The 104,096-nt window shown below is 73.1% G+C and carries 86 protein-coding genes and 4 pseudogenes; 49 read left to right on the top strand and 41 right to left on the bottom strand.

Going from position 1 to position 104,096, the window contains the following annotated elements:
- Positions 1-125: 125 nt before the first annotated feature.
- A pseudogene (locus tag IG62_RS0118025) lies at positions 126-914 on the bottom strand (CoA transferase subunit A); the annotation flags it as partial.
- 218 nt (positions 915-1,132) lie between these two features.
- Between IG62_RS0118025 and IG62_RS0118030 the strand changes: the two are divergent.
- Entirely contained in the window at positions 1,133-2,845 is a 1,713-nt protein-coding gene (locus IG62_RS0118030) for an IclR family transcriptional regulator domain-containing protein (protein ID WP_030803523.1), read from the top strand.
- Complete coding sequence (locus IG62_RS0118035) at positions 2,842-3,267, top strand: hypothetical protein (protein WP_030803526.1); 426 nt, start codon at positions 2,842-2,844, stop codon at positions 3,265-3,267. Before IG62_RS0118030 ends, IG62_RS0118035 begins: the two co-directional genes overlap by 4 nt.
- A 71-nt stretch (positions 3,268-3,338) precedes the next feature.
- Here IG62_RS0118035 and IG62_RS0118040 read toward each other — a convergent pair whose 3' ends face one another.
- Together IG62_RS0118040 and IG62_RS0118045 are read right to left on the bottom strand one after the other, a co-directional pair.
- A complete protein-coding gene (locus tag IG62_RS0118040) occupies positions 3,339-4,685 on the bottom strand; it encodes an MFS transporter (RefSeq protein WP_030803529.1) in 1,347 nt (448 codons plus the stop codon).
- A 199-nt stretch (positions 4,686-4,884) separates the two neighbouring features.
- Positions 4,885-5,985 (bottom strand): YihY/virulence factor BrkB family protein, encoded by a 1,101-nt coding sequence (locus tag IG62_RS0118045; RefSeq protein ID WP_078872066.1) that lies wholly within the window; start codon positions 5,983-5,985, stop codon positions 4,885-4,887.
- Positions 5,986-6,002: 17 nt separating this feature from the next.
- On the opposite strand from IG62_RS0118045, the gene IG62_RS0118050 reads away from it, so the two are divergent.
- Entirely contained in the window at positions 6,003-7,646 is a 1,644-nt protein-coding gene (locus tag IG62_RS0118050; RefSeq protein ID WP_030803535.1) for an acyl-CoA dehydrogenase family protein, read from the top strand.
- A gap of 499 nt (positions 7,647-8,145) precedes the next feature.
- Here IG62_RS0118050 and IG62_RS0118055 read toward each other — a convergent pair whose 3' ends face one another.
- Positions 8,146-8,571 (bottom strand): hypothetical protein, encoded by a 426-nt coding sequence (locus tag IG62_RS0118055; RefSeq protein ID WP_030803539.1) that lies wholly within the window; start codon positions 8,569-8,571, stop codon positions 8,146-8,148.
- Positions 8,572-8,913: 342 nt separating this feature from the next.
- Here IG62_RS0118055 and IG62_RS0118060 point away from each other — a divergent pair, with 342 nt between their 5' ends.
- The 15 genes from IG62_RS0118060 to IG62_RS0118130 all read left to right on the top strand — a co-directional run bounded on the left by IG62_RS0118060 (position 8,914) and on the right by IG62_RS0118130 (position 22,793).
- Complete coding sequence (locus tag IG62_RS0118060) at positions 8,914-10,212, top strand: helix-turn-helix domain-containing protein (protein ID WP_030803542.1); 1,299 nt, start codon at positions 8,914-8,916, stop codon at positions 10,210-10,212.
- A gap of 316 nt (positions 10,213-10,528) precedes the next feature.
- Positions 10,529-11,389: an LLM class flavin-dependent oxidoreductase gene (locus tag IG62_RS0118065; protein ID WP_030803544.1), complete on the top strand. Its 861-nt coding sequence runs from the start codon at positions 10,529-10,531 to the stop codon at positions 11,387-11,389.
- Between the two features lie 194 nt (positions 11,390-11,583).
- Positions 11,584-12,249 (top strand): class F sortase, encoded by a 666-nt coding sequence (locus IG62_RS0118075; protein ID WP_030803546.1) that lies wholly within the window; start codon positions 11,584-11,586, stop codon positions 12,247-12,249.
- Between the two features lie 213 nt (positions 12,250-12,462).
- Complete coding sequence (locus IG62_RS0118080; protein ID WP_030803549.1) at positions 12,463-13,068, top strand: GNAT family N-acetyltransferase; 606 nt, start codon at positions 12,463-12,465, stop codon at positions 13,066-13,068.
- Between the two features lie 92 nt (positions 13,069-13,160).
- Positions 13,161-13,244, top strand: coding sequence for a putative leader peptide (locus IG62_RS50145; protein ID WP_350257049.1), 84 nt, complete (start codon positions 13,161-13,163; stop codon positions 13,242-13,244).
- A gap of 215 nt (positions 13,245-13,459) precedes the next feature.
- Positions 13,460-15,157, top strand: coding sequence for a nitrite/sulfite reductase (locus IG62_RS0118085; RefSeq protein ID WP_030803552.1), 1,698 nt, complete (start codon positions 13,460-13,462; stop codon positions 15,155-15,157).
- A 28-nt stretch (positions 15,158-15,185) separates the two neighbouring features.
- Entirely contained in the window at positions 15,186-15,371 is a 186-nt protein-coding gene (locus tag IG62_RS44805; RefSeq protein ID WP_078872067.1) for a hypothetical protein, read from the top strand.
- Positions 15,368-16,060, top strand: coding sequence for a phosphoadenylyl-sulfate reductase (locus IG62_RS0118090; RefSeq protein WP_030803555.1), 693 nt, complete (start codon positions 15,368-15,370; stop codon positions 16,058-16,060). The genes IG62_RS44805 and IG62_RS0118090 overlap by 4 nt, the downstream gene beginning before the upstream one ends.
- 20 nt (positions 16,061-16,080) lie before the next feature.
- Positions 16,081-16,614 (top strand): adenylyl-sulfate kinase, encoded by a 534-nt coding sequence (cysC, locus tag IG62_RS0118095; RefSeq protein WP_030803558.1) that lies wholly within the window; start codon positions 16,081-16,083, stop codon positions 16,612-16,614.
- Positions 16,611-17,561: a sulfate adenylyltransferase subunit CysD gene (cysD, locus tag IG62_RS0118100; RefSeq protein WP_030803560.1), complete on the top strand. Its 951-nt coding sequence runs from the start codon at positions 16,611-16,613 to the stop codon at positions 17,559-17,561. Before cysC ends, cysD begins: the two co-directional genes overlap by 4 nt.
- Before the next feature lie 2 nt (positions 17,562-17,563).
- A complete protein-coding gene (locus IG62_RS0118105; protein ID WP_030803564.1) occupies positions 17,564-18,919 on the top strand; it encodes a sulfate adenylyltransferase subunit 1 in 1,356 nt (451 codons plus the stop codon).
- A gap of 212 nt (positions 18,920-19,131) precedes the next feature.
- Positions 19,132-20,241 carry an aliphatic sulfonate ABC transporter substrate-binding protein gene (locus tag IG62_RS0118115; protein ID WP_030803566.1) on the top strand — a complete coding sequence of 370 codons (1,110 nt, stop codon included), beginning with the start codon at positions 19,132-19,134 and terminating at the stop codon, positions 20,239-20,241.
- 36 nt (positions 20,242-20,277) lie between these two features.
- On the top strand, positions 20,278-21,084 hold the full coding sequence (locus IG62_RS0118120) for an ABC transporter ATP-binding protein (protein ID WP_030803569.1): 807 nt from the start codon (positions 20,278-20,280) through the stop codon (positions 21,082-21,084).
- Positions 21,071-22,018, top strand: coding sequence for an ABC transporter permease (locus IG62_RS0118125; protein WP_030803572.1), 948 nt, complete (start codon positions 21,071-21,073; stop codon positions 22,016-22,018). The genes IG62_RS0118120 and IG62_RS0118125 overlap by 14 nt, the downstream gene beginning before the upstream one ends.
- 4 nt (positions 22,019-22,022) lie before the next feature.
- Positions 22,023-22,793 carry a sirohydrochlorin chelatase gene (locus IG62_RS0118130; protein WP_030803576.1) on the top strand — a complete coding sequence of 257 codons (771 nt, stop codon included), beginning with the start codon at positions 22,023-22,025 and terminating at the stop codon, positions 22,791-22,793.
- Between the two features lie 29 nt (positions 22,794-22,822).
- On the opposite strand, the gene IG62_RS0118135 is transcribed toward IG62_RS0118130, so the two are convergent.
- A complete protein-coding gene (locus tag IG62_RS0118135) occupies positions 22,823-24,505 on the bottom strand; it encodes a glycoside hydrolase family 13 protein (protein WP_030803579.1) in 1,683 nt (560 codons plus the stop codon).
- Between the two features lie 915 nt (positions 24,506-25,420).
- Here IG62_RS0118135 and IG62_RS0118150 point away from each other — a divergent pair.
- A complete protein-coding gene (locus IG62_RS0118150; RefSeq protein WP_324604636.1) occupies positions 25,421-26,452 on the top strand; it encodes a LacI family DNA-binding transcriptional regulator in 1,032 nt (343 codons plus the stop codon).
- A 151-nt stretch (positions 26,453-26,603) separates the two neighbouring features.
- Here the strand turns inward: IG62_RS0118150 and IG62_RS0118155 are convergent, their stop codons facing one another.
- The 8 genes from IG62_RS0118155 to IG62_RS0118185 form a co-directional block, all read right to left on the bottom strand.
- Entirely contained in the window at positions 26,604-27,704 is a 1,101-nt protein-coding gene (locus IG62_RS0118155; protein WP_030803584.1) for a glycosyltransferase family 2 protein, read from the bottom strand.
- Positions 27,670-27,810: a hypothetical protein gene (locus IG62_RS47255; RefSeq protein ID WP_158744977.1), complete on the bottom strand. Its 141-nt coding sequence runs from the start codon at positions 27,808-27,810 to the stop codon at positions 27,670-27,672. Before IG62_RS47255 ends, IG62_RS0118155 begins: the two co-directional genes overlap by 35 nt.
- Positions 27,811-27,877: 67 nt before the next feature.
- Positions 27,878-29,257, bottom strand: coding sequence for an MFS transporter (locus IG62_RS0118160; RefSeq protein ID WP_234326598.1), 1,380 nt, complete (start codon positions 29,255-29,257; stop codon positions 27,878-27,880).
- Between the two features lie 149 nt (positions 29,258-29,406).
- Positions 29,407-30,027 (bottom strand): TetR/AcrR family transcriptional regulator, encoded by a 621-nt coding sequence (locus tag IG62_RS0118165; protein WP_051798213.1) that lies wholly within the window; start codon positions 30,025-30,027, stop codon positions 29,407-29,409.
- 156 nt (positions 30,028-30,183) lie between these two features.
- Entirely contained in the window at positions 30,184-31,392 is a 1,209-nt protein-coding gene (locus IG62_RS0118170; protein WP_030803593.1) for a S8 family peptidase, read from the bottom strand.
- Positions 31,393-31,712: 320 nt separating this feature from the next.
- The gene (locus tag IG62_RS0118175) at positions 31,713-33,041 is read right to left on the bottom strand and encodes an ABC transporter substrate-binding protein (RefSeq protein ID WP_063755371.1); all 1,329 of its coding nucleotides are present in this window, start codon (positions 33,039-33,041) and stop codon (positions 31,713-31,715) included.
- On the bottom strand, positions 33,041-33,880 hold the full coding sequence (locus IG62_RS0118180) for a carbohydrate ABC transporter permease (protein ID WP_030803599.1): 840 nt from the start codon (positions 33,878-33,880) through the stop codon (positions 33,041-33,043). Before IG62_RS0118180 ends, IG62_RS0118175 begins: the two co-directional genes overlap by 1 nt.
- A complete protein-coding gene (locus tag IG62_RS0118185; protein WP_030803602.1) occupies positions 33,877-34,821 on the bottom strand; it encodes a carbohydrate ABC transporter permease in 945 nt (314 codons plus the stop codon). The genes IG62_RS0118180 and IG62_RS0118185 overlap by 4 nt, the downstream gene beginning before the upstream one ends.
- A gap of 180 nt (positions 34,822-35,001) precedes the next feature.
- On the opposite strand from IG62_RS0118185, the gene IG62_RS0118190 reads away from it, so the two are divergent.
- A complete protein-coding gene (locus IG62_RS0118190) occupies positions 35,002-35,892 on the top strand; it encodes an aminoglycoside phosphotransferase family protein (protein ID WP_030803605.1) in 891 nt (296 codons plus the stop codon).
- A gap of 100 nt (positions 35,893-35,992) precedes the next feature.
- On the opposite strand, the gene IG62_RS0118195 is transcribed toward IG62_RS0118190, so the two are convergent.
- Positions 35,993-36,712 (bottom strand): exonuclease domain-containing protein, encoded by a 720-nt coding sequence (locus IG62_RS0118195; RefSeq protein ID WP_030803608.1) that lies wholly within the window; start codon positions 36,710-36,712, stop codon positions 35,993-35,995.
- 232 nt (positions 36,713-36,944) lie between these two features.
- On the opposite strand from IG62_RS0118195, the gene IG62_RS0118200 reads away from it, so the two are divergent.
- Positions 36,945-37,766 carry an SDR family NAD(P)-dependent oxidoreductase gene (locus tag IG62_RS0118200; protein ID WP_030803610.1) on the top strand — a complete coding sequence of 274 codons (822 nt, stop codon included), beginning with the start codon at positions 36,945-36,947 and terminating at the stop codon, positions 37,764-37,766.
- Here IG62_RS0118200 and IG62_RS0118205 read toward each other — a convergent pair.
- The 4 genes from IG62_RS0118205 to IG62_RS0118220 all read right to left on the bottom strand — a co-directional run bounded on the left by IG62_RS0118205 (position 37,712) and on the right by IG62_RS0118220 (position 44,578).
- Positions 37,712-41,002 (bottom strand): BTAD domain-containing putative transcriptional regulator, encoded by a 3,291-nt coding sequence (locus tag IG62_RS0118205; RefSeq protein ID WP_051798215.1) that lies wholly within the window; start codon positions 41,000-41,002, stop codon positions 37,712-37,714. The two genes, IG62_RS0118200 and IG62_RS0118205, sit on opposite strands and share 55 nt — an antisense overlap.
- Positions 41,003-41,024: 22 nt before the next feature.
- Positions 41,025-42,275 carry an SAV2148 family HEPN domain-containing protein gene (locus IG62_RS0118210; RefSeq protein WP_030803616.1) on the bottom strand — a complete coding sequence of 417 codons (1,251 nt, stop codon included), beginning with the start codon at positions 42,273-42,275 and terminating at the stop codon, positions 41,025-41,027.
- Between the two features lie 100 nt (positions 42,276-42,375).
- Positions 42,376-43,728 (bottom strand): copper amine oxidase, encoded by a 1,353-nt coding sequence (locus tag IG62_RS0118215; RefSeq protein WP_030803619.1) that lies wholly within the window; start codon positions 43,726-43,728, stop codon positions 42,376-42,378.
- Between the two features lie 40 nt (positions 43,729-43,768).
- A complete protein-coding gene (locus IG62_RS0118220) occupies positions 43,769-44,578 on the bottom strand; it encodes a hypothetical protein (protein WP_030803622.1) in 810 nt (269 codons plus the stop codon).
- A 239-nt stretch (positions 44,579-44,817) separates the two neighbouring features.
- Here IG62_RS0118220 and glgX point away from each other — a divergent pair, with 239 nt between their 5' ends.
- Entirely contained in the window at positions 44,818-47,049 is a 2,232-nt protein-coding gene (gene glgX / locus IG62_RS0118225; protein ID WP_030803625.1) for a glycogen debranching protein GlgX, read from the top strand.
- On the opposite strand, the pseudogene IG62_RS48760 reads toward glgX, so the two are convergent.
- Positions 47,048-47,523, bottom strand: a pseudogene (locus IG62_RS48760) (MFS transporter); the annotation flags it as partial. The gene glgX and the pseudogene IG62_RS48760 overlap by 2 nt on opposite strands.
- A 150-nt stretch (positions 47,524-47,673) precedes the next feature.
- On the opposite strand from IG62_RS48760, the gene treY reads away from it, so the two are divergent.
- Positions 47,674-50,286 carry a malto-oligosyltrehalose synthase gene (gene treY / locus IG62_RS0118235; protein ID WP_030803628.1) on the top strand — a complete coding sequence of 871 codons (2,613 nt, stop codon included), beginning with the start codon at positions 47,674-47,676 and terminating at the stop codon, positions 50,284-50,286.
- A gap of 43 nt (positions 50,287-50,329) precedes the next feature.
- Here treY and IG62_RS0118240 read toward each other — a convergent pair whose 3' ends face one another.
- Positions 50,330-51,226 carry a LysR family transcriptional regulator gene (locus IG62_RS0118240; RefSeq protein WP_030803631.1) on the bottom strand — a complete coding sequence of 299 codons (897 nt, stop codon included), beginning with the start codon at positions 51,224-51,226 and terminating at the stop codon, positions 50,330-50,332.
- 141 nt (positions 51,227-51,367) lie between these two features.
- On the opposite strand from IG62_RS0118240, the gene lpdA reads away from it, so the two are divergent.
- Both lpdA and otr(A) read left to right on the top strand, forming a co-directional pair.
- Positions 51,368-52,807: a dihydrolipoyl dehydrogenase gene (lpdA, locus tag IG62_RS0118245; RefSeq protein ID WP_030803633.1), complete on the top strand. Its 1,440-nt coding sequence runs from the start codon at positions 51,368-51,370 to the stop codon at positions 52,805-52,807.
- A gap of 184 nt (positions 52,808-52,991) precedes the next feature.
- On the top strand, positions 52,992-54,920 hold the full coding sequence (otr(A), locus tag IG62_RS0118250) for a tetracycline resistance ribosomal protection protein Otr(A) (RefSeq protein WP_051798217.1): 1,929 nt from the start codon (positions 52,992-52,994) through the stop codon (positions 54,918-54,920).
- Here otr(A) and IG62_RS0118255 read toward each other — a convergent pair.
- Positions 54,899-55,444, bottom strand: a complete 546-nt coding sequence (locus IG62_RS0118255) for a DUF1707 and FHA domain-containing protein (RefSeq protein ID WP_030803640.1) — start codon at positions 55,442-55,444, stop codon at positions 54,899-54,901. The two genes, otr(A) and IG62_RS0118255, sit on opposite strands and share 22 nt — an antisense overlap.
- A gap of 223 nt (positions 55,445-55,667) precedes the next feature.
- Between IG62_RS0118255 and treZ the strand changes: the two genes are divergently transcribed.
- From treZ to IG62_RS0118275, 4 genes are all read left to right on the top strand, one after another.
- Positions 55,668-57,452, top strand: coding sequence for a malto-oligosyltrehalose trehalohydrolase (gene treZ, locus IG62_RS0118260; RefSeq protein WP_030803643.1), 1,785 nt, complete (start codon positions 55,668-55,670; stop codon positions 57,450-57,452).
- Positions 57,453-57,679: 227 nt separating this feature from the next.
- Positions 57,680-59,419 carry a PucR family transcriptional regulator gene (locus tag IG62_RS0118265; protein ID WP_030803647.1) on the top strand — a complete coding sequence of 580 codons (1,740 nt, stop codon included), beginning with the start codon at positions 57,680-57,682 and terminating at the stop codon, positions 59,417-59,419.
- A 61-nt stretch (positions 59,420-59,480) separates the two neighbouring features.
- Positions 59,481-60,461, top strand: coding sequence for a metallophosphoesterase family protein (locus IG62_RS0118270; protein WP_078872069.1), 981 nt, complete (start codon positions 59,481-59,483; stop codon positions 60,459-60,461).
- Positions 60,458-61,117, top strand: a complete 660-nt coding sequence (locus tag IG62_RS0118275; RefSeq protein WP_030803653.1) for a 4'-phosphopantetheinyl transferase family protein — start codon at positions 60,458-60,460, stop codon at positions 61,115-61,117. Before IG62_RS0118270 ends, IG62_RS0118275 begins: the two co-directional genes overlap by 4 nt.
- A gap of 349 nt (positions 61,118-61,466) precedes the next feature.
- On the opposite strand, the gene IG62_RS0118280 is transcribed toward IG62_RS0118275, so the two are convergent.
- The 7 genes from IG62_RS0118280 to IG62_RS0118300 form a co-directional block, all read right to left on the bottom strand.
- Positions 61,467-62,735, bottom strand: coding sequence for a lanthionine synthetase LanC family protein (locus tag IG62_RS0118280; protein ID WP_030803656.1), 1,269 nt, complete (start codon positions 62,733-62,735; stop codon positions 61,467-61,469).
- Between the two features lie 512 nt (positions 62,736-63,247).
- Complete coding sequence (locus IG62_RS47260) at positions 63,248-63,712, bottom strand: hypothetical protein (protein WP_158795056.1); 465 nt, start codon at positions 63,710-63,712, stop codon at positions 63,248-63,250.
- Between the two features lie 141 nt (positions 63,713-63,853).
- Positions 63,854-64,414 carry a hypothetical protein gene (locus IG62_RS47265; protein ID WP_158795057.1) on the bottom strand — a complete coding sequence of 187 codons (561 nt, stop codon included), beginning with the start codon at positions 64,412-64,414 and terminating at the stop codon, positions 63,854-63,856.
- A 1,073-nt stretch (positions 64,415-65,487) separates the two neighbouring features.
- Entirely contained in the window at positions 65,488-65,925 is a 438-nt protein-coding gene (gene msrB / locus IG62_RS0118285) for a peptide-methionine (R)-S-oxide reductase MsrB (RefSeq protein WP_030803659.1), read from the bottom strand.
- 18 nt (positions 65,926-65,943) lie between these two features.
- The gene (gene murC, locus IG62_RS0118290) at positions 65,944-67,344 is read right to left on the bottom strand and encodes a UDP-N-acetylmuramate--L-alanine ligase (protein WP_030803662.1); all 1,401 of its coding nucleotides are present in this window, start codon (positions 67,342-67,344) and stop codon (positions 65,944-65,946) included.
- 268 nt (positions 67,345-67,612) lie between these two features.
- The gene (locus IG62_RS0118295) at positions 67,613-68,266 is read right to left on the bottom strand and encodes a response regulator transcription factor (RefSeq protein ID WP_324604637.1); all 654 of its coding nucleotides are present in this window, start codon (positions 68,264-68,266) and stop codon (positions 67,613-67,615) included.
- The gene (locus IG62_RS0118300) at positions 68,263-69,498 is read right to left on the bottom strand and encodes a sensor histidine kinase (RefSeq protein WP_030803668.1); all 1,236 of its coding nucleotides are present in this window, start codon (positions 69,496-69,498) and stop codon (positions 68,263-68,265) included. Before IG62_RS0118300 ends, IG62_RS0118295 begins: the two co-directional genes overlap by 4 nt.
- Positions 69,499-69,683: 185 nt before the next feature.
- On the opposite strand from IG62_RS0118300, the gene IG62_RS0118305 reads away from it, so the two are divergent.
- Together IG62_RS0118305 and IG62_RS0118310 are read left to right on the top strand one after the other, a co-directional pair.
- Complete coding sequence (locus IG62_RS0118305) at positions 69,684-70,763, top strand: ABC transporter permease (protein ID WP_030803671.1); 1,080 nt, start codon at positions 69,684-69,686, stop codon at positions 70,761-70,763.
- On the top strand, positions 70,760-71,446 hold the full coding sequence (locus IG62_RS0118310; protein ID WP_030803674.1) for an ABC transporter ATP-binding protein: 687 nt from the start codon (positions 70,760-70,762) through the stop codon (positions 71,444-71,446). The genes IG62_RS0118305 and IG62_RS0118310 overlap by 4 nt, the downstream gene beginning before the upstream one ends.
- Before the next feature lie 31 nt (positions 71,447-71,477).
- On the opposite strand, the gene IG62_RS0118315 is transcribed toward IG62_RS0118310, so the two are convergent.
- Entirely contained in the window at positions 71,478-71,975 is a 498-nt protein-coding gene (locus tag IG62_RS0118315; protein WP_030803677.1) for a hypothetical protein, read from the bottom strand.
- Positions 71,976-72,111: 136 nt separating this feature from the next.
- A complete protein-coding gene (locus IG62_RS0118320; RefSeq protein ID WP_030803680.1) occupies positions 72,112-72,936 on the bottom strand; it encodes a dihydrofolate reductase family protein in 825 nt (274 codons plus the stop codon).
- Positions 72,937-73,003: 67 nt separating this feature from the next.
- On the opposite strand from IG62_RS0118320, the gene zapE reads away from it, so the two are divergent.
- Positions 73,004-74,146, top strand: a complete 1,143-nt coding sequence (gene zapE / locus IG62_RS0118325; RefSeq protein WP_030803683.1) for a cell division protein ZapE — start codon at positions 73,004-73,006, stop codon at positions 74,144-74,146.
- A gap of 75 nt (positions 74,147-74,221) precedes the next feature.
- Here the strand turns inward: zapE and IG62_RS44820 are convergent, their stop codons facing one another.
- The 3 genes from IG62_RS44820 to IG62_RS0118335 form a co-directional block, all read right to left on the bottom strand.
- Positions 74,222-74,413: a hypothetical protein gene (locus IG62_RS44820; RefSeq protein ID WP_078872070.1), complete on the bottom strand. Its 192-nt coding sequence runs from the start codon at positions 74,411-74,413 to the stop codon at positions 74,222-74,224.
- Positions 74,414-74,530: 117 nt separating this feature from the next.
- Positions 74,531-75,196 (bottom strand): hypothetical protein, encoded by a 666-nt coding sequence (locus tag IG62_RS0118330; protein WP_030803686.1) that lies wholly within the window; start codon positions 75,194-75,196, stop codon positions 74,531-74,533.
- Complete coding sequence (locus IG62_RS0118335) at positions 75,193-76,173, bottom strand: ABC transporter ATP-binding protein (RefSeq protein ID WP_420711072.1); 981 nt, start codon at positions 76,171-76,173, stop codon at positions 75,193-75,195. Before IG62_RS0118335 ends, IG62_RS0118330 begins: the two co-directional genes overlap by 4 nt.
- 432 nt (positions 76,174-76,605) lie before the next feature.
- On the opposite strand from IG62_RS0118335, the gene IG62_RS0118340 reads away from it, so the two are divergent.
- From IG62_RS0118340 to IG62_RS0118370, 6 genes and pseudogenes are all read left to right on the top strand, one after another.
- Positions 76,606-77,358, top strand: coding sequence for an aminoacyl-tRNA hydrolase (locus IG62_RS0118340; RefSeq protein ID WP_030803694.1), 753 nt, complete (start codon positions 76,606-76,608; stop codon positions 77,356-77,358).
- Positions 77,359-77,365: 7 nt separating this feature from the next.
- The gene (locus tag IG62_RS0118345) at positions 77,366-78,037 is read left to right on the top strand and encodes a LysE family translocator (protein WP_030803698.1); all 672 of its coding nucleotides are present in this window, start codon (positions 77,366-77,368) and stop codon (positions 78,035-78,037) included.
- A 145-nt stretch (positions 78,038-78,182) separates the two neighbouring features.
- Positions 78,183-79,572 (top strand): annotated as a pseudogene (locus IG62_RS50150) (DUF692 domain-containing protein).
- Positions 79,572-80,588, top strand: coding sequence for a TIGR04222 domain-containing membrane protein (locus IG62_RS0118360; RefSeq protein WP_234326602.1), 1,017 nt, complete (start codon positions 79,572-79,574; stop codon positions 80,586-80,588). The pseudogene IG62_RS50150 and the gene IG62_RS0118360 overlap by 1 nt, the downstream one beginning before the upstream one ends.
- A gap of 136 nt (positions 80,589-80,724) precedes the next feature.
- The gene (locus IG62_RS0118365; RefSeq protein ID WP_030803710.1) at positions 80,725-81,543 is read left to right on the top strand and encodes a TIGR04222 domain-containing membrane protein; all 819 of its coding nucleotides are present in this window, start codon (positions 80,725-80,727) and stop codon (positions 81,541-81,543) included.
- 84 nt (positions 81,544-81,627) lie between these two features.
- Complete coding sequence (locus IG62_RS0118370; protein WP_030803716.1) at positions 81,628-83,313, top strand: alpha/beta hydrolase; 1,686 nt, start codon at positions 81,628-81,630, stop codon at positions 83,311-83,313.
- A 64-nt stretch (positions 83,314-83,377) separates the two neighbouring features.
- Here IG62_RS0118370 and hemQ read toward each other — a convergent pair whose 3' ends face one another.
- Positions 83,378-84,139: a hydrogen peroxide-dependent heme synthase gene (gene hemQ, locus IG62_RS0118375; protein ID WP_030416221.1), complete on the bottom strand. Its 762-nt coding sequence runs from the start codon at positions 84,137-84,139 to the stop codon at positions 83,378-83,380.
- Between the two features lie 2 nt (positions 84,140-84,141).
- Positions 84,142-85,617, bottom strand: a complete 1,476-nt coding sequence (hemG, locus tag IG62_RS0118380; protein WP_030803717.1) for a protoporphyrinogen oxidase — start codon at positions 85,615-85,617, stop codon at positions 84,142-84,144.
- 140 nt (positions 85,618-85,757) lie between these two features.
- Between hemG and IG62_RS0118385 the strand changes: the two genes are divergently transcribed.
- On the top strand, positions 85,758-86,825 hold the full coding sequence (locus IG62_RS0118385; RefSeq protein WP_063755372.1) for a DUF4349 domain-containing protein: 1,068 nt from the start codon (positions 85,758-85,760) through the stop codon (positions 86,823-86,825).
- A 96-nt stretch (positions 86,826-86,921) separates the two neighbouring features.
- The gene (locus IG62_RS0118390; protein ID WP_030803721.1) at positions 86,922-88,118 is read left to right on the top strand and encodes a thiolase family protein; all 1,197 of its coding nucleotides are present in this window, start codon (positions 86,922-86,924) and stop codon (positions 88,116-88,118) included.
- A 34-nt stretch (positions 88,119-88,152) separates the two neighbouring features.
- Here the strand turns inward: IG62_RS0118390 and IG62_RS0118395 are convergent, their stop codons facing one another.
- Positions 88,153-88,683 carry a hypothetical protein gene (locus IG62_RS0118395; RefSeq protein WP_051798221.1) on the bottom strand — a complete coding sequence of 177 codons (531 nt, stop codon included), beginning with the start codon at positions 88,681-88,683 and terminating at the stop codon, positions 88,153-88,155.
- A gap of 205 nt (positions 88,684-88,888) precedes the next feature.
- Here IG62_RS0118395 and IG62_RS0118400 point away from each other — a divergent pair, with 205 nt between their 5' ends.
- Positions 88,889-90,274: an FAD-dependent oxidoreductase gene (locus IG62_RS0118400; protein WP_030803727.1), complete on the top strand. Its 1,386-nt coding sequence runs from the start codon at positions 88,889-88,891 to the stop codon at positions 90,272-90,274.
- A gap of 30 nt (positions 90,275-90,304) precedes the next feature.
- Here IG62_RS0118400 and hemE read toward each other — a convergent pair whose 3' ends face one another.
- The gene (hemE, locus tag IG62_RS0118405) at positions 90,305-91,372 is read right to left on the bottom strand and encodes a uroporphyrinogen decarboxylase (RefSeq protein WP_030803730.1); all 1,068 of its coding nucleotides are present in this window, start codon (positions 91,370-91,372) and stop codon (positions 90,305-90,307) included.
- 102 nt (positions 91,373-91,474) lie between these two features.
- On the opposite strand from hemE, the gene IG62_RS0118410 reads away from it, so the two are divergent.
- The 3 genes from IG62_RS0118410 to IG62_RS0118420 all read left to right on the top strand — a co-directional run bounded on the left by IG62_RS0118410 (position 91,475) and on the right by IG62_RS0118420 (position 94,405).
- Complete coding sequence (locus IG62_RS0118410) at positions 91,475-92,131, top strand: DUF3000 domain-containing protein (RefSeq protein ID WP_030803732.1); 657 nt, start codon at positions 91,475-91,477, stop codon at positions 92,129-92,131.
- 252 nt (positions 92,132-92,383) lie between these two features.
- Positions 92,384-93,046 carry a response regulator transcription factor gene (locus IG62_RS0118415; protein ID WP_006602452.1) on the top strand — a complete coding sequence of 221 codons (663 nt, stop codon included), beginning with the start codon at positions 92,384-92,386 and terminating at the stop codon, positions 93,044-93,046.
- Positions 93,047-93,124: 78 nt separating this feature from the next.
- On the top strand, positions 93,125-94,405 hold the full coding sequence (locus IG62_RS0118420) for a ribonuclease D (RefSeq protein WP_030803737.1): 1,281 nt from the start codon (positions 93,125-93,127) through the stop codon (positions 94,403-94,405).
- 44 nt (positions 94,406-94,449) lie between these two features.
- On the opposite strand, the gene IG62_RS0118425 is transcribed toward IG62_RS0118420, so the two are convergent.
- A complete protein-coding gene (locus IG62_RS0118425; RefSeq protein WP_030803750.1) occupies positions 94,450-95,109 on the bottom strand; it encodes a PepSY domain-containing protein in 660 nt (219 codons plus the stop codon).
- Positions 95,110-95,370: 261 nt separating this feature from the next.
- Between IG62_RS0118425 and IG62_RS0118430 the strand changes: the two genes are divergently transcribed.
- The 3 genes from IG62_RS0118430 to IG62_RS0118440 all read left to right on the top strand — a co-directional run bounded on the left by IG62_RS0118430 (position 95,371) and on the right by IG62_RS0118440 (position 99,218).
- A complete protein-coding gene (locus IG62_RS0118430; RefSeq protein WP_030803752.1) occupies positions 95,371-96,597 on the top strand; it encodes a thiolase family protein in 1,227 nt (408 codons plus the stop codon).
- Positions 96,594-98,729: a 3-hydroxyacyl-CoA dehydrogenase NAD-binding domain-containing protein gene (locus IG62_RS0118435; RefSeq protein ID WP_030803756.1), complete on the top strand. Its 2,136-nt coding sequence runs from the start codon at positions 96,594-96,596 to the stop codon at positions 98,727-98,729. The genes IG62_RS0118430 and IG62_RS0118435 overlap by 4 nt, the downstream gene beginning before the upstream one ends.
- Before the next feature lie 102 nt (positions 98,730-98,831).
- Positions 98,832-99,218, top strand: a complete 387-nt coding sequence (locus IG62_RS0118440) for a hypothetical protein (RefSeq protein WP_030803759.1) — start codon at positions 98,832-98,834, stop codon at positions 99,216-99,218.
- Between the two features lie 43 nt (positions 99,219-99,261).
- Here IG62_RS0118440 and IG62_RS50155 read toward each other — a convergent pair whose 3' ends face one another.
- Positions 99,262-100,083 (bottom strand): helix-turn-helix transcriptional regulator, encoded by an 822-nt coding sequence (locus tag IG62_RS50155; protein ID WP_420711071.1) that lies wholly within the window; start codon positions 100,081-100,083, stop codon positions 99,262-99,264.
- Positions 100,084-100,140: 57 nt separating this feature from the next.
- Between IG62_RS50155 and IG62_RS50160 the strand changes: the two are divergent.
- Together IG62_RS50160 and IG62_RS47270 are read left to right on the top strand one after the other, a co-directional pair.
- Positions 100,141-100,386: pseudogene (locus IG62_RS50160) on the top strand (NAD(P)-binding domain-containing protein); the annotation flags it as partial.
- 214 nt (positions 100,387-100,600) lie between these two features.
- Positions 100,601-100,822, top strand: a complete 222-nt coding sequence (locus IG62_RS47270) for an NAD(P)-dependent oxidoreductase (protein ID WP_030803765.1) — start codon at positions 100,601-100,603, stop codon at positions 100,820-100,822.
- 94 nt (positions 100,823-100,916) lie between these two features.
- Here IG62_RS47270 and IG62_RS0118455 read toward each other — a convergent pair whose 3' ends face one another.
- Together IG62_RS0118455 and IG62_RS0118465 are read right to left on the bottom strand one after the other, a co-directional pair.
- Positions 100,917-102,452 (bottom strand): amino acid permease, encoded by a 1,536-nt coding sequence (locus IG62_RS0118455; RefSeq protein WP_051798223.1) that lies wholly within the window; start codon positions 102,450-102,452, stop codon positions 100,917-100,919.
- 198 nt (positions 102,453-102,650) lie between these two features.
- Positions 102,651-104,096: 1-deoxy-D-xylulose-5-phosphate synthase N-terminal domain-containing protein (locus IG62_RS0118465; RefSeq protein WP_037838548.1), on the bottom strand; the 1,446-nt coding region annotated here is incomplete at its 5' end.

Here is a 104,096-nt window from a genome sequence, read left to right on the forward strand (position 1 = left end):
GGCACGGGGGTGGCGGAAGGCTGGGGCGCCGAGGCGGGTGCGGGCGCGGGTGCGGGCTCGGGTGGGGCACCGGGCGCGGTGGTGGGGACGGTTCCCGCGGGAGAGGTGGTGGCGCCGCCCCTGATCCCCTCCAGCCACCGCCCGAACGCCACGCGGTCCCGCGAAATCCCGTCCCAGCGGCGGTAGAAGGCGTTGTCGCGGACCGAGTAGCCGGCCGCGTAGGAAGGGTGGGCGCCGCCGGGGACGACCGCGACCGCGTCGACGACCCAGGTGGGCAGGACGACGGCGCCGGGGCGCGGCTCCAGGGTGTCGACGAGTTCCTCGACGGTCACCAGGACGCGCCGGGCGGCCAGCGCCGCCTCCTTCTGCACGCCGGTCAGGCCCCACAGCTGGACGTTGCCGGCCCGGTCGGCCTGCTGGGCGTGGATGACCGTGACGTCCGGGTTGAGGGCGGCGACGGCGGCCAGTTCCTCGCCGGTGAACGGGCAGGTGACGGTGGCGACCGTGCGCGTGCGGGAGGGGAGGTCGCTGCCGCGGTAGCCGCGCAGCACGGCGAACGGGAGCCCGGCCGCGCCCGCGGCATAGCGGTTGGCCATCCCGGCGTGGCTGTGCTCGTCGGTCTGCAGCGGGCCGGGCCAGCCGTTCTCGACCGCGTCCCGGAAGCGGTGCAGTGAGCCGACGCCCGGGTTGCCGCCCCAGGAAAAGACCAGCTTCGCGGCCGCGCCGGCGCCGATCAGCTGGTCGTAGACCACGTCGGGGGTCATCCGGGCGAGCGTGAGGCCGGTGCGGCCCTGGCGGATGATCTCGTGCGCCGCGGCGAACGGGATGAGGTGGGTGAACCCCTCCAGTGCCACGGTGTCCCCGTCGTGGATCAACTCGGCGACGGCCTCGTGCAACGAACGGATGTCGGCCATATCGGCCATGTCCTCCAGCCTCTGTCGATGATCCGGGCGCTAGGGGTGGGAAGGATGGGGCTTTGCTTCCGGCCGGATGGGAAGAATGCGACACCAGCCAGTTGTTCGCCCAGTGAACTTAAGTTCATAATGTCGCTCCGAGTCTGGACCCCGCCCCCGGCCCTGTCAACGGTCCGCCGGGTACGGTTCGCACGAGATCACCGCACCAGGGAGAGGCCATGACCCACCCCGCCCCCGCCGCACCGTCCTCCCCGGCCGCCCCGCCGGAGGCGGTGGGTCCGCTGATCCGCTGCCTGACTGTGCTGCGGGAGCTGTCGGCCGGCGGCGGCCGCCAAGCGGTGGGCGATCTGGTGCGGGGCACCGGTCTGGCCCGCTCCACCGTCGACCGGGTGCTGAGCACCCTCGCCCGGCTCGTTTACGTACGCGTCGAGGGCCGGGACGCGGTGCTCGCGCCGCGGTTGCTGGAGCTGGGCAACGCCTACCTCGCGGCGTCCGGGCTCCCGGACCGGCTGGGCCCGCTCGCCGACCGGCTGGCCGACGAGCTGGACGAGTCGGTCTCGCTCGCGGTCCCGGACGGCGACGGGGTGCGCTTTGTCCACCAGGCCACCCGCCGCCGCGCGATGTCCCTCGCCTTCCGCATCGGCGATCTGCTGCCCGCCGAACGCGGCGCGCCCGGGGCGCTGTTCGCGGACGCCTGGGACGCGACGGACTGGGAGCGCTGGCGCCGGCGCCGCGCGGCCGACCCGACGGACGCCGGCTTCCCGGCCGTCCCCCCACGCCCCGACGACGAGGCGGAGTCCGCCACTTCCCCAACTGCCGTATTCAAGAGCCGGGTTGATGCCTCCCGCGCGGCCGGCTGGGCCCTGGACGACCAGCTCATCGAACCGGGCCTGGTCGCGGTCGCGATGCCCGTACGGGACCCGTCCGGCCGGGTCGTCTGCGCGGTGAGCGTCGTCAGCCACACCAGCCGGCTGTCCGCCGCCGAGCTGCCCGGTGCCGTCCTCCCCCGGCTGCGCGACACGGTGACGGCCATGGAACTCGCCCTGACCACCCCGCAGGCGGCCCCGTCCGCACCGGAGCCGGGGGCCGCCGAGGGCGCGTCCGCCCCCTCCCACGCCTCCTGGATGCGGGCCTCCAAACAGGAGCTGGGCCCCGAGTTCGTCGAATCCATGGCCCGCGGACTGATCACCCTCACCGCCTTCGGCACCGGCCGCGCGGCACTCCCGCTCACCGCCGTCGCGGAGGCCACCGGCCTGGCCCGGGCCACCGCCCGGCGGGCCCTGATCACCCTGGAGCACCTCGGCTACCTCGCCTCCGACGGCAAGCTCTTCCGGCTCACGCCGAAGGTGCTGGAGCTGGGCTTCGCGCACCTCTCGGGCCTGACGCTGCCGGCCATCGCGCAGCCCCACCTGGCCGCGCTGGTCGAGCGGGTGCACGACTCCGCCTCCATGGCGGTCCTCTCCGGCGACGACATCCAGTACGTCGCCCGGGTCCCCACCGTGCGCATCATGAGCGTCAACATCACCCTGGGCACCCGCTTCCCCGCCTACGCGACGTCCATGGGCCGGGCCCTGCTCGCCGGCCTGCCACCGGCGGAGGTGTCCGCCCGGCTGTCCCTCACCGACCTCCGGCCGCTCACCCGCCACACCGTCACCGACGAGGAGGCCCTCCTGGGCATCGTCCGGCAGGTCCGCGCCGACGGATACGCCCTGGTCGACGAGGAACTGGAGGAGGGCCTGCGCTCGCTCGCCGTCCCCGTGCGCGACCGCACCGGCGAGGTCGTGGCGGCCGTCAACGTCTCCACCCACGCGGGCCGCACCACCCCCGCCGATACCCGCGACACGATCCTCCCGGCCCTGCGCGAGACGGCCACCGCCATCGAGGCGGACCTCGCGGTGGCCGGCCGGTACGTACGGATCCCGGTCCTTTGACGGCGCTCTCCGTCCCGCCACCGGAGCCGGACTGGGAGGCGGCACCCGTTTATCAGGGCGGCAAGCGAAACCCGGCCTTCCAGACGAGCACATGGGAGTACGCGGCCGTGAACTTCCGGCTGGTGGCCGGGCTGCGGGTCCCCCTGGAGGCGCTCGCCGCACGCCTCCGGCTGACCCTCGAATCCAGCTGGGACGACCTGGGCGGGATGAAGATCGCCATGTTCCGCGTCCGGACCACCGACTTCGCACTCACCCGACACGACGGACAGGACGTCGTCCTGGTGTGGCTCGCCCGCGCGACACCCGAGGAGGATGCCGCCGTGGAACTCCTCCTGACCGTATGCGGCCTCGACCGCCGCGCCCTCCTCTTCATCGGCAACCCGACGACCGGCCTCACGCACTGCGAGGAGCGGCCCACCTGACCGACTGCCGACGACCGTGCGGACGGCCGGAGAGCCGTGCCCGCACCCCTCCCGCGCCCGGCCCCCTCCCGTTACTCCGCCCCCGCCTGTGCCTCTGCCTGCGCTCCCAACGCTGCCGGTGATGCCGCTCCGTTGCCGAAGCGGCGGGCCACCGGCACCAGAGCGATCGCGGCGGCGCCCAGGAGGCCCGCCAACGCGAAGGCCACGAAGCCCAGTTGGGTGTTTCCGTCGGCGGCGAGGATGCCGCCCAGCCAGGGGCCGACCACGGCTCCGGTGCGGCCGATGCCGGTCACCCAGCCCATGCCGGTGGCGCGGTCCGCGGCCGGGTAGACGCGGTCGGCGGCCGCGTAGACCATCACCTGGGCGCTGAAGAGCCAGATGCCGGTGACCGCGACCACGGCGTAGGTGAGGGCGAGCGGCAGGTGCGCCCTCAGGAGCAGGGCGCCGGCGGCGGTGAGCAGGAACCAGAGGGCGGAGACCCGCACCGGGCCGTAGCGGTCGGCGGTGCGGCCGGCGATGAACATGCCGACGACCGCGCCGACGTTGATGACGAGCAGGAAGCTGACCGAGGAGGTGAGGCCGTACCCGGAGGCACGCATCATCTGGGGCAGCCAGGTGCCGACGCCGTAGACCAGGAGCAGTCCGCAGAACGAGGCGAGCCAGAGGAGCGGCGTGGCCCAGCGGGCGCCGGGGCGGAAGAGGGCCAGGACGGAGGACGGCCGGCCGCCGGTCCCGTGGGCCGGGGCGTCGGTGGGGCCGGGGCGGGCCATGCCGTAGCGGTCGGCGATCGCGTGGGCCTCGGCGGTACGGCCCTTGGCGAGCAGCACACCGGGGGATTCCGGCAGCAGGCGCAGCAGCAGCGGGATGGCGATCAGCGCGGGCAGCACACCGGCCCAGAAGATCGAGCGCCAGCCGAGCGCGGGGGCGAGCGTCATGCCGAGGCCCGTCGCGAACATGCCGCCCACGTGGTACGAGGTCATCAGCAGGCCGGTGGCCAGTGCCGCCCGGCGCGGCGGGGCGAACTCCAGCACCATGGACAGGCAGATGGGCAGCAGGGAGCCGAAGCCGAGGCCGGCCAGGAACCGTCCGGCGCCGAAGGGCGCGGGGGTGCCGGAGAGCGCGCAGATCGCCGAGCCGAGGGAGAAGAGGGCGACGCTGGCGGCGAGGACCGGGCGGCGGCCGAGGCGGTCGGTGACGGGTCCGATGGCGAGGGCGGCGACCAGCATGCCGAGCGTGGTCCAACTGCCGATGGTGCCGGCCGTGGCGGGGCCGAGCCCGAGCCCGGGGTCGTCGAGCATCCGCGGCATGACGGCGCCGTAGACGTTGACGTCCATCCCCTCGAAGAAGACGGCGAGCCAGCACAGCGCCAGGACGGGCGCGACGGAACGGAAGGTATGGCGCGGAGCGGTGGATGGCATGGGCACCTCGGGCACCTCGTCTTCGGGATGCGGCGAGCGGACTGCCGGCTGACCGGACTACGGCTACGGCTACGGACCTCGTGCTACCGATCCCTCCGGGCCTTGTTCGCCTGGTGAACTTTCGTTCGCTCGTGGGCCAGGATCATCTGCGCCCATCCGGGAAGGTGTCAATGGTTCGAACGGGTAAGGCCGTTACTCGTTACCCATTCGCCGGACCCGCCGGACCCGCCGGACCCGCGGGTCCCTCCTGGCCCGCCGGTCCCTTCTGGCCCTCCCGGCTCTCCTCGCCCTCCCGGCTCTCCCGACCGTCCTCGTCCCGCTTCCTCGACTCGGCGGCCCGCTTCTCCGCCAGCCGCCGGGCCATCTCCTCGCGCGCCTCGGCGGTGGCGGCCGACGGCCAGACGCGGTCCAAGGAGGCGTTCATCGCGGCGCCGACCAGCACCGCGAAGGCCGAGACGCCGATCCACAGCAGCACCGCGACCGGCGCCGCCAACGAGCCGTAGATCGTGGGCCCCTCGACCGTCGAGACCAGGTACAGACGCAACAGGAAGCTGCCCAGCACCCAGATGCCGAGCGCCACCACAGCCCCGGGAATGTCCTCCGGCCAGGGCGACCGGACCGGCACGGACAGGTGGTAGAGGGTGGTGAGGAAGGCGACCGACAGCAGCAGGACGACCGGCCAGTACAGCGCCCGGACGACATGCTCACTGGCCGGCAGCAGGCTCACCACGGCGTCCGGCCCGGCCACCATCAGCGGCAGCGCGACCGCGCCGACCAGCAGCCCGGCGACGTACAGCGCGAACGACAGCAGCCGGGTCCTGACGATGCCGCGGCGGCCGTCGAGCCCGTACATGATCGTGATGGTGTCGACGAAGACGTTCAGGGCGCGGGAGCCGGACCACAGGGCGATGGCGAAGCCGAGCGAGATGACGTCGGGTCGGCGGCCGGTGAAGACGTCGTTCAGCAGCGGCCGGGCGACCTCGTCCACGCCCTTGTCGGAGAGCACCGTGCCGGCCAGGCCGAGGATGTGCTGCCGGACGTTGTCGAGGGTGTCGTGCCCGATCCAGGTCTGGGTGTAGCCGAGCACGCCGAGGAGACCGAGGATCAGCGGCGGCAGCGACAGCAGGCACCAGAACGCCGCCTCGGCGGCCAGTCCGGTGACGCGGTAGGTCATGCAGGAGTGGACGATGTCCTTGAGCAACAACCAGGCCAGCCGGCGCGTGGAGACGTTGTGGTAGAGCACACGGGCCCTGGTCAGACGGCCCGCGTGCCGCTCGGTTGGTTCGTTCTCCGGCTGCACCTCCTTACCGTAGCTGCATGGCAGCCACCACTCACACGGTCACGAACCAGCCCCCGCCGCTGGTCGGATACGACGTGTTCGCGAGCGACCCGGCCCTCACCGAGGGCATCACCCGGCACATCGCCGCCGACCGCCTGGACGAGGTCCGCCAGGAACTGGGCCGGCTGGGGGAAGCCGCCGGCTCCGCGCACGCCCAGCAGTGGGGCGAGCAGGCCAACACCCATCCCCCGGTGCTGCACACCCACGACCGCTACGGCCACCGGATCGACGAGGTGGAGTTCCACCCGGCCTGGCACCGGCTGCTCGGCCACGCCGTCTCCGCCGGGCTGAACGACGCCTGGTCACGGCCGGACGGCCATCTGCGCCGCACCGCGGGCTTCATCGTGTGGACCCAGGCCGAGGCGGGCCACGGCTGCCCGCTGTCGATGACCCATGCGGCGGTGCCCGCCCTGCGCCACGAGCCGGAGCTGGCCGCCGAATGGGAGCCGCTGCTGACCTCGTGGATCTACGAGCAGGAGCTGGGGCCGGCCGCCCAGAAGGCCGGCGCGCTGGCGGGCATGGCCATGACGGAGAAGCAGGGCGGCAGCGACGTACGCGCCAACACCACGCGCGCCGAACCGCTGTCGGCCCCCGGCGAGTACGTGCTGACCGGGCACAAGTGGTTCTGCTCGGCACCGATGTCCGACGCGTTCCTGGTGCTGGCCCAGGCGCCGGGAGGACTGACCTGCTTCCTGCTGCCGCGGGTGCTGCCGGACGGCTCCCGCAACTCGTTCCGCATCCAGCGGCTCAAGGACAAGCTCGGCAACCGCTCGAACGCCTCGGCGGAGGTCGAGTTCGACGGGCGGACGTGGGCGCGCCGGGTCGGCGAGGAGGGCCGCGGGGTGGCGACGATCATCGAGATGGTCGCGGCGACCCGGCTGGACTGCGTCAGCGCGTCGGCGGCGGTGATGCGGCAGGCGGTGGCCCAGGCGCTGCACCACACCGCGTACCGCGAGGCGTTCGGCCGCCGGCTGACCGACCAGCCGCTGATGCGCAACGTCCTGGCCGATCTGGCGCTGGAGTCGGAGGCGGCGACCACCCTCGCGCTGCGGCTGGCGGCGGCGTACGACAGCGGCACCGAACAGGACCGGCAGCTGCTGCGGCTGGCGGTCCCGACGGCGAAGTACTGGGTGACCAAGCGCTGCACGCCGGTGGTGGCCGAAGCGATGGAGTGCCTGGGCGGCAACGGCTACGTCGAGGAGTCGGGGCTGCCGCGGCTGCTGCGCGAGGCACCGCTGAACTCGATCTGGGAGGGTTCGGGGAACATCCAGGCACTGGACGTGCTGCGCGCCCTGCGCCGCGAACCCGGGGCGCTGGACGCCTACTTGACCGAGATCGGGGCGGCGCGCGGCGCGGACCACCGGCTGGACCGGGCGATCAAGGGGATGCTCACCGAACTCGCCGACCTGGAGGGCATCGAGGCCCGGGCCCGGCGCCTGGTGGAGCGGATGGCGCTGGTGCTCCAGGGCTCGCTGCTGGTACGCCACGCGCCCCCCGCCGTCGCGGACGCCTTCTGCGCCTCCCGCCTGGGCGGCGACGCCGGCGCGGCCTTCGGCACCCTGCCGCACACACTGGACCTGGCAACGGTGGTGGACCGGTCCCGGCCGGTACTGGAGCACTGAGAAGGGCAGCCGACGGCGCTGAGTCGCTGAGGGCCCGGCCCGCTCGCCTGTGAGCCTCAGCCAGTTGCTGACCGGTGAGCCTCAGCCATGGGGGGGAGGCGCCCCGGGGGGGGACCCTTACGGGGCGGTCGAACGGATCCCGTAGGGGACGCGAAGCCCCCCTGCGGGGCCACAACGAGGCGGCGGCGAGGGAAATTCCCGGCGAGGGGGGATTCCCGGCGCGAGGGAAATTCCCGGCGAGGGGGGATTCCCGGCGCGAGGGGGATTCCCGGCGAGGGGGGGGATTCCCGGCGAGGGGGCCCGGCGCGGGGGCCCGACGAGGGCAATTCCCCACCAGGGATATCGACGCCCCGCCGGGCCCGCCCCCCGAAGTCTCGACGCGGCGGCGGCTCCCCGTCGCTTCGGGCCGTGGCCTCGCGAAGGGACGGGGACAGGGGGTGAACCGCCGCCGCGCCGGTCGGGGAGCGGTGCCGCGCCGACTCGGCGCCGCTCCCCCGTCTCAGGGCCGCCAGGGCGTCCCGGGCGGGCCTTCCGGGTCGCCGCGCCCGCGCAGTGCCGCGTCGATGACCAGGATGATCTCGTCGTCGGGGGTGTCCGCCCCTACGGTCAGCAGCACCCCGCGCGCGTCGTAGTAGCGCAGCACGCGGGAGGTCTCTTCCGTACCGCTCGATCCCGCCCCGGGCAGCAGCACCACCAGGTCGACGAAGGCCAGTACGGGCAGCAGACCGCCTGCCCCGGCCACCCGGTCGAGCAGTTGCGGCGGGCTGTCGATCACGTAGCCGTCGTCAGGCAGCATCTGACGCTTTATCAGGATGTCGACCGCGGGCAGCAGGGGGATCGCGTAGTGGCCGGCCAGCCGGGCGGCCCGTGCCCTTCGTACCCCCTCACCCGCTCCGATCACCACGACGCGCGGAGCAGCGGCCACCGTGGAGCCCCCTCCCCCGCACCGTACCGACGTCGCACAGCGGCCGATGGACTTCCCGGCGACAACCGGCGGGTTCTCCGACGGGTGACCGGCGAATCCGCGGTGGCGAGATGCCATCGGCCGCTCGGGCCAGAGTCCCGTTTCCCCGTCATACGCCACAACGGTTGCAGGGCGTTGCACTTCCCGGGCGCCGATGTGGGCAAGGGCGCCTCCATGGCGGGCCGTTGACGGCACGATGGGCGCACGGACCGGGGGGGACCTCCCGGGCGGGCCGACCGTGAACCCGTGAGCCAGGCATGATCGGGGGACGCCCCCAGGGGACAGTGCACAACGGAGAGCAGCGTGAGCGACAGCACGATCGACAGCGCCATCTGGTCGGCTCAGGAAGTCCGCGCCACCGCCCGCCGGCTCGCCAGCGTCCGCGAGGCCGCGCTCGCCGGCGGGGCACCCGGTGGTCCGGCCGACGCCCCCCGTGCGGTGATCGGCGCATCGTGGCGCCGGGCGCTGGACTCCGGTGTCGACCCGGACACCGATCCGGCCCAAAGTCCGCTCTCCGTCGCGGAGTTGGAGCATCGTCGGCAGAAGTCGCAGCTGGCGGCGGTGCTGCCGGTGCTGAACGAGGGGCTGCTGGCGGCCGCCGACGCGGCGCAGCAGATCATGGTCGTCACCGACGCCGAGGGCCGCGTCCTGTGGCGGGAGGGCAGCGCGCCGGTACGGCGGATGGCCGACCGGCTCGGCTTCGACAAGGGCGCCGACTGGACGGAGCAGGTCGTCGGCACCAACGCCATCGGCACCGCCCTGGTGGCCCGCCGCCCGGTGCTGGTGCACTCCGCCGAGCATTTCGTGCGCAGCCACCACCAGTGGACCTGTGCCGCGGCGCCGCTGCACGACCCGCGGGACGGGCGGCTGCTGGGGACCGTGGACGTCAGCGGACCGGCGCAGTCCTTCCACCCCACCACGCTCTCGCTGGTGTCCGCGGTCGCCCGGCTCGCCGAGGGTGAGCTGCGCACCCGTCACCACCGGTCCCTGGAGCGGCTGCGGTCGAGCGCGGCGCCGGTGCTGGCGCGGCTCGGCGGGCAGGCGCTGGTGGTCGACCCGAACGGCTGGGTCGTGGGCGTCACGGGGCTGACGCCGCCGGACCGGGTGGCGCTGCCGAAGGCGCCCGCGGCCGGACCGCTGTGGTTGCCGCGCTACGGCATGTGTGCCCTGGAGCCGCTGCCGGGCGGCTGGCTGATCCGGGTCGGGCGGGCGGAGCGGGAGCCGGTGCCGAGCCGGATCGTCCTGGACGTCAGCCGGCCCGACGGCTCGACGGTCACGGTCGGCGGGCCGGCCGGCAGCTGGTCGCACGAGCTGTCGCCGCGCCATGCCGAGCTGCTCTTCGTGCTGGCCGCGCAGCCGCAGGGGCGCACCGCGGCCGAACTCGCCCAGGACCTCTTCGGGGACGCCGGGCGTACGGTGACGGTGCGCGCCGAGCTCTCCCGGCTGCGCCGCCACCTGGGGAGCGTGCTGGCGCACCGGCCGTACCGCTTCGCCGACGGGGTGGAGGTGGAGCTGCGGCTCCCGGCTCGGCCCGGGCGGCTGCTGCCGCACTCACTGGCGCCGGCCGTGGTGGCGGCGCGGCGGGGGCGGCACACGTCCTGAGCCGGCGGTGCGGCGGGAAGCGCCGGAGCAGGATTGCGCCGCGTGGGAGTGCGGAACGGCGGGTTCGCCGCACCGGCGTGGCGATCCCGCGCCGGAAATTCGGATGCGGCCCCGCCCTCGCCCGTCCTAGGGTGAGCGCACTCTGACTACAGCTCTCCAGAAGGACGTCGCAGAACGGGAGCAGCCGGCGCGGCAAGCACGCGCGGCCGAATGAGTGGGCGACAACGACGATCCGTGATCGTGCCTGCCCGGACGACGCGTGCGCCGGTGGCGTGCGCGCCGGTCGGCGGGTGCCCCTTCCTTCTGGAGGACTTCCATGTCCGTAGGACTCGGCCTTCCCATCGGTGACCCCGCGCAGCTGCTGCGCTGGGCCCGGCGCGCCGAAGCCACCCCGTTCACCACCGTCGCCCTGCTCGACCGGCTGGTGTTCACCAACCCCGAACCGCTGATCACGCTGGCCACCCTGGCCGGCGCCACCTCCCGGATCCGGCTGCAGACCGAGGTGCTGCTCGCCCCGCTGCACCGCACCGCGCTGCTCGCCAAGCAGGCCGCCACGCTCGATCTGCTCTCCGGTTCCCGCTTCACCCTCGGCATCGGTATCGGCGGCCGGGAGGACGACTACCAGGCTGCAGGTGTCGACCTCCGCAGCCGCGGCCGGCGGCTGGACGCGCAGATGGCGACGCTGCGGCGCCTGTGGGCCGGTGAGCCGCTCTCCGCGGACGTCGGCCCGGTCGGGCCCGCGCCGGCCCGGGCCGGTGGGCCCGAGGTGCTTTTCGGCGGGTTCGTGCCGGCCGTGATGGAACGGGTGGCCCGCTGGGGCGACGGCTTCCTCGGGGCCGCGCTGCCGCCGCAGCACATGGACGGTCTGTTCCGGAACGTGGAGGCGGCCTGGTCGCGGGCCGGACGTGACGGCCGGCCGCGGCTGGTGGCGCAGGTCAACGCGGCCATCGGCCCCGAGGAGACGCTCGACCGCGCCCGCCGCGAGCTGCATGCGTACTACGGCCCCAGCGATCATGTGGAGCATGTCGTGAAGGGGCTGCTCACCACCCCGGCGGCGATCCGCGCCGCGGTGGCCGCCTTCCGGGCGATCGGCGCGGACGAGGTGATGCTCTACTGCTGGTCGCCCGACGCCGACCAGGTCGAGCGCCTCGCCGACGCGGTGTTCGGCCCGGCGTGACCGTGGCCGGTCCGGAACTCGCGTGACCGGGCCGGGGCCGGGACCGGGTGCGTCCGGGCGCGGGCCGGGCCATGCCTGCCCGGGGGCCGGGGCCGGCACCCGTTCGGCCGTCCGGTGTCGCCGTCGGGGCGGACACGACCTAGCGTGCCGACCGGGCCATGAAAGTGGTGGCCGCGGCGTGCGGGAGGTGAGCGATGAGCCCGACGGATCCGCCCGAGGCGGCGCCCGGCGAGGCCGCCGCGGTCGCGCGCCGGCCGCGGTGGGGTGTGCTCGCGCTGGCCGGCCTGGTGGGGTTCGGGATGCTGCGGCAGGGGCTGTCGGACGCTCCGGACGGGCCGCCGCAGCCGGGAGCCGCCACCTCGGTGGTGCGGGGTGGCGCGGCCGGCCCCGCGGCCGCGCCACTGCCCCGTTCGGCCCCGGCCGAGGTCGACATCCCGTCGCTCGCGGTGTCCGCGCCGGTGCTGCCGCTGGGTCTGGACAAGGACGGCTGGATCGAGGCCCCGCCGGACGGGAACCCCAATCTGGCGGGCTGGTACGCGGACGCGCCCTCCCCGGGGGAACGGGGCACCGCCGTCCTCGTCGGGCACGTCGACACCCACAGCGGTCCCGCGGTCTTCTACGGGCTGGGCCGCCTGGCGAAGGGCAGCACGATCCGGGTGATCCGTGAGGACGCGCGGACCGCGGTCTTCGAGGTCTACGGCGTCCAGGTCTTCGACAAGCGCGACTTCCCCGCCCGAAAGGTCTACGGCAGCACCGGACGCCCCGAGCTGCGCGTGCTGACCTGCGGAGGTCCGTACGCGGCGGGGTCCGGGTACACGGGCAATGTGGTGGTCTTCGCCAGGATGACCGGGAGCGCGTGAGGACGTACGGGGCGCGGGGCGCCCACGGGCGGCTGCATGGGCCGCACCGGCCGCACGGGCCGGGATGCCCCACGATGCGAACCAGCGTCTCACCATCCGGAACACCGGAAGCCTCCCTTCCGCCGAAGGCCCGGCCCCGCCCGGCTTCACCCGGCTCCACCCCTGCCCCGCCCGCCCCCGCTCCCCCGTACCCCGATGTGATGTATTGGCCGCATGAGCATCTCGGTCACCACCTGGTACCTCGAACAGACCTCGCGCGCCGACCTGTCCCGCGGGCAGGAACCGCCGGCCGGGCAGGGTGTCCGGATCGCCCGGGCCGAGGTGCCTTCGCCGGAGTTCAGCCGCTTCCTCTACACGGCGGTGGGCGGGGACGTCACCTGGACCGACCGGCTGCCGTGGTCGTACGCGCAGTGGGCGGAGTACCTGGGGCGGCCGGGGACCGAGACCTGGGTGGCGTACGAGCGCGGGACGCCCGCGGGCTTCATCGAGCTGGCCGCGGGGCCGGACGCATCGGTGGAGATCACCTACTTCGGGCTGATACCGGCCTTCCGGGGCCGCCGGATCGGCGGCCATCTGCTGACGTACGGCATCGAGCGGGCCTGGGACCTGGCCGAACGGTGGCCGGGCCGGCCGTCGACGCAGCGGGTCTGGGTGCACACCTGCAGCAAGGACGGTGAGCACGCGATGGCCAACTACGAACGCCGCGGCTTCCGGGTCTACGACACCACCGTGACCGAAGAGCCCGACGTGCCGGCACCGGGCCCCTGGCCGGGCGCCGGGCCGCTCGCCTTCCCGCCGCACTCGACCGCCGGGAAGTGATCGGCGTCACCCTGTCTCATCAAGCGGGACAGGGTTGTCCACATCATGGATAGCGGTGGACTGGCCGGAGAGCGGCGTGCCACGCTTCCGTCATGTCCAGAGCTGGAATTGCCTTGGTGAGTCGGCGGCACGTCGACCTCGGCCGCATGTCCAGCGCCATTTGTCGGGCGGGCTGAGGCTGTTTCCAGCCAGGGCCCATGGCCCTGGACAGCACCCGGCACCACCGATCACCCGCCGTCCCCATCGTCGCGGACGCGCCGGAACCCCCTTTGACCCGCAGCTGTCGCCGACGCGTTGCCCACGCGCCGCGCTTCGGTGTGCCTGCGCAGGTCAGCGCGGGCCTCCGGCGCCGGTCCCGATCCCTTGAGCCCGCCCAGAAGGACGTACACCCATGGCCGCCTCCCCCGACCGACCCGCAGCCGCTTCGACCCGCCGCAAGGCCGGACGCCACCGCGGCGAGGGCCAGTGGGCCGTAGGTCATTTCACGCCGCTCAACGGAAACGAGCAGTTCAAGAAGGACGACGACGGTCTCAATGTGCGGACACGCATTGAGACGATCTACTCCAAGGCCGGTTTCGACTCGATCGACCCCAACGACCTGCGCGGGCGCATGCGTTGGTGGGGCCTCTACACCCAGCGCAAGCCCGGGATCGACGGCGGCAAGACCGCGATCCTGGAGCCGGAGGAGCTGGACGACAAGTACTTCATGCTGCGGGTCCGGGTCGACGGCGGCCGGCTGACGGTGGCCCAGCTCCGGGCCATCGGCGAGGTCTCCGAGCAGTACGCCCGCGGCACCGCGGACATCACCGACCGGCAGAACATCCAGCTGCACTGGATCCGGATCGAGGACGTCCCGGCCATCTGGGAGAAGCTGGAGGGCGTCGGGCTGTCCACGACCGAGGCGTGCGGCGACTGCCCGCGCGTGATCATCGGCTCCCCGGTGGCCGGTATCGCCGAGGACGAGATCATCGACGGCACCCCGGCCGTGGAGGAGATCCACGAGCGCTACATCGGCAGCAAGGAGTTCTCCAACCTGCCGCGCAAGTTCAAGACCGCGATCTCCGGTTCGCCGGTCCAGGACGTGGTCCACGAGATCAACGACGTGGCGTTCGTCGGCGTCGTCCACCCCGAGCACGGCCCGGGCTTCGACCTGTGGGTCGGCGGCGGGCTGTCCACCAACCCCAAGCTCGCCCAGCGGGTGGGCACCTGGGTCCCGCTGGACGAGGTCGCGGACGTCTGGGCCGGCGTCGTCGGCATCTTCCGCGACTACGGCTACCGCCGGCTGCGCAACCGCGCCCGGCTGAAGTTCCTGGTGGCCGACTGGGGCATCGAGAAGTTCCGCCAGGTGCTGGAGGACGAGTACCTGAACCGGAAGCTGATCGACGGCCCGGCGCCCGAGGAGCCCGTCCAGAGGTGGCGCGACCACGTGGGCGTGCACCGGCAGCAGGACGGCCGCTTCTACGTGGGCTTCGCCCCGCGCGTCGGCCGGGTCGACGGCACCACCCTCACCAAGATCGCCGAACTCGCCGCCGCACACGGCTCGGACCGCCTGCGCACCACCGTCGAGCAGAAGATGATCATCCTCGACGTCGCGCAGGACCAGGTCGACGCGCTGGTCGCGGGCCTGGAGGCGCTGGACTTCCAGGTCACGCCCTCGCCGTTCCGCCGCGGCACGATGGCCTGCACCGGTATCGAGTTCTGCAAGCTGGCGATCGTGGAGACCAAGGGCCGCGGCGCGTCCCTGATCGACGAACTGGAGCGCCGCCTCCCGGACTTCGACGAGCCGCTGACCATCAACCTCAACGGCTGCCCCAACGCCTGCGCCCGCATCCAGACCGCGGACATCGGCCTCAAGGGCCAGCTGGTCCTGGACGACGACGGCAACCAGGTCGAGGGCTACCAGGTGCACCTGGGCGGCGCGCTGGGCCTGGAGGCCGGCTTCGGCCGCAAGGTCCGCGGCCTGAAGGTCACCGCCGACGAACTCCCCGACTACGTCGAGCGGGTGCTGCGCAACTTCCAGGAGCAGCGCGAGGACGGCGAGCGCTTCGCCACCTGGGCCGCCCGGGCGGAAGAGGGTGCGCTGAAGTGAACAGCGCCGACACCGAGCGGGAGGCACAGTGAGCGAGCGAGCAGCCCCGTTCTACTGCCCGTACTGCGGGGACGAGGACCTGCGGCCTTCGGAAGAGGGCCACGGCGCCTGGGAATGCCGGTCCTGCAGCCGTGCGTTCCGGCTGTCGTTCCTGGGCCTGCTGGCCCCCGGGACGTCCGCCAACCCCCCTGCCACTGACGGAGGTACGTCGTGACCACCGCTACCGATCTGCAGCGGCTCGCCGAGCAGGCGGGCCGCGACCTGGAGGACGCGTCCGCCCTGGAGATCCTCACCTGGGCCGCCGAGACCTTCGGTCCGCGCTTCTGCGTCACCTCCTCGATGGAGGACGCGGTCGTCGCGCACCTGGCCTCGCGGGCCTTCCCGGGCGTGGACGTGGTCTTCCTGGACACCGGCTACCACTTCCCCGAGACGATCGGGACCCGTGACGCGGTCGCCGAGGTGATGGACGTCAACCTCATCACCCTGACGCCCCGTCAGACGGTGGCCGAGCAGGACGCCGAGTACGGGCCGAAGCTGCACGACCGCGACCCGGACCTGTGCTGCGCCCTGCGCAAGGTCAAGCCGCTCGAAGAGGGCCTGACCGGGTACGACGCCTGGGCGACCGGGCTGCGCCGGGACGAGTCGCCGACCCGGGCGAACACCCCCGTTGTCGGCTGGGACGCCAAGCGGCAGAAGGTGAAGGTCTCGCCGATCGCCCGCTGGACGCAGGCCGACGTGGACGCGTATGTGGCCGAGCACGGTGTGCTCACCAACCCGCTGCTGATGGACGGCTACGCCTCCGTCGGCTGCGCGCCCTGCACCCGGCGGGTGCGTCAGGGCGAGGACGCCAGGGCCGGCCGCTGGGCCGGGAGCAACAAGACCGAGTGCGGGCTGCACGGATGACGACGCATCAGGAGATATCCATGACGGGCGCCACGATCTGGCTGACCGGTCTGCCGAGCGCGGGCAAGACGACCATCGCGCGCGAGCTGGCCGGCAAGCTGCGCGGCGAGGGCCACCGCGTCGAGGTGCTCGACGGCGACGAGATCCGCGAGTTCCTCTCCGCGGGCCTCGGCTTCACCCGCGAGGACCGGCACACCAACGTCCAGCGGATCGGCTTCGTCGCCGAACTGCTGGCCAGCAACGGCGTCAAGGCGCTGGTGCCGGTGATCGCGCCGTACGCGGACAGCCGCGAGGCGGTGCGCAAGCGCCACCAGACCGAGGGCACCGCGTATCTGGAGGTGCACGTGGCGACCCCGGTCGAGGTGTGCTCCGAACGCGATGTGAAGGGCCTGTACGCCAAGCAGGCGGCCGGCGAGATCTCCGGGCTGACCGGCGTGGACGACCCGTACGAGGCTCCCGGATCGCCCGATCTGCGCATCGAGTCGCACACCCAGACCGTGCAGGAGTCCGCCGCGGCGCTGTACGAGCTGCTCACCGAAAGGGGACTGGCGTGACCACGGCTGCTTCCATCACCGAGACCGGCCCGGGGCACGAGGGCGACTCCCCGTACGCGCTGTCGCACCTGGACGCGCTGGAGTCCGAGGCGGTGCACATCTTCCGCGAGGTGGCGGGCGAGTTCGAGCGGCCGGTGATCCTGTTCTCCGGCGGCAAGGACTCCATCGTCATGCTGCACCTGGCGCTGAAGGCATTCGCGCCGGCCGCGGTGCCGTTCTCGCTGCTGCACGTCGACACCGGGCACAACTTCCCCGAGGTCCTCGACTACCGCGACCGCACGGTCGAGCAGCACGGTCTGCGGCTGCACGTGGCCTCGGTGCAGGACTTCATCGACCGCGGTGAGCTGCGCGAACGCCCGGACGGCACCCGTAACCCGCTGCAGACCGTGCCGCTGCTGGACGCCATCGAGAAGAACCGCTTCGACGCGGTCTTCGGCGGCGGCCGCCGGGACGAGGAGAAGGCGCGCGCCAAGGAGCGGGTGTTCTCGCTGCGCGACGAGTTCGGCGGATGGGACCCGCGCCGGCAGCGCCCGGAGCTGTGGCAGCTGTACAACGGCCGGCACTCGCCCGGTGAGCACGTCCGGGTCTTCCCGCTGTCCAACTGGACCGAGCTGGACGTCTGGCAGTACATCGCCCGCGAGAAGATCGAGCTGCCCGCCATCTACTACGCCCACGAGCGCGAGGTCTTCGCCCGCAGCGGCATGTGGCTGGCGCCGGGCGAGTGGGGCGGCCCGAAGGAGAGCGAGACGGTCGAGACCCGTCTGGTGCGCTACCGCACCGTCGGCGACATGTCCTGCACCGGCGCGGTCGATTCCGACGCCGACACCATCGAGAAGGTGATCGCCGAGATCGCCGCTTCCCGGCTGACCGAGCGGGGCGCGACGAGGGCCGACGACAAGATGTCCGAGGCCGCCATGGAGGACCGCAAGCGCGAGGGGTACTTCTAACCATGAGCACCACCCATGCCGTTGAGGGCGTCGTGGACGCCGGCGCCACCTCGCTGCTGCGCTTCGCCACCGCCGGTTCCGTCGACGACGGCAAGTCCACGCTGGTGGGCCGGCTGCTGCACGACTCCAAGTCGGTGCTGGCCGACCAGCTGGAGGCCGTCGAGCGGGCGTCGCTGGGCCGCGGGCAGGAGACGCCGGACCTGGCGCTGCTGACCGACGGGCTGCGCGCCGAGCGCGAGCAGGGCATCACCATCGACGTCGCCTACCGCTACTTCGCCACGCCGCGCCGCCGGTTCATCCTGGCGGACACCCCGGGGCACGTGCAGTACACCCGCAACATGGTCACCGGCGCCTCCACCGCCGAGCTGGCCGTGGTGCTGGTCGACGCCCGCAACGGCGTGGTCGAGCAGACCCGCCGGCACGCCGCGGTCGCCGCCCTGCTGCGCGTCCCGCACGTCGTGCTGGCCGTCAACAAGATGGACCTGGTCGGCTACGAGGAGTCGGTCTTCGCCGCGATCGCCGAGGAGTTCACGACCTACGCGGGCTCGCTGGGCGTCCCGGAGATCACCGCGATCCCGATCTCCGCGCTGGCCGGTGACAACGTCGTGTCCCCGTCGGCCAACATGGACTGGTACGGCGGCCCGACGGTGCTGGAGCACCTGGAGACCGTGCCGGTGGTCGCCGATCCGTCGGACGACCCGGCCCGCTTCCCGGTGCAGTACGTGATCCGGCCGCAGACCGCCGAGCACCCCGACTACCGCGGTTACGCGGGCCAGATCGCCGCCGGCGTGCTGCGCGTCGGCGATGCGGTGACGGTGCTGCCCTCGGGCCGTACGAGCACCATCGAGGGGATCGACGCGCTCGGCGAGGCCGTGGACGTCGCCTGGGCGCCGCAGTCGGTGACCGTCCGGCTCGCCGACGACATCGACGTCTCGCGCGGCGATCTGATCGCCCCTACGGCGACCGCGCCGGCCGTCACGCAGGACATCGAGGCGACCGTGTGCCATGTGGCGGACCGTCCGCTGACCGTCGGACAGCGGGTGCTGCTCAAGCACACCACCCGCACCGTCAAGGCGATCGTCAAGGACATCCCGTCCCGGCTGACGCTGGACGACCTCTCGCAGCACCCGGCGCCCGGTGAGCTGGCCGCCAACGACATCGGCCGGGTGGTGGTCCGGACGGCCGAGCCGCTGGCCCTGGACGCGTACGCGGACTCCCGGCGCACCGGCTCGTTCCTGCTGATCGACCCGGCGGACGGCACGACGCTGACCGCGGGGATGGCGGGCACCGCGTTCGCGGAGGCGGGCGCCGAGGCGGCGCCGGCCGAGGGCACGGACGACGACGGATGGGACTTCTGAGCATGCTGAACGACGTGTTCTCGACCTTCGCCAAGGAGGGCGGCCGCATCGGCAGCGGCGCCATGGGGAGCGGACAGGGCGGAGTCGGCCGATGTGTGTGCTGACGATGCCCGACTCCGTACCCCCCACGCCTCCTTTCCGAAGATCCATAGCTCCGCCGGGCGCGCCTTAGAGGGCGTGGTCTCCCGGCCCTCCGAGAGGAAACCACCTCCGTGTCTGCCGTTCGACACCGCCTGCTGGCGGCCGCCGTCTCCGTCCCCGTGCTGATCGGCGCGCTGGGCGCCTGCGGCTACGGCTCCGAGGCCAAGAAGGACACCTCCGCCCAGGTCGCCCCCAAGGGGCCCAAGACCGACGGGCTCGACCAGATCAAGCTCGGCTTCTTCGGCAACACCACCCACGCCACTCCGCTGATCGGCCTCCAGAGCGGCCGGTTCCAGAAGGAGCTGGGCGGCACCGAGGTGAAGACCTCCCTCTTCAATGCGGGCCCCGCCGAGATCGAGGCGCTCAACTCGGGCGCGATCGACATCGGCTGGATCGGCCCCTCCCCCGCCATCAACGGCTACGCCAAGTCGCACGGCAAGAGCCTGAAGATCATCTCTGGTTCGGCGTCCGGCGGTGTCTCGCTCGTCGTCAACCCCAAGAAGGTCAAGGGGCTGGACGACCTCAAGGGCAAGAAGATCGCCACCCCGCAGCTGGGCAACACCCAGGACGTGGCGCTGCTCAACTTCCTTTCGGACAAGGGCTACAAGGTCGACGCCACCACGGGCAAGGGCGATGTCACCGTCCAGCGCACCGACAACAAGGTGACGCCGACCGTCTTCGAGCAGGGTTCCATCGACGGTGCCTGGGTGCCCGAGCCCACCGCCTCCAAGCTCGTCGCGGCGGGCGGCAAGACCATCCTGGACGAGAAGAAGCTGTGGAAGGACGGCAAGTTCGTCATCACGAACATGATCGTCTCGCAGAAGTTCCTCAAGGAGCACCCGAAGGCCGTCGAGGCGGTGCTGCGCGCCTCGGTCAAGACCAACGCCTGGATCCGGTCGCACCCGGACGAGGCGAAGAAGGACCTCAACGCCAAGCTCGCCGCGCCGGACGTGGCCGGTAAGGCGCTGCCGGCCGACGTCCTCGACCCGGCCTTCAAGAACATCGACATCACCGACGACCCGCTGGCCGCCACCCTCCAGGAGGAGGCCGACCACGCCGTCAAGGCGGGCCTGCTGAAGAAGCCGGACCTCAAGGGCATCTACGACCTCACGCTGCTGAACAAGGTCCTCAAGTCCGAGGGCAAGCAGCCGGTCGACGACGCCGGCCTCGGCACCAAGTAAGCCCGTAGCTCCGCACTCCCCCAGGAGGTGACACCGATGACGACCACCACGCTCACCAAGCAGCAGCCCGCCACGGCGGACACGGGCACCACCGTGCCGTACGCGGCTCGCATCGATCACGTTTCGAAGTCGTTCGGCCGCCCGGGCGCCCAGCAGCACGTGCTGGACGACATCGACATCGAGGTGGCACCCGGCGAGTTCGTCTGCCTCCTGGGGGCGTCCGGCTGCGGCAAGTCCACCCTGCTCAACCTCGTGGCCGGTCTGGACGCGCCGTCCGCCGGCAGCATCGAGACGCCGGGCGGCCGGCCGGCCCTGATGTTCCAGGAACACGCGCTGTTCCCGTGGCTGACCGCGGGCCGCAACATCGAACTGGCGCTGCGGCTGCGCGGGGTGCCGCGGGCCGAGCGCCGCGACGAGGCCGAGCGGCTGCTCGAACTCGTCCGCCTCAAGGGCGCCTACGGCAAGCGCGTACACGAGCTGTCCGGCGGCATGCGCCAGCGGGTGGCGATGGCCCGGGCGCTCGCCCAGGACAGTCAACTGCTGCTGATGGACGAGCCGTTCGCCGCGCTGGACGCGATCACCCGGGACGTGCTGCACGACGAACTGACCCGCATCTGGCAGGAGACGCAGCTGTCGGTCCTGTTCGTCACGCACAACGTCCGCGAGGCGGTGCGGCTGGCCGAGCGCGTGGTCCTGTTGTCCTCCCGTCCGGGCCGGGTGGCCCGCGAGTGGCAGGTGGACATCCCGCAGCCGCGCCGCATCGAGGACGCCGCGGTCGCCGACCTGTCCATCGAGATCACCGAACAGCTGCGTGGGGAGATCCGCCGCCATGGCCAGCACTGAGACCCGGGCCGGGGCCACGACCACCCGGACCGACGACGACCCGGCCGCCTCCGGCACCGCGGCGAAGGGCGGTGACGCCGCGGACCTCGCCGGTCTGGAGGCCGGGCTCGACGCCCTGGAATCCCACGTCGTGCACCGGCAGCCCTGGCTGCGGACCGCCGTGTCGAAGGCGGTCCCGCCGATCGTCGCGATCTTCGTCGTGCTGGCGCTGTGGCAGCTCGCCTACCACTTCCAGCTCAAGCCGCACTACCTGCTGCCCAGTCCCGTCGACGTCGCCCACTCGCTCCAGCAGAAGTGGCTGGAGGGCACGCTGCTGAACTTCGTGTGGACCAGCGTCTCGCGCGGTGCGCTGGGCTTCGTGGCCTCGGTCGCCATCGGTACGGTGCTCGGGCTGATCGTCGCCCAGGTCAAGGCCGTACGGGCCGCGATCGGGCCGATCCTGAGCGGTCTGCAGTCGCTGCCGTCGGTGGCCTGGGTGCCGGCCGCGATCATCTGGTTCGGGCTGAGCGACGCCACGATCTACGCGGTGGTGCTGCTCGGCGCCGTCCCATCCATCGCCAACGGCCTGGTGTCCGGCGTCGACCAGATCTCGCCGCTCTACCTGCGCGCGGGCCGCACCATCGGCGCGACGGGTCTGGCCGGAGTGCGGCACGTGCTGCTGCCGGCCGCGCTGCCGGGCTACCTGGCGGGCCTCAAGCAGGGCTGGGCGTTCTCCTGGCGTTCCCTGATGGCCGCCGAGCTGATCGTCAACGCGCCCGATCTGGGCACCGGTCTGGGCCAGTTGCTGGAGCAGGGCCGGGAGCTGCAGGACATGTCCTGGGTGCTCGCGGCGATCTTCCTGATCCTCGTCGTCGGCATCGGCATCGAGCTGCTGATCTTCGCGCCGATCGAGCGGCGGGTGCTGCGCAGCCGCGGTCTCCTGGTCAAGAACTGATCCCATGAGCGCACGTCCCCCTCTCCTCGTCATCGCCCACGGCAGCCGCGACCCCCGGCACGCGGCGACCGTGGCCGCGCTCTGCGCGCGCGTCCGGTCGCTGCGGCCCGGGCTGCGCGTCGAGGTCGGCCATCTGGACTTCAACGCACCCCGGGTCCCCCGGGTGCTGGAGCGGCTGGCGGCCGAGGGAGAGCGGGAGGTGTTGGCGCTGCCGTTGCTGCTGACCCGGGCGTTCCACGCGAAGTCCGACATCCCGGCGGTGCTGCGCGAGGCGGCCGCCCGGCTGCCGCGGCTGACCGTCCGGCAGGCCGAGGTGCTCGGCCCGTCCACCCTCCTGACGGGCGCGCTGGAACGCCGGCTGGCGGAGGCCGGGCTGCGGCCCGGGGACCGTCGCTCGACCGGGGTCGTGCTGGCCTCGGCGGGCTCCTCAGACCCGGAGGCGATCGCAGTGATCGCTGAAATCGCGCGGGAGTGGCGGCGCACCGCTGGTTGGTGTGCCGTGCGACCTGCGTTCGCCTCCGCATCTCTGCCCCGTACGGCCGATGCCGTACGGGCCCTGCGGGCCGAGGGCGTGGCGCGGGTGGCCGTCGCCCCCTACGTCATCGCCCCCGGCTTCCTCCCGGACCGGATCGCGGCCGGCGCCCGGGAGGCCCGGGCGGACGTCCTCGCGCCGGTCCTCGGCGACGCCCCCGAGCTGGCCCGGCTGCTGCTGCGTCGCTACGACCAGTCGCTGGCGGCCCGGGCCCGCGGCGACCTGTCGTCCCTGATCGCCTGAGGGCCGCGGGCCGCCGGTCCGGCACCGGGTCAGCCGGCCGTCCGTACCCAGGCCGTCGTCCACGGCGGCAGCCGGTCGCCGCTCAGCGGCGCGGAGGACAGCAGCAGTTCGCCTTCAGGCAGCGGGCGGGCGGTGTCCGAGAGGTTGGTCAGGCACTCCCAGCCGCCGGAGCGGCGGAAGTGCAGCAGTCCGCCGGCCACCGCTTCCGGGCCGCCGATCCACTCCAGTGCCTCGTCGGCGAGCAGTCCCCGGCGGAGGCGCAGGGCGGTGCGGTAGAGCTCCAGGGGCGCGGCCGGATCGCCCTGCTGGGCCTCGACGGACAACTCGCCCCAGCCCGGCGGCTGCGGCAGCCAGGACCCGCCGCTGCCGAAGCCGTACGAGCTTCCCCCGCGCCGCCAGGGCAGCGGCACCCGGCAGCCGTCCCTGCCCTTCGACCGGCCGCGGCTGCGGGTCCACACCGGGTCCTTCAGGGCCTCGTGGGGCAGGTCGGCGACCTCGGGCAGGCCCAGTTCCTCGCCCTGGTAGACGTAGCCGGCGCCGGGCAGCGCCAGCATCAACAGGGTCGCGGCGAGCGCCCGGCGCAGGCCGAACTCCCGGTCCACGACCGGCTGTTGGCCGTTGGAGAGCAGCCAGGCCTCCTCGTCGCAGCCGTCCGGCAGGCCGTGCCGGGAGGCGTGCCGGATCACGTCGTGGTTGGAGAGCACCCAGGTCGCGGTCGCGCCGGCCGCCCGGGCGTCGGCGAGCGCGGTGTCGATGGAGGACCGGAGCTCCCCGGCGTGCAGCGACGCCTTGAGGAAGTCGAAGTTGAACGCCTGGCCCAGCTCCTGCGGAGTGGCGTAGGCGGTGCGCCGGGAGTTGCGCACCCAGGCCTCGGCGACCGCGATCCGCGGCGGGTCGTACTCGTTGAAGACCGTGCGCCAGTCGCGGAAGATCTCGTGTACCTCGTCGCGGTCCCAGAAGGGGTGGCTGCCGTCCTCGGGCAGGTCGTCCGGTTGGTAGCTCTCGACGGTGCCGATGTCGCGCAGCGGCGCCGCCAGGTCCTTGGCGAGGCCGTGCGCCACGTCGACCCGGAAGCCGTCCACGCCGCGGTCCGACCAGAAGCGCAGGGTCTTCCGGAACTCCGCGCGGACCTCGGGGTTGTCCCAGTTGAAGTCGGGCTGCTGCGGGGCGAAGAGGTGGAGGTACCACCAGCCGTCGGGCAGCCGGGCCCAGGCGGGACCGCCGAAGCAGGAGACCCAGTCGGTGGGCGGCTCCTCGCCGTGTGCGCCCCGGCCCTCGCGGAAGACGTAGCGCTCCCGCGCGGCGGACCCCGGGCCGGCCCGCAGCGCCTCCTGGAACCAGACGTGCTGGTCGGAGGAGTGGTTGGGCACGATGTCGACCATCACCTTGAGGCCGAGGCGGTGCGCCTCGGTGACCATCGCGTCGAAGTCGTCGAGGGTGCCCAGCCGGGGGTCGACGTCACGGTAGTCGGCGACGTCATAGCCGCCGTCGGCCAGTTCGGAGGGGTAGAAGGGGCTCAGCCAGACGGCGTCCACTCCGAGGTCGGCGAGGTGGCCGAGCCGGGAGGTCACACCGGGGAGGTCGCCGATGCCGTCGCCGTCGGAGTCGGCGAAGCTGCGCGGGTACACCTGGTAGACGACGGCCTGCCGCCACCAGTCGCGGCTGCTGCGGCCGGCCGTTGTGGGGTCCGGGCCGAGGTGCTGTGCGGTCACGTGGCTGCCTTTCGGTAGCGGGTGTGTCACCGGAGGGGTCGACGGGCGGGCAGGGGCGGCGCCCCTGGTGGGGAGGTCATCCCTTGACCGCCCCTGAGGACAGGCCCGAGACGATCGGGCGGCGGAAGATCATGTCCAGGACGCCGAGGGGCAGGGCGGCCGCCACGGCCCCGCGAACAGCGTCCCGTAGGGGACGGTGTACCGGTTGGTGAAGGCGCGATTCCGACCGGAACCGTGCGGTGTCCGTCCCCGCTGTGAAACCTCAGCGCCGGCAGGAACTCCGGCCAGGTCGCGGTGAAGGCGAAGATCAGATGGTTGCGCAAGGGGAGGTACGGGCCGGCGCGTGTCCGGCGAAGAACGACAGCCCGGCGCGGATCCGGCGAAGAACGACAGCCCCGGTACGGCGACCGTGGAGACCGAGGCCACCAGCACGCTGTGGAGGAGATAGCGGCAGGGTCGTCAGGACGACGATGGCCGGCCCGCCGAGGCTGACGGGGTGGAGGTGGCGGCGAAGGCCCGACGCCGGTGTCCGGCGGTTCATGCCCGCCCCCTTCGTCGGTCTGCGTGGTGAGGACGGGCAGGAAAAGCCGACAGCAGCCGATCACGATGACGGCGGTGTGGGTCGCCACCGCGGCGCCGCGGCCGATGGCGAGGTTCGGGAAGAGCGTCTTGTACCCGGGCGTCGCCGGCGACAGCCGCTGCTGAGCCCAGCTCCCGCGGCGAGGCCGTCGGCGAGCAGGGTTCTGCGGCGCAAGGCCATAAGTGCTCCTCACGTCGTGGCTGCCCACCTGCTTCATGACAGCGCTTGCAGGCTAGAAGTGGGCTCGTGGTCAGGTCAATGGGCGGTGGACCGGAGATGCCTCAAGTGATCTCCCTGCCAACGCTGTCATCGCCCGTCTGTGCTAGCGTCCCGCCATGTCCTCAGCTCGCAGCGAGGCCACGATGGCCGATGTGGCCCATCGGGCGGGGGTTTCGGTGTCGACCGTCTCGCGCACCCTGCGCGGCCTGCCGACCGTGTCGGAGACCACCCGGGCCCGGGTGGAGGCGGCCGCCCGCGAGCTCTCCTTCGCCATCACCCGCAGCGCCTCCAGCCTCGTCACCGGCCGCACCGGCCGGGTGGCCGTCCTGATGCCCCACCTGGAGTCGTGGTTCCTGAGCGCCACGCTGTCCGGCATGGCCCCCGCCCTGCGCGATGCCGGTCTCGACCTGCTGGTCTACAGCGTGACCGACGTCCAGGAACGCGCCGATTTCTTCGACCGGTTGCCCGCCCGCCGCAACGCCGACGCCCTCCTCGTGGTGAGCTTCGCACTCTCCCCCGCCGAACGCGCCCGCCTCGACGACCTGGGCATGCCGCTGGTCTTCGTCAGCCAGCACGCCCCCGGTCGGCCCAGCGTCTACGTGGACGACGAGGAGGCCGCCCTGCGCGGCACCCGCCATCTGCTCAACCTCGGGCACCGGCGGATCGCCTTCCTCCAGACCGCCGACGAGACGGGCTTCGCCTGGAGCAGCAAGAACCGGCTCGCCGGCCATCTGCGCGCCCTCACCGAGGCGGGCATCGAGCACGACGACGACCTCGTCATGAGCGTGGCCGACTGGAAGGGCAGCGGTATGGCCGCCGCGGTGGGCCGGCTGCTGAGCCTGCAGGCCCCGCCGACCGCACTCTTCGCCGAAACCGACGACCTGGCCTTCCGCCTCCTGGCGGCCCTCCGCGAGGCCAACATCCCCGTCCCCGGCCGGGTTTCCGTCATGGGCTTCGACGACCACGTCATGTCCGCCCTCATGGGCCTGACCACCCTCGCCCAATCCGCCGCCGAACTCGGCCGCACCGCCGTCCGCCTCACCCGCTCGGTCATCGACGACACCGACGGCGACGCCCAACGCCACATCGTCCTCCCCACCGAACTCGTCCCCCGCCGCACCACGGCGCCGCCGCCGGCGGGAGCGTAGAAGGCAACGAGCGTGAAGCGGGCCGAGGCGCCTCCGTCCGGTGCAGGTGCCCGGCGCCTCCGTCCGGTGCAGGCGCCCGGCGCCTCCGTCCGGTGCAGGCGCCCGGCGCCTCCGTTCGGTGCAGGTGCCTGGCGCCTGGCGCCTTCCTCCTCTACGCCGCCCCGGCGGGGGATGTTCGCACCGTCCGCCCCGTCGGGGTGTCGGCTCGGCCCTTTTCGTACACCGTGAGGCTGCGGGCCAGGTGGAGGGGGACCAGGACGAGCTCGACGAGGAGCGCCTTCCAGGCGTAGACGAGGTTGACGGTCTTGGTGGCGTAGACGCAGGGGAGGTTCAACAGGACGCCCGTGAGCGGGAGTTTGCGGCGGTGGGCGGCGTAGATCAGGGGTGGCGCGGTCAGGAGCAGCTCGGCTCCGACCCACCAGGCGAAGGTGACGGCGAGCGGCCGGCCGGTGGTCGCGGCGGCTACGAAGGGGGTCGCCCACCAGAGGGGTGCGGTGACGATCTCCAGGAGCGCGAGGAGCACCCAGAGGGCCAGCAGGGGTTTGTGGCGGATCAGACTCCCCAGGTGGAGACGGACGTTCTGACAGAAGCCCGCCATCCAGCGCCACACCTGTTTACGGAGGTAGGTGAGGTCCTCCGGGTCTGCGGCGAGGGCGACGGCGTCGGAGACATAGACCGCGCGTCTGCCGGCGATCTGCTGGGACCAGGTGTAATCCATGTCCTCGACGATGGTGCGTTCGGGGAAGCCGCCGAAGGACATCAGGTCGTCGCGGCGGAAGACCGAGCAGCAACCCGAGCAGACCATGGGGCTGTTGGCGCGGGCCTGGATGGGGCGGTGCCAGTGGAAGCCGAAGAGGTATTCCGTGGACCGTCCGCGTTCCCAGAGTGTGCGGGTGTGGCGGGTGCGGACCGTACCGGCCGCGACCGAGACGGTGGGGTCGTCGAAGGCGGGCAGGACGGATTCGAGGTAGTCGGGGGCGAGGACGGTGTCCGCGTCGACGGCCAGGACGAGGTCGGTGGTGCAGTGCGGTAGGGCGTAGTTCTGGGCTTTGGCCTTGCTGCCGAGGTTGCGGGGCGGGCGTAAGACCGTGACGCCGTGTGATGCCGCTACCTCGCCCGTGCGGTCCGTGGAGGCGTCGTCCACGACCAGGACGCGGTCGGGCGGGACCGTTTGCCGGGCGAGTGACTCCAGTGTGGCCGGCAGGCCCTCCTCCTCGTTATGAGCAGGAACGATGGCGGTGATGGTGCGCATGACGGGCTCCCCCCTTGGTGCGGATCGCAGTGATGACGACGCCGGTCAGACCGATGACGCCGTAAACGATGGTGCTGATGCCGATGAACGGCAGTCCTCCGTGCATGTCACCGACGGTAGTCGGAGGGAGTGAGTTTTTGTTCCGGAGGGTTCCTCCTGTGGATAACTTGCTTTCAGCTCGGGCGGGTTGGGGATGCCGCTTCCTGCTCGGCTTCCTTCGTCCCGTTGCGGAGGGGTAGTCCGCAGGACGCCAGGGCGCCGGTGGCGGCGACGGCGGCCAGGGTGAGGAGCGTGGTGCTCATCGCGGCGGTGAGGGTGGTCAGCATGGTCGCGAGGGCGACCCCCAGCGTCGGGCCGATGTTCATCGCGGTCTGCTGGAGTCCGCCGGCCACTCCCGCGTGAGCCACGGGGACATGGCGCACGATGACCGCCGTCGCGGTGACCATCACCGTGCCGAATCCCGCGCCGAGCAGGGCGAAACCGCCGCCGATCGTCAACACACCGGAAGAAGAGGTGAGTTGGGAGAGCAGCAGGATGCCGGCGGAGAGGAGGATCATGGCCGTGAGGGTGGTGCGGCGGGGGCCGTAGTGGCGCTGGAGTACGGCCGAGGCGGGCGCGCTCAGCACCATCATGACGGCCAGGGGCAGTACGCGCAGACCGCACTGGAGCGGGTCGAGTCCGAGGATGTTCTGCAGGAAGTACGAGCCGACGAAGAGCGCGCCGAACAGGGCGGCGGAAGCGCACAGCAGGACGGAGAGGGCCAAGGCCACCGCGCGTGAGGTGAGGACCACGGGCGGGACGAGAGGACTCGCGGTGCGGCGTTCGTGGCGGACGAAGGCGCCGCAGGCGGCCGTTCCCGCCCCGGTGGTGAACACGGTGGCCACGGTCCAGCCGGACTCCGGGAGCACCACGAGGGTGTGGACCAGGCACAGGAGGGCGAGGGCGAGGAGGGCGGCTCCGGCGAGGTCGAGGGGGGAGCGGGCCGGCGGGGGCGATGCGGGTGGTGGCGGGGTCGTGGTGCCGGGGGTGTCGTGGGGGTGCGGTCGCGTCGGCACGCGGGCGGCGAGGGCCAGTGCGCCGACGACCAGCGCGGGTGGCACGTTGAGGAAGAAGACGGCGCGCCAGCCGAACTGGGCGGAGAGCGCCCCGCCGAGGACCGGGCCGGCGGCGGCCGCGAGGCCGATGGCGCTGGTACGGAGGGCCAGGGGCATGGCGAGCCGGTCCGGTGGATACGTGGCGCGCAGCATGCCCAGGGTGGCCGGTTGCAGCAGCGCGCCGAAGACGCCTTGCGCGATGCGCAGGGCGATCACCCAGCCGATGCCGGGCGCCAGTCCGATCCCCGCGGACGCGGTGCCGAAGCCCAGCATGCCGAGGGCGAAGATGCGCTGGTGACCGTAGCGGTCGCCGAGCCGGCCGGCGAGGACGAGCAGGCCGGCCACGGCGATGAGGTAGCCGGTGCTGGTCCACTGGACCTGTACGAACGAGGCGTGCAGGTCCCGTTGGAGGGCCGGCTGGGCGATGGTCAATACGGTGCCGTCCAGGGCGACGATCACCGCTCCGGTGATGCTCCCGGTGAGGACGAGACGGCGGTGACGACCGGAGAGGGAGGAGGCGCGAGGTGGGCGGTGGCGAGGTGAGGCGGCGGGCGGACGACTTCCGGCGTCAGCGTCACCGCGGCCCCTTGAGGAGCGCGGAGGGGCGGTCATCGGACCTCCGGTCCGAGGTGCGCGTCGAGGGTGGCGCGCAGCAGCGGTTCGATGTCGTCGGAGCCGGTGGCGAGCGGGAGGCTGCCCCATCCCCACAACTGGGCGACGCCGTGCAGGTTTCCCCACAGGGCGCCCGCGACCACCGAGGGCGGGGTGTCCGCGGACGGCCGTATCCGGGCGATCAGGTCCACGAGTACCTGGAAGAGCGGGAGGCTGGTGTCCCGCAGGCCGAGCCGGTTGCTCTCCAGCAGGTCGTGACGGAACATCAGCTCGTACATGCCGCGCTCGGACAGGGCGAAGTCGAGGTAGGTCCGCGCGAGCGAGGTGAGCCGGGCGCGGGGGGACGCGTCGTTGCCGTCGAGCACCTCGGCGGTCCGGGCGGCCAGGTCGGCGAAGCCCCGGCGGGCGATCGCGGAGAGCAGGTCGAGGTGCGTCGGGAAGTAGCGGCGCGGGGCGCCGTGCGAAACCCCTGCCCGGCGGGCGATTTCCCGCAGTGACAGCGCTTGTACGCCCTCTCTGGCCACCAGCTCGACACCGACCTCGACCAGACGGGCGCGCAGGCCCTCGTCCGGGGCGGGTTCCTCTTTCGCGGAGTGCGCAGGGGGAGACGTAGACATAGACACTGTCTACCAGGTATGAGTAGACAGTGTCTACGCGCGCCCGGGGTGCGGCAGACCACACGCGCCGGAAGAACGGCGAACACGACGACGCCGGCCGCCGCGCCCCGTGGGGGCGAGCGCGACGGCCGGCGTGGAGAACGGGGAGTCGAGGTCCTACTCGACGACCTTCAGCAGCTTGTTGGGCGTTCCCTGACCCGGGTTGGTGATCTTGTCGGCGGTGGCACCGTCGGTCAGCGCCTTCTCGACGTCGGCGGGCTTGGCGTCCTTGTGGCCCGCCAGGTAGACCGCGGCGGCACCGACCACGTGCGGGGTCGCCATCGACGTACCCGAGATGGTCTTGGTGGCGTCATCGCCGCCGTTCCAGTCCGACGTGATGTCGGAACCGGGAGCGTAGATGTCCACCACACTGCCGAAGTTGGAGAAGTCGGACTGCTCGTCCTTGTTGGTGCTGGAGGCCACCGTGATGGCCTCCTTGACGCGCGCCGGGGAGCTCTGGCCCGCGTCGCTGGACTCGTTGCCCGCCGCGACACCGAAGGTGACACCGGAGTCGATGGCCTTCTTCACGGCCGCGTCGAGCGCCTCGTCCACGCCGCCACCCAGGGACATGTTGGCGACCGACGGGCCCTTGTGGTTCTTGGTGACCCAGTCGATGCCGGCGACGACCTGCTCGGTGGTGCCGGAGCCCTGGCCGTCCAGGACCTTGACGGCCACGATCTTGGCCTTCTTGGCGACGCCGTGCGCCTCACCGGCGATGGTGCCGGAGACGTGGGTGCCGTGGCCGTTGTCGTCCTCGGCCTTGTTGCTGCCGTCGATGGCGTTGAAGCCGTACGACGCGCGGCCGCCGAAGTCCTTGTGGCTGATGTGGACGCCGGTGTCGATGACGTACGCGGTGACGCCGTCACCGGCGCTGTCGGGGTAGTTGTACTTCTTGTCGCCCTGGGTGTCCGCCTGGTCGATGCGGTCCAGGCCCCACGACGGCGGGTTGTCCTGGGTGGCGTCGATGTGGAACTTCTTGTTCTGGACGACCTTGTCGACGGCCGGGTCGGCGGCGAGGCGCTTGGCCTCCTCGGCGCTCAGGCCGTTGGCCGAGAAGCCGTCGATGGCGGAGGAGAAGGTGCGCTTCACCTTGCCGCCGTATTTGGAAGCGAGATCGCCGCTCTCGGCCGTACGGACCGACTTCTTCAGCATGACGATGTAGCTGCCGTTGACAGCACCCTTGGCCTGGGCGCCGTAGATCTTGCCTTCGGCGGGGGCGGGCGATGCGCCCGCGGTCACCGCGGTAACGGTGGCGATACCAGTCGCGGCCACTGCGGCGGCTATCGCCGTGACGAGCCGCTTCTTGCTGGAACGCTTGTGAGCCATTGCGAGGGTTCTCCTCGTTCGTGGTGTGGGGGGAAAGCGTTGCGCCAACAGCCCCTGGACGCAGGAAAATCTGCGTCGGGCTGACTCAAAACCCTGTCTGATTGATGGGTCCAATTCAAGGGAGACCCCGTCGTGTGAGATAGGCAACAACCTTGAAAAAATGCAAAAGGGCCCAGAACTGCTCAAAGCATGCGGCCGACTTGAAGCAAGGCGACTCAACTCCGTTTACGTTCGTGTAATGGAGGGAAACAAGCCGCGATTGCTGTACGCCGCCCGCCTCGGCAACTCCGTTGCCCATACGACGACTTCGGGGCCATTCCTCAGCGCTGGTACCGCGCCAGGACCAGATTGCCGTCCCTGATCAGCCGTGTGCGGAGGGTGTCGAGGTCGATCGCGCCGCTGTAGTACTCCTGCAGGCCCGGAGTGGCGATCTTGTCCTTCCACTCCGGGTAGCCGCGGACGGACTGGGCCGGGGCCGGGCGCAGGGTTCCGGCGAGCGCGGTGCCGGTCGCCCAGTCGTACCGCCGCACCCGGAGCGCCGGGTTCCGTAGCGCCTCCTGCCCCGTCGGCAACAGCCAGTCCCCCAGGGCAAGTCGGACCATGTTCGGCGGCCGGAGGAAGAAGTCGATGAACGCCATCGCCTCCTCCTTGTACGGGCAGTCCGCGGCGATCGACAGGGTCTGCGGACTCACGCCCTGCTCCCGTGTCGCTCCCCTGGGGGCCGGCAGCACCGTCCAGTCGAAGCCCTTGGGTGCCTGCTGGGCGATCTGCTGGCGGTACGAGAAGCCGAGCGGCACCATCGCGTAACGCCCGGCGAAGAAGCCGGGGAGGGTGTCGGACCCGCCCATGCCCAGCGTCGTACGGGCGGCGGTGCGGTCTACGTTCACCTGGTCGTGGATGATCCGCGGCACCACCTGGTCGACGGCGTCGAAGCGGACCTGGACCCTGCCGTCCGGGCGGCGGTGGAAGACCCGGCCGCCGGTGGACAGCGAGAGGTTGAGGGTGGCCGAGACCGGTTCCTTCAGCGGCCAGGCCACCCCGTGGTCGGTGCCACGGGTCAGCCGCTGGGCCACCTCCGCGAACTCCTCCCAGGTCCACGGGTCCTCCGGGGTGGGGACGCGGACGCCGGAGCCGCGCAGTTTCGCGCGGTTGGCCACCAGTACCCGCGGTTCCTGGAGGAACGGGACGCCGTGGATACGGCCGTCGAAGGTGGCGGTCTCCCAGCTGTGGCCGGGGATGTCCGCCTTGAGGCGGTCCGGCAGGAGGGAGGTGAGGTCGGCCAGGTCGCCACCGTAGGCGAAGTCCGCGAGGTCGTCGGAGGCGTCATGGATGATGTCCGGTGCCTCGCCGCCTTCGAAGGAGGTCAGCAGCTGGTCGTGGACGGTCGGCCAGGCGCCCTGGACGTACCTCACCTGGACGGCGGGGTGACGGCTGTTCCACTCGGCGACCAGCTGCTGGTTGGCCTTGACGGAGTCCTGCTGCCAGGCCAGCGACTGGAAGCGCAGGGTGATCCGGCCTCCGGAGCCGCGCCGCGGGCGGTCGGCGGAGCAGCCCGGGAGCAGGGCCGCGGCGGGCAGTGTGGCGGCGGCCGTCAGCAGGCCCCGGCGGCTCCATCGGGCCGGCCCCGCCGGCGTACGGGCGGCGGGCATCAGCTCTTCACCGCCCCGGCGAGCATGCCACCGGTGATCCGGCGCTGGATGGCGGCGAAGAGCAGCAGGCCGGGGAGGGTGGCGAGCAGTGCGGCGGCGGCCAGCGGCCCGAGGTCGGCGACGCCCTCCGCCCCGAGGAAGTGGGTCAGCACCACCGGAAGGGTCTGTTTTTCCGGCGACTTGAGCAGGACCAGGGCGAAGAAGAACTCGTTCCAGGCAGTGAGGAAGGCGAACAGTGCGGTGGCGACGATGCCCGGGGCCAGCAGGGGCCCGGTGACGGACAGCAGCGTACGGAGCCGGCCGGCGCCGTCGACGGCCGCCGCCTCCTCCAGTTCGCGGGGGACGGCCCGGACGTAACCGGTGAGCATCCACAGCGCGAACGGCAGCGCCCAGACCACGTAGACCAGGATCAGCCCGGTCCGGGAGTCGACCAGCTGGAGTCCCTTGAGGATCAGGAACAGCGGGATGATCACCAGCACCAGGGGGAACGCCTGGCTGACGACGATCCAGCCGGTGGCCGCCCGGGCGAGGCGGGTGCGGTGACGGGCGAGGACGTACGCCATCGGGGTCGCCAGCACGACGGCGAGCAGCGCGGAGACCGCCGCGGCCAGCAGGCTGTTGCCCGCGGCGGCCAGCAGCGGCTGCTGGTCGAAGGCGTGCCGGAAGTTCTCCAGCGTGGGTGCCGCGGGGACCCAGGTGGGGTGGGCGGCGGCCAGCTCGCGGGGCGGCTTGAAGGCGGTGGAAATCAACCAGAGGAACGGGAACGCCAGGAAGGCGAGGTAGCCGAGGAGCGCGGCGTACTGGCCGGTGCGGGTGGCGGTGCGGCCACGTGCGGTCATCGGTCCTCGTCCCCCTTCAGCCGGCCGGCCAGATAGAGGGCCAGCAGGACGGAGATCACCGCGACCATCGCCAGGCCCATCGCGGCGGCGTACCCGAACTGCCCGTAACGGAAGGCCTCTTCGTACGCGAAGAGCATCGGCAGTCGGGTGCGGCCGCCGGGGCCGCCGTCGGTCAGCACGAAGACCAGGGCGAAGGAGTTGAAGTTCCAGATGAAGTTGAGGGCGGTGACGGCGAGGGCGACCGGTTTGAGGGCGGGCCAGGTGACGGTGCGGAACCGACGCCAGGCGCCCGCGCCGTCGAGGGCCGCGGCCTCGTGCAGTTCGGGCGGCACGTTCTGCAGACCGGCCAGCAGCGTGACGGTGGTCTGGGGCATGCCGGCCCAGACCCCGACGACCAGGACCGCGGGAAGCGCGGTGGCCAGGCCGCTGAGCCAGTCCCGTCCCTCGGCCCCGGACAGGCCGAGGCCGCGCAGGGTCTCGTTCAGCACCCCGGCGTCGGCGTGGTAGACCAGCCGCCACATGATGCCGACGACGACCTCGGGCATCGCCCACGGAATGATCGCCAGCGCCCGGGCCAGCCAGCGAAGCCGGAGGTCGAGGTGGAGCAGCAGGGCCAGGCCGAGGGCGAGCAGGAACTGCGGAACGGTGACGCCGAACGCCCAGATCAGGCCGATCCGGAAGGAGTCCCAGAACAGGGAGTCGTGCAGGAGGTCGGAGAAGTTCAGCAGTCCGACGAACCCGGTGGCCTGGGTCCGGCCGGACTGGGCGTCGGTGAACGACAGCCCGATGCCGTACAGCAGCGGTACGACGCTCAAACCCAGGATCGGGAGCAGCGCGGGCAGTACGAGGAACCAGACGCCGTGGTCGCGCTGGGGCCGGCCGGTGCGGCCGGGGCCCGCCGTGGTGGACCGCCGCGCCACCGTGGTCGGCGCTGCTGCCATCGTTCGGCCCCCTCCCCGTCCCGTCCCCCGGTGGCCGCTCCCCACCGGCCGCCGTCATCGTCGTGAGGCCGGCTGCCGCCGTCAAGGTCCCGGCCGGATTCCGTGCAGGCTCTCCCCGCCCTGGGGGCCCAAGGGCACCTGCGACACTGAGGGCCGGTACGCATCGCAGGAGGCAGCACCATGACCGAACCGAGCCCGGCCGCCTTTACGGAGGCGCGCGCCCGGGACGTACTCGCCGCGGCCGGACGACCGGAGGCGGCGGCCGACGCCCGGCTGCTCGCGCTCGGCGAGAACGCCGTCTTCGCCCTCGGCGAGCGCGGTCCGGTCGTACGGGTGGGCCGCAGCGCCGACCTCCTGGCGCGCGCCGAGCGGGAACTGGCCGTGGCGCAGTGGCTGGCCGCCGAGGGCGTGCCGGCCGTGCGGGCCGCGGAGCCGGCGGCCACGCTCGTCGACGGGCATCCCGTGACGTACTGGCAGCGGCTGCCGGAGGCCGTCCGGCCGGCCGGTCCCGAGGACCTCGCCGCGCTGCTCAAGCTCGTCCACGCGCTGCCGGAGCCGCCCTTCGCGCTCCCCCGCCGCGAGTTGCTCGGCGGTGTCGAGCGCTGGCTGCGGCTGGCGGGTGACGCCGTATCGGCGCCGGACGCGGAGTATCTGCGCGGGCGCCGGGACGCGTTCGCGGCGGCCGCCACGGCGCTGGAGCCGCATCTGCCGCGCGGGCCGATCCACGGCGACGCGCTGACCCGCAACGTGCATGTCGGGCCCGACGGGCCGGTGCTCGTCGACCTGGAGACCTTCTCCTTCGACCTGCGGGAGCACGACCTGGTCGTGATGGCGCTCAGCCGGGACCGCTACGGCCTGGCCGCGGACGCCTACGACACCTTCGTGTCCGTCTACGGCTGGGACGTACGGGACTGGGAGGGATGCGCCGTGCTGCGCGGGTCGCGGGAGACCGCGAGCTGCGCCTGGGTGTCCCAGCATGCGCCCGGAAACCCGGCGGCGCTGAAGGAATTCCGGCGCCGGATCGCCTCCTTGCGCGAGAAGGACGCGACGGTGCGGTGGTACCCCTTCTGACCCGGCGTCGCGGCGACCGGCCGCGCCCTGTGCCTGCCCGGCGTCACGGCGACCGGCCGGCCCCCGCGGCTGCCGCTGCCCCGGCCCGGCGGCCGGCGGATCAGACCCTCGTCGCCTGATACGGGATCAGCGGCCAGGCCGGCTCGACCGTCGCCTCCGGGTCGGTGCGGCGCAAGTACGCCTGGAAGGAGGCGGCCTGCTCGGCGGCCGCCTGTTCCTGGAGGGCGTGCAGCGCACGCGGTGACGGCAGGGCGACGGCCGGATAGCGCTCGCCGATGCGCCGGGCGACCCCGGCCGCGGCGGCGGCATCGGCGCCCGCCTCGTGTGCCCCCTCCAGCCGGACGCCGTAGTGACCGCAGAGCGCCTGCAACGCGCGGCGCCCCTTGCGGAAGCGGTCCACGTGCTTGTCGAGCACCAGCGGGTCGATGACCGGTGCGGGTGCCCGCCCGAGCCGCTCGGTCAGGGTCCGTATGCCGTGGCGCCGGCACTCGCGGTCCAGGAGGGAGAGGTCGTAGCGGGCGTTCATCACCACGAGGGGGATGTCCGCGCGCAGGGACTCGGCCAGCGCCTCGGTGATCTCCTCTATCGCGGTCGCGGGCGGGCGGCCGTGCACCCGGACATATGCGGTCGAAATGCCGTGAATGGCGGTCGCTTCCTCGGGTATCGGCACTCCCGGGTCGAGCAGCCAGGTCCGCTTCCCGACCGCCCGGCCGTCCCCCTCCAGCCGGATCAGGGCGGCGGTGACGATGCGGTCCTGCTCGACGTCCGTGCCCGTGGTCTCCAGGTCGAAGCCGACCAGCAGCTCCTGATGCCAGCTCATGCCGGTACCTCACTTCGCCCGGCCCGGCACGCGCCCGGCGCGCTCCTTGCCGTGCCGAGCTCGCCACGCTCGCTCATGCGGCCTCCTTCGGTGGTACTTCCCCCGTTGCTCCGCCACTCTCCCACGCACCACTGACAATCGACCGGCCGCCCGTCGCGCCCCGGCGGACCGGGCCCGCGGGGAGAACCGTGAGCCGGGCACGATCGGGGCGGCGTCCCCCTAGGCTGGCGGCATGGACCTACGACTGGCAGGGCGCGCGGCGCTGGTGACGGGCAGCAGTTCGGGGATCGGGGCGACGATCGCCGAGACACTGGCGGACGAGGGGTGCGAGGTCCTCGTCCACGGCCGCAACGCGGGGGCCGCCGCGGCCGTCGCCGAACGGGTCGCGGCGCGCGGCGTGCGGACGGAGGTGGTGCTCGGGGATCTGACGGAACCGGGCGTGGCGGAGCAGATCGCCCTGACCGCCCGGGACTTCGGCGTGCAGATCCTCGTCAACAACGCCGGGCCGTTCGCCGAGCACGACTGGGAGAGCTCCCGGGCGTCCGACTGGCGGGCCGCCTTCGAGGGGAACGTGCTGCCCACGGTGCGGGTCAGCCAGACGCTGCTGCCGTCCTTGCGCGCGCACGGCTGGGGCCGGGTCATCACCATCGGCAGCCGGGCCGTGCGGACGCCGCTGCCCAACATGGTGACGTACTCCGCCGCCAAGGCCGCCGTGGTGAACATGACCACGAGCCTGGCCCGGCACCTCGCCGGGACGGGGATCACCGCGAACTGTGTGAGTCCCGGGGTGATCGTCAGCCCGTCGATGTACCGGATGTTCGAGGAACGGGCGGCGGACACGACGGATGAGGGGAACGGCGCCACGGCGGCCGTGGAGTCGGCGGGTGCCGTCGACGAGGCGGACGTCGTCGCCGCGTACGCCGCGAACCCGACCGGGCGGCTGGGGCGCCCGGAGGACATCGCCGCCGCGGTCGCCTATCTGGCGAGCCCGCGCGCCGATTACGTCAACGGGATCGAGCTGCGGGTGGACGGCGGGATCACCGGGACTCCGTAGCGGTCCTCCGCCACCAGTTCCTCCGGGGTCAGCTCCGCCCCGCGCGCGTACGCCGAGTCGAAGGCCGCAGCGCCCAGCCCGCGGCGCGCGATCGTCGTGCTGCGGGTCACGTCCGCGCGTTCCGCGGCCGGCCGGGGTGCGCCGGCGGCGGTGCGCAGGGCGTCCGCCGCGCCGAGCAGTCGGGCCGCGGAGGCGAGGTGGCCGGTCAGCGTCCGGGCGCCGGCCAGGCCCTCCAGGGCCAGCGCGACCGCGCGCGGGTCGCCGGTGGCGCGGGCCGCGGCGAAGCCGTCGAGGTGGCGCTCACGGGCGGTGGCGGCGTCCCCGCGGAGTTCGGCGATGAAGCCCAGTTCGGCCAGGACGAACGCGGTTCCCGGGTCGCCGTCCCGGCCGCGGCACCACTCCAGCCAGGGCAGCAGACGCGCCTCGGCCTCGTCGAGCCGGCCCTCCCTCCTGGCACCGAGGGCGAGCCCGCACTCGGCGAACATCTCGCCGCGCCGGTGGGACTGTTCGGCGGCCAGCCGCAGCGCCCGTTCGTGGTGGTCCCGGGCGGCCGCCAGGTCGCCGGTCAGCAGCGCGATCCGGCCGAGCCCGGAGAGCTTGTACGAGACCTGGATCCGCAGGCCCAGCTCCTCGGCGCTGCGCAGTCCCTCCTGGTGGAGCCGGGCCGCGCGGCCGTAGTCGCCGGTGATCTCGGCGATCGCGGCCAGGGCGTCGGTGGCCTGCAACTGGCCCCAGCGGTCGCCCAGTTCGGCGAAGAGCGCGGCGCTCTCCTCGGCGGCGCGGCGGCGGGCGGGCAGGTCCTCGCGGCCGGTGCCCTGGGCGCGGCTGCTCAGCGCCGCCGCGGTGCCCCAGCGGTCGCCGAGCGCCCGGAACGCGGTCAGCGCCCGCACCATCCGGTCCGCCGCCACGCCGGGGTCACCGAGGCCCACTTGGGCGTAGCCGAGGAACCACTGGGCCCAGGCCCGTTCGGCCGGGTCGTCGTGGGCTTCGTAGCGGCGCAGGACGGCGGCCGCCCGGGTCACCGGGTCGGCGTCCCCGCCGGCCAGTGAGGCCATGCCGACCTGCCAGGCGGCCGCCCGCAGCCGCCGGCCCTCCGGGACGTCCGGGTGCGCCCCTTCGGACGCGGTCAGCGCCGCGTCCAGCGAGCGGCCCGCCTCCGCGAGCCGACCGCGCAGGAACCAGTACCAGGCCAGGGCGTTCACCAGCCGGAGCGCCCGGTCCGCGGCGCCGTCCACGACCGCGCCGTCCAGGGCGGCGCGCAGGTTCGCGGTCTCCTGATCGAGCCGTTCCAGCCACTCCCGCTGGGTGACCCCGTACAGCAACGGGGCGGCGTGCTCGGCCAGTTCGGTGTAGTGGAGCTGGTGCCGGCGGCGTAGCGCGGACAGCTCGCCGGCCTCCCGGAGCCGTTCCAGACAGTACGCGGCGACGGTCTCCAGGAGCCGGTAGCGGGTCCCGTACGGCGTCCGGGCGACCGTCACCAGCGAGCGGTCCACGAGCCGGGCCAGCAGCTCCAGCACGTCCTCGCGGGCGAGGCCGTCGCCCGCGCAGACCGTTTCGGCCGCCTGAAGGGTGCAGCCGTCGGCGTGCACGGCCAGCCGGCGCAGCACGGTGCGTTCGGGGCCGGGCAGTAGCTCCCAGCTCCAGTCGATCACGGCGCGCAGGGTCTGCTGGCGGCGTGGGGCGCCGCGCCGGGCGGCCACCGGCAGCCGGAACCGGTCGTCGAGCCGGGCGCTCAACTCCCGTACGCCCAGGGCACGGACGCGGGTGGCAGCAAGCTCCAGGGCGAGCGGGATACCGTCCAGCCGGCGGCAGATCTCGGCGACCGTGGGGGCGCTGTCGGCGTCCAGGACGAAGCCGGGGTCGGCGGCGGCCGCACGGGCCGCGAACAGGGCGATCGCGCCGTCCGGGGCCAGCGGCGGTACGGGGTGGATCCGTTCGCCCGCCAGGCCCAGCGGTTCCCGGCCGGTGACCAGGATGCGCAACGACGGGGCGGCGGCCAGCAGTTCGGCGGTGACCTCGGCGGCCGCGTCGACGAGGTGCTCGCAGTTGTCCAGGACCAGCAGCAGGCGTTTGCCGCGGACGGCCGCGACCAGGCGTTCGGCCACCGGCCCGGCCGCCGCGCCCTCCTGGACGCCGAGCACGGCCAGTACCGCCTCGGCGACCTCGGCGGCGGTGCACTTGGCGCGGTGGTCGCGGTCCGGGTCGTCCGGGCGGCCGAAGGCGGCCAGCTCCACCAGCCAGCTGCCGTCGGGGAAGTCGTCGGTCAGCCGTCCGGCGGTCTCCAGCGCGAGGCGGGTCTTGCCCACCCCGCCGGGGCCGGTGAGCGTCACCAGGCGGTGGGCCCCCAGGGCGTGCCCGACCTGGCGTACCGCGTCCTCACGGCCGAGGAGTTCGGTGAGCGGGGTGGGGAGGTTGGTGCGGGGGCGGTGGTGTCGGGGCGGCCGCGCGCCCGGGGTGTGCGCCGGCGCTGTGGTGGCCACGGGCCGGGGCTGCCAGGGTTCCTGGCGCAGGATCGCCTGGTGGACCGCGGTCAGTTCGGTGCCGGGATCGACGCCCAGTTCCTCGGCAAGCCGGGTGCGGATCTCGTCGTACGCGGCCAGCGCCTCGCTCTGCCGGCCGGACCGGTACAGGGCGGTCAGCTGCAGCGCGCGCAGCCGTTCCCGCAGCGGGTGCCGGGCCACTAGAGGGGCCAGCTCGCCGGTCAGTGCGGTGTGCTCGCCCAGGTGCAGGCGGGCCGCGGCGTGCTCCTCCAGGGCGGTCAGCCGCTGCTCCTCCAGGCCCTCGGCCACCGGGCGGATCAGGTCGTCGTCCGCGAAGCCGGCGAACGCCGGGCCCTGCCAGAGGTCCAGCGCCTCGGCGAGCAGTCCGGCCCGTTCCGCCGCGGAGCGGGCGGTGCGGGCGCGGGTGGTGAGCGCGGTGAAGCGGCCGGCGTCGAGGGCGTCGGCGGTGATGTCCAGCCGGTAGCCGGGCGGGGCGGTGGCCACGAGTGTGCGGGCGCCGGGTTCGGCGGTGTCCAGGGCGCGGCGGAGCTGGGAGACCTTGCTCTGCAGGGACGCTGTGGGGTGGGCGGGCGGCCGCGGGCCCCAGAGGTGCTCGATGAGCCGGCCGGCTGCGACCGGGCGGCCGTGGTGCGCCAGGAGGGCGGCGAGCAGGGCCCGTACCTTCTTCTCCGGGACGGGGGCGGGGCGGCCGTCGGCGGACCGCACGTCCAGCGGGGCCAGTACGCGGAACTGCATGCGCACAACCGTACGAGGTGCGTCAGGAAACCGGCCGCGAGTCCGCCCAGATGCCCTCGAACTCCTCCCGGTACGTCTCGAACAGCCCGTGGTCGCCGTCGCGTCCGTCCCGGGCGTCCTGGCGGACGATGTCCCGGGAGCCACCGCGCAGGACGAAGACCGGGGATTCCATGCCGCGGCTCTTGCGGAGGTACGGCTGGACGACGGCCACGCCGTCCGCCCCGTCGCCGTCGACGAGGTAGGCGGTGAACCGCGGGGTCTCGTCGAAGACCTGGATCTCGAAGGCGCCGGGGTCGCGCAGCCGGGCGCGCACCCGCCGCATGTGCAGGATGTTCATCTCGATGGAGCGGCTCATCTCGCCCTTCTTCAGGCCGATTTCCCGCTCCCGGCGGCGGACCGCGCTGCTCGCCGGGTTGAGGAAGAGCAGCCGGACCCGGCAGCCGGATTCGGCGAGCCGGACCAGGCGGCGGCCGGAGTAGTTCTGGACGAGGAGGTTGAGCCCGATGCCGACGGCGTCGAGCCGGCGGGCGCCGCCGAAGAGGTCCTCGGCCGGCAGCTGGCGCTGGAGGCGGACCCGGTCGGGGTGGACGCCGATGACGTCGGCGTAGCGGTCCCCGACGAGGTCCTCGACGGCGTCGATGGGCAGTCGCCCGGAAATACGGGTGCCGGCACCGGAGCCGAGTATGTCCAGCAGCCGGGCGGAGGCGCGCTCGGCCTGGGCGAGGACGGTCTCGGACAGCGCGCGGTTGCGGGAGACGATGTTGCGGGCGACCTCCAGCTCGTCGAGGGCCAGTTCGACCTCCCGGCGGTCGTCGAAGTACGGCTCGAAGCAGGGCCAGTGCTGGACCATCAGTTCGCGGAGTTGCGGCAGCGTCAGGAAGCTGACGATGTTGTCGTCCGCGGGGTCGAGGAGGTAGCCCTTGCGGCGGCTGACCTCGCGGACCGCGACCGCCCGCTGCACCCATTCCTGACCGGCGGGTCCGGCCGCGGCGATCACCCATTCGTCGCCGTGCACCGGCTCGTAGATGGGCCGCAGCACGGCCGCCACCACGGCCCGCAGCCGCTGCTCGACGAGATTCAGCCAGATGTAGGCACGCCCGGCCCGGCGGGCACGGGTGCGCACCTCGCTCCATGCCTCGGCGCCCCAGTCCAGTTCCGCCCCGATCTCCAGCGGTCGTGCCAGGGACACCGCGCCGGGCGGTGCGTCGACGGAGCCGCCGTCATGCCCCTCATGACTCTCGTCACCAGGGGGCAACTCCAGCCCGCCGCTCACCTGCCACCGCCTTCCGAACCCCCGTGCCAACGATCAAGGCAGACTACTGCGGTGCGGGAGGCGGTGCAGCAGGATGGGTCGAGTCGTCTACCAACTCCCCTTATCCATACTGCCCGTTGTGACCGGCGAGGGCGGGCGGAGTGAGCGGATTCATAGCCGTGACGTCGCGTGGGACCAGCTGGAAGCCCTGCCAGTGGACGGGCATCGGCTCCTGGTCCTCGTCCCTGGCGATGTGGTGGAACCCGATGTTGACCCACGCGATGGGGTGTTTCAGCGGCTGTCCGTTGACCCAGGCGTCCACGCTCCGCCCGGTGTGCGGACCGCAGTTGGCCAGGTTGTTGCTGGCGAACCGCTCGCAGGTGTTGTAGTCCGTGAAATAGACGTCGTGCCGGGTGTAACCGCGGCCGGTGTACTTGCTGGTGTGGCCCGGCACGATCTCGTACGAGCGCGGATGGCCGTCCTTGTTGCGGCCGTTGGGGCTGACCACCCGCCACCAGCGCAGCGGTCCGGCGTCGCCGGCGAGTTCCCGGGTGACGGGGGTACGGGTGGTGCGGATGGTGGGCGTGTTGCCGCCGCGGCGGGTGGTGGTGGCCGAATCGAACTGCTCGACCTTGTTGGCGGAGGATCCGTCCAGGCCGAAGTCGAGGCGCCAGAAGACGTTGTGGCTGTGGCTGGTGGCGTAGTCCTTGGCGCCCTTGCCGAGCGGCATGCCGCGGCCGTCGCCGGCGTCGTAGTCACCGGGTGAGACGGTGCCGGTGGCGCCGACCTGGAACGTCATGGTGCCGTCGCCGGCGAACCGCCATTCGGTGAGGTACTCGTACCAGCCGACCTTGTTGACGGTGTAGACCAGCAGGTCCTGGCCCTGGAGCTGATAGGTCGGGGCGTGCTCGCCGGGGTAGGGGCCCATGCGGTAGGCGTGGCCGCGGGCGCGGGTGGTGGTGCACAGGCCGCTGACGTCGGGATGGGCGGGGTCGTAGGCGCCGGGCACCTTGACGGTCTTGATGGTGCCGCCGGGGCACTCGGCCGGGGTGAGCTTCTGCAGTCCCTGGGCGAAGCCCTGGCCGGTGAGGTCGTCGTACTCGTTCCTGCCGTCGTCGTAGGGGACGTGGATCTGGCCGAGCCGGGCGCTGGTGAGCACCTTGACCGGGCGGGGTTCGCCCTTGGGTTGGTACGAGACGTCGTCCAGCACCAGGCCGGCGTTGCCCTCGTAGTGCCAGCACATCCGCCAGGTGGTGCCGCCGTCCAGCGTCCGGGAGATACGGAACACGGCGGAGCAGGGCGGGGCGGTCGCGGCGGCGCGGGCGCCGGGGGCTCCGGGGGCTTCGCGGGCTTCGGGGGCGGCCTGGACGGCCGGGGCGGTCAGCAGGGCGGTCGCGGCGAGCAGTAGAGGGGCGGCGGCGAGCGCGGTGGTGCGCCGGCGGATGCGGGCACCGGCGTGGTGTCGTCCGGGCATGGTGGCGGCTCCGGGGAGGGGGAGGGAGTGGCGGTGGCGGTCAGCCGAGGCGGGCGACGGTGCGGGCACTGAGGTCGATCACGAGGCGGCGGGTGTCGATCCACGGGCCGTTCTTGACCTTGGTGAAGAGGCGGACGCAGCGGTGCGGTCCGCAGGCGGCCAGGGCGCCCGGGGCGTCGCCCTCGGCGCGGCCGCGGTAGACGAAGCCGGTGACCGCGAGCGGGTCGGGTCCGGTGAGGTCGTGGCCGGTGGCGTGGCGGTAGTCCTGTCGCAGTCCGGCGCCGAGCGGGTCGGCGATCAGCAGCCGGGCGGCCTCGACCGCCTCAACGGGGCTGGGTGGCGGCTGGACGCCGTGCTGGGTGTCGGTGGCCTCCACCGTGGAGGTGGTGAGATTGACCGTCGTGGTGACGTAGCCGTCGGTCGCGTAGTCGTAGAACGAGACCAGGGCCCGGCGCGGCGGGTCGGCCAGGCCGGCTTCCGAGGGACGGCGTTCGGCCAGATCGGTGAGGAGCGGCTCGGGCCCCGGGCGGCCGGTGACGTTCCTGGCGGCGTTGCGCAGGGCGCGCGGCTGCGCCAGGTCCCGGGCGCGCCGGAGCTCGTCGTCGGTGAGCGGATCGCGTCCCTGGCCGCGTTCGCCCTGGGTGCCGGCCGGCTCGACGACGCCCGGCGGCGGCGCCCCGGGACCGCGTCCCTGGGCCGAGGCGCCGGCCCCGGCCGGCCGGGTGTCCGTCGTGCCGGTGGCGCCGGCGCCGGCCGGCAGGGTGACGGCGGCCATGACGGCGGTACCGGTCAGCGCCAGGGCGGCGCCGGCGACGGCCTTCCCGAGGTGGCGGTGCAACAGTCGGTGCACGGTTCCCCCCTGCTGTCACATCTGTGACATGCGGTCGCGGTCCCCCGTGGGTCCTCCAGTAGGACGACCATTAGGACGATCCGACATCCCGACAGGTTGCCACCATTCAGCGGGAATCTCGCGAAAATCCCTCTGTGAGGGACAAGTTGCGACAAGTTGGGGAAGGAATTCCCCTCGGTCCGCGGACGTGTGTCGTGGAGTCGCCGCAGCGCCCGACGAGAAAGTGGAAGAGTCTACGCATGCAGGTCTGGCCGGGACAGATGTATCCGCTGGGTGCCACCTATGACGGGGCGGGCACCAACTTCGCGGTGTTCTCCGAAGCCGCGAACCGCATCGAACTGTGTCTGCTGCACGACGACGGCTCGGAGACCGCCGTCGAGCTGCGCGAGAGTGACGCCTTTGTGCGGCACGCCTATCTTCCGGGGGTGATGCCGGGACAGCGCTACGGATTCCGGGTGCACGGTCCCTACGAACCGCAGCGGGGGAACCGCTGCAACTCCGCGAAACTGCTGCTCGACCCGTACGCCCGGGCCATGAGCGGGGTGATCGACTGGGACGAGGCGGTCTACGGCTACCACTTCGGGCGGCCCGAGGTCCGCAACGACCTGGACTCGGCGCCGCACACCATGGCCTCCGTGGTGGTCAATCCGTACTTCGACTGGGGCGACGACCGTCCGCCGCGCACCGCGTACCACGAGACCGTGCTCTACGAGGCCCATGTGAAGGGCCTGACGATGTGCCACCCGGAGCTTCCCCAGGAGCTGCGCGGCACCTATGCCGCGCTGGCTCATCCGGCGATCATCGAGCACCTGACGAAGCTCGGGGTGACCGCTCTGGAGCTGATGCCGGTGCACCAGTTCGTCGAGGACCACCGGCTGGTGGACGCCGGGCTCACGAACTACTGGGGCTACAACACCATCGGTTTCTTCGCGCCGCACAACGCCTACGCCTCCTGGGGCGACCGGGGGCAGCAGGTGCTGGAGTTCAAGACGGCGGTGCGGGCGCTGCACCAGGCCGGTATCGAGGTGATCCTCGACGTGGTCTACAACCACACGGCCGAGGGCAGCCACCTGGGGCCGACGCTGTCGTTCCGGGGGCTGGACAACGCCTCGTACTACCGGCTCTGCGACGACCGGCAGTACTACATGGACACCACCGGCACCGGGAATTCCCTGCTGATGCGCAGTCCGCACGTGCTCCAGCTGGTGATGGACTCGCTGCGCTACTGGGTGCAGGAGATGCGGGTGGACGGCTTCCGCTTCGATCTGGCGGCGACGCTGGCGCGCCAGTTCCACGAGGTGGACCGGCTGTCGTCGTTCTTCGACCTGGTGCACCAGGACCCGGTCGTCAGCCAGGTGAAGCTGATCGCCGAGCCCTGGGACGTCGGCGAGGGCGGCTATCAGGTGGGGAACTTCCCGCCGCTGTGGACCGAGTGGAACGGGAAGTACCGCGACACCGTGCGGGACATGTGGCGGGGTGAGCCCCGTACCCTCGCGGAGTTCGGGTCCCGGCTGACGGGCTCGTCGGACCTCTATCAGGAGGACGGGCGCCGCCCGCTGGCCTCGGTCAACTTCGTGACCTGCCATGACGGCTTCACCCTGCGCGATCTGGTCTCGTACAACGACAAGCACAACGAGGCCAACGGCGAGGACAACCGCGACGGTGAGCGCTACAACCGGTCGTGGAACTGCGGCGCCGAGGGGCCGTCCGACGACCCCGGGGTGCGACGGCTGCGGGCCCGGCAGATGCGGAACTTCCTCGCCACGCTGATGGTGTCGCAAGGCGTTCCGATGCTCAGCCACGGGGACGAGTTCGGCCGCAGTCAGGGCGGCAACAACAACGCGTACTGCCAGGACAACGAGCTGTCGTGGGTGCACTGGCCGGAGCCCGCGGGCCCGGAGGAGGACACCTACGCGACGGACGGGGCGGACGAGGAAGACGAGGAAGACCAGAACGAGACGGCGGAGCCGGAAGAGGCGGAGGCGGCGGCCGCGGAGTGGGGTGACGAGGAACAGCTGGAGCTGCTGGAGTTCGTCCGGCAGATGGTGTGGCTGCGGCGCGACCACCCGGTGTTCCGGCGCCGGCGGTTCTTCCAGGGTCACCCGATCGAGGGCACCCACGACGAGCTGTCGGACATCGCCTGGTTCACCGCGGGCGGCCGGGAGATGGGCCCGCGGGACTGGCAGTCGGCGCACGCCAAGTCCCTGACGGTCTTCCTCAACGGCAGCTCGATCTCGGAGCCGGGGCCCCGCGGCGAGCCGGTCACCGACGACTCGTTCCTGCTGATGTTCAACGCCCACGACCAGGAGAAGGAGTTCACGGTTCCGGAGCACCTCGGCCGGCAGTGGCAGGTCGTGGTGGACACCGACCGGCCGCGGACGGTGGCGGACGGCGGGGGTGCGAAGGTCAAGGCGGGCGACCGGCTGACGCTCACCGACCGGAGCATGCTGGTGCTGCAGCGGCCCGCGTAGCGGCCGAGACCAGCCCGGCCTGGCCGGGCTGGTGCAGACGGTCGGTGAGGGCGGTGATGCCGGCCTGGCAGGCGCCGAAGAGGACACCCTGCAACGCCATCGAAACGCGCATCCGTGGACCGCCCGGGGCGTTCGCACGCGGGCCGGTGCGGCGGCGGCCGGTTGCCGTCCGGCGGGCCGGACCGCGGCCGCCGTCGGGTGCAGCGCGAACGCCGAACCGCAGGCGGCCGGCACCACCGGACGCTGGCCGTGCCGGTCGGCCAGCCTGCCGAGCAGCGGTCCGCCGGCCGTCCGACCCGCCGCCAGGGCCCCGCCCACGAGGCCCGCGGTGGCCAGTGAGCCGCTGGTGTCGGCCACCAGCAGGAGGCTGCCGAGCCGGCACATGGCGGTCGGGAGCCGGCCGAGGAAGGACACGAGGGGCAGCAGCGGCCCGCTCAGGGCGATCACCCGGCGGTAGGCGGTGACGGCGGTCATCGCCCGACGTTATCCATCCGGGGCTGCGCGCCGTACGCACCGGACGTACGAAGCGGCCTGCCGCCCCGGCGCGGCACGTTGGAGGAAAGGACGACGCCAATGCCGCGCAGCGATGACAGAACGGGCCGTCGGCGGGGTACGGGTGTTCCCATGACGCAGCCCTCGAGTTTGTCGCCGACCGCCACCTACCGGCTGCAGCTCCAGCCGGACTTCCCGTTCTCGGCCGCCGAGCGGGTGGTCCCCCATCTGGCCGCACTGGGCGTGTCCCATCTGCACCTGTCGCCGGTGCTGGAAGCGGTGCCGGGATCCACGCACGGGTACGACGTCGTCGACCACACGGAGGTACGGGCCGAACTGGGCGGCGAGCCGGGCCTGCGGTCACTGGCGGCGACCGCCCGGGCGCACGGCCTCGGACTGGTCGTCGACATCGTGCCGAACCACATGGCGGTGCCGGGGTCGACGTTTCTCAACACGCCGCTGTGGGAGGTGCTGCGGGACGGCCCGGCGTCCCCGTACGCCCGCTGGTTCGACGTCGACTGGGACGGCGGGCACGACGGCCGGCTGCTGCTGCCGGTGCTGGGCGGGCGGATCGGCGACGAGGCACGGCACCTCCGCGTCGATCCGGAGGACGGGGTGCTGCGCTACCACGACAAGGTCTTCCCGCTGCGCCCCGGTACCGAGGAACTGCCGCTGCCGCACCTGCTGGAGGCGCAGTGGTACCGCCTCGCCTGGTGGCGGCTGGCCCGCAGCGAGCTCAACTACCGCCGCTTCTTCACCATTTCGGACCTCATCGCGGTGCGCGTCGAGGAGCCGGAGGTCTTCGAGGCGACGCACGCGACGGTGTTGCGGCTGATCCGCGAGGGCGTCATCGACGGGCTGCGCATCGACCACCCGGACGGGTTGGCCGACCCCCTGGGCTATCTGGCGCGGCTGCGTGAGGCCACCGGCGGGCGCTGGACGGTCGTCGAGAAGATCCTCACGGGCGAGGAGCGGCTGTCCGGCAGCTGGGCGTGCGCGGGCACCACCGGCTATGACGCGCTGCGCCACATCGACGGGCTCTTCGTCTGCCCGCAGGGCGCCGGGCGGCTCTTCTCCCATTACCGGGACTTCGTCACGCCGCTGGCCGACGAGGGTGGCGACTGGGAGGAGACGGTGCGCCGGGCCGCCTACGAGGTGGTCAGCCATGACCTGGCGGCCGAGGTGGAGCGGCTGGTGCGCACCGCGGCCCGGATCAGTGCGCGCGATCCGCGGCCGGGCGACCATGCGCCGTGGGCGTTGCGGCAGGCCCTTCGGGAACTGCTCGTCCGGCTGCCGGTCTACCGCCCGTACGCCGGCGACGCCTCGCGGGCGGTGCAGGACGCGGCGATGCTGGGCCGGGCGGCGGCCGGGGCGCGCACCGCGTTCCGGGTGCCCGAGGAGGCCCGGGCGGTGGACCTGATCCACGATCTCGCGCTCGGCGTCGGCCCGGACGGTGAAGCGGCGCTCGGCGAGGCGCCGGTCGCTGCCGACGGTCCCCACCCGGCCGACCGGACCGACCGTCCCGACCGGACCGACGGTCCCCACCGGGCCGACCGGCTCGACCGGGCCGACTTCGCCGCCCGTTTCGCCCAGACGGCGTCCGCGCTGCACGCCAAGTCCGTGGAGGACACCGCCTTCTACCGCTATCCGGTGCTGCTGTCGGCCTGTGAGGTGGGCGGCGACCCCGGTGAGCCCGCGCTCGGCCCGGAGGCGTTCCATGCGTACGGCGCCCGCATCCAGCGGGACTGGCCGGCGACCGGCACGGTGCTCTCCACGCACGACACCAAGCGCAGCGCCGACGTCCGGGCGCGGATCGCGGTGCTGTCGGAGTGCCCGGACCGGTGGCGGGACGTGCTGGCCGGGATGGGAGAGGACGCGGTGTGCGGCGCCGGGGCGGCGTTGCTGCCCGCTGCCGGGCCGGCCGATCCGATGGTCTCCTGGCTGGCCTGGCAGACCGCGTTCGGCCTGGGCGCCACCGCCGACGGGCCCGCGGCCACGGGGGCACCACCCAGCGAGAGCTGGGGACGGGTGGCGCCCGCGGTCCTCAAGGCCGTGCGGGAGGCCGGACTGCGCACCTCGTGGACGGAGCCGAACGCGGCGTACGAGGAGGCGGTGACGGAGTTCGTACGGACCGGGCCGTGCGGCGTGACGGCCGCGCCGCTGGCCGCGCTGACGGCGCAACTCGCGCCGTACATCCGCGCCAACGTCCTGGGTGCGGCGCTGCTGCACCTGACGATGCCGGGCGTCCCGGACCTCTATCAGGGGACCGAACTCACCTACTCCGCACTGGTCGACCCGGACAACCGGCGGCCCGCCGCCTTCCGCCCTGAGCTGCTCGCCGAGCTGGACGGCGGGACGGAGGGAAGAGCGGACGGTGCGGGCGCGCCGCTCGATCTGGCCGGGGAGAAGCTGCGGTTGACCGCCGCGGCGCTGCGGCTGCGGCGGGCGCATCCGGAGTGGTTCGGCGCGGCCGGTTCGTACACCCCGGTGTACGCGGAGGGGCCGGCGGCCGAGCACTGTGTCGCCTTCTGCCGTACCGGGCGGGTGCTGACGGTGGTGACCCGGCTGTCGCTGCGCCTGGTGGAGACCGGCGGCTGGTGGGACACCGGGCTGCGGATGCCGCCGGGCGGCCCCTGGCGCGATGCGCTGTCGGGGGGAACCGGGCGGGAACTGCCGGGCGGAGAGGTGGTGGGGCTGAGCGAGCTGCTGTCCCGGTCGCCGGTGGCGTTGTTCGAACGGGAGTGACGGGCCGGGGCGCCCTCCTTCCGGGGCGGGCCGTGGTTTTGGTTCAGGGGGTGTCCGCCGGGGAGGTGGCCGTGGCGCCGGTCGTGCGCAGGAGGTCGGTGAACTCCGCGGCGGCTCCGGTCAGTTGGACCCGCGAGAAGACCGTGATGTCGCGCCGCCACGGGGGGTCCGTGGGCACCGACGCGCAGTCCAGGCCGGTCAGTTCGTGGGCCGCGGTGAGCAGCACCCCGACGCCCGCCGAGGCCATCCGGACGGCGGTCGAGGTGTGCTGGGTGCGGACCGCGGTGCGCGGGGTGAAGCCGACCCGTTCGCACTCCAGGTCCAGCCAGCGCCGGCCGTCGACCACCGGCTCCAGGCTGCAGCGCACCCAGGGCCGGTCCGCGAGGTCCGCCAGCCGCACCGAGGCCCGGTCCGCGAGCGGATCGCCGCGCGGGACCACGAGCACCATGCGCTCGCTTCCGACGACGCTGACCGGCCCGGGCCAGTCCTTGGGGTGGGGCCCCAGCGCCATGTCGGCCACCCCGCGCGCCATCTGTTCCTCCAGCTCACCGGTGGTGGCGTATTCGTGCAGCACCAGGCGTACGCCGGGGTGGGACCGGGCCCAGCGGGCGCAGACCTCCGGCAGCACGCCGAGGGCGTGCGCGTGCACCGTGGCGATGTGGAGTTCTCCGGTCCGGGCGCCGCCCGCGGCCAGGGCGGCGCGCCGGGCCTGCCGGGCGCTGCGCACGGCGAGTTCGGCGTGCGGGAAGTAGGCCCGGCCCATCGCGGTCAGACGTACGCCGCGCGGCATCCGCTCCAGCAGCGGGCCGCCGACCTCCCGTTCCAGTGCCTTGATCTGGTGGGAGAGGGCGGACTGGGTGACGTGCAGGGCCTCGGCGGCGCGGGTGAAGGACTCCTCTTCCACCACGGCTACGAGGTATTCCATCTGCCGCAGGCTCATGGCTGCGCCTCCCCGTGGGTGTCTGCGGCGCCGCGGTCGTTGCTCACCGTTGCTCCCGCCGCGCCGGCATGACGATTCCTCATCAGCTCCATAAAAACATTGCCTTGGACTCATGGGTGCAGGTGGGCGGAGGCTGGGCCCATGAGTGAGAGGGATCGATTCACCGCACCCGACGTCATCGTGATCGGCGGGGGCACCGGCGGGTACAGCACGGCGCTGCGGGCCGCTGCTCTGGGGCTGCGGGTGGTGCTGGCCGAGCGGGATCTGATCGGCGGCACCTGTCTGCACCGCGGCTGCATCCCCAGCAAGGCGATGCTGCACGCCGCCGAGCTGGTGGACGGCATCGCGGAGGCCCGGGAGCGATGGGGCGTCAAGGCCAGTGTCGACGCGCTGGACTGGCCGGCGCTGGTGGCCACCAGGGACGGCATCGTGTCGCGCAACCACCAGGGCGTGGAGGGGCATCTGCGGACCGCGGGGGTGCGGGTGCTGCGGGGTACGGCGCGGCTGACCGGGCCGCGTACGGTGCATGTGGAGGGCGCCGGGGAGTTCACGGCCGGGCGTGGCATCGTGCTGGCCACCGGGTCCCGGCCGCGGCTGCTGCCGGGGCTGGCGGCGGACGGGCGGACCGTCGTGACCAGCGATGATGCGCTGTTCGCGGCGGAGCTTCCGGGGTCGGTGCTGGTGCTGGGCGGGGGCGCGATCGGGGTCGAGTACGCCTCGTTCCACCGGTCCATGGGGGCCGAGGTCACGCTCGTCGAGGCGGCCGAGCGGCTACTGCCGTTGGAGGACGCCGATGTGGGCCGCCATCTGGCGCGCGGGCTGAAGAAGCGCGGTATCGCGGTCCGGACGAGTTCCGTGCTCGTCGGTACCGATCTCCTTCCGGACGGGGTCCGGGCGACCGTACGGACCTCCAAGGGGGAGGAGGTGGTGGTCGAGGCGGAGCGCCTGCTGGTGGCGGTGGGACGGGCGCCGGTGACCGACGGGCTGGGACTGGCGGCGGCCGGGCTGGCCACCGACGAGCGGGGGTTCGTGGTGCCGGCGGACTGGTCGCGGCTGGAGACCGAGGTCCCGGGCATCCATGTGGTGGGGGACCTGCTGCCGCCGCCGTCCCTGGGGCTGGCCCATGCCTCGTTCGCCGAGGGGTTGTTGGTGGCCGAGACGCTGGCGGGGGTGCCGTCCCGCCCGGTGGACTACGCGACGGTGCCACGGGTGACGTACTCCTCACCGCAGACCGCCTCGGTCGGTCTGACGGAGGAGGAGGCGCGGGCCCGGGGGCTGGCGGTCCAGGTCAACACCCTGCCGCTGACCGCGACCGCGAAGGGCATGGTGCACGGCAAGGGTGGCCTGGTGAAGGTGATCGCGGCGGCCGAGGGGGCGGCGGGTGCGGCCACCGGGGCGGTGCTGGGCGTGCATCTGGTGGGACCGCAGGTCTCGGAGATGATCGCGGAGAGCCAGCTGATCGTGGCCTGGGACGCCGAACCGTCCGATGTGGCGCAGCTCGTGCACGCCCATCCGACGCTGTCGGAGGCGGTCGGCGAGACCTTCCTGACGCTGGCCGGTCGGGGGCTGCACCAGCACTGACCGCCGGCAGCGAGCACCGGCACCGTGCGCCGGGCCGCCCGTTCAATTCGGTTGCGGTCCGGCGCACGGCTGACACCATGGCCCGGTACACAGGAAATGACCGAACTGGAGCACGGAATGCGCGGATTCCTCGGAACGACCCCTCGCCCCATCCGGACGACCGTCTTCGAGGACACCCCCTTCCATGCACCTTTCGCACACCCTGAACATCGGGATTCTCGCCCACGTCGACGCGGGTAAGACCAGCCTCACCGAGCGGCTGCTGTTCGACACCGGCGTCATCGACCGGCTCGGCAGTGTGGACGCCGGTGACACCCGGACCGACACCGGCGAGCTGGAGCGGCAGCGCGGCATCACGATCCGCTCGGCGGTCGCCTCCTTCACCGTCGGCGACGTCCAGGTCAATCTGATCGACACCCCCGGCCACTCGGACTTCATCGCCGAGGTCGAACGGGCCCTCGGCGTGCTCGACGGCGCCGTGCTGCTGCTGTCCGCGGTGGAGGGCGTCCAGGCCAGGACCCGGGTGCTGATGCGGACGCTGCGGCGGCTGCGCATGCCCACCCTGCTCTTCGTCAACAAGATCGACCGGCCCGGCGCCCGCGGGGAGGAACTGGTGGCCGACATCCGCCGGCTGCTGACCCCGGCCGTCGTGCCCCTGACGTCCGTGACCGGTCTCGGCACCCCGCAGGCCCGCGCGGTGCCGTACGCACCGGCGGATCCGCAGGCGCGCGAGCGGATCGCGGAGTCCGTGGCGGAGGTGGACGAGTCGGTGCTGGCCCGGCTCGTCGAGGGCACGCCGCCGGACGCGGAGCAGCTGCGGGCGGCGCTGTCCGCCCGGACGGCCGACGGTTCGCTGCATCCGCTGTTCTTCGGCTCGGCGCTCGGCGGTCAGGGTGTGCGGGCGCTGGTCGACGGCATGGTCCGGCTGATCCCGCCGGCGCCGGTGACGCCGGGCGGTCCGCCGCGCGGCACCGTCTTCGCCGTGCACCAGCCGCCGCAGGGCGAGCGGACCGCGTACCTCCGGTTGTTCGCGGGCGAGCTGCGGGCCCGGCAGCGGGTCGAGCTGCACCGCGCCGGCGGCGGGCCGCTCACCGGGCGGATCACCGCGCTCGACGTCGTCGGGCGGCCGCCCGGGGACGACGGGCCGCTGACCGCCGGCAACATCGCGGTGGTCCGCGGGCTGCCCGGCGTCCGGACCGGCGACCGGCTGGGTCCCCCCGGCGACACCCCCGACGGCCCCGCCCACTTCCCCTCCCCCACCCTCGAATCCGTGGTGCACGCCCGCGCCCCGGAGCGCGCCGCCGCCCTGCGCGCCGCGCTGCTGACGCTGGCCGACCAGGACCCGCTGCTGGCGGTCCGCCCGGCGCCGGACGGTGCGACGTCGGTGCTGCTGCACGGCGAGGTGCAGAAGGAGGTCCTGGCGGCGACGCTGCGTCAGGAGTACGGCATCGAGGCCGGCTTCGCGCCGAGCCGGGTGGTGTGCGTGGAACGGCCCTGCGGGGTCGGAGAGGCGTTGGCGGAGATCGCCCGGCGCGGGCACACCGGGCCGTGGGCCACGGTCGGGCTGCGGGTCGAGCCGGGCGCCCGCGGCTCCGGCCCGGTCTTCACCTACGAGACGGAACTGGGCGCCCTGCCGCACGGCTTCCACCAGGCCGTCGAGGAGACCGTGCTGGCCACCCTGCGCAGCGGTCCGCGCGGCCTGGCGGTGACGGACTGCCGGGTCGTGCTGACCCGGTCCGGGTTCATCGGGCCGGTGAGCACGGCCGGGGACTTCCGGGCGGTCACTCCGGGCGTCCTGCTGCGGGCGCTCGACCGGGCCGGCACCCGGGTCTACGAGCCGTACCACGCCTTCGAGGCGGAGGTTCCGGTGGACGCGCTGGCGCCGGTGACCGCCCGGCTCGCGGCGCTCGGCGCGGAGCTCGACCACACCACCGGCGGCCGACGGTCCTGGTTGATCAGCGGGGCCCTCGCGGCGCGTCATGTGCCGCAGGTCCAGCGGGACTTGCCCGGTCTGACGCACGGCGAAGGGGTGTGGACGTCCAGCCCGTCGGGGGACCGTCGGGTGCGCTCCGACGTCCCGGAGGCGGGGGTTCAGCGCTCCGTGAGGACGTAGTCCACGTGGCCGAAGGTGATGTGGTCGCCGGGGCCGACCGGGACCTCGCCGACCACCCGGCGGCCGTTGACGCAGGTGCCGTTGGTGGAGCCGAGGTCGCGCAGCAGCCAGCCCTTTCCGGCGCTGCGCAGCTCGGCGTGTGCGCGGGAGACCGTCTCGTGGTTGAGTCGCAGGCCGACGCCCGGGGCCCGCCCTATGACCAGCGGGAGGGGGCTCGGCTCGGGCAGCAGCAGCTTGGGCAGCCGCTCCATCCGCCAGGCCCGGCGCACCCGGAGGTGGAACGCCGAGACCCGGCCGACCATGCGCAGCATGGTGCCCTGGACCTTGCCGCGGCTCGCCAAGTCGGCGGTGAGCACGTCGAGTTCGGCGTTCTCCTGGGCGGTGAGCACGAGTTCCAGCCGCCGCAGGAAGGTGTCCTGGGACAGCCGCCCCTGCGCCGCGCCGTCCCGCAGCAGGTCAAGGGCGCGTTCCCGGTCGGCGTCCGACGGCCGCGCCGGACGCGCGGGGAACTCCAGCGAAGTCATGCCGTGATTGTCGGGCTCCCGCGAGCCGCTGTCCAGGCGAGGCCGGTGCGCGGCACCGGGCGGCCCCGGGCGGTGCCGGACGGCTCGTCGAACGGCCCGTCACCTCCCCGGAACGGACGCGCGCATTGGCGCGATGTCGGCCCGTGCCGCCACGTCGGGCTGTCGGGCGGCGCGCCGGCGTGCTTGGGTCGTCCGGACCGGGTGCGAACGAAGGAGGACGGCCGTGCTGTTCGAGGTGTGGGCGCCGCGCGCCGGGCGGGTGGCTCTCCGGTGGGCGGGCGAGCGGGCTACAGAACCGGAGATTCCGATGGCGCCGGACGACGCCCGCGCGGGCTGGTGGCGTACCGAGGCGCCGGCCCGCGACGGCGACCGCTACGCGTTCCGGCTCGACGACGGGCCGGCGCTGCCCGATCCCCGGGCCGCCCGGCTGCCGGAGGGGCCCGGCGGCCCGGCCGCGGTCGTCGAGCACGACCGGTTCGCCTGGCACCATCCGTGGTCCGGCCGCCCGCTGCCCGGCGCGGTCCTGTACGAGCTGCACATCGGGACGTACACCCCCCAGGGCACGTTCGACGCCGCCGCCGCGCGCCTGCGGCACCTGGCCGACCTGGGCATCACCCACATCGAACTGATGCCGGTCTGTCCGTTCCCGGGCACCCACGGGTGGGGTTACGACGGGGTCGCGCCCTGGGCGGTGCACGAGCCGTACGGCGGCCCCGAGGGGCTGAAGCGGTTCGTGGACGCGGCGCACGGCCTGGGCCTGGGCGTGGTCCTCGACGTGGTGCACAACCACCTCGGCCCGTCCGGCAACCATCTCCCGGAATTCGGCCCGTACTTCACCGACACCCACCACACGCCGTGGGGCGCGGCGGTCAACCTCGACGCGCCCGGTTCCGACGAGGTCCGCGCCTACTTCCTCGGGAGCGCGCTGTCCTGGCTGCGCGACTACCGGCTCGACGGGCTGCGACTGGACGCCGTGCACGCGCTGCACGACGACCGGAGCCCGCACTTCCTGGCCCAGCTGTCCGCCGCCGTGGACGCGCTGGCCGGCCGGCTGCACCGCCCGCTGTTCCTGATCGCCGAGTCCGACCAGAACGATCCGCGCACGACCGCGCCGCGCGGCAGCGGCGGCCAGGGCCTGCACGCCCAGTGGAACGACGACTTCCACCACGCCCTGCACACCGCCCTCACCGGTGAGTCCCAGGGCTATTACGCGGACTTCGCACGGGCCCCGCTCGCCGCCCTCGCCAAGACCCTGACCGGCGGCTTCTTCCACGACGGTACGTACTCCAGCTTCCGCGGCCGGCCGCACGGCGCGCCGCTGGACCTGCGACGGACCCCGGCGTACCGGCTGCTGGCCTACGCCCAGACGCACGACCAGATCGGCAACCGGGCGCTCGGCGACCGGCTCGCCGCCGGCCTCTCCCCCGGCCTGCTGGCCTGCGCCGGTGCGCTGGTGCTGTGCGCGCCGTTCACCCCGATGCTGTTCATGGGCGAGGAGTGGGGGGCGCGCACGCCCTGGCAGTACTTCACCGACCACACCGACCCCGAGCTGGCGGAGGCGGTACGGGCCGGCCGGCGGCGGGAGTTCGCCGAGCACGCCTGGGCGGGCGACAGGGCCGAGTGGCCCGACCCGCAGGATCCGGCCACCCGTGACCGCTGCGTACTGGACTGGTCCGAGCCGGCCGTGGCCCCGCACGCCGGGCTGCTGGCCTGGTACCGCACGCTGCTGGCGCTCCGTCGTGAACTGCCCGCGCTGACCGATCCGGATCCCCGGCACACCTCGGTCCGCTTCGACGAGGAGGCGCGCTGGCTGCTGCTGTGCCGCGGCCCGCTGCGGGTGGCGGTCAACCTCTCGTCGGAAGCGACCGCCGCGGTGCCGCTCCCGGCCGGGGCCGGCGGCCCACGGCCGGCCCTCACGGCCCTGGCGGGCTGGCCGGCGGCCCGCCTGCCGGGGGCGGACGGCGTCCTCCGCCTGCCTCCGGAGTCGGTGGCGGTCCTGGGCCCGTGATCCGGCGCGGGCGGGGCTGCCGGGGGCGGCGGGGCGGCCGGGGGCGGCCGGTTCGTGGGAGGCAGGGGCGCCCGCCGACCAGCAGGCCGGGGGCGACGCCGGGTCGGCGCCGCGGAGGGCCTGAGTGATCGGGGGACTTGGGGACCGGAGACTCGGTGACCAGGGGACTCGGCGACCGGGACTCGCTCTCGCCCGATCGTCCACCCAACAGATATGTGGTGGACACTATGTCTGTGCCGCTGCATCTCTCGGACCTGCTGGCCCGGCCCGACCTCCGCCTCTCGGTCACCTACGACGTGCCGCCGCACCTGCTGGCCCGCCCGATCGAGGCCGCGACCGTCTCGGACCTGCTGTCGCCCGGCAAGTGGCTCCAAGGCGGCGAACTGCTGATGACCATCGGCCTGCTGCTGCCCATGGAACCGGCCGCCTGCCGGGCGTACGTCCGGGATGTCGCCGAGGGCGGGGCGGCCTGCCTGGCGCTCGGGCTGGGGCAGGGACTGCCGTACCAGGAGGCGCCGGAGCCGCTGGTGACCGCGGCCGAGGAGGCCGGGCTGCCGCTGCTGACGGTGCCGGACGAGGTGCCGTTCATCGCGGTCACCAAGGCGGTCTTCGACGCCCGGGCCACCGAGCAGCGCGCGGCGCTGCACCGGGCGTTCGCCACCCAGCGGCGGCTGACTGCGGCGGCGGCCGGCGACGGGCTGCGGCCGATGCTTGCGGAGTGGACGGCCGCCACCGGTGTCGGCGCGGCGGTGCTCGATCCGCTCGGGCGGCTGCTGGCGGCGGGCGAGCGGGAGCCGCGCACCCCACTGGCCCAGGCCCGCGATCTGCTCGACCGGGTCGCCGCGCGCGGGCTGCGCGGCAGCGCGTCCAGTACGGCCGGCGGGCAGCAGCTGGAGGTGCAGCCGCTGGGCGCGCGGCGGCTGCGCGGCCTGCTGCTGCTCACCGGCCGTCCGGACGACGCCGCCCGGTCGGTGGTCCCCGGTCTGGTCTCGCTGCTCTCACTGGAGCTGGAGCGCCGCCACCTGCGCGACGAGCCGGAGCGCCGACGCCGGTCGGCGCTGCTGTCGGAGCTGCTGGCCGAGGAACATCCGGCACCCGGCCGGGCCCGGGACATGCTGCACTCGGTGGGGCTGACGACCGAGCGGGTGCGCGGCGTGGTGGTGGAGGCGGTGAGCGGGGACGACGCGCGCACGCGGGCCTCGCGAGCCGGTTCCGGTCCGGCGGCCCCCGAACCCGCCGACGGGTCCACCGCCGAGTCCGCCGCGCAGGAGATGGCCGCCGATCTCGCCCTGGCGATGCCGGGCGGACTGGTCCGCGTCGTGGGTGGTACCCCGGGCCGCACCACCGACGGCACCCCGGCCGGCACCACCCAGGGCACCCCGGCCGGTGCACCGGACCGCACACCGGGCGGGCCGTCCGGCCTGATGGTCGAGGCGGTGGTCGGCGAGGACCTGGACATCCGCGACGTACTGGCCCGCTTCGCGCCGCGCCGACCGGCCGGCATCGGGCCGGTCACCGCACCGGAGGCAGTACGGGTGTCGCTGCGGCAGGCGGCCGGTCTGTTGGCCGTCAGCCGGGCGTCGGGTGAGCCGGCCGAGGCCCGGCAGAGCCAGGCCAGCCGGCTGCTGCTCGACCTCGGCGACCGCCGCACACTGCAGGGCTACGCCGACACCGTGCTCGGCCCGCTCGACCTCGCCGACCACGGCGAGGAACTGATCGCCACCCTGGCGGCCTGGCTGGAGACCGGCGGCGCCTGGGACGCCACCAGCCGCCGGCTCGGCGTACACCGGCACACCGTCCGCAACCGCCTCGACAAGGCCATGGATCTGACGGGCCGCCGACTGGACGACCCGGACGACCGCTTCGACCTGTGGCTCGCCACCCGCATCCGCCGCGGCGGCACGCCGTCCCCCGGGACCACCGGCCGGTCCACCGCCGTACCGCCCCCTCCGCACCCGGACCGGTGATACACCGCCCGTCCCCCGGCCCGCCCTTCACTCTCCTCGGTGCACCGTCTTTACTGCGAGGGTGACCTACGAGATCCGCACCCTCACCCCCGGCGCTCCCGGCGCTCCCGGCGCCGACGGCCCCGCCGCGCCGCCCCCGGCCCCCGCCCCGTCCCCGCACCCCGCACCGGCCCACAGGCCCGGCACCCTGGTCGCGGTCAGCGATCTGCACGTCCGCTATACCGAGAACCGCGAGATCGTCGAGGGGTTAAGACCGGAGTCCGCCGACGACTGGCTGCTGGTCGCCGGTGACGTGGGCGAGTACGTCGCCGACATCCGCTGGGCGCTCGGCCTGCTCAGCGAACGCTTCGCCAAGGTGGTGTGGGTGCCGGGCAACCACGAGCTGTGGACCCCCGCCGACGATCCGGTGCAGCTGCGCGGGGTGGCACGGTACGAGCATCTGGTGGAGATCTGCCGGGAGTTGGGCGTCCTGACGCCCGAGGACCCGTACCCGGTCTGGGAGGGGGCCGGCGGCCCGGTCGTCCTCGCCCCGCTGTTCCTGCTCTACGACTACACGTTCCGGCGTCCGGGCGTGACCTCCAAGGAGGAGGCGCTCGCCCAGGCCGAGCGGGCCGGAGTGGTGTGCACGGACGAGTTCCATCTGCATCCGGACCCGTACCCCACCCGCGAGGCCTGGTGCCGGGCCCGGGTGGCGGCCACCGAGGCACGGCTCGCGGCCCTGCCGGAGGACCTGCCGACCATCCTGATCAACCACTGGCCGGTGGTCCGGGAGCCCACCGACCCGCTGTGGTACCCGGACTTCGCACTGTGGTGCGGCACGGAGGCGACCGCCGACTGGCCGCGCCGGTTCCGTGCCGCCACCGTGGTCTACGGCCATCTGCACATCCCCCGCCTGCTGGTCTGCGACGGCGTACCGCACCAGGAGGTCTCGCTCGGCTATCCCCGCGAGTGGCGGCGCCGCTCCGGCACACCCGGCCGTCCGGTGCAGATCCTGCCGGCCCCGGCCACCGTCGGCTCCGGCACCACGGGAGCCCGGGCATGATCGACAAGCTGCTCCCGGCGCCGATCGTGACCGCCGAGTCCTTCGAGGACGCCCCGCTGTCCGAGATGTTCCCCGAGGAATGGGCACTGGTGGCAGGCGCCGTGCCCAAGCGCCAGCGGGAGTTCGGCACGGTACGCGGCTGTGCCCGCGCCGCACTGTCGCGGCTGGGCATCGCCCCGGCACCGCTGCTCCCCGGCCGCGACCGGGCACCGGAGTGGCCGGATGGCATCGTCGGCGCGATGACGCACTGCGCCGGTTACCGCGCCGCGGCGGTGGCCCGCCAACGGGACATCCGAACCGTCGGCCTGGACGCCGAACCGAACCTCCCGGTCTCCGACCCGGGCGTCATGGACCTCGTCACACTTCCCGAGGAACGCGCCCAGCTACACCATCTGGCCGACCTCGAACCGGAGATCGCCTGGGACCGCCTGATCTTCAGCGCGAAGGAGAGCGTCTACAAGGCGTGGTACCCCCTCGCCCACCGCTGGCTCGGCTTCGAGGACGCCCTGCTCACTCTCGACCCCACCGACGCCACCTTCACCGCCCGACTCCTCGTCCCCGGCCCGCTCGTCGACGGCACCGAACTCACCGAGTTCACCGGCCGCTGGCTGGTCGAGGAGGGCCTGGTGGTGACGGCCATCACCATGCCGGCCTGACCCGGAACCCTTCCACACGCGAAACGCGCTGCCCACGAGAGCCGAACCTCTCGTGGGCACCGCACACCGCCCGTCCCGCCTGGCCCCGCCCCCACCGTCACCTCTCGTGGACGTCAGCCGAACCGCGAGGCGGGCACGCGCCCTGAAGTGCGAGGCGCTACCCGCCGGGCCCCTTGCCGCAACCGTCTCCATCGAGCCCTACGCCCCACGGCTCTTGGCCTACAACGCGCTCTTCAGCGCCGCCCACAAACGCGGCCTACGCCCGCAAGTGCTCGTACGCAAGGCCTCCCTCACTGCCCCGTCGAATGTCCGCCGCTCGCCCTGTTCACCTTCCCCACCCTGGCTCCCTTCACCGCCCTGGCTCCCTCACCGCCGGCTGGTCCGGCCAGGTGACCACGTACGTCGGGTCGGCCCCCCGGCTTATCCGTACGTAGCGCAGTAGCTCGCGGACGATGCCGGCATTACCCGACGCCCAGCCGGTGCGCGGTTCGAGGATGCTTGGGGTGGCCCGGTGTTCGAGGTTGGACCATCGCACTCCGTCGGTGTCTCGGGTCGCGCGGGCGACGATGTCCGCGACGAGGAGTCGGGCGAAGTCTGGGCGGTCGTCCTGCTCGGCCATGCGGTCGCAGGCCAGTGCCAAGACGCCGGCTGTGCCGCAGCACCGTCCGTTGTTGTCCCAGAAGCCGGGCCGCAGACGGCGTGGCAGGCCGGAGTGAGTCACGGTGTGCCAGCATCGGTCGGCGAGGGTCTGCCACGCCGGATCGTCGAGGGCGTCCCGGAGCAGCCGGAAGACTTGGGCATCGCCGGCTGGACCGTGGCACCAGCCATAGCTGTGGCGTGCGGTGAGCTCGGGATGGTCCTGCGGGTCGGAGTGCGGGACGAGGAAGCCGGCGGGCCTGGCCTCATTTCGTGCCGCGACGTCCGCAGCCCCCGCTCGCGCCAGCTCGGTCAGATCAGCCCGGCCGGTGGCCCGGCCGACGCAGGCCAGCCCGTACACAATGCCGAGCGTGCCGTGCGAGATGTGATGGAACCGCGAAACCCTGCCCGTTTGCACCTCCCAGTGGACACCTGTCGGGGTCTCCTCGGCCGTGCGCAGGTACGGCTCCAGCGCGAGTACGGCCAACTCGGGATCACCCGCTGCCAGCGCACCGAGGCCGATACCGGCGTTGCCACCCATCAGATCGAACCAGTCGCCGAAGCGCGTGCCGTCGAAACGTGCGCGCACCAGGTCCAGGGCCCGGTCCGCGGTGGCAGCGGCATCCGGATCACCGAGTTCGTCGTGGACCGCCCGCAATGCGAGCGCCAAGCCGGTCAGGCCGAAGTACAAGGAGTTGTTTTCCCAGTGGTCGACGGCGGCGGCCACGCTGCGGGCGGCGCGCAGGGCGGCGTCGCCGTACCGGTCGTCACCGAAGTGCCGCCGCGCTTCCAGAAGAACAGGGATGACACCGGCCGTTCCGCTGTAGAGCGTGGGGTCGGTCTCTTCATTCGATGGCACGTCAGCCCAGGCGAGGCCGTTGTCTCTGGTCCCCCGCGCGCTCCCGAGCAACCAGCGCAGAGCATCCGCTGCTAACCCTTCGACCTCGCCCACTGCTGCGTTCATCGCTGCCGCCGCCGTCATAGCGCCCTACCGTGGCATGCGGCACGGACCTCGCCCAGATGGCTTGCGTCATGACGGAACCCTCCCCGCGGGCGCCGGGAGCACCTTTGCCGGTATCGGTGAAAGTGACGCCGACCGGCTCACCCCTCGTGCCACGCCGCGGGTCGCGAAGTCTGCTCCCCGCGTCTGCTCTCCGCACGCGCGGAAACGGTCCCTGATCATGGCCGACCTGCACCGCGACGAGTACCTGCTCCACGCGCCAGCGGAGATGCTTCCTCTCCGACTGCCCGGTCTTCCGGTCGTAACTGCGGCTCCTCGCGCGTCAGCAGGTGGTCCCGCGGTGCTGCTGGACGCGCTGCCCTATGGCCTCTGCTCCCCGGGCGAGCGGGGAGCGTCCTCGTCCGGCATCAGCCGCAGCGAGATCGAGTTGATGCAGCCGACACGGGCCCGGCAGATGGCTGCGATCCGCCCTCCTGGGAAGGAGGGGGCCGGACGAAAGATGAGCGCCTTACTGATTCGCCGCGGAATACCACTCAACCCACCACATTGCCGATTGCGGTCCACACCGCACAGATCACTGCGGCGACCAGCCAGATATCCGAAAGCCAGGAAATTGCCAGCCCTCTACGGACCGCGGAGTCTCGCGAGGTAGCCGTTTTCATTTTCACATGTTGACGGATCGTTTTGGCTGCCCTGTCCGAGCTGCCCACAAAATGATCTATGAGTGAGCCACTGTAGGCAGCCACGTAAACCTCCTCGCCACCTGTCGTTTCTAGCGTCAGATTCCCTCCGAGGTCGACGAAAACTTGAGCAACGGCACTGCGCGCCACACTGTATTTAAACACCGCATTGACGACACATACCTCATCTTGAAAGATGAGCACGCGAGATCGGCAAACCCTCTGCACCAAGAATATGGTGGCAAAGGAGGCCGTTAGACCAACTTCAGCCTTGTTTGGTCCACGAAAGCCCATTCTATCGACAACGAGGGCTGCCATAAAGAGAAGGATTACAGAGAAGGACCATTGCAGAACGCGCTGCGACTTTCTTCGGAGTTTCACTACCTTCCGTTGCCCCTTCATGCCCTGCCCCCCTTTCCTGCCGGATCCGAGATTCAATAAATGGGGGTGGGACCCGGCTCACTGCCGTGGGGCCGGTCCGTACATCGCGCGTGCAGCGACCTGCACCCCTTCGTCGGCCACCAGGCCACATGCAGGTAGCAGTGGACAACTCCTCGCATACTTCCTGTGAATGACAAAGTCCGACGCAACCGGTTTGCCGGCGATGTAATTACGGACTATTTTTGCCGCCCTGCCCGCACTCCCCACAAAGTAATCAATAAGAGAACCACTGTAGGCTCCGACAAAAATCTCACCACCGTCTCGTGTTTCGATCTTCATGGTTCCACCGGTATCGACGTAGGCTGTCTTTATCGCCCCGGGTTCAACGCGGTATTCAAAGATGGCGTTCACCACCCGCACGCAACTGGGGGAGAGAATGACCCGGGAGCGGAGGATTCGCTGCTCGACGAAGATTGTTCCGAAGATCGCCGTCAGGCCGACCGGGGCACCGTTCGGGCCATCCATGCCCATTTTCGGGATCGCCAGAGCCCCGAGCGCAAGAAAGAATACAGTGAGGAACCATTGCAGGATGCGATATCCGCTTCTGCGCAGCTTCCGCACTCCCTCGTGACGCTTCATGGCTCGTCTCCCTGTTTCAATTCCGAAGCGGGATGGCCCGGTAAGCCGACCGTCTTGCAGGCCATCCGATCAGCAGCATCGGAACTGCTCAGCGGTGTCCGCCCGGCTGGCCGACGGTCCTCGGGCCGGGCTACGGGGCCGGAAGCGGGGCCGGGCCCCCGCCCGCCTGGCGGCCGGCTCCCGGCGCGCCATCGCGAACCGCGCCCACTGCTTGCCGGGGCAGCCCCAGAGCTCGGCGAGTTTCTCGGCAGTGGACGGCTTGCGAAGCCGGCGGGCACCGATGACGTCGTGGACCGCGTTCTTGTGAGGTGGCGGCACTCCGTCGACTGGACGGCCGGCGCAGAGAAAGGCGTTGGGGGTCTTGCGTCGGCCGCCCGCAAGGCCGGACCGAACCGCTCTGACCAGTTCCCGGAGTCCGCGTTTCACCTCGCCGCCGGTCATGACGAGCCTTCCGCCTCCCATGCCCTTCTCCTCGTCCGGTGACCCGCCTCCCCGAGTTTTTCCACGCTAGAGGAAAAACTCAAGCCACCGCACAGAGTTGGCGGCACCGGCTCAACTGCCGGTAAGGACTCGATAACTTGACGACAGAAGGAGAAACGGTCGCGATGGTCGGTGCGGTGAAGGCGGCTGCGGGCTCGGCAACCAGTCCCCTTGAGGGGAAGCAGGAGCATGAGGCGTAGTCGCCTTCCGGGGTAACTGGCCGGCGATGCTGCGTCCCGGGTCGGCCAGGCTCGTGCTGCCCCTGCCCCCGTCGCCATCCTGCGAGCTCAAGCGCCTCCAGGGGCCGCCGAAGACCCACTGGGCGAGGAGGCGGCTGTCGCTGAAGCGCAGCGGGTGGTCACGGTGCGGTTTTGCCCGTGGTGCGGTAGATCAAGTCCGCCATGATCCGGGGTTCAGCCGGCCCGTGATCTCCAGCCTCATGAGTGGCCGGTTCAGTGGTCGAACGGCGCTGCACGCGCTGTCTGCTTGCCGCACGTGCGGGGAGGCCCCCACCTCGGACGTCTTCGTGACGATGAAGTGGGCTGCTCCCCGCGTCGGCAAGTGGTCGACAAGGTGCTGCTGGACGCGTCGGCCTATGGCCTCTGCTCCCCGGGCGAGCGGGGAGCGTCCTCGTCCGGCATCAGCCGCAGCGAGATCGAGTTGATGCAGTACCGCTGGTCCGTGGGCGTCGGGTAGCCCTCGCCCTCGAAGACGTGGCCGAGGTGGGAGCCGCAGCGGGCGCAGCGGACTTCGGTGCGGAGCATGCCGTGCGAACGGTCCTCCAGGAGCTCGACGGCGTCGGAGTCCTTGGGGTCGTAGAAGGACGGCCAGCCGCAGTGGCTCTCGAACTTGGTGTCGGAGCGGAAGAGTTCGGCGCCGCAGGCGCGGCAGGAGTAGATGCCCGACGTCTTGGTGTCGGTGTACTCACCGACGAAGGCGGGCTCGGTGCCGGCCTGGCGGAGTACCTGGTACTCGGCGGGGGTCAGCTCGGCGCGCCACTGCTCTTCGGGCTTGTCGATCTCGTACGGCATCTGGGGGCCTCCTCCGGCTCAGCTGCCCAGGCGGGTCAGGATGGCGGGGCCGAGGTCGGTCACATCGCCCGCGCCCATGGTGAGAACAAGGTCACCGGGTCGGGCCATTCCGGCGATGACGTCCGGGACGGCGGACTTGTCGCTCTCGGCGGTGACCTCGGCGCCGGCGGCGCGCGCGGCGTCGATGATCAGGGTGCTGGTGACGCCCGGGATCGGGTCCTCGCGGGCCGGGTAGATGTCCAGCACGACGGAGGCGTCGGCGAGGGCGAGCGCCTGGCCCATTTCCGTGCCGAGCTCCTGGGTGCGGGAGAAGAGGTGGGGCTGGAAGACGACCAGGAGGCGGGCGGAGTCCGCGACGGCGGCGCGGATGGCTTCGAGGTCGGCGGTCATCTCCGTCGGGTGGTGGGCGTAGGAGTCGATGACCTGGACGCCGGCCGCCTCGCCCTTGAGCTGGAGGCGGCGCTTGACGCCGGTGTACTTGCCGAGGGCGGTGGAGAGGTTGTGCGGCGGCAGATCGAGGGCGACGCCGGCGGCGAGGGCGGCGACGGCATTGTGGGCGTAGTGCCGGCCGGGGACGGAGACGGTGAAGGTGAGGATCTTGCCGCTGGTGAGGCTGACGGTGACGTCGCTGGTCAGGCCGTGCGGGGTGATCTGGAGGATGCGGACGTCGGCGTCCTTGGACTCGCCGTAGGTGACGATCTCGATGTCCTCGCGGCCGGCGACCCGGGCGGTCAGCTCGCGGGAGCCGGGGTGGTCGGCGGCGATGACCAGGGTGCCGCCGGGGCGGATGCGGCCCACGAAGGTCTCGAAGGACTCGTAGATCTCGTCCATCGAGGCGTAGTTGGCGTGGTGGTCCAGCTCGACGTTGAGGACGATGGCGACCTCGGGGGCGTACTTGTGGAAGCTGCGGTCGCTTTCGTCGGCCTCGGCGACGAAGATCTCGCCGGTGCCGTGCTCCGCGTTGGACCCGGGGGCGTCGAGGTCGCCGCCGATGGCGTAGGACGGCTTGAGGCCGAGGGCGCCGAGGGAGACGGCGAGCATGGAGGTGGTCGTGGTCTTGCCGTGCGTGCCGGCCACCGCAATCGGGCGCAGGCCGTCCATGAGGGCGGCGAGGGCGTCGGAGCGGTGCACGACGGGGATGCCGCGCTCATGGGCGGCGGCCAGCTCGGGGTTGTCGGGGCGGATCGCGGAGGAGACCACGACGCTGGTGGCGTCGGCGGCGAGGTGCTCGGCGGCGTGGCCGAGGTGGACGGTGACGCCGAGGGCGCGCAGGGCCTCGGCGGTCGGGGAGTCCTTGGCGTCGCTGCCGGCCACCCGGGCGCCGCGCTGGGCGAGGATCTTGGCGATGCCCGACATGCCGGCTCCGCCGATACCGATGAAGTGCGGTCGGTCCATCGAGGCTGGGATGGCGGGTGCCATGGGCGGGTCTCCCTGATCGTCGATCATCGCGAGCGGTCGTGCGGTGGTGCGGTCGTGCGGTTCTGCTGCCGGGCTGCCGGTTCCGGTCCTCGTGCTGCCGGTACGGCTGTCCTGCTGCCGAAGATTGTCGCACCCGGCACCGACAACGCCGGTCCTTGGGCCCCGGACGCCCCCCCGGACGACCCCCACGCCCCCTGGACGACCGCGGACCGGACCGCACCGGGGCTTCGAGACAGTGGTCAGCGGGTGAGCGGTCAGTGGTCAGTGGTCAGCGGCGGATCAGGCCCTTCGCGGTGGCCGCGGCGACCGCGGACGTGCGGGAGTCCACCCCCAGCTTGGAGTAGATGTGGACAAGGTGGGATTTGACGGTCGCCTGGCTGAGGAAGAGCCGTTTGCTGATCGCGGCGTTCGACAGGCCGTCCGCAACGAGCTGGAGCACCTCGGTCTCGCGGCGGGAGAGCGCGGTGGCGGGCGTCCGCATCCGGTCCATCAGGCGCAGCGCGATGGTGGGCGCGAGCGCGGACTTCCCGGCCGCCGCGGTGCGCACCGCGGCGGCCAGTTCCTCGGGCGGCGCGTCCTTGAGGAGGTAGCCGGTGGCGCCGGCCTCGATGGCGGCGAGGATGTCGGCGTCGGTGTCGTACGTGGTCAGGACCAGGACGCGCGGGGCGCCGGCCCGGGCGGTGATCGCGGCGGTGGCCTGCGAGCCCAGCATCCGCCCGCCGAACTGGAGGTCCATGAGGACCACGTCCACCTCGCACCGCCCGGCGAGCTCGACGGCCTCCTCGGCGGTGGGCACGTCCGCGACGACCTCGAAGCCCGGTTCGGTCTCCAGGACGGCGCGCAGTCCGGCCCGTACGACCGGGTGGTCGTCGGCGAGCAGCAGCCGGATGGGGGTCGCGGGGCTGGTCACGGGGCTGGTCACAGGGCGGCCTCCGGGCCGGCGGGCGCTGCGGGGCAGGGCAGGGTGACGGCGATGGCGGTGCCCTCTCCCGGGGCGGACTCGACGGCGAGGGTGCCCTGGAGGGCGCGGGCCCGGGCCCGCATCGCGGCGAGCCCGAAGCCGGTACCGGAGGCCGCCGCGGAGCCCGGCGCGGGCACCTGCGCCGGGACGAATCCGGTGCCGTCGTCGACGACGTCCAGGGCGACCTCGGTGTCCATGTAGCTGAGGGTCAGCTCGACCCGGCGGGCCGCGGCGTGCTGGACGGTGTTGGCCAGCGCGGACTGGGCGATGCGCAGCAGGGCGACCTCGTGCGGGGTGGGGAGCGCGGTGGGCGCGCCGGAGACCTGGCACTGCACGGTCAGGCCGGAGGCGCGCTCCGTGGTGGCGCACAGCCGCTCCAGGGCGGCGGGCAGCGAGCCGGTCTCCAGGTCGGGCGGACTGAGCGCGCGGACGAACCGGCGGGCCTCGGCGAGGTTGTCGACCGCGGCCGTACGGGCCTGCCGGACGTGCCCGAGCGCCGCCCCGGGCCGCTCGGGGAGGGCGCGCTCGGCGGCCCGCAGCAGCAGCTGGATGCTGGAGAGACCCTGGGCGAGGGTGTCGTGGATCTCGCGGGCCAGCCGTTCCCGTTCGGCGAGCACGCCGGCCGCGTGCTCCGCGGCGGCCAGCTCGCTGCGGGCCGCGGTCAGCTCCTCGATGAGGCGGCGGCGCTGCTCGCTCTCGCGGTAGAGGGCCTGGTAGCCGAGGACGACGGCGACCGCGACCGCCGCCCCGAGGGCCGGGCCGAGGACCGTGCCGACGCCGAGGGTGTGGGTGTGCCATCCGAAGCCGGCGACGGCGGCGAGGGTGGTGGCCGCGACGGCGGGCAGCGCCCAGCGCAGCGGGAGCAGGTGCAGCTGGACGAAGAACAGCGGGAAGGCCAGCCAGACGCCGTCCGGGGTGAGGGCCAGCAGCACCAGCCAGACCAGCCCGACGGCGGTGAGCCAGAGGGCGGCCGCGCCGGTGGAGCCGCGCAGCCGGGGCAGCCTGGGGCCGGCGACGTAGAGCGCGAACAGCACGACGGCGGTGGCCAGGACCGCGGGCGCGTGCGGGCGGTGATCGGCGACCGCGCGGGCGGCGGCGAGCCCGAGCAGCGCGGCCACCATCAGATGGAGGCAGCTGCGCAGGACCCGCAGAACGGGGGTGAGGGAGGGGGCGGTCACGGCTTCTTCGGTCACGGCTCCTTCAGGCTACGGGCGGGTACGGCCTCGGGCATCAACCGAAGGGTTGATGCCGGGGCGCACCTTTCGATCTCCGCGGACCACTCCGCCGCGCGATGCCGCGGCCCTCTCCGGCGGGCGACGGTGGGGGCCAGCCGCCGGGCAGTGGGTCCGGCGCCGGTACCCGGAGGATGGCCGAGCCCGTGTTCGTCGCCTGGAGAGACCTGAGATTCGCCAAGGGGCGGTTCGCCCTGATGGGCACCGTCGTGGTGCTGATCACCGTGCTGGTGGGGCTGCTGTCGGGCCTGACCGCGGGCCTGGGCCGGGAGAACACCTCGGCGATCACCGGGCTGCCCGCCGACCACCTGGTGTTCTCGGCGCCCCTGGAGGGCCGTACGGTCGCCTTCACCGACTCCCGGCTGACCGAACGGACCGTACGGGAGTGGGCGCGGGTGCCCGGCGTACGGCGGGCGGAGCCGCTGGGGATCGCCACGACGAAGGCGGAGGCGGGCGACCGGGCGGCCGCGGTGTCGGCGTTCGGGGTGCGCCCCGGATCGCCGCTGGCCCCGGCGCAGGGGCGGGCCGGGGACGGCGCGGTGGTGCTCTCGGAGAAGGCCGCGGCCTCGCTCGGGGTGCGGGCCGGGGGCTCGGTGTCGCTGGGCGGGCGCACGTTCCGGGTGGCGGCGGTGGCGGGTGCGGCCATGTACAGCCACACCCCGGTGGTCTGGACGTCGCTCGCCGACTGGCGGTCCCTGACGGGCGGCACCGGCGGCCCTCCGGGCGCGACGGTGCTGGCGCTCTCCACCACAGGGACGCAGAGCCTCGCCGACGCCGACGGGCGGCTGGGCACGAAGACGATGCCCCTGGACGACGCCCTGCAGGCCATCGGCTCGTACACCGCCGAGAACGGCTCGCTCCAGCTGATGCGCGGCTTCCTGTTCGCCATCTCCGCGCTGGTGATCGGCGCGTTCTTCACGGTGTGGACGATCCAGCGCAGCGGCGACGTCGCCGTGCTGAAGGCGCTGGGCGCCTCGACCCGCTATCTGCTGCGGGACGCGCTCGGGCAGGCCGTCGTCCTGCTGGTGATCGGGACGGGCCTGGGCACCGCCGTGGCGGCGGGTGTGGGTGCGGGCATCGGCGGCGCGGTGCCGTTCGTGCTCGACCCGCCGACGGTGCTGGTCCCGGCCCTGGTCATGATCGCGCTCGGCGCCGCCGGGGCCGCGCTGTCCATCCGCCGCATCACCTCCGTCGATCCGCTGACCGCCCTGGGGAGTGCCCGATGAGCCTCGAACTGACCGATGTGACCCTGACCTACCCCGACGGCGAGGACCGGCTGACCGCGCTGGACACGGTCTCGCTGACCGTGCCCGCCGGCTGTCTGACCGCGGTGATCGGGCCGTCCGGGTCGGGGAAGTCCAGCCTGCTGGCGGTCGCCGCGACGCTGATCCGCCCGGACCGCGGGCGGGTGGTGATCGACGGCACGGACACCACGGGCCTCGGCCGCACCGAGCTGACCGCGCTGCGCCGGACGGCCCTCGGCATGGTCTTCCAGCAGCCGAACCTGCTGCCGTCCCTGACCGCCGCCGAGCAGCTGGAGGTGATGGCCCACCTGGACGGCCGCTCGCCGCGCAGGGCCCGGGCCAGGGCGCGGGAGCTGCTGGCGGCCGTCGGCATGGAGGGGCTGGCCGGCCGGCGGCCGCACCAGCTGTCCGGCGGTCAGCGGCAGCGGATCAACATCGCCCGGGCGCTGATGAACGACCCCGCGGTGCTGCTGGTGGACGAGCCGACCAGCGCGCTGGACCACGAGCGGGGCGCCGCGGTGCTGGAGCTGCTGCTGAACCTGACCCACCAGCGGGCGACGGCGACGGTGCTGGTCACCCACGACCACAGCCATCTGGACGCGGCGGACGAGATCGCGGAGGTGCACGACGGACGGCTGCGCCCCTGCCCGGCCGCTCGGGTGTGACGGTGCCGGTGGCCGGCCCCCGGGGGCGCGGTCAGCCCCCGGGCGTCCCCTGGGGCTGGTCGTCGGCGGCGTGCGAGAAGAGCTTGAGGACCGGGACGCCGACCTTGTGGCGGGCGCGGGAGGCCCAGTCGCGGTGGAAGAACTCCTCGACGAAGTGCGGGGCGGTCAGCACGATCACCTCGTCCGCCCCGGTCTCGTCCACGACGGAGCGCAGCAGGTCCAGCGGATGGTCCTCGACGACCTGTCCGACGGCCTGCGCACCGGCCTCGCGCAGTGCCTGGAGGGTGTGCGTCAGCCCGACCTCGGCGGGGGCCTCGGCCTGTGCTCCGCCCGGTTCGGCACCCTCGCGCACGGCGTCGTCGAACTCCCCGAGGGCGACGTCGTCGATGGCCCGCAACAGGACGTCCTGCTTGCCGCGGGGCTGCATGAGCACGACGAACGAGACCGGGTCGTCGCCGTGCAGGGTGGTCACGAACTCCACGTCGGCGGGCGTCAGAGGTTTCTCGATCATCAATACGCTCGTGAACACGACGGACGCCCTTCTTCTCCTCAGGCCGCATTGTGCGGAGCCCGACAGACACCATCCTGCCCCGTCGCCACGCGGGACCTGTTGGCTTTTAGTGTGCCCAAAGGAAGCTAAGCGGAACAGATAATTCCGCTGTTTATCAGGACCGACGGTAGCGAGTGAACAGGAACCCGGCCTCCTCCAATACGGAGGCCAGGACGAACCGCTCGGGAACCTCGACGGCCGGCCCCTTCATGATCCTCGGCGCATCTCCGACGGTTACCACCGGAGCGAGCGAAAGACACATCTCGTCCAGCGCACCGGCCGCGGCGAACTGCCCCAGCAGCATCGGCCCGCCCTCGGTGAGCAGCCGGGTGTGACCGCGTTCGGCCAGGACACCGGCCACCCGGGACGGGTCGACGCCCAGGCCCTCGCCGGCGAACAGCACCTCCACACCGGCCGCCCGGGCCTTGGCCACCCGATCGGCGGGGGCACCCGCGCCGGTCAGGACGACGGTCGGCGCCAGCGCCTCGGTGAACAGGGGCAGCCCGAAGTCCAGCCCGAGCCCGGCGGTGACCACCGCGATGGCGGGCGCCGGGGACTGCCCCGCGGCGGCCCGGCGGGCGGCGAACGCCTCCCGGGCGCGGGCCGGCCGGTACCCCTCCTGGCGCACCGTCTCCGCACCCACCACCACGACGTCCGCGACCGCCCGCAGCACCCCGAAGATCCGCATGTCGGCGTCGCTGGAGAGCGGCTGCGAGTGGCCCTCGTGATGGGCCGCGCCGTCCATGGAGGACACCATGTTGGCGCGCAGCCAGCCGGGGCGTCCCGCGCGCGCCGGGTCGTCCGCCGCCGGGTAGGCGTAGGCGTCGGCCAGTTCGTCCAGCGTCCACTCGCGGTCGTCGGCACCGGTCACCGCGGGCGCGGCGGCCGTCCCGTCGGCGGCGGGCACGGGCGGGGCGGGGAGGGGGAACAGGCGTCGCATGGCGGCAGTGTGACATGCCTCGCCGCACGGTCCGGCACCTCGGACGAAGGAGATAGGCTGGACGGCTGTGTCACCTTCCCAGCCCTCCGCGCCGCAGCCCGACCCGATAGCCGGACCGCCGGCCGACGGGGCCGACCCGGCCGACGCAGCCCCCGCCGCGCTCACCGCCCGCGCCCCGCACGTCCCGGCCGACCGCCTGGTCGCCGAGATGGTGCCGCCGCCGCGCTTCCAGGACGCCCGGTTCGACACGTACATCCCGGACCCGAAGCAGCCCAGCCAGGCCGAGGCGGTCCAGGTCCTGAGCGACTTCGCGGACTCCATCGCCGCCGGGGCGGACACCGGCGGCGGCAAGCGCCGCTGGTTCGCCCGGAGCCCCAAGAAGGCCGCCGCCCCCAAGGGCCCGCGCGGCGTCTATCTGGACGGCGGCTACGGCGTCGGCAAGACCCATCTGCTCGCCTCCCTGTGGCACGCGTCCCCGGCGCCCGCCGAACAGAAGGCGTTCGGCACCTTCGTCGAGCTGACGAACCTGGTGGGCGCGCTCGGTTTCCAGCAGACCGTCCGCACGCTCGGCGAGCACAAGCTGCTGTGCATCGACGAGTTCGAGCTGGACGACCCCGGCGACACGGTGCTGGTCTCCACGCTGCTCGGCAAGCTGGTGGAGGCCGGTGTGGCGCTGGCCGCCACCTCCAACACGCTGCCCGGCAAGCTCGGCGAGGGCCGGTTCGCCGCCGTCGACTTCCTGCGCGAGATCCAGGGCCTGAGCGCCCACTTCCGCCCGCTGCGGATCGACGGCGAGGACTACCGCCACCGCGGTCTGCCCGAGGCGCCCGCCCCGTTCGACGACGAGACGGTCACTCGTACGGCGTACCGCACGCCCGGGGCCTCGCTCGACGACTTCCCCTCCCTCCTGGACCACCTGTCGAAGGTGCACCCCAGCCGGTACGGCGCGATGTGCGACGGCATCGAGGCGGTCTGCCTGACCGATGTCCAGGCGGTGCCCGACCAGTCCACCGCGCTGCGCCTGGTCGTCCTCGCGGACCGGCTCTACGACCGCGAGGTGCCGGTGCTGGCCTCCGGCAAGCCCTTCGACGAGCTGTTCAGCGAGGAGATGCTGCGCGGCGGCTACCGCAAGAAGTACTTCCGGGCGATCTCCCGGCTGACGGCCCTGGCGCGCGACGCGAAGTCGCTGGTGACCGGCGAGGTCCGCTAGGCGAGGTCCGTCGGGCGACGTCCGACGGGTGTCAGGGAGTTGACGGTGCGCAGCCCGTCTTCCGGCTCACCCGGGTCAGCCGGAGCACGCGGTCCGCTGGGCCTCCTGCCATTCGCACACCGGGCAGAGCACGATCCCCGGCCGGTCTACCGGGTACTCGGTGGGCCGGCCGCAGTACAGGCAGTCGGCGACCGAGGGTTCGGGGGCGGAGGCGCCGGGGGCTGGGGCTGGGCCAGCGGGATCGGGGGTGGCGGGCGTGTGCGGCATGGGGCCGAGGGTACGCCCGCCGGTCCCGGGGGCGCCCGTCCCATCGCGCCCGTCCCGGGAGTTCGCCGTTCCGGAGGCTCACACCTTCCCCTGGCCCCCGGGCCCTCCCTCCGTGCTTCAGCCGCGACGGGACGCCAGGGCGCAGGCGGTGGCGGTGGCTGCGGCCGCGAGCAGGATGGCCGCGGCCGCCGGGAGCCAGGGGACGGTGATCGTGCCGTGCAGGGAGCCGGTGACCAGGCCCGTCATGGCGGCGTTGGCAGGCGAGCCGCCCAGGACGAGCAGCAGCAGCGAGCCGAGCAGTCCGGCCGGGATGCCCCAGCCGGGGACGCGCAGCACGGGCCAGGTGCACAGCGCACCGAGGGCCAGGCCCGTCAGCAGGCAGGTCAGCACGGCGAGCAGGCCGGCGCCGGTCGCGGGCAGGACGGGTACCGCCACCTGGTGGGCGGAGTGCGGATCGGACAGCAGCACCACCAGGGCCGTACCGAGCAGCCCGAGCAGCAGCCCGGCACCGGCCGCGGTCAGCACGGAGGCGAGGTGCACCCGGCCGGGCCCGGCGGCGGTCGCCGTACAACTACGGGCGGCCGGCGGCTCGTTGGTGAGGCAGATCCGGGTCAGCCAGACGGTGACCGGCAGCACACCGACCGCGGCGTAGCCGAACGCGTCGAGGATCGGGCCGCCGCTCTGGATGCCGATGGCCAGGAACGCCGCGTAGAGGATGACCGGCGGCAGCCAGCGGTGCGAGCCGACGAGCAGCGCCGCCTGATAGCGGAGGAGAGCGATCACGGGTGGGGGGCCTCGTCGGGGTCGGGGACGGCATCGGGAGCGGAGTCGGGGGCGTACGGGGTTGCCGGATCTGGCGGTACGGCCGGGCCGGGGGCTGTGGTGACGGCGCGGATGTGCCACGGCGGCCGGGCGGTGAGCAGGGCGCGCAGCAGCGCGTCGGAGTGGACGGCGGGGACCGTGAACCGGAACGCGCCGTCAGGGCCGGGAGTGATCTCCGCGCCGCCCGGCAGTCGCGGGGCGCCGGCGGTCGTCCCCGGTGGGCCGGTCGGCGGGGCGGCGCCCGGTGGGCCCTCGGCCTCGATGGTCACCCGGGGGCCGGTCGCGGCGCCCGGATACGCGGACGCGCCGGGCCGCTCCTCCTGGGCCAGCAGCCGCCCGTCCACCACCCGGTAGCGGGCGTCGGCCGCGCCGGCCAGACGCTGTGGGTCGTGGTCGACGAACACCACGGTGCCGCCGTCCGCGACCCGTTCGGCGACCGCGCGGTCGAGCACCTCACGGGCGCCGCGGTCCAGGCCGGTCCACGCCTCGTCCAGGACGAGGAGTTCGGGCTCGGCGAGCAGCGCCTGGGCGACCGCGACCTTCTGGCTGGTCCCCTTGGACAGCTCGGCGAGCCGGGTACGGGCGTGCCCGGCCGCGCCGAAGCGTTCCAGCCACTCGGCGGCGCGCCGGGCCGCTTCCGCGCTGGTCAGGCCGTGGACGCGGCCCAGGTGGGTGAGATAGCCGGCGGACGTGAAGGGCATGGCGGCGGGGAAACGTTCGGGGACGTAGGCGCGGCGCGGCCGGCCGGTGATGCGCCCGGTACTGGGCCGGTCGATCCCGGCGAGCAGCCGCAGGAGGGTGGACTTGCCGGTGCCGTTGGTCCCCTCGATGCGCAGCAACGCGCCTTCGGGCACCGTGAGGTGGACCTCGCGCAGCACCCAGGGGCCGCGGACCCCGTAGCGCCGCCCCACCCCGTCCAACCGCATCCGCTCCGGCACCCGCTGCCTCCCCGTTTCCCCGCGCTGCCCGGCCCGCGCCCCGATCGCCCGTGCCGGCACGCCCGTTGGCGTACGGCGTCGCTCCTCTGCCGGCGGCCCAACTGCCGTACGGCGTCGCGCCGTCCGCCGCCCTCGACGGTAGCGGGGCAGGTCGCCGGGTGCCCGCTCAGGGACGCGGACGACGACACGGCGCGGGCGGACGGGTACGCGCGGACGGGTCCAGGCGGGCGGTACGCGCGGACGGGTCCAGGCGGGCGGTACGCGCGGACAGGCCCGGGCGGACGGGGCCGGACAGGCGGGTCCGGGCAGCGGGCCTGCGCCGGGAGAACGGGGCCGCGCGGGCGGGCCCGCGCCGGCGGGGCAGGGGTGCGCGGGTGGGCCTGCGCGGGGAGCGCCAGGGGCGTTGTCAGTGGCGGCTGGCAGACTGATCGGGTGACCAGGACCGAGACCGCCGGGCAGTCCGGCAGCGATTCCACCAGCCCGTTCCGGCCCGACGAGAGCGACCGGGACGCGGCTTTGCAGTTCGTGCTGCCGCTCGTCGTGCGGCTGGAGCGGGCCGACCCTCCGGCGCGTACGGACGCGCTGGAGACGGCCGCCCGGGCGGTGCTGGTGCTGCTGTCGGACGAGCGGTCGGCCGGGGACGGCGAGTGGGCGGCGGCGGTGCGGGACTGGCAGGACGCCCGGATCCGGAAGGTGGTGCGGCGGGCGCGCGGCGCGGAGTGGCGGCGCGCCGAGGCACTGCCCGGGATCACGGTCACCGGGCGCCACGCCGAGGTCCGGGTCTATCCCCCGGTGCCGCTGGACGGCTGGCCCAAGGAGCTGGTGAAGCTGCAGGTCTCCGGCACGGAGCTGGACGACCCCGAGCCGCCCGGGCCGCCCGCCGACGGCGTGCCCGTGCTGTGGCTGAACCCGGCGCTGGAAATGTCGGCGGGCAAGGAGATGGCGCAGGCCGGCCACGGCGCCCAGCTGGCGTGGTGGGAGCTGTCCGAGGAGGAGCGGGCGGCCTGGCGCGCGGCCGGCTTCCCGCTGGCCGTCCGGTCCGCGGATCCCGCGCGCTGGGAGGCGCTGACCCGCAGCGGGCTGCCCGTGGTCCGCGATGCCGGGTTCACGGAGATCGCGCCGGGCTCCTGCACAGTCGTCGCGGACCACCCCGCGCTGCGCGGCGCGCTGCCGCAGGGGCGGTGAGGCGGCCGTGCTGACGTCCCTGCTCGGTTTCACCCTCGTGGCCGCGCTGCTGACCATTTCGCCCGGCCCCGACTTCGCGGTGGTCCTGCGGACCGCGCTCGGCTCGGGGCGGCGCGCCGCGCTGTGCAGCGCGCTGGGCATCGCCGCCGGATGCTTCGTGTGGGGGCTGGCCGGTGCGGTCGGGCTGACCGCGATGCTCGCCGCGTCGAGGACGGCGTACGACGTGCTGCGGGTGGCCGGGGCGCTGTATCTGATGTGGCTCGGGATACAGGCGCTGCGCAGCGCCCGGCGCATACGGACCGCCGGGGCTTCGGAGGCCGAGGCGCCCGCCGCGGTGCGGGAGCGGTCCGGTGACGGCGCGGGCGCGCGGCCGGTGACCCCGTTGCGGGCGTTGCGGACGGGCCTGCTGACCAATGTCCTCAACCCCAAGGTCGGGGTGGTCTACATGTCGCTGCTGCCGCAGTTCATCCCGCACAGCGCGCCGGTGATCGCGACGACCCTGCTGCTGGTCGCCGTCCATGCCGCGCTGGGCGTGCTGTGGCTCGGTGGTATCGCCCTGGCGGTGCACCGCGCGCGGGCCGTCTTCCAGCGGCCGCGAATACGGCGGCGGCTGGATCAGGCCACCGGTGGGGTGCTGCTGGCGCTCGGTGCGGCGGTGGGGTTCGAGACCGCGCGCTGACCGGCGGGGGCGGCCGGCGGATCGCCGCGGGGAGGCGGGGTCCCTGGCGGGAAGCTCAAATGAAGCTCTGAACTCGGCAGGTGCAGGATTCGGCCGGTCCTGACGTGGCCATGAGTACCCCGACCACGGAGTGGGAGGGGGAACCATGGAGCGTCCGGGAACGGACATCGAGCGCCTGGGGACGGGCATCGGCTGGCGGCCGGAAATCGCCACGGAGATCGCCGGGCTGCCCGGTGTGGACTGGGTGGAGGTGGTGGCGGAGAACATCTGCCCCGGCCATCTCCCGGACGCCCTGCGCGAGTTGCGGGAGCGCGGGACGACCGTCGTCCCGCACGGCGTCTCGCTCGGGCTCGGCGGTGCCGACCGTCCGGACATCGGCCGGCTGGCCGCCCTCGCCGAGCGTGCCGAGGTGCTGGGCGCCCCGCTGGTCACCGAGCACATCGCGTTCGTCCGGGCCGGCGGGCCGCTGACCGCCTCACCGCTGATGGAGGCCGGACATCTGCTGCCGGTCCCGCGCACCCGCGACGCGCTGGACGTGCTCTGCGAGAACGTCCGTATCGCCCAGGACGCGCTGCCGGTGCCGCTGGCTCTGGAGAACATCGCGGCCCTGGTCAACTGGCCGGACGAGGAGCTGACCGAGGGGCAGTTCCTGGCCGAGCTCGTCGAGCGGACGGGGGTGCGGTTGCTGATCGACGTCGCCAACCTCCACACCAACCACGTCAACCGCGGTGAGGACCCGGCCGTGGCGCTGGACGAGCTGCCGGTCGAGGCGATCGCCTACGTCCATGTGGCGGGCGGCGTGGAGCGGGACGGGGTCTGGCACGACAGCCACGCCCATCCGGTGACCCAGCCGGTGCTGGACGTGCTCGCCGAGCTGTGTGCCCGGATCAACCCGCCCGGTGTGCTGCTGGAGCGCGATGACGACTTCCCCGAGGCCGGCGAGCTGGCCGGGGAACTCGACGCGATCCGCACCGTCCTGAAGGAGGCCCGCCATGTCCAGGCGGCTTGAGCCCGTACGGGAGCCGGACGCCGGCCCCACCGTCACCGCGGCCTCCACCGGCCGCACCGGCCCCACCGCCGCGGCACCGGCCGCCCCCGGCACCGACGCGGCGCGGCAGCGGCTGGCGCTGGCGCAGACCGCGCTGCTCTCCGCGCTGGTCGCCGGCACCCCGGCGCCCGAGGGTTTCGACCGCACCCGGCTGGGCGTGCAGAGCCGGGCGCTGACCGCCAAGCGGTCCGGGGTGGTCGCCAAGGTCGCGCCCGAGCTGCCCGAGATCCTCGGCGACGACTACCGCCCGGCGTTCGCCGGCTATGCCCGCAACCGTCCGATGCGCGGCGGCTACCGCCAGGACGCGCTGGACTTCGCGGCGCACCTGCTGGCCCAGGGCCGTCCCGCGGACCCCGCCGCCCGGCAGCGGCTGACCCGCTGGTGGCGGGACCGCGCGGGCCCCACCCCACCGTCCGCCGGTTCCGCGGCCCGGCTCGCCCGCGCCGTCCACGCCGTCCGCCAGGCAATGAAGGGAACGTGGCGATGATGTCGTTCACACAAGCGGTGTACATGGGCCTCGGTGCCTCCTCGCTGGTGCTGCTGCTCGGCACGCTCCTGGTGCGGCGCGGCACCCCGTCCGTCCCCAGGGGCGAGGCGCAGGCCCGCACCGTATGGGAGATCGCGTTCCTGGCCGGCGGTCCCGGGCGGGTGGTGGACGCGGCGCTCGCCGGGATGTGCGAGGACGGCCGGCTGGCGGTGGGTGGCCCGGGCGTGGTGACCGTCCGCCAGGCCACCGCAGAGCACGCGGTCGAGACCGCCGTCCTGGACGCGGTCGCCCGGACGCCCGGCGGGGCGCTGGCCGCGGTGCGCGCCGAGGCCATGCGCAGTCCCGCGGTCCAGGAGGTCGGCAACCGGCTGGCGGCTCGCGGACTGATGCGTCATCCGCGGCGGGGACGCGGCTGGCGCCGGCTGGCGGGCGCTCAAATGGCGGCGATCCCGGTGCTGTTCGCCCTCGGGGTGCTGCTCTCGGTCGCGGACGCCGGCAACGACGACGGCTTCGGCGAGGCGTTCGGCCCGCCGGTGGTGATCACGGTCATGCCGGCGCTGATCGGGGGTCTGATCGTGGCCGCGCTGTGCCGGACGGTCTTCCGGAACCGCGTCACCAAGGCGGGTACCCGCGCGCTGCGCTCCGCGCAGTCGGCCCACTCCCGGGGCGGCGTGGGCGGCGCATGGCAGGCCGCCGGGCTGGTGGTGGCGCTCGGCGGTACGGCGCTGATAGCGGACGAGCTGCTGCGGCAGCAGTTCGAGGAGGCCCAGCGGACCGCCGCAATGGCCACCGCGGGCGGCTCGTCGTCGTCCGGCAGCGCGGCGTCCGGTGGCGACGTGGGCGGCGACAGCTCCTTCTGGTGCGGCTCGTCCGACGGCGGCTCCGGTGCGGGCTGCGGTGGCGGTTCGTCCTGCGGCTCCGGTTCCTCGTGCGGCGGCGGTTCGAGTTGCGGAGGCGGCTCCTCGTGCGGCGGGGGCTCGTCGTGCGGCGGGGGCTCCGGCTGCGGCAGCAGCTGAGCGGCGATTCTCCGGCCGAAGGTGTCCGGTTTGCGAGCCACACCGGCCCTGATCAGGGAAGGAAGGGACGTGACGTGCTCCACATACGGGGAAAATTAATGGCCATTGTCATGGACCTTCCCGTAGAAAATGGACCATGTGGCTTCTCTTCCTCCTCGTCGCCGCGGTCGCGGCGGTGTTCTCCTGTGCGCGGGTGTGCCGGGCCGCGGTCGCCGCGGCCCGGACCGGACGGCCGGCCCGCCCACCGGTCTCCGCTCCGGTCCCGGACCCGGCCGGTGACGACGGGCACGCGCCCGGCCTGACCCTCTACGAGATGGCCTACCTCTCCGGCGGGCCGCAGCGGCTCGCCGATGTGGTCCTGGTGCTGATGGCCCAGAAGCGTCGGCTGCTGCTCGCCCACACCGGCTGGGCCACCGTCGTCGAGCCGGTCGCACAGGATCCGGTCGAGCAGGCGACGCTCAGCGCGATAGGCCCGGACGGACAGCGCCCGATACCCGCGGTGCGGGAAGCCCTGGTGGCCGACGAGGCGGTACGGGCGGTGGCCGACAAGCTGGTGGCCGACGGGCTGGCACTGCCGGCCGCGGCCCGCCCCGGCATCCGCAGCGGGGTCCGCCAGGTGTGGGCCGCCGCCCTCCTGGTCGTAGTGGCCGCCGCCGCGGCCCACTGGATGGCACCGCCCGGCGCGGACACCGCGCTGCTCCTGGGGTGGTTCTCGCTGCCGCTGGTGCTCTGCCTCGGGACCCTGGCCGTGGCCCGCTTCGAGCTCCACCCGTACCGGGACTGGGCCACCGACGCGGGCGAACAGCGCCTTCCCGGGAAGGCCGATCCGCCCGGCTCACGGCTCCCCTCCGCCCCTCTGGCACCCCTCACCTCCCTCATCTCCCTCGCCCTGAACGGCCCCAGCGCCCTCACCGATCCCGCCCTTCGCGCCGCGCTCCACTCTTCCGGGGCATAGCGCCCGACACCGGTGCCCGGTGCTTTACATCGCCAATCACCGCCCCAACTATCCCTTTTGTATGCACACACGAAGGGACGGCCAGTGAGAGCACTTGCGTTGTACGGCACCATCGGGTCGCTGATCGTGACCGCCCTCGCCACTGCCCCGGCGGGCGGCACCACGCAGGTGGCCGGGGCGCCGCCCGCACCCGTCGCGCACCGCCTCGATTTCGGCCGGTGCGCGCCGGTGGAGCATCTGCCGTCGTCCGTCGAGTGCGGCCAGCTCACCGTCCCCCTCGACTACGCGCGCCCCGACGGCAAGAAGATCCAGCTCACGGTCAGCCGGGCGCGCGCCACCGCGCACCGCGAGCGGCAGGGCTCGCTGGTGTTCAACCCGGGCGGCCCCGGCGCCTCCAGCCTGGAGTTCCCGCTCTACGGCACGCTGCCCAAATGGAGCAGGCTGGCCCGGGCCTACGACTTCGTCGGCTACGCGCCGCGCGGGGTGGGCCGTTCGGCGCCGCTGTCGTGCCAGGACCCCAAGACGTTCGCCACGGCGCCCACCGACAGCCGGATGTACCCCGACGCGGCGTTCAAGCGGAAGAAGAGGGAACAGGCCAGGGCGTATGCCCGGGGCTGCGCCCGGCGGGCCGGCGCGGACCTGCCGTTCTACAACTCGGTCAACAACGCCCGGGACCTGGACATGCTGCGGGCCGCCCTCGGTGAGAAGAAGCTGACCTTCATCGGTGCCTCGTACGGGACGTACTTCGGGGCGGTGTACGCGACGCTCTACCCCGGCCATGTGCGGCGGATGATCTTCGACAGCGTGGTCAACCCCGACCCCCGGCAGATCTGGTACCGCAACAACCTCGATCAGGACATCGCCTTCGAGCGCCGCTGGGGCGACTGGCTGCGCTGGGTCGCCAAGCACGACGACCACTACCACCTCGGCAAGACCAAGAAGGCCGTGCAGCAGGCGTACGACACGGCCTCCGGGAAGCTGCGCCGCCATCCCCTCAACGGCAAGCTCGGCGCCGGCGAGCTGCAGTCCGCCTTCCTCAAGACCGGCTACAACGACGGTTTCTGGCCGCTGCGCGCCGAGGCGCTCGCGAGCTATCTGCACGGCGACCCCAAACCGCTGATCGCCCAGGCCCTGCCCCACGAGACCGGCGCCAAGGACGCGGAGAACGCCAACGCGGTCTACACGGCCGTGGAGTGCAACGACGCGCCCTGGCCGCGGTCCTGGCGGACCTGGGACCGGGACAACACCGACGTCGCCGAGATCGCGCCGTTCGAGACCTGGGACAACGCCTGGATGAACCTGCCGTGCGCGTTCTGGCCGGAGCGGACGCAGTCCGCGGCGGCCGGGGTCGCGGCGGCGGCCCGCCGGGTGGAGCAGGGGTCGGGCCAGGAGCTGGCGGACGCCGCCGGCCATGCGGCCGCCACCGAGCTGGACGGGGCGCTGCACGGCCGGCGCCTCCCGCTCGACGTCCACACGGAGCCCGGTGCGCTGCCGCCGGTGCTGCTGCTGGCGGCCGAGCGGGACGCGGCGACGCCGTACCGGGGCGCGCTGGAGCTGCAGCGCCGGCTGCCCGGCTCGTCGCTGGTCACCGAGAACGGCGCGGGCACGCACGGCATCGGCTTCGGCGAGAACGACTGCGTGAACCGCTACGCCGAGGCGTATCTGCTGCACGGGAAGATCCCGGCGCACAAGGTGTACTGCGCGCCGCGCGCGGAGCCGGTGCCGGGGCAGCAGACGGCCCGGGCCCAGCACGCGCGCCCGGGGAAGTAGCGGAAAACGACCGACGAGTGGGCCGCCCCGGGGCAGGGGCGGCCCACTCGTCCGTGCCGGGAGGTCAGGCCAGCCCGGCGACCAGTTCGGCGACCGCCTTGCGACGGCCGGTGTAGAACGGGACCTCCTCGCGGACGTGCATCCGCGCCTCGGAGCCGCGCAGGTGACGCATCAGGTCGACGATGCGGTAGAGCTCGTCGGCCTCGAAGGCGAGCACCCACTCGTAGTCACCGAGCGAGAACGACGGCACGGTGTTGGCGCGGACGTCCGGGAAGCCGCGGGCCATCTTGCCGTGGTCGGCGAGCATCCGGCGGCGGTCCTCGTCGGGGAGGAGGTACCACTCGTAGGAGCGCACGAAGGGGTAGACGCTCACGTAGGCGCGGGGCCGCTCGTCGGCCAGGAAGGCCGGGATGTGCGCCTTGTTGAACTCGGCGGGGCGGTGCAGCGCCATGTTGGACCACACCGGGTCGAGCGCGCGGCCGAGCCGGGTGCGGCGGAAGAGGTTGTAGGCGTCCTGGAGGGCGTCCGAGCTCTCCGAGTGCCACCAGATCATGACGTCGGCGTCGGCGCGCAGGCCGGAGACGTCGTAGGTGCCGCGGACCACCACGTCCTTGGCGGCGAGCTGCGCGAACAGCTCCTCGACCTCGTCGGCGTAGCCGGTGCGGTCCTCGGGGAGGACGTCGCGCAGCTTGAACACCGACCAGAGGGTGTAGCGGATGACCTCGTTGAGGTCCTTGGCCTTCTTGCCGGCGTTCGGTGCCTTCTCGGGCGCCGCAGGGGTCTGCGGTGCGGAAGCGGGGGTGGAAGCGTCTGTCATGTCGTCCATTCTCACTCGCCGGGGAGGCCGGCCGGCCGCAGGGTGCCGAGGATGTCCTCCGCGGCCTTGCGGGCCGAGGCGATACAGGCCGGGATACCGACGCCGTCGTAGAGCGCCCCGCACACCCGCAGGCCCGGCAGCTGCCCGACGGCCTCCCGGATGCGAGCCACCCGCTCCAGATGGCCGACCGGGTACTGGGGCAGGCCGTCCTCCCAGCGGGTGATCCGGGCGGCGACCGGCGCGGCGGTCAGCCCGATCGCCTCGCGGAGGTCGGCGCGGGCCAGGTCGGCCAGCTCGGCGTCCTCGCGCGCCAGGTCCGCCTCGTCGCCGTACCGGCCGAGGGAGGTGCGCAGCACGAAGAGCTCCGGGGCGGCGCGGTCGATCCAGCCCCACTTGTTGCCGGCGAAGGTGGCGGCCTTGATCTTGCGGCCGTCGACCGGCGGTACGAGGAAGCCGCTGCCGGCCGGCTGCCGCTCCAGCTCGGAGCGGCGGAAGGCCATGGTGACCAGGGCCATCGAGGCGTATTCGACGGTGGTCAGTTCGCGGGCGGCCGGCGCGCAGTCCCGGGCGAGCAGCCGGGCGGCGTCCGGCGCGGGGGTGGCGAGGACGACCGCGTCGGCGGTGAGGGCCGCACCGTCGAGCTCGATCCGCCAGCCGTCGGCGGACCGCCGGACCTCGACGACCGGTGTGCCCGTCCGGATCTCGCCGCCCTTGGCCCGGACGGCCTCGGCGACCGCGCCGGGCAGTGTGCCGATCCCGCCCTCGATCCCCATGAACACCGGGGCCCCGGGGCCGCCTCCGGCGGCGGCCGGGCCGATCTGGTGCATGGTGGTGGCGGCCCGGGCCTGGATGCCGCGGACGCCCGCCAGCAGCGAACGGCTGGTCCGCGCGGCCTCGAACAGCTGCGGTACGGCGGCCCGCATGGAGATCTTGTACGCATCGCCGGCGTACACCCCGCCCAGCAGGGGCTCCACCAGGCGGTCGACCACCTCACGGCCCAGGCGCCGGGCGACGTACTCACCCACCGCGACGTCCGTGCCGACCTCCGTCCGGGGCAGCTCGGCGTCCTCCTCGATGCGGGCGAGGCCCTCCGGGGAGATGACACCGGAGGCGGCGAGCGGGGCGAGGTCCCCGGGGACTCCCATGACATGGCCCTTGGGCATCGGGCGCAGCGCACCGCGGGTCCAGAGCGAGGCGGTGGCCGTCGTGGGCGGCCGGAGCCGGTCGCCGATCCCGACGGCGCGCGCGAGCTCCACCGCCTCCGGCCGCCTGGCCAGCATCGATTCGGCCCCGAGGTCGACCGGCACGCCCGCGATCTCGCCCACCCGCAGCTTGCCGCCGAGCCGGTCCGACGCCTCCAGGACGGTCACCCGGGCGCCGCCTTCGAGCAGCCGGTGGGCCGCGGCCAGTCCGGAGATACCGCCGCCGATGACGACGACCTGCCCGCCGCCGGTCCCGGGGGGCGTGCTCGTGTGCGCTGCGCTCATGGCTCCACTCTCTCAAAGGGCACTGACAGCGCCGTGACCGGATCGCGACCCGGCACAGCACAACCCCTCTCCGGACGCCCCCGTCGAAGAAGCGCCGGTCGAAGAAGCGCCACCGGCACGTCACTTCGCGGGGAGCGCACATGCGGGGAACAGCACGAGCGGGGCGAACGGCGACGGCGGGGCTGCTGCTCGCCGTCGCCCTGCCAGCTGCCGGGTGCAGCGCGTCGGCCGGCCCGGACACGACCGGGGCGGCGCTGCCCGGCAAGGCGGCGCCGAGCCGGGCGGCGGACGACGGCCGGACCGGTGCGGCCGACGGCCGGGCCGCTGCCCGGGGCGCCGCGGAGGGCGCCGCCGCCCGCCCCGGCGGCAGGTTCGCCAAGGTGCCGACGGCGGCCTCGTCGCAGCTGGTCCGCACCGCGACGCTCACCGTGCAGGCCGAGGACGTCTCCGGGGCGGTGGCCCGGGCGCGGGCGGTCGTCGACGGCGCGGGCGGCTACCCGGCCGCGGAGACCACCGATCGGGACCCGGAGGGGCAGGAGCGGTCGCGGCTGGTGCTGCGGGTGCCGACGACGGAGTACGACGCCGTACTGGGGCGGCTGGCCCGCCTGGGCACCGTGGTGTCCCGCAAGGTCTCGGCGAAGGACGTCACCGGTCAGGTGGTGGACGTCGACAGCCGGGTCCGGACGCAGCGGGCGAGCGTGGCGCGGGTCCGGGCGCTGATGGAGAAGGCGACGTCGATCGGCGACATCGTCTCGCTGGAGTCCGAACTGAGCAGCCGGCAGGCGGATCTGGAGTCCTTGGAGGCGCAGCTGAAGTCGCTCAAGGACCGGACCGCGATGGCCACCGTCACGCTGCTGCTGCGGCAGCCGGACGCCGCCCCCGACGGAGCCTCCGACGACGACGCGAGGTCCTTCGGGGACGCGCTGTCGGGTGGCTGGCACGCCTTCCTGGCGGCCGTGAAGTGGCTGCTGGTGGCGCTCGGTGCGGTGCTGCCGTTCGCGGTGGCCGTGGGGCTGCTGTACGGCCTGTGGCGGCAGGTCCGCGGCCGGCTGCCGTCGGCGTTCCGGCGCCGGGCCCGGGCCGCGGACACGCGGGACGGGCCGGGACCGGCCGCCGGGGAGCATGCCGCGGACGACGGGCCGGCGAACGCGCCAGGAGACCCCGACCGGACCGTGCCGGCCGGGGAGGGTGACCGAGGACCCCATTGACAGCGGGCGGCGGCGGGCAAAGACTCGGTTCGGCGGCGGCGATCTTCGTACCGTCCGCCGACCGTTCGAGAGCCGGGACAGCGAGGACAGCGCCTGATGACCGAGCCACGCCTGCGGGACGTCTACATCGTCGACGCCGTACGGACCCCCGTCGGCAAATACGGCGGCGCGCTGGCCGGCGTCCGGCCCGACGACCTCGCCGCCCATGTGGTGCGGTCCCTGGTCGACCGCACCCCCGACCTCGACCCGGCACGGATCGACGACGTCTGCTTCGGTGACGCGAACGGCGCCGGCGAGGACAACCGCAATGTCGCGCGGATGGCCGTGCTGCTCGCCGGGCTGCCGGTGACCGTGCCCGGCGTCACCGTCAACCGCCTGTGCGGCTCCGGTCTGGAGGCGGTCATCCAGGGGGCGCGGGCGATCGCGCACGGCGATGCGCAGGTCGTGGTGGCGGGCGGGGTGGAGTCGATGAGCCGCGCGCCGTACGTCCTGCGCAAGCCCGAGCGGGCCTTCCCCGCCGGCCATCAGGAGATGTTCTCCTCGACGCTGGGCTGGCGGATGGTCAATCCGCGGATGCGCCCGGAGTGGACGGTGGCGCTGGGCGAGGGCGCCGAGCTGATCGCCGACGCGCACGGCATCACCCGGGAACAGCAGGACGTGTTCGCGCTGGCCAGCCACCAGAAGGCGGTACGGGCCTGGCGGGAGGGCGGTTACGACGCCGAGGTGGTACCGCTTCCCGGCGTCGATCTGCTCCGTGACGAGACGATCCGTGAGGGCTCCTCCCTGGAGGCGCTGTCCAAGCTGAAGCCGGTGTTCCGGACGGCCGGGGGCACGGTCACCGCCGGCAACTCCTCACCGCTCAACGACGGTGCGGCCGCCCTCCTGTTGGTCGACGAGGAGGGGCTGCGCGCCACCGGGCGGGAGCCGCTGGCCAGGATCCGGGCGAGCGCGGTGACCGGTATCGAGCCCCAGCTGTTCGGGCTGGGCCCGGTGGAGGCGGTCCGGCGCGCGCTGGACCGGTCCGGGCGCGGCTTCGCCGATCTGGCCACGTTCGAGCTGAACGAGGCGTTCGCGGCCCAGGCGCTGGGCTGCCTGGGCCAGTGGCCGGACCTCGATCCGTCGGTGGTGAACCCGCGCGGCGGCGCGATCGCCATCGGCCACCCTCTCGGAGCCTCCGGCGCCCGTCTGGCCGGCGCGGTCGCCCACCAGCTCGCCGCCGCGGGCTCCGGCACCGGCCTGGCCGCCCTGTGCATCGGAGTGGGCCAGGGCCTGGCGCTCGTACTGGAGCGGTAACGGGACGTCCGTGCGGCGGCGGGCCCGGGTCGGCTCAGGTGCCCGCCCGGCGCCGGTGGTAGGCGTACGCCAGCACACCCACCAGTGGTCCCCAGGCCAGCAGCGGCAGGTAACAGACCGTCAGGACCAGTTCCTCGGTGGGCGTGTGGCCGGGCGGGAAGCCCGTCAGCAGTACGGAGGCGAAGAAGGAGCAGACGACTCCGGTGGCCGCGAGGGCGCCGAGCGCGGCCGGGACCACCGCGGCCGGCGGCGGCACGGTGCGCCCGCCCAGCAGCGGCACCCGGCGCGGCACCACCTCCCCCCACGGCCGGACCAGTCCCAGCGTCAGCAGCCCGAGCCCCTCGGAGACGATCACGAGGACCAGCAGGTACAGATGCGTCCCGGTGCTCTGAGCGCGGGCCGCGGCGCTGCCGAAGCCCGGGACGGCGAGCACGACCCCGATCCGCCAGAGCCCCGACGGCAGAATGACGAGCGGTACGGCGTGGGCGGCGAGCCGCGCCCACCGCGGCACGTCCGGCGGGGGCCGGCGGGCGGGCGCGGTCGCGGAATTGCGGTGTCCAGTCACCGTTCCAGGGTGGCCACCGCGCCCCGGCCGCACATCGCCCCACGGGCGCGTCACCGCTCCCCCGCGCGGCGGAACACCGCCCGCCCCGGGGACGATCCGGCACCGCCTCACGGGCAGGCGGTAGACGCGCGGGACGACCGGGTACCCAGCAAGCAACGGACCGGCACAACAGGCACCTCAGGCACTTCCGACGAAGGGACATGGCATGGCGACGGCCGAGCGGCTGGTGATCGTCGGGGGCGATGCGGCGGGGATGGCGGCCGCGTCGCAGGCGCGCCGGCTGAAGAAGCCCGAGGAGCTCGCGATCACCGCGTTCGAGCGCAGCCACTTCACGTCCTACTCCGCCTGCGGCATCCCCTACTGGGTGGGCGGCCAGGTCGACGGGCCGGACGCGCTGGTGGCCCGTACGGCGAAGGAGCACCGCGCCCGGGACATCGACCTGCGGATGCGCACCGAGGTCACCGAACTCGACCTGGACCGCGGGCGGGTGCGCAGCCGCGAGCTGGACGACGGCGGGCGGGAGACCTGGACCGGCTTCGACAAACTGGTGCTGGCCACCGGCGCGACGCCCAAACGGCCCCCGCTGCCGGGGATCGACGCCCCCGGCGTGCACGGCGTGCAGACCCTGGACGACGGCCAGGCGCTGCTGGACACCCTGGAGAAGTCCGCGGGCCGGCGGGCCGTGGTCGTCGGGGCGGGCTACATCGGCGTGGAGATGGCCGAGGCGCTGATTCAGCGTGGTTACGAGGTCACCGTCCTGGAGCAGGCCGACCAGCCGATGTCTACCCTCGACCCGGACATGGGGGCGCTGGTCCATGAGGCGATGTGCCGGATGGGCATCGAGACGGTGCTCGGCGCCACCGTCACCGGCGTACTGACCGACGAGGGGGGTAGGGCCCGGGCGGTGACCACCGAGGACGCCGAGTACCCGGCGGACGTGGTGGTCCTGGGGCTGGGCGTACGGCCGGAGACCACACTGGCCGAGGCGGCGGGGCTGGCGCTGGGCGAGTCCGGCGGGCTGCTCACCGATCTGGCGATGCGGGTGCGCGGCCACGACACCGTGTGGGCCGGCGGCGACTGCGTCGAGGTCCTGGACCTGGTCTCGGGCCGCACCCGCCACATCGCGCTGGGCACCCACGCCAACAAGCACGGCCAGGTCATCGGCGCCAATGTGGCCGGTGGCTATGCGACCTTCCCGGGCGTGGTCGGCACGGCCGTCAGCAAGGTCTGCGACCTGGAGATCGCCCGGACCGGGCTGCTGGAGAGCCAGGCGCACACCGCCGGACTGCGGTTCGTCGCGGTCACCGTCGAGGCCACCAGCCGCGCCGGGTACTACCCCGGCACCCGGCCGATGACCGTCAAGATGCTCGCCGAGCGCCGGACCGGCCGGCTGCTCGGCGTGCAGATCGTCGGCCGGGAGGGCGCCGGGAAGCGCGTGGACATCGCCGCGGTCGCGCTCACCGCCGGGATGACGGTGGAGCGGATGACCGCCCTCGACCTGGGCTACGCCCCGCCGTTCTCCCCGGTCTGGGACCCGATCCTGGTGGCCGCCCGCAAGGCCGCGGGGGCGGTGCGGGCTGCGGGCGGCTGACCGCGGACCGGCGTACCGCTCAGGTACCGGTCAGCGCGCGGTCTGCGTGTGCACGTACTCCACGAGCCGGGTCAGCGCATCCGGGTCGGTGGTCGGCGGGACGCCGTGGCCGAGGTTGAAGACATGGCCTTCGAGTCCGGCCGCCGCGTCGAGCACCTCGCGGGCCTTGACCTCGATCGCCTCGGGCGTGGAGAAGAGGATCGCCGGGTCGAAGTTGCCCTGCAGCGCCTTGCCGGGGCCGACGCGGCGCGCGGCCTCGTCGAGCGGCACCCGCCAGTCGACGCCGACCACGTCCGCGCCGGCCTCGCCCATCAGACCGAGCAGCTCACCGGTGCCGACACCGAAGTGGATGCGCGGCACGCCGTACGACTCGACGGCCCGGAAGACCTTCGCCGAGGCGGGCATCACGGACCGGCGGTAGTCGGCCGGGGCGAGCGCGCCCACCCACGAGTCGAAGAGCTGCACGGCGCTCGCACCGGCCTCGATCTGCACCTTCAGGAACGCCGAGGTGATCTCCGCGAGCCGGTCGAGGAGATCGGCCCACAGCTGCGGGTCCCCGTACATGAGCGCCTTGGTGTGCTCGTGGTTGCGGGACGGGCCGCCCTCCACGAGATAGCTGGCGAGCGTGAACGGCGCGCCCGCGAAGCCGATCAGCGGCGTCGGGCCGAGCTCGGCGGTGAGCAGCCCGATGGCCTCGGTGACGTACCAGACGTCCTCCGGAGTCAGATCACGCAGCTGCGCCAGGTCGGCACGCGAACGGATCGGGTCGGCGATGACGGGGCCGACGCCGGGCTTGATGTCGAGGTCGATGCCGATGGCCTTGAGCGGGACGACGATGTCGCTGTAGTAGATGGCCGCGTCCACGTTGTGGCGGCGCACCGGCTGCAGCGTGATCTCGGTGACCAGCTCGGGCCGCATGCACGAGTCCAGCATCGGAATGCCCTCGCGGACCTTGCGGTACTCGGGCAGCGAGCGGCCGGCCTGACGCATGAACCACACCGGCGTGTGCGGTACCGGCTCACGCCGGCAGGCCCGGAGGAAGGCCGAGTCGTGGGTACCGGTCTGCTGCTGGCCCGCGGGGCTCTGGTTGGCGCTCACGCCCCAAATCTTCGCATGCGCTCCGGGGCGCCTCCGAATGGGCGACGCGTGTACCGGGTGTCCTCCCCGTATGCGGGCCCGGTTCCGCCTAATCTTCCGGGCATGGCTGCGGCTCACGAACACCTCGCGGACAGCGCGGACGAGGCCCCGATCCCCTTCCGTCAGGCGGTCGAGGCGCTCCGCGCGGCACGACTGCGGCCGGAGGTCGAGATCGACCCGGCACCCGCGCCGAAACGGCTCGCCCCGTACGCGTACGCGCTGGAGGCGGCGGTCGTCGAGCGGGCGACGGCGCCGGGCGAGGAGGACCGCGATCTCGCGGACGGCCGGCTGGTGCTGCTGCACAATCCGGCCGGCGAGGACGCGTGGCACGGCACGTTCCGTCTGGTGACGCTGGTGCGGGCGGAGCTGGAGCCGGAGATGGGCGCCGATCCGCTGCTGCCGGAGGTGTCCTGGTCCTGGCTCACGGGTGCGCTGGAGGCCCGGGGGGTGCGGTACGGCGCTCCGAGCGGCACGGTGACCCGGGCCGGGTCGTACTACTTCGGCGGGCTCGCGGCGCGCGAGCCGGCGACGCAGATCGAGATCCGGGCGTCCTGGACGCCGGCCGAGGGGCCCGGCGGGGCGCTGGATCTGGGCGTGCACCTGGCGGCCTGGTGCGATCTGCTGGCGCAGGTGGCGGGGCTGCCGCCGGCCGCGCCGGACGCGGCACCGCGCGGCGGGGTGGTCCCGTTGCCGCAGCGCCGCGGTGCCCATCCCCGCTGACCGCCGTCGCGGCGGGCCGCGCTCCGGCCGCATTGATCACGTTCGCGCCGGCTCTGATCACCTCGGTATGCACTGGGTGCCCACCTGATCGATCACGCATCCGATTTGCCCGAATTGCCCCTAACTAAATCGTGATCAAAGTCTAAAGTCCCGCCGGATTGCTGCCGAAGAGGTCAGTGACCCTTCAAACACGGATCATTCCGGCTCCCCCCAGTCGGCTTCCGTCCCCCCGCCACTCCCCCAGGAGGCCCGGTGTCTGTTCTCCTTGAGCAACCTTCGAGCCTGGTCGCCTACCGCCCGAACAAGCCGACGGCCATGGTCGTCGTGGCCGACCCCCGCGTCCGCTCCACCGTCACCCGCCACCTGTGGGCCCTCGGTGTGCGTGACGTGATCGAGGCGTCGTCCATCGCGGAGGCGCGCCCCCGCGTCGGCAACCCGCGTGACATCTGTGTTGCCGACGTCCACCTTCCCGACGGCTCCGGTCTCACCCTGCTGTCCGAGACCCGGGCGGCCGGCTGGCCCAACGGTCTCGCCCTCTCCGCCGCCGACGACATCGGCGCCGTCCGCAACGCCCTGGCCGGCGGCGTCAAAGGCTATGTCGTCACCGGAACCCGCACCAACCTGGGCATCCCGGGCCGTCCGGGTACCTCTCCCATCGGGGCCAACGCGGCCCGTATGCAGCGCCGTCCTCCGGGCGCCCCCGGGCACCCCGGCGGCTACCGGGAGTTGTCGGGCCGTGAGGTCGAGGTGTTGCGGCTGGTGGCGGAGGGCCAGTCCAACAAGGCCATCGGCGTGTCGATGGGGCTGTCCGCCCTCACCGTCAAAAGCCACCTCGCCCGGATCGCCCGCAAGCTGGGCACCGGCGACCGGGCCGGAATGGTCGCGGTCGCGCTGCGCACCGGCATCATCCACTGACCCCTTTACACGACCGGCTCGCCCGTCGAGGGAACGTTCCCTCGACGGGCGACGTGCATACACAGATACCCTTGACTGGTGACCGACGCCCAAAAGACCGCAGCAGACACGACACTGCGAGCCCCCGGAGACTCCCCTCCGGATCCCCGACCGGCGCCGGTCCCTCTCCTGGAGCCCCGTGAGGGCATTCCCCCGGTGGTCGCGACGGACGAGGCGCTCGCCGAGGTGGTGGCGGCCTTCGCGGCCGGCACCGGCCCGGTGGCCGTCGACGCCGAGCGCGCCTCGGGCTACCGCTACGGCCAGCGCGCCTACCTCGTGCAGCTGCGCCGCGAGGGCGCCGGCAGCGCGCTGATCGACCCGGTCGGCTGTCCCGACCTGACGGCCCTGGGCGAGGCGATCGGCGACGCCGAATGGGTGCTGCACGCCGCCACCCAGGACCTGCCGTGCCTGCGTGACATAGGGATGGTCCCCACCCGGCTGTTCGACACCGAGCTGGCCGGGCGGCTGGCCGGCTTCGCCCGGGTCGGTCTCGGCGCGATGGTCGAGAACGTCCTCGGCTTCGCGCTGGAGAAGGGCCACTCCGCGGTCGACTGGTCCACCCGCCCGCTGCCCGAGCCCTGGCTGCGCTACGCCGCGCTCGACGTCGAGCTACTGGTGGACCTGCGTGACGCGCTGGAGGAGGAGCTGACCCGGCAGGGGAAGCTGGAGTGGGCCCACCAGGAGTTCGCGGCGATCGCCGCCGCTCCCCCGGCGCCGCCCCGCAAGGACCCCTGGCGCCGTACCTCCGGCATGCACAAGGTCCGCCGGCGCCGCCAGATGGCGGTCGTACGGGAGTTGTGGACGGCCCGCGACCAGGTCGCCCAGCGGCGCGACGTCTCGCCGGGCAAGGTGCTGGGCGACGCCGCGATCGTGGAGGCGGCGCTGAACCTCCCGCCCAACAGCCACGCACTGGCCGCGCTGCCCGGCTTCGGCCACCGCATGGGCCGTCGCCAGCTGGAGCAGTGGCAGGCCGCCGTCGACCGTGCCCGCGCGCTCCCCGAGAGCGAGCTGCCGCAGCCCGGCCAGCCGCTCAACGGCCCCCCGCCGCCCCGCTCCTGGGCCGACAAGGACCCGGCCGCCGCGGCCCGGCTGGCGGCCGCCCGCGCCGCGGTCACCGCGCTGGCCGAGGAGCTCAACCTGCCGCAGGAGAACCTCATCACGCCGGACACCGTCCGCCGGCTGTGCTGGGAGCCGCCCGCCGCGCCCAGCCACGAGTCGGTCGCCGAGATCCTCACCGGCTACGGCGCCCGCCCCTGGCAGATCGAGCAGGTCGCCCCGATCCTCACCGAGGCCCTGCTGACGGACGCCGAGGACGGCTGAGCCGCCCGGCCCACCACCGCGCCGACCAGGACCGATCCGTCAGATCAGTCCTGGTCGACGTGCATCCGGAGGACCTTGCGGTTGGTCGCGTCGATGTCGTAAGTGGTCTTGTTCCAGTCGTCGGTGGTGACCACGTCGACGGACCAGGCCGCCTTCTTGCTGCCGTTGTCGGCCTCGCCCAGCTCCAGGGAGCTGACCGTGCCCTTCGTCTTCGCGGTGGCCGTTTCGGCGGCCTGCTGCGCGGTGACGGTGGCCTCGTCGAGCCGGGCGGCCAGTTCCTTCTTGTCGTCGGCGTCGTCCGACTCGATGTGCGGCGGGTCGGCCTTGCCGGAGACCGCGTCGACGCGGACGGCGTGCGCGGTTCCGTCGGACGTCGCGACCACCGTCCGCCAGTAGGGGCTCTTCGGCGGGCCCTTGAGTTCGGCCGCGACCGGCTCGGAGGCCGGCACCGCGGCGACCGCCGCCTTCAGGGCCCGCGCGTAGTCCACCTTGGCGGCCGGGATGAGCGCCTTCCGTTCGGTCTGGTCCGCGGTGAGCGTGGTGCCCGGTGAGCCGGGGGCCGAGGCGGCCACCGCCCGGGAAGGGGCCGCGCTGTCCCGGCCGGGCGTCCCGGTGCCCTTGGTGTTCCCGTTTCCGCAGCCCACCAGCAGGGCGCCGCCCACGGCGACGGCGGCACAGAACGCCGCACTCCTCTTTGTGTCCATACCGTCACTTTAAGTGTGACTTGGTGTGGTTTGCGCCAGGACCCGACGACATCCGGACGTTTTCGATCACGGGTTCCCCGCCGCCCCGTTCCCCGCCGGCGGCGCGCCGGCCCGGCCGCCCCACACCTCCATCCGGTGTGACCTTCACCGCTCCGGGCGGTGGGGGTGGGCAGGCTGGTTACCCGTAAGTAGCATGTCGGTGGGAAGCGTCCCTGGGGGCGCCCCGCAGCAGTGCCATCCCGCACCTGGAGGAGAGCCAACGTGCCTCGTACCGCTAGGGACGTCGTCTTCGTCGACGGCGTCCGCACCCCGTTCGGCAAGGCGGGCCCGAAGGGCATCTACCACGAGACCCGCGCCGACGACCTGGTCGTGAAGTCGATCCGGGAGCTGCTGCGCCGCAACCCCGGTCTCGACCCGGCGAAGATCGACGAGGTCGCCATCGCCGCCACCACCCAGATCGGCGACCAGGGCCTGACCCTCGGCCGCACCGCCGGCATCCTCGCGGGCCTCCCGCAGTCGGTGCCCGGCTACTCCATCGACCGCATGTGTGCCGGTGCGCTGACGGCCGTCACGACCACCGCGGGCTCCATCGCCTTCGGCGCCTACGACGCCGTCATCGCCGGCGGTGTCGAGCACATGGGCCGTCACCCCATGGGCGAGGGCGTCGACCCCAACCCGCGGTTCGTCTCCGAGAAGCTCGTCGACGAGTCGGCCCTGTTCATGGGCATGACCGCGGAGAACCTCCACGACCGCTACCCGCACATCACCAAGCTGCGCGCCGACGAGTACGCGGTGCGCTCGCAGGAGAAGGCCGCGAAGGCGTACGCCAACGGCAAGATCCAGCAGGACCTGGTCCCGATCTCGGTGCGCAACACCAACGCCGAGGTGGGCGAGACCGGTTGGGGTCTGGTCACCGCCGACGAGCCGATGCGCCCGGGCACCACCCTGGAGAACCTCGCGGGCCTCAAGACCCCGTTCCGTACGCACGGCCGGGTCACCGCCGGTAACGCCGCCGGTCTCAACGACGGTGCCACCGCCTCGATCATCGCGTCCGAGGACTTCGCCCGGGAGCACGACCTCCCGGTGAAGATGCGCCTGGTCTCCTACGCCTTCGCGGGCGTCGAGCCCGAGGTCATGGGCTACGGCCCGATCCCGGCGACGGAGAAGGCGCTCGCCAAGGCGGGCCTCGGCATCGGCGACATCGGCCTGTTCGAGATCAACGAGGCGTTCGCCGTCCAGGTCCTCGCCTTCCTCGACCACTACGGCATCGCGGACGACGACGAGCGGGTCAACCAGTACGGCGGCGCCATCGCCTTCGGCCACCCGCTGGCCTCCTCCGGCGTCCGGCTGATGACCCAGCTGGCCCGCCAGTTCGAGGCGCAGCCCGAGGTCCGCTACGGCCTGACCACCATGTGCGTCGGCTTCGGCATGGGCGCGACGGTCATCTGGGAGAACCCGAACCACAAGGACGCCGGAGGCAGCAAGTGAGCACCACCACCACCGCCGAGCTGCTCAAGGGCGCGGCCGAGCTGTTCCCGGACGAGGTCGTGACGTCGGCGCACGTCCGCCACCTCGACCTGCCCTTCGGTGCGGGCCGGTTCGCCCTCATCACGCTGGACAACGGCTTCGACCACACCAAGCCGACCACCTTCGGCCCGGGCTCGCTGGCGAACCTCAACGCCGCGCTCGACCAGGTCGAGAAGGAGGCCGCGGACGGCGAGATCGTCGGCGCCGGCATCACCGGCAAGCCGTTCATCTTCGCGGTCGGCGCCGACCTCAAGGGCGTCGAGCTGCTGAAGAAGCACGAGGACGCGCTGGCCATCGGCAAGGGCGGCCACGAGGTCTTCAAGCGGCTCTCCGGGCTCGCCGTGCCGACCTTCGCGTACTACAACGGTGCCGCGATGGGCGGCGGCGTCGAGGTCGGTCTGCACTGCTCGTACCGCACGGTCTCCAAGGCCCTGCCGGCCTTCTCGCTGCCCGAGGTCTTCCTCGGTCTGGTCCCCGGCTGGGGCGGCTGCGCCCTGCTGCCGAACCTCATCGGTGCGGACAAGGCCGTCTCGGTCATCATCGAGAACTCGCTCAACCAGAACAAGCAGCTCAAGGGCCAGCAGGTCTTCGACCTCGGCATCGCCGACGCGATCTTCGAGGGCGCGGACTTCCTGGAGCAGTCGCTGATCTGGACCGCGCAGGTGCTCAAGGGTGACGTCACCGTCGAGCGTCCCGAGGTCGACCGCGGCGAGGCCTGGGACCAGGCCGTCGCCAAGGGCCGCTTCATCGCCGACGGCAAGGTGCACGGCGCCGCCCCGGCCGCCTACCGCGCGCTGGACATCATCGCGGCCGCCAAGAGCGGTGACCTGCAGGCCGGTTTCGACGCCGAGGACCAGGCGCTCGCCGACCTGATCATGGGCGGCGAACTCCGCGCCGGCATCTACTCGTTCAACCTGGTGCAGAAGCGCGCCAAGCGGCCCGCCGGCGCCCCGGACAAGAACCTGGCCCGCCCGGTCAGCAAGGTCGGCGTCGTCGGCGCCGGTCTGATGGCCTCTCAGCTGGCGCTGCTGTTCCTGCGCCGCCTGGAGGTGCCGGTGGTCCTCACCGACATCGACCAGGAGCGCGTCGACAAGGGCGTCGGCTACGTCCACGGCGAGATCGACAAGCTGCTGGGCAAGGGCCGGATCAACCAGGACAAGGCCAACCGCCTCAAGGCCCTGGTGACCGGTGTCCTCGACAAGGCCGAGGGCTTCGCGGACGCGGACTTCATCATCGAGGCCGTCTTCGAGGAGATCGGCGTCAAGCAGCAGGTGTTCGCGGAGGTCGAGGCGGTCGCCCCGGCGCACGCGATCCTCGCCACCAACACCTCCTCGCTGTCGGTGACCGAGATGGCGTCGAAGCTCAAGCACCCCGAGCGGGTCGTCGGCTTCCACTTCTTCAACCCGGTCGCGATCCTGCCGCTGCTGGAGATCGTGCGCGGCGAGAAGACCGATGACGCCGCGCTGGCCACGGCCTTCGGCGTCGCCAAGAAGCTGAAGAAGACCGCGGTCCTCACCAAGGACGCCCCGGCGTTCGTCGTGAACCGCATCCTGACCCGCTTCATGGGCGAGATCCAGAACGTCATCGACGAGGGCACCCCGGTCGAGGTCGCCGAGAAGGCCATCGAGCCGCTGGGCCTGCCGATGTCCCCGCTGGTGCTGCTGGAGCTGGTCGGCCCCGCGATCGGCCTGCACGTCTCGGAGACCCTCAACCGGGCCTTCCCGGACCGCTTCAAGGTGTCGCCGAACCTCAAGGCGGTCGTCGAGGCCGGCAAGCGCGGCTTCTACGTCTACGACAGCGGCAAGCCGGAGCTGGACCCCGAGGTCGCCGCGCTGCTCAAGCAGGGCGACTCGGTGCTGACCGAGACCCAGGTCCGCGACCGGGTGCTCGACGCGGTCGCCGAGGAGATCGGCCTCATGCTCGACGAGGGCGTGGTGGCCGAGGCGCAGGACATCGACCTGTGCCTGATCACCGGTGCCGGCTGGCCCTTCCACCTGGGCGGCATCACGCCGTACCTGGACCGTGAGGGCGTCTCCGAGCGGGTGACCGGCAAGAAGTTCCTGGCCCCGGGCGTGGCCAGCGTGCCCGCGTAACGCGGCTCGGTACGAAGGCGCGGGCCGGCTCGGCGGAGCCGGCCCGCGCTGCCGTATGTCCGGGCAGGGGCCACCGGCGCCCCGGCATGGCAGGGTGGCGCCATGGATACCTTGGTCATCGTCGATGCCGCGAACGTCGTGGGCTCGGTCCCCGACGGGTGGTGGCGGGACCGGCACGGCGCGGCGGAACGGCTGCGCGACACCCTGCCGGCCTACGCCGCGGGCGGGCTGCCGGGCCTCGCCGAACCGCCCCTGGAGCTGGTCCTCGTGGTGGAGGGCGCGGCGCGCGGGGTGACGTCCGTGGAGGGCGTACGGGTGGTTCCGGCGCCCGGCAGCGGCGACGACCGGATCGTGGAACTGGTCGCGGACGAGGGCGCCGGGCGGGACTGTCTGGTGGTCACCGCGGACCGTGGACTGCGCGACCGCGTCCAGGCGCTGGGCGCCCGGGTGACCGGGCCGCGGGCGGTCCGGGGACGCGGACGCGCGTGACGCGCGCGGCGGCCGCGCCCGGCAGCGGCGACGGCGGCCCGGGTCAGGGCGCCGACGGGGCGGCCGGCGCGTCCGCGAGGCTCAGCAGGAGCATCGCGTCGTGGTCCGGGGTGCCGGGCTCGGCCTGGTAGACGACGAGGCGGTGGCCGTCGGTACGGGCCACCGTGTACGCCTCGTAGCTCAGGTCCGTCCGCCCGACCGCCGAATCGGTGAAGCGCTTGCGGCCGTTGGTCCGCGAGCGCACGTCGTAACGCTGCCAGAGGGTCGCGAACTCCATACTCTTGACGGCGAGTTCACCGATCAGGGTGGTGAGGTCGGGCGCGTCCGGGTGGGCGCCGGAGACGGCCCGCAGATGGGCCACCGTCGCCGCGGCGACCTCGTCCCAGTTGCCGTAGAGGGTGCGGGCGCGCGGGTGCAGGAAGGTGTAGCGCGCGGTGTTGCTCTGCCGGACCGGCCACTCCTCGATGCCGGGCAGCAGCCGCATCCCGGCGGTGTTGGCGGCCAGCAGGTCGTTGGACCGGCCCAGTACGTACGCCGGGCAGGGCGCGACGATGTCGAGCATCCGCAGGACGTCCCGGCGCAGGGTCCGCGACGGGGGCTGCGGTTCCGGGGACGGGCCGGGGGCGGCGGCCGGGGACGCCGCGCGGGCGAGCGCGAAGAGATGCGCCCGCTCGTCGTCGTCGAGGCGCAGCACGCCCGCGATGGCCTCCAGGACCGCCGCGCTCGGACGGTTCTGCTTGCCCTGCTCCAGGCGCCGGTAGTACTCGATGCTCACCCCGGCGAGCATCGCCACCTCCTCCCGGAGCAGGCCCGCGGTGCGGCGCCGGCCGGTGGTGCCCGGCAGACCCGCGTCCTGCGGGGCCACCCGGGCGCGGCGGGCACGCAGGCCGGGAGCCCGGCGGCCGCGGTCGCCCGCGCGGAGGTGGTCTTCGAGGTCACGGCCGACGACACCTCCTCCCGCGAGGTGTGGCTGGGGGCCGACGGCATCCTGGCGGGGGCCCCGGCGCCGGCGGTGCTGATCACCTCGGCGACGGTGTCCGTGGGGTGGGTGGAGGAGCTCGCCGCGGCGTGCGCCGGCCGCGGGTCCGTCTTCTTCGACATGCCGCTCACTGGTGGCGCGGCCGGCGCACGGACCGGGAATCTGGTGCTGCTCGCCGGCGGTGACCAGGAGGCGCTGCCGCCGCTCGCGCCGGTGCTCGACGCGGTCTCCAAGGAGGTCAAGCACTTCGGGCCGGCCGGCGCGGGCACCCGTTTCAAGCTGGTGCTGAACGCCCTGCAGGCGATCCACCTGGCGGGCTTCGGGGAGGCGCTGCGGCTGGCGGAGGCGGCCGGGCTGGACCACCGGGCAGGTCGGTGCGGCCCTGCTGGACCGGCCCGGCGGTGTGGTCACCGAACTGGCCTGGAGCAGCTATCTGACCCCGCCGGAGCCGGTCAACTTCTCGGCGGAGTGGGCCCACAAGGACCTGGAGTACGCGGCCCGCATGGCCGGCGGGCTCCCGCATCCGGTCCTGGACGGCGTGCTGTCCCTGTTCGGGACGGCACTGGCCGAGGGCCGCGGCAAGGAGGACTGGAGCACGGTCAACCCGACGGCGGCCGGTTCGTAAGGGGCGTTGCGTAAGGAGTTCTCACGGATCACCCGGGTCGGGCAGGTCCGGTCGGGGTCCCGGCCGGCCCGGGTGATCCGTGGGACGGGCCGCGCTAGGCGTTGTTCTGCCGGTTGCGGAGGCCGAGGCGGCTGTGCGATCTGCCGTAGAGGAAGTAGATGACGAAGCCGATCACCATCCAGATCGCGAACCGGATCCAGGTCTCGGCGGGCAGGTTGAGCATCAGCCAGAGCGAGGCGAGGACCGACAGCAGCGGCACCACCGGCACCCACGGGGTGCGGAAGGAGCGCGGCAGGTCGGGGCGGGAGCGGCGGAGCAGGATGACGCCGACGGCGACGACCACGAACGCGAAGAGCGTGCCGATGTTGACCAGTTCGGCGAGCACGTCGATCGAGGTGAAGCCGGAGACGACGGCGACGGTGACGCCCAGGGCGATGGTCGAGCGGTAGGGCGTGCCGAACCGCGGGTGGGCGCGGGAGAACACCCGCGGCAGCAGCCCGTCCCGGCTCATCGCGAAGAACACCCGGCTCTGGCCGAGCAGCAGGATCATGCAGACCGAGGTCAGGCCGACCGCGGCGCCGAAGCTGATGACGTCGGCGAAGAACGGCTTGCCGAGGTCCTTGAACGCGTCCGCGAGCGGGGCGTCGACCGAGAGCTTGTGGTAATTCTGCATGCCGGTGACCACGACCGAGACCGCGACGTACAGCAGGGTGCAGATGGCCAGGGAGCCCAGGATGCCGCGCGGCACGTCGCGCTGCGGATGGCGGGTCTCCTCGGCGGCGGTGGCGACGACGTCGAAGCCGATGAACGCGAAGAAGACCACGGCCGCCCCGGCGAAGATGCCCATGGTTCCGAAGTGGGACGGGGTGAACCCGAAGATGAGCTCGATCAGGGGTGCGGACGCCCCGGCGCCGGCCGCGGTCGGCTGGCTGGGCGGGACGAACGGGTGGTAGTTGGCGCCGCTGATCAGGAAGGCCCCGGCGATGATGACCAGCAGGACCACGGTCACCTTGATCGCCACGACCACGCCGGTCACCCGGGAGGACAGCTTCATCCCGAGGACGAGGATGCCGGTCAGGACGAGCACGAGGACACAGGCGAGCAGATCGAACCCGAAGCGGCCCTCGTGCGTGCCGGCGAGACCGGTGGGCAGATGCCATCCGGCGGTGTCCAGCAGGGAGCGGATGTAGCCGGACCAGCCGACCGCGACCACCGCGCAGCCCAGGGCGAGCTCCAGGATGAGGTCCCAGCCGATGATCCAGGCGGGCAGCTCGCCCAGCGAGGCGTAGGAGAAGGTGTAGGCCGATCCGGCGACCGGCACGGTGGAGGCGAACTCCGCGTAACACAGTGCCGCCAGCGCGCAGACCACGCCGGCGGCGATGAAGGACAGCGCGACGGCCGGTCCGGCCTGTTCCTTGGCGATCTTTCCGGTGAGGACAAAGATGCCGGTGCCGATGATGACACCGACGCCGAATACGGTCAGGTCGAGCGCCGAGAGGGACTTCTTGAGGCTGTGTTCCGGCTCTTCGGTGTCCTGGATCGACTGCTCGACGGATTTGGTGCGGAACAGGCCGCTGTCCCGCCGCGCCGTGTGTCGTGGTCCGATGTGTGGTCCGTGCTGTGTGCTCATGGGCGAACCTCCGCCTGGACGACCCTGGCAACTCTCCTGAACTGACCGAGTCTCCGCAATGGCGTGAAACAGTCAGCTTCGGCGGGCCCCCTGGCGGTGGGGATTCACCCGATGGGGTGCGGTTGCCGTGATGCCGATGGGCCGGGCGGAACATCCGTACGGATGACCGGCCGGCCCATCGGCGGCAGTGCGCGGGAGTCAGTCGCGGGCGACCTCGGCGGGCTCCGCCGTGCCCTGGGCACCGGCGGCGTCCTGGGCCGACGCGGCGCCGGCGGCGTCCTCGTCGCGGTTGTCGATCTTGGCGACCAGGCCGGTCACCTGGCGGGCGATGTCGGGGGCGGTGAGCCCGATCTCCGCCATGACCTCCTTGCGGGAGGCGTGGTCGAGGAACCGCTCGGGGATGCCGAAGTCCCGCAGCGGCAGGTCCACACCGGCGTCCCGCAGTGCCTGCGCGATCGCCGAACCGACGCCGCCACTACGGGAGTTGTCCTCGACGGTGATGACGACCCGGTGCCGGGCCGCCAGACCGGGCAGCGCCTCGTCGACCGGCTTGACCCACCGCGGGTCCACGACGGTCGTGGAGATGCCCTGCTTGTCGAGGAGGTCGGCGATCTCCAGGCACATCGGGGCGAGCGCACCCACGGACACCAGCAGCACGTCCGGCCGCTCGACGGCGCTGGCGGGCTCGCGCAGCACGTCCATGCCGCCGACCCGGCGCACCGCCTCGACGGCGGGGCCGACCTTGCCCTTGGAGTAGCGCACGACGGTCGGTGCGTCCTTGACCTCGACGGCCTCGCGCAGCTGCGCGCGCACCTGGTCGGCATCGCGCGGGGCGGCGATCCGCAGGCCCGGGACGACCTGGAGCAGGGACATGTCCCACATGCCGTTGTGCGAGGCGCCGTCGTCGCCGGTGACGCCGGCCCGGTCCAGGACGAAGGTGACACCGCACCTGTGCAGTGCGACGTCCATCAGGATCTGGTCGAAGGCGCGGTTGAGGAAGGTGGCGTAGACCGCGAAGACCGGGTGGAGGCCGCCGGTGGCCAGGCCCGCACGGTCCGCCTCGTCCTGCTCGGCCGGCTTGTAGCCGCGGCCCTTCTCGGTGAGGCAGTGCACGATGACCGGGCCGCCGAACCGCTTGGCGCGCTGCAGCGCGGACTCCAGGGCCTCCATGTCATGGCCGTCGATGGGGCCGACGTACTTCAGGCCCAGGTCCTCGAACATGCCCTGAGGGGCGATGAAGTCCTTCAGGCCCTTCTTGGCGCCGTGCAGGGTCTCGTAGAGCGGTTTGCCGACGACCGGGGTGCGCTCCAGCAGGTCCTTGCCGCGGGCCAGGAAGCGCTCGTAGCCGTCGGTGGTGCGCAGGGTGGCGAGGTGGTTGGCCAGCCCGCCGATGGTCGGCGCGTAGGAGCGCTCGTTGTCGTTGACGACGATGACCAGCGGGCGGTCCTTGGCGACCGCGATGTTGTTCAGCGCCTCCCAGGCCATCCCGCCGGTCAGCGCGCCGTCGCCGATGACCGCGACGACATGGTCCTTCTTCCCGCGCACCTGGTTGGCCTTGGCCAGACCGTCCGCCCAGCCCAGGACCGTCGAGGCGTGGCTGTTCTCGATGACGTCGTGTGCCGACTCCGCCCGCGAGGGGTAGCC

The organism is Streptomyces sp. NRRL S-337 (genome assembly GCF_000720175.1).
In the GTDB taxonomy this organism is placed as follows: domain Bacteria; phylum Actinomycetota; class Actinomycetes; order Streptomycetales; family Streptomycetaceae; genus Streptomyces; species Streptomyces siderophoricus.

Coding starts and splice junctions, on each gene's coding strand:
- IG62_RS0118030 (WP_030803523.1), top strand. CDS start 1,133: ATGACCCACCCCGCCCCCGCCGCACCGTCCTCCCCGGCCGCCCCGCCG.
- IG62_RS0118040 (WP_030803529.1), bottom strand. CDS start 4,685: ATGCCATCCACCGCTCCGCGCCATACCTTCCGTTCCGTCGCGCCCGTC.
- IG62_RS0118050 (WP_030803535.1), top strand. CDS start 6,003: ATGGCAGCCACCACTCACACGGTCACGAACCAGCCCCCGCCGCTGGTC.
- IG62_RS0118065 (WP_030803544.1), top strand. CDS start 10,529: ATGTCCGTAGGACTCGGCCTTCCCATCGGTGACCCCGCGCAGCTGCTG.
- IG62_RS0118075 (WP_030803546.1), top strand. CDS start 11,584: ATGAGCCCGACGGATCCGCCCGAGGCGGCGCCCGGCGAGGCCGCCGCG.
- IG62_RS0118080 (WP_030803549.1), top strand. CDS start 12,463: ATGAGCATCTCGGTCACCACCTGGTACCTCGAACAGACCTCGCGCGCC.
- IG62_RS50145 (WP_350257049.1), top strand. CDS start 13,161: ATGTCCAGAGCTGGAATTGCCTTGGTGAGTCGGCGGCACGTCGACCTC.
- IG62_RS0118085 (WP_030803552.1), top strand. CDS start 13,460: ATGGCCGCCTCCCCCGACCGACCCGCAGCCGCTTCGACCCGCCGCAAG.
- cysC (WP_030803558.1), top strand. CDS start 16,081: ATGACGGGCGCCACGATCTGGCTGACCGGTCTGCCGAGCGCGGGCAAG.
- IG62_RS0118105 (WP_030803564.1), top strand. CDS start 17,564: ATGAGCACCACCCATGCCGTTGAGGGCGTCGTGGACGCCGGCGCCACC.
- IG62_RS0118120 (WP_030803569.1), top strand. CDS start 20,278: ATGACGACCACCACGCTCACCAAGCAGCAGCCCGCCACGGCGGACACG.
- IG62_RS0118125 (WP_030803572.1), top strand. CDS start 21,071: ATGGCCAGCACTGAGACCCGGGCCGGGGCCACGACCACCCGGACCGAC.
- IG62_RS0118130 (WP_030803576.1), top strand. CDS start 22,023: ATGAGCGCACGTCCCCCTCTCCTCGTCATCGCCCACGGCAGCCGCGAC.
- IG62_RS0118150 (WP_324604636.1), top strand. CDS start 25,421: ATGTCCTCAGCTCGCAGCGAGGCCACGATGGCCGATGTGGCCCATCGG.
- IG62_RS0118155 (WP_030803584.1), bottom strand. CDS start 27,704: ATGCGCACCATCACCGCCATCGTTCCTGCTCATAACGAGGAGGAGGGC.
- IG62_RS47255 (WP_158744977.1), bottom strand. CDS start 27,810: ATGCACGGAGGACTGCCGTTCATCGGCATCAGCACCATCGTTTACGGC.
- IG62_RS0118165 (WP_051798213.1), bottom strand. CDS start 30,027: ATGTCTACGTCTCCCCCTGCGCACTCCGCGAAAGAGGAACCCGCCCCG.
- IG62_RS0118170 (WP_030803593.1), bottom strand. CDS start 31,392: ATGGCTCACAAGCGTTCCAGCAAGAAGCGGCTCGTCACGGCGATAGCC.
- IG62_RS0118175 (WP_063755371.1), bottom strand. CDS start 33,041: ATGCCCGCCGCCCGTACGCCGGCGGGGCCGGCCCGATGGAGCCGCCGG.
- IG62_RS0118180 (WP_030803599.1), bottom strand. CDS start 33,880: ATGACCGCACGTGGCCGCACCGCCACCCGCACCGGCCAGTACGCCGCG.
- IG62_RS0118185 (WP_030803602.1), bottom strand. CDS start 34,821: ATGGCAGCAGCGCCGACCACGGTGGCGCGGCGGTCCACCACGGCGGGC.
- IG62_RS0118190 (WP_030803605.1), top strand. CDS start 35,002: ATGACCGAACCGAGCCCGGCCGCCTTTACGGAGGCGCGCGCCCGGGAC.
- IG62_RS0118195 (WP_030803608.1), bottom strand. CDS start 36,712: ATGAGCTGGCATCAGGAGCTGCTGGTCGGCTTCGACCTGGAGACCACG.
- IG62_RS0118200 (WP_030803610.1), top strand. CDS start 36,945: ATGGACCTACGACTGGCAGGGCGCGCGGCGCTGGTGACGGGCAGCAGT.
- IG62_RS0118205 (WP_051798215.1), bottom strand. CDS start 41,002: ATGCAGTTCCGCGTACTGGCCCCGCTGGACGTGCGGTCCGCCGACGGC.
- IG62_RS0118215 (WP_030803619.1), bottom strand. CDS start 43,728: ATGCCCGGACGACACCACGCCGGTGCCCGCATCCGCCGGCGCACCACC.
- glgX (WP_030803625.1), top strand. CDS start 44,818: ATGCAGGTCTGGCCGGGACAGATGTATCCGCTGGGTGCCACCTATGAC.
- treY (WP_030803628.1), top strand. CDS start 47,674: ATGACGCAGCCCTCGAGTTTGTCGCCGACCGCCACCTACCGGCTGCAG.
- IG62_RS0118240 (WP_030803631.1), bottom strand. CDS start 51,226: ATGAGCCTGCGGCAGATGGAATACCTCGTAGCCGTGGTGGAAGAGGAG.
- lpdA (WP_030803633.1), top strand. CDS start 51,368: ATGAGTGAGAGGGATCGATTCACCGCACCCGACGTCATCGTGATCGGC.
- IG62_RS0118255 (WP_030803640.1), bottom strand. CDS start 55,444: ATGACTTCGCTGGAGTTCCCCGCGCGTCCGGCGCGGCCGTCGGACGCC.
- IG62_RS0118265 (WP_030803647.1), top strand. CDS start 57,680: ATGTCTGTGCCGCTGCATCTCTCGGACCTGCTGGCCCGGCCCGACCTC.
- IG62_RS0118275 (WP_030803653.1), top strand. CDS start 60,458: ATGATCGACAAGCTGCTCCCGGCGCCGATCGTGACCGCCGAGTCCTTC.
- IG62_RS0118280 (WP_030803656.1), bottom strand. CDS start 62,735: ATGACGGCGGCGGCAGCGATGAACGCAGCAGTGGGCGAGGTCGAAGGG.
- IG62_RS47260 (WP_158795056.1), bottom strand. CDS start 63,712: ATGGCAGCCCTCGTTGTCGATAGAATGGGCTTTCGTGGACCAAACAAG.
- IG62_RS47265 (WP_158795057.1), bottom strand. CDS start 64,414: ATGAAGCGTCACGAGGGAGTGCGGAAGCTGCGCAGAAGCGGATATCGC.
- msrB (WP_030803659.1), bottom strand. CDS start 65,925: ATGCCGTACGAGATCGACAAGCCCGAAGAGCAGTGGCGCGCCGAGCTG.
- murC (WP_030803662.1), bottom strand. CDS start 67,344: ATGGCACCCGCCATCCCAGCCTCGATGGACCGACCGCACTTCATCGGT.
- IG62_RS0118310 (WP_030803674.1), top strand. CDS start 70,760: ATGAGCCTCGAACTGACCGATGTGACCCTGACCTACCCCGACGGCGAG.
- IG62_RS0118320 (WP_030803680.1), bottom strand. CDS start 72,936: ATGCGACGCCTGTTCCCCCTCCCCGCCCCGCCCGTGCCCGCCGCCGAC.
- IG62_RS44820 (WP_078872070.1), bottom strand. CDS start 74,413: ATGCCGCACACGCCCGCCACCCCCGATCCCGCTGGCCCAGCCCCAGCC.
- IG62_RS0118360 (WP_234326602.1), top strand. CDS start 79,572: ATGTCGTTCACACAAGCGGTGTACATGGGCCTCGGTGCCTCCTCGCTG.
- IG62_RS0118365 (WP_030803710.1), top strand. CDS start 80,725: ATGTGGCTTCTCTTCCTCCTCGTCGCCGCGGTCGCGGCGGTGTTCTCC.
- hemQ (WP_030416221.1), bottom strand. CDS start 84,139: ATGGACGACATGACAGACGCTTCCACCCCCGCTTCCGCACCGCAGACC.
- hemG (WP_030803717.1), bottom strand. CDS start 85,617: ATGAGCGCAGCGCACACGAGCACGCCCCCCGGGACCGGCGGCGGGCAG.
- IG62_RS0118385 (WP_063755372.1), top strand. CDS start 85,758: ATGCGGGGAACAGCACGAGCGGGGCGAACGGCGACGGCGGGGCTGCTG.
- IG62_RS0118390 (WP_030803721.1), top strand. CDS start 86,922: ATGACCGAGCCACGCCTGCGGGACGTCTACATCGTCGACGCCGTACGG.
- IG62_RS0118400 (WP_030803727.1), top strand. CDS start 88,889: ATGGCGACGGCCGAGCGGCTGGTGATCGTCGGGGGCGATGCGGCGGGG.
- IG62_RS0118410 (WP_030803732.1), top strand. CDS start 91,475: ATGGCTGCGGCTCACGAACACCTCGCGGACAGCGCGGACGAGGCCCCG.
- IG62_RS0118425 (WP_030803750.1), bottom strand. CDS start 95,109: ATGGACACAAAGAGGAGTGCGGCGTTCTGTGCCGCCGTCGCCGTGGGC.
- IG62_RS0118440 (WP_030803759.1), top strand. CDS start 98,832: ATGGATACCTTGGTCATCGTCGATGCCGCGAACGTCGTGGGCTCGGTC.
- IG62_RS0118455 (WP_051798223.1), bottom strand. CDS start 102,452: ATGAGCACACAGCACGGACCACACATCGGACCACGACACACGGCGCGG.